Origin of the sequence: Brevibacillus sp. AG162, from assembly GCF_006715575.1 — a bacterium.
In the GTDB taxonomy this organism is placed as follows: Bacteria; Bacillota; Bacilli; order Brevibacillales; family Brevibacillaceae; genus Brevibacillus; species Brevibacillus brevis.
This window is the reverse complement of sequence record NZ_VFNO01000001.1, coordinates 170,952-286,294: the sequence shown is the minus strand read 5'-3', so window position 1 is coordinate 286,294 and position 115,343 is coordinate 170,952. Positions and strand designations below refer to the sequence as shown.

The following is a 115,343-nucleotide window of genomic DNA, read 5'->3' as shown; positions in this document are numbered from 1 at the left end:
TCGATCCGCATTCCGATTGGCAGCTTCAAGTTCAGCCCGCGCAAATATTCCCCTAGTGCTGGGGTCAACTCCCCCAAACACTCTTCCAACCCGTCCTCGCCAACACGCACCCACACTTCCTGCCAGCCGTCTCTGGTTTTCTCCACAATATGTACCGGAAATGCGTCCAGCCATTCATTCGAGAAAATTACCCCTTCTATTTTTTCATGCTTGGCAGCTTCACTCACGGAAGAATACCAACGTTTCGGACCCTCGTGCCACTGAAGCGCCTCCTGCTGCATTTTCCGGTGATACGGACTCGCCTCTATTAAAATGACCGTCAGCTCTTTGTATACCTCTGGCTTACTCTCACGGATGCGCTCCAGCATGTGACGGCAAACAGTCCCGGTTCCACCACCAATCTCAACGAGAACAGGCGAAGTCATATCCGCCTCCTCCCATAATGCCAAGACAGCATCTGCGATTGTTTCCGCAAAAACGGGATGCACCGATGCACTCGTATAAAAATCTCCCGCTTTGCCTACTTTGGGTTGTTCGACCATATAATATCCATAAGTGTCATGGTAGAGGGCCAACTCCATAAAGCGCGCGAACGTAATCGCTTTTCCTGGTTGGCATGCTATTTCCTCGCGAATCAGTTCGATCATCGTCATAAGCTCTTCTCCTGCTATCCAAATTCAACTAGATAAGGCTATAATACGAAAAGAAGCATACAATATGGAAAGGCAAAAGCAAAAGGTGAAATCATGCGCAAATTTCTTCTCGTCTTGTTCCTGCTTGTATGTCCACTGACGGTGTTCGCCCAGGAAGAGCCCGCTACTCCCTTGGAGCAGCTCATCCTGCAGCAGCATTTTACACAAAAAGAGCTGGAGCGAACCCTCACCTTACTCAAGGAAGAAGAGTCACGGACATACGGGGAAATCGCTCAAATGGATCTCGACTTGCAACGGCAAAAGCTGGTGATGGAAGCGACACAACGTCGTGCCGGTGAGGTAGCGCGAGCCTATTACATGGGCGAGCGCACTAATCTTCTGACGTTACTATTAAATGCGGAAAATTTCAATCAGTTCTTATTGATGTACGACTTCTACGAGATTTTGTACGAGCGTGACATGTCTCGACTAGAGTCCTATCATACTGAGCGCACCAAGCTCACCGCGATGCAAACTGACAAAAAGAATCAATTGGACCAACTTCAGACGCTGCGAAAAAAATACGAGCTTCAATTGTCAGAGATGCTCGCCGTTGCCGCTGAAAAAGAAAAAAACGTACAAAAACTGGATGACCCGACAGTTGTGGAATCCATGATGAATCACTTGATTTTAGACTGGGAAAAACGTGGTTTGCCCGCTTTTCAGACCTTCTTCGGAATGCTCGCGCAGGTCATGGTTCAAGTTCCCGAGTTGGCGACTCCGGAGCGAATTCAGTCGGAAGGTCTCCTCAAGCATACGCTAACCATCAATCAAACTGACTTCAACAATTTTTTGATAGAGAAAGACGCCTTGTTTAAACAATCCCATTTCTCCTTTGAGGATAACAAGCTGACCGTGGAAGGCACGTATGATCAAATGGAGCTAAAGCTCGTTGGCAACTATGAGCTCGTCTCTCCTACCCATCTCAAATTCCACATTACCGAGCTGTACTTTGACGGCTTTGCCTTGCCTCAATCGACCGTGGAGGAAATGGAGGAAGCGTACGATCTCGGATTTTATCCAGAGCTGATCTCCCCCAATATCCAAGTGCAGGGCATCACACTGATGGACGAAGAATTAAAGCTCCAGCTGCAATTCAATCTTCCATTTGGATTCGGAAAGAAGTAAAGCCAGCTATTCGTTAGCTGGCTTTTTTCTTAGAGACAACCTTATTGACATGAGCCGGCATTTCCTTTTGCAATTGTGTCATGTACTGGATCGCCTCTTTTGTCAGCGTAGGGTATTTTTGCCCCTGCTTCAGCTTTTCCAATGTTTCTGACACCGGGTAAATGACATAGTTGCGCTTGTTATTTTTCCGATAAAAATGAACGTAGGTCGGAATCATTTCAGCACTTTCGATGCTGGCCTCTCCTGACTCATTCTTGTACAGCACAAGCTTCAGGATTGCACCAACATCCTTGTAGTCCCATCGCTGCGCAGAGATGAAATTGCCTAAAGAGTAGGCAATCAGTCCTTTGTGTTGACGTCCATCTTCGAGGGTAACCGTCTTCCATTCGTAAGGTTGTACCACATGTGGATGCGCGCCCAATATCAAATCCGCTCCAAATGTTAGAGCTTGCTCGGCGGTCTTGATTTGTTCAGGACTGGGCATGCGTTGATACTCATTTCCGAAATGAAGAGCCACTGCAACCAGATCGGCTCCTTTTTCTCTTGCCCGTGTGATGTCTTTTTTCATCAGCGCAGGCGAAATCAAATTGACCAGATACGGCTTGCCTTCTGGAATCGCGATTCCATTCGTTCCGTACGTATACGATAGCAAGGCTAGTGTGAATCCGTCCTTGGTCAACAACAAGGGCTCATCTCGTTCTTCGGGACTTGCAAACGTTCCCGTGTGTGGAAGACCAGCTTCATCGAGATATTTGATGGTTTGGAGAACCCCTTGTTCTTTGCGGTCCATCGAATGGTTATTCGCTGTCGATACCGCAGTAAATCCAATTTCCTTCAACGTATGTGCAAGTGACTCAGGAGAATTAAACATCGGATAACCTGAGTATTTTGCCTTGCTACCGCTCATCGTTGTCTCAAGATTGCCGATGACCCAGTCTGCCTCGCGGAACATCGGAATGACATTCGGGAAGAAACGCTTAAAATCATAGCGTTTCGTCGTTGGGTCCCAGACGGCATCCAACTGCTCCTGATGCATCATGATATCCCCAACGGCAAGAAGGGAGATACGCTGTTCCGGAAATCTTGATGGCAAAGTCGGAGGTTGTGTCTCCTGATGATTGGGCGCTGTCTGCAGTGGTGTTTCGGGATCAGGCGCTTTCACGTTGGGAGCTTGGTTCGTCTTATCTGCTTGGGCGACGGGTGCCGCACACCCAACCAGACTCGTGCAGGCGATAACGAGAATGAGTGCCCATTTCCATGTTCGCTTCATAATGAATAGCTCCTTTAGTAAATGGTAACCCCTTCCTTTTCTCCACCGCCTGACAAAATCCTCTCCCAACCTTTATAAAGAATGATGAAGTAACTAACGAAGCAAACCTGTGACAAACGGATTGTACGTTTTCTCGTAGTCGATCGTCGTCTTTGGTCCATGTCCTGGATAAACAATGGTTTCATCATCGAGCTCAAACAGTTTGTCCTGGATGCTGATCATCAGTGTTTCGTAATCTCCTCCGAAGAGATCTGTACGCCCGATGCTCTGGTTAAACAGAACATCGCCACCGAAGCAGTGCTGGCCAATGACGAATGAACAACTGCCTGGTGAATGACCTGGCGTATGCAACACCTGAATGTGAAAACCTGCCAGTTCTAGAGTCTGACCATCCTCCAACTCGTGCTCGGCCCGCTCACATACGATGAGTTCAGGCAGATCCCAACGTCGAGATCCGTTGAGATCAGGATTGGTGAGCCATTCCTGCTCCAATGGATGAATGTAAACTGGTGCTTTTGTCAATTCTCTTACTTGGTTGAGACCACCAATATGATCCAAGTGAGCATGCGTCAAAAGAATGGCAACGACGTTTTTATTCGCGAGGGCGCGGAGCAACTGATCTGGCTCCATGCCCGGGTCAATCACAATAGTTTGATTGGTATCGGTGTTTGTCACCACATACGCATTGGTTTGAAATGCTCCCAACGCATAGGATTCAATGGCAAGATTTTGATTCGTCATAGGAAACCTCCTTGATTTTTTGATACGATAGAAAAAACACGTTTGCAAACATGGGGGTATGACATGCGCCATATGTACGGAATTGAACTGAATGTACCAGCCGGGAAGCTCCCTGGCTTCTATGCTCAAGTCATACATAAAATCGGAGATCATGTCAATGTCTTTGATCGGGACAAACTGCTTTTTATTGTAGAGAATCAAGCCGAACAGGAGAAGCTGGAAACCATTTTGGAGAAGTCCAACATGTTAGGCGATGCCTTTTCCCTATTGCTGCTCCCGCCAGCAACCACAATCGATCAACTCGATGATATCGGTTTTGTCTCCCAAAATGAACATTTGTATGTATATGCAGATCAAGTTGCCATCGTAACGCTCGGGGCTTTATCCCAATCAGAAGATCAGTGGGCTGCCATGGAGCAAATCCGCGAGCATGTCTTGGGTGTCATACCTGAAACCGACCAGCAACCCGAAGCCTACCTGATCGATCAGAGCTTGATTCCACTGGCAGAGGGAATCGCGAAGGCTTATCAAGTGAAGCTTGTTTGGCTCCATCCGACTAAATGAATCCTTCAAATGCAAAAAAAAGGGAGCTTCGGTTAAGCGAGCTCCCTTTTCCTTTTTACGATGCTTTCCGATCAAATCGAAACCACGCCACTTGATTGTCCACAAGACCAAAATTGGCGGTGTATTTGCTGCCCTCATACACCACTTCTTGTTCGCCTTTTCCTTTGCCGTACAGCTTCTCTAGCTGCTCAGCACTATCAAACATAGCGAGTCCTCGATAGGTTTTGAATTTTTGCGCGTCCTCACGGGGAACTCCTCCCAGCATGATCGATGTCAATTCACCTTTGTGGACTTTGATCATCATCTGGGCTTGATCAACCAGCAGCATCCCCATCACTGCATCTCCAGTACCCTGCGCCATCTGCTCTACCGTGTAGCTTTGCCTTGTCACCATATCCATAAAATCCGCTTTTGTCGGCTTCAACATATCCATCGCTTCTTTTATGTTCTGCCCGAGATAAATGCCGTTTACTCCGTACTCCTTTTGATTTTCGGGGTCAAATGTAGCAGTTGGTTCCGACTGGGCCGAACACGCCGCCAAAACAGCTACTGTCAGCACCCAAAACGCAGTCATTCGCAAGTATTTCCACATCATTCACCTGTGCCCACCTTTGCTACCGCTCTTTTGGTTATCTTAGCGTATCCGGCAAGCATCGGGCAACCATAGGGATACCAGCTTATTCTCGTGTTCCGCTGACTTTGCGGCGCGGACGATTAGGCGGCAGATTGCTGTCCACCGATTGTTTGAAGCTCTCTAGTATTTTGAGGAGTGATGCGAAAAAAGGCGAGCCGAATACCGCAACAATTCCCCACATCCATGTTCCTAACTGCCATGAATTTTTTACATAAGCTGATTCTGCACCTGTTAAAATCAGAGCCGGGTCCAGACCAAGCATGCCAAAAATCACACCAGCAGCCAATACAGAAATAAGAAGATTGAAAAAGCGCTTGTAGTGCATCAATCGAGCAGCACGATACTGATCTTCCCAGCAATTTTCTTTCGCCTCGTAGTCCGTCGCCAAAAAGGGAATGACTGATTTAAAAGCTTCCGTAACACCTGCTGCCGCGCTGGACACCGCTGTTATATAAATCAAAAAAGAAATAGATGAATCCAACGTAACCATCATTCTTCCCTCCTTTGTACATATGTATGGAATTGGAGGGACAACTTGCAAATTTTTTTGCAGTTTGGATATTTCCCCTTTGCTGTTTATGCGGTAACATGTTGGTGCATGTAAATATGAGGAAGGGCAGGGATTGCTATGCAGGACTTTTCTTTTGTGTGGAATCAGTACGACTTGATTCGCGGAATGTTTTTGGCGAGATTGACGGAAATAACCGAGGAGGAAGCAGACGTAGTTCCAGATGGCTTTAAAAACAACATTCGCTGGAATATTGGTCATATTCTCCTGACACAAGATTTCTTACTCTTCGGACCAGAAGGAATGAAATGTCCTTCGTATTACGGAGCCATGTTTGCTCCAGGAACCAAGCCTGCTGATTGGCAAAAAGAAGGGCCCTCCCTCGAAACTTTAGCTGCCGAGCTAAAAGCACAGCATGTGCGTATCAAAGAAGAATTGCATTCCCGATTGAATGATCCATTGCCAAAACCGTTTGAACTAGGAGACAAAGGCACTATGCATACTTATGGGGAAATGATGGTCTTCACGCTTTTCCATGAAGGAATGCACATCGGATGTATTTCGTCCTTGCGAAAAGCGATCGCGGCTGCTAAATAAGGATAATCGGACAAAAACGCGGGAATTTTTATCCGCGTTTTTCTTTTTGCCCTACGAACCTCCAAAAAATGAAAACCGCTCCAATGAGGAGCGGTCCTTGTCGAGCCCGAATTGCTTATGGGGTTCTACCGGTTATTCTCTTTGGCTCTTCAACCTCCATCGTAGAGAAAAGTAGCTAAAGGAATCGGTTTATCTCCATACGACTTTCGTCGATTGCTTGATCATGATTATCCACGGATCTTCGCCTCCTGCAAGGCATTTCGCCGTTTACTTACATGAATCATCGGGCTCGACAAAAATAGTATGACCTCCGCGTTGTTTTTCATACCTCTCTTTACAATAAATCTGCGGCCAGCTGTGCGAGCACACTCCGTTCGCCTTTTTCCAACCGGATATGTCCAGCCAGCTTTTGGTCTTTAAATACTTCTACCACGTAGGTTAAACCGTTGTTGCTCTCATCCAGATAGGGATGATCAATCTGCTCAGGATCACCCATTAGCACAATTTTCGAGCCGTCCCCCACCCTCGTCAGGATCGTCTTCACTTCATGCTTTGTCAAGTTTTGGGCTTCATCAATGATAATAAATTGTTCAGGGATGGAGCGCCCCCGAATATACGTCAAAGCTTCCACTTGCAGACTACCCATTCCTGCCAAAATTTTATCCAGATCACCTGGGCGTTTTGTGTTGAACAAATATTCCAAATTATCATAAATCGGTTGCATCCACGGTCGAAGCTTTTCTTCTTTTTCGCCGGGCAAATAACCGATGTCTTTTCCAAGCGGAACGATAGGTCTTGCCACTAACAGTTTTTTGTATTTTTGCTGGTCCTCGATTTGCAGCAGGCCCGCTGCTAATGCCAGCAAAGTTTTTCCTGTACCGGCCTTACCGGTCATGGTTACTAAAGGGATATCATCTCGCAGCAGCAATTCGGTTGCCATCCGTTGCTGCACGTTACGGGCCCGGATGCCCCAAATCGGATCATCATCTGACACAAGCATTTCTAACATTTTTCCGTCCGGATCGACTTTTCCAATCGCTGAAATCGATGGGTTGCATTCGTCCTTCAGCACTAAAAATTGATGAGGGTAAAAGCGATAGCGTGGAAAACAGGAGGCCAGCTGCAGCTTTCTTGTCGCATAGTAAGTCTTGATGATGTCGGACGCTACCATCATCTTCTGATAACCCGGGTAAATACTGGAGAACTCCCCCACAACTCGATCCGAAAGAAAATCCTCTGCGGAAATATTCAAAGCATCAGCCTTGACTCTCATGAGTGCATCCTTGCTTACCAAAATGACTGGTCTTGGCTGTGGTTTTCCGTTTTCCTCCTCCTGTAAGTTTAGTGCGACCGCCAAAATGCGGTTGTCATTACTCATTTCTGTGAATTGTTTCTGAAGGCGGTGGAAAGAGGAATGATTTAGTTCCACCCGAAACAACCCACCTGTTTCCAGGGTAATTCCAGTGTGCAATTGCCCCAGCTCACGAAAACTGTCAAAGAGCCGAGATACGTACCGAGCATTGCGGCCAATTTCATCCATATACCGCTTTTTGGAATCGATTTCTTCTAATACGACAGCTGGTATGACAATTTCGTTGTCAGCGAAAGAAAACATCGCCCTTGGATCTTGCAGGAGTACGTTGGTGTCCAGTACGTAGATTTTCTTCAAAATCTCGCCTCCTATTACCCTTCTTATATACCCTATGCAATTTTTAGAGGGATGCTCAAGTGCGGCGACGTGATGTACTACAGTCTATGTTCAGGCAGACAGAGATAGACGACCCATTGGCAGAATGAAAATGGGCAGCCCAGAACAAAATACTTGTAACCCTGCCCTCCTTAAGAAGGAAGGCAATACTGGGAAAGGGAGAATGCCTGTGAAACGGATCATGATCTGCTGCCTCGGTTTTAGCTTGTTGCTTACAGCATGCATGTCGGGCAATAATCCACCAGCGAATCAGGCTGGACAACAGCCCAAGCATGCCACTCATACTCAACGTGTTCAGCAAACAGCTCCTGAGCCTACTTATAATCAATCTTCTCAAGCCACTGCCGATCGTCTCGTTCAATTGGCAACACGTGTAAAAAGGGTACAGAACGCGACTGCTCTGGTCTTGGGTAAATATGCTGTTGTCGGTATTACAGTAGACCCGAATCTGGATCGCCCAGAGGTGGGTGTCATTAAGTACACAGTTGCGGAAGCACTGAAGGAAGATCCTCAAGGAGCGAATGCCGTCGTAACCGCTGACCCTGCCATCGTACAGCGATTACGGGAAATGGGAGAAGATATTCGTCGCGGTCATCCTGTTTCAGGAATTACCGAAGAACTCGCGGATATCGTAGGTCGGATCATGCCGCAGCTGCCGCGCAGTGTGCAGCCTCCCGAAGAAACACCTGCTCAAGTAAAAGAAAAACGCATGCATAAAGAACCGCAAGGACAGAACAAGATCAACGCAAATCGTACAGGAACACCTTAAAAGAAAAGAGGTATCCCCCGGATTTATGCCCGGGTGAATACCTCTTTTTCTTTATGGACAGATGCTTCAGAAGGCAAATAATCCAATGCTTGCTTCAAATCTGCCACCAAGTCATCGAAATCCTCTAAACCAGCTGACAACCTGATCAAACCATCTGTGATTCCCCTTGCAGCTCTTTCCTCAGCAGGCATCGCTGCATGTGACATCGTAGCCGGGTAGGAGAGAATTGTTTCTACTGCTCCGAGGCTAACCGCTACAATCGGCAATTTCACACGATCAAACAGCGCTTTTGCTCGCTCGCGGCTCCCTACATCAAAGGAAAGAACAGCCCCATGACCAGTCGCTTGTTGTGTCTGAATCAAGTGACCGGGGTGATCCGCCAGTCCCGTATAGTAAACTCGGCTTACTTGTGGATGCGTAGACAACCAGTCAGCCAAGCTCGCGGCTGTCTTCGTGCTGACATCCAGCCGGGCTTTCAATGTTTTGAGCCCACGCATCACGAGCCAGCAGTCCTGCACACCCAAAATCGCTCCCATGCCATTCTGGATAAAGTAGAGCTGCTCTCCTAACCCAGCCTCTCTAGTCACGGCCAGACCTGCCACGACGTCGCTATGCCCTCCGATAAACTTCGTTGCACTATGAATGACCACATCTGCGCCAAGTTCCAATGGACGCTGGTAATACGGGGTAAGGAATGTATTGTCGACAATGACGAGCAAGCCGTGCTCCTTCCCGATACGTGAAACCGCTGCAATATCGGTCACCTTTAAGGTGGGATTGGAGGGGGTCTCCAGGTAAACCCCTTTCGTCGCCGGTGTAATGGCCGCACGAACAGCTTCTGTATCTGTCGCATCCACGAATGTAACGGAGATGCCCATTCTCGACAATACCTTGGTCAAAAACCGAAACGTGCCACCGTATACATCTTCCGCCACGATAACATGGTCTCCGGCTGAAAACAGCATGAACACGCTGGAAATGGCAGCCATGCCAGATGAGAACGCGAAACCGCGTGCGCCTCCCTCCAGAGACGCAATGGCTTCCTCCAAAGCCTGCCTCGTCGGATTACCTGATCTGGCATAATCGAATGTAGCTGGCTGATCGATATCAGCCTGATGAAACGTCGAAGCTTGATAAATTGGAACCGACGACGCACCTGTGAACGGGTCAATGCAAGTCGAACCGTGGAGGATCTTGGTTGCAAAATTCATCGTACACTCCCCCCTACGACCAAACTAGCATTCAAGGCCTGAAACAAATCGGCTACGACATCATCTGGATGCTCGATGCCAACCGACAGTCGCAACAATCGATCACAAACACCGACATGCTCTCTGACTTCTTGCGGGATATCGGCGTGAGTCTGCGTCGCCGGATACGTACACAATGACTCTACACCACCCAGACTTTCCGCAAAGGACACGATTTGCAGATTTTGCAGGAACAATCCCACCTGCTCAGCAGCGCGCACGCGGAACGATACCATTCCACTATGCCCAGTCGCTTGATTCACCTGGATCTCATGCCCCGGATGCTCTGGCAGACCTGGATAAAATACCTCCGCCACTGCCGGATGCTCACGCAGCTTTTCCGCTACAATCAAGGCATTGGATTGATGACGCTCCATCCGCAATGCCAGTGTTTTCATCCCGCGAACGAGAAGCCAGCAATCTTGCGGTCCGAGTACAGCACCGATTGAATTGTGCAAAAACCGTATTTTTTCCGATAACTCTTCCCCTTTTGTTACGATGAGGCCAGCCAGCACATCGTTATGTCCTGCCAAATACTTGGTTGCACTATGTAAGACAATATCTGCACCAAGCTCAAGTGGGCGTTGACAATACGGGGTTAAGAATGTGTTGTCTACAATCGTAAGAAGCCCGTGCTGTTTCGCCAAAAGCGCTACTGCTCGAATATCGGTAATCTGCATGAGCGGATTGGTTGGTGTCTCGACGAAGATGGCTTTTGTATCTGGACGAATCGCATTTTTGAGTGCACCAATGTCACGCAAATCCACGTACGAAAACGTCAGACCGTAACGAGAGAGCACTTGCTCGAACAATCGATAGGTTCCCCCGTACAGATCGAGTGACACGATCAGATGATCCCCTTGGGAAAACAAGCCCATGACGGTATGAACAGCAGCCATTCCTGAGGCGCAAGCGAATCCTGTATCTCCTGATTCCGCTTCAGCGATGGTCTCCTCCAAAATGGTGCGAGTAGGATTAGCTGTACGCGTATAATCATATCCAGTGCTCTGGCCCAAGGCAGGATGGCGATAAGCCGTTGCATAGTAAACAGGAAAGCTCACCGCCCCTGTTTTTTCGTCTCTGCCTACTCCCGCCTGAATCAATTTCGTTTCCAATTTCATGTCTGTTTCTCTCCCTCCAATAGTGTACGAGGGCATCAAAAAAGCCCTCTTTCCTCTGAAAGAAGGCTTTGTTTACGTCACCGTAAGCAAATCCTTCTCATCTTTCAGAGTTTGATAACTCTGCAGGAATTAGCACCATTATCTCCCTGTTCAATACAGGTGATTGGTTGCCGGGCATCATCGGGCCAGTCCCTCCGCCGCTCTGGATAAGAAGATTGCTATTCAATTCGATTGACCCTAATACTAAAGGATCGGCAGGATTCTTGTCAACAATTTATTTCCACCTGTTAGTTTGCCTCTTTCAAGGCGGTCATAACTTGATTGTCCAGCTTCGCTGCCGCGTTTTTGTCATACGTCTTTTCATACTGTGGTTCTACGGAAATACGGGAACCGTAAAACATAATATCACGAACGGCCTCAATTTTGATTTCCGCCATGGCCAGCTTGAGCGGAACACCTTCCAGTCGGTCTGTTTTGACGACAGCACGACCATTAATGGCAAAAGATGAGCCAGCACCGATCAAATGCAGAACAACTTGTGGTTCCTTCGCAATATTAGCCAAAATACGCGAGCGATTATCCACAGCAAAACGAATCGTATCGGCGCTGACAGCATACGTCCAGGACAAGGAGCTGAGCGATGGTGCCCCTGACTCATGGTCTACTGTGCCCAAGGTAACAAAACGCTCCTTTTGCAAGAGCTTGAATAAATCTTCGGAAAGAGATTGGGAAACAGTTTCAGCCATTTCAAAGCCTCCTAACAAACGTTTTGTACGTTCATTGTACCCTTCGTATAGCTGATAGGCAAACGTTTCCTCTTCACCTTGATTCTGGTTGTCTTTTTCCCTAGACTGGTAGGTAACGATACCGAATGATGGAAGGGGATGGACAGCTTGTCGCCTACAGATCGCCTTATGCAGCAAATTGATCAAGTTCTTGAAGAGCTTCAGGAAGTTCGGAAGGTAAATGAGCGGATGCATAAAATTGCGATGTTCCTGGAAGATATCCGACTAGCAGATGTGATCCAAAATTACACAGCCCCGCGCAAGCTGCTCTGGATCAATTTCCTCGCAGGTCTTGCCCGGGGTCTGGGATTGACGATTGGTACTGCTATCGTTTTGGCTTTCCTCGGCTCCCTCTTAACGCAATTTCTTTCGATCCCCATTCTGGGGGATTACATCAGACAATTGGTGGAGTACGTCGAGACTTACAAGCAGCGGCCTTAACGACAGAGACTAGTCTCTGTCGTCGTCACGATCGTCATCGTCGTCATCATCGTGGTCGTCATTGTCATCATCTCTGTCGTCATTCCATTCCTTACCGTGCTTTTTCCAATAGCCATACGCGTTGCCGTTGGGATGCTTATCTTTCTGCTTCCCTTTTTCTTTTTTCTTTTTGTCATCATCATCGTCTTCATCGTCGTCTGTTGGCTTCACAGGCTCGACAATGACTTTTGTGCTTAATGCAACGTCAGCTTTTTTAACCAGCTTATCGTCTTCATACAATGCGAATTGAATCGATTGGGCGCTAAAGGAACGATTCTTATAAGACAACGTCAAAGAAAACTCACCTTTGTCATTCGGTTCAATTTCTTTTTTCTTCCCATCAGGAGCGATCACAAACAATTCAGTATCGTCCTTTTTATTCCAGCCGCTTACTGTCCCCTTCACCTGAATGGACTTGGCGGCAGGATTGTTTACAGCAGTCGCCTTGATGGCATATACAGTCCCTTGATCCTTGTCAGGAGCGTTAACGATCTCTACCTGAACGGATTCGGAATCAACCTTCTTGCCATCCTCGTAAACCTCGATCAAGGCTTTTTGATCTTTTGCTGCTTGTACATCCTTTACTGAAACCGTAAAGCTGCCTACGCCATCCCACAGCTTCTTCACGTTTGCGTCTTTTTTCACGCCATTATAGGTGACAGTTACTTTGTCTGCCCCCTGCTTGACAATTCCTTTTACTTTTAATTCCTTTTTCTTCGCATCCAATACAGACATGGTATGAATGATCATTTCCTTATCTTCTTCTGCTTTTGGAACGATTTTTACTTTTTCGCTATCTACCAGCTTGCTGCCTTCATAGGCACTCACCGTTACATACGGTTCATAGGATGCATCAGGAGCTTCAAAGCTGACCGTAAAAGAGTGCTCGTTGGTCGGAACGACTTCAATGATGTCAGAATTCGGCTTTTTCACAACCACCTTGGTGACATCTGAAGTCACAATCCCCTTTATGTATACTTTGTTATTTTCAGTCTTGGCATTTACGCTCACAATTTCTTCATCATTGTCTGTCAGGCGCACTTCCAGCCAAATATCGCTGTAGTACTCGTTGTAGATACGCTCCCACTCCGCTTTGTTTTCTTCCATAAAGGTTTGGAGCTTCGTATTCAAGTTGATTTCTTCCACAATGATGTACAAGTGATCCGCTTGATTCTTCAAGAGCATGTTCAACGTGGTTGGATCATTTTGGGCAAGTTCTTTCAGATTGTAGCGTGTGACTTGCTTCCCCGCGTCATTCATGACTACTTTTGTGGCGCTTGGACTAGCAATCGAGCTTGCATCGGCAAAAATTGGCGTCAAACAGCCAAGAATACCTGCAGCTGTCACCACCGCTAATACGGGTTTGGTCATGTACTTTTTCAATAGTAGTTCCCCCTTCTAGTCTGCCAAAATCCCCCTGCATGCTTGGGGCATGAATATTGACGGGAAATCATTTTCAAAAGTTGCATCATCCAAGAAACCGCATCTTATTACCTATAAAAAGCGCTTAATACAAAAAACTCCCCCAACTTCCGAATCATTTCGGCAAGTGGAGGGGAGTCTTTGTCCCGCTAGTTGCAGTTGTACTTGGGTTCACTTTCAATCGCAACCAATAAAGATTCGACTGATTCAGCAGGGTATCGCACTTCCATGGGCTGTGAATCAGCGTTCCCAAATAGCACGTACCAGCTGCCTTCCTGTCGATAGCCGATATCGCTGATTTGATGATCCTCTTGCAGCAATTGCAAGAAAAAAGCAGCTGTATCCAAAGCAGAGCGGTCTTCTGGTCGCGCATCGGCAACCACTTGAATTTGGAGCCAGTTAAAAAGTGCATCTTCACGCTTCACGCGGTTCTCCTCACTTTCGCCCAGTTTGATCCGGCTTGATCCGTACCTTTACAATCACGAGAATCGCAATCGCCACCAGCATTGCACTTTTCACAGGAAGCTGCACATCCAAAATAGCGAAAATGAGAGCTCCAGCAAACAAAAGAATGTACAAGAGCAAGTTTTTCAAAATAGGCATACGGATACGGGTAGCAAAGCCAAGATAATAGACGATAATTAGTTCCACAAACAAAATCCAAGCCCGATATTTGTCAGCCCATATGCGAAAGCTGTCATATGCTGTGAGCTGATCTGGATTCGTTGGCACATAGGTTGATGCGATTTGTATCCAGTCCATCACTTATCTCTCCTGTCTTCAAGCGGTGAAACTCCTACCGCTTCACATGCCACCCTCATAGGCGGAATGAAACGAATAGTCACTCCTTTTTTCTTAGGAAAACGCTATCTTTCTTACTTTATCAGGTGGTGGATTCTGTGTCAAAAAACGGCAGGCCCTTCCATGTTGCTGGCATGAATTTCGCCGTACATGCTATGATGAGGATATGTCAGTAGAAAAAGGTGGGAATAAAATGAGTTTGTATGATATTGCCGTCAAAACGATTTCCGGTGAAGAGAAGACATTGGCCTCCTTCAAAGGGCATGTCCTGCTAATCGTGAACGTCGCCAGCCAATGCGGCCTTACCCCTCAATACAAAGGCCTGCAGGAGCTGTATGAGCGTTATCAGGATAAGGGTCTCGTTGTTCTTGGCTTCCCTTGCAACCAGTTCGCTGGGCAAGAGCCAGGAACAGAAGATGAAATCGCAACGTTCTGCGATCGTAATTACGGCGTGACGTTCCCGCTGTTTGCGAAGATCGATGTCAATGGTCCTGGTACTCATCCGTTGTATCAGCACTTAAAGGAACATGCCCCGAGCGAAGAAAATCCAGATATCGAATGGAACTTCGCCAAATTTCTCGTGGATAAAGACGGTCATGTCGTAAAACGTATCAGTGCTCGTACTCAACCTGAAGAGCTCATCTCTGATATTGAAAGTCTGTTGTAAGGACAGCCCAAACAAAAACGCCACTTCATCCCAAGCAGGATAAAGTGGCGTTCTTTTCTTTCCATCTTACGCTTGCGGTTGTGCTTCCCAGCGTTTTTGCTTCTCATAGCGCTCACGATCTGATTTGTTCAGATATTTTTTGCGCAAACGAACGGATTGTGGTGTTACTTCGCACAGCTCATCGTCGTTCAGATATTCCAGCGCCTCTTCCAAAGACAACATGCGAGGAGCCTTCATTTTGACAGTCTCATCCTTGGTCGCAGAACGTACGTTGGTCGCATGCTTTTCTTTACATACGTTAACGGTCAGATCGTTGTCGCGGTTATGCTCACCTACGATCATTCCCTCGTATACTTCTGTACCTGGCTGAATGAACATCGTTCCGCGATCTTCTACGGACATCAAGCCGTACGTGGTAGCTGTTCCTGTCTCGTGGGAAATGAGTACCCCTGCGTGACGTCCTCCTACCGCTCCTGGTACAAGTGGACGGTAGCTGTCGAAGGAGTGGTTGAGAATTCCGTAACCGCGTGTGATCGTCAAGAACTCTGTACGATATCCAATCAAACCGCGGGATGGAATAATGAATTCCAGACGAACTTGTCCGAAGCCGTTGTTGATCATGTTAACCATCTCGGCTTTACGTTGACCCAATGTCTCCATAACCGCCCCTGTGTATTCCTCAGGCACATCAATGATCAACAGCTCAGCCGGTTCCATTTTTTGACCATCGATCATACGAATGATAACCTCAGGCTTGGACACACCCAGCTCAAAGCCTTCACGACGCATGTTCTCTACCAAGATGGACAAGTGCAATTCACCGCGTCCAGAAACCACATACGCATCTGGTGAATCTGTTTCATCTACACGCAAAGATACATCTGTCTCCAGCTCAGCCATCAGACGATCACGCAGCTTGCGGGAAGTCACGTGCTTACCTTCGCGACCAGCAAACGGGCTGTTATTCACGAGGAACGTCATTTGCAGGGTAGGCTCGTCAATTTTCAAGAGTGGCAATGCCTCTGGATGATCAACGTGGCAAACGGTTTCCCCTACGTTGATATCGTCAATACCAGAAATGGCTACGATATCTCCTGCTCTTGCTGTTTTTTGCTCAACACGTTGCAGACCGGAGAAACCGAACAGCTTTTGAATCCGTGCTTTTTTCACTTCGCCTTCGCGTGTAGTGACGGATACCATTTCATTCAGGTTCATGGTTCCGCGATAGATGCGGCCAATCCCGATACGACCCAAAAAGTCGTTGTAATCCAGCATGGTTACTTGCATTTGGAGCGGAGCAGATTCGTCTGCGTCAGGAGCAGGCATATGCTCTACGATGGTGTCAAACAGTGGGCGAAGGTCGCCTTCCAGCTTATCTGGCTCAAGTCCTGCAATCCCTTGCAGACCGGAAGCATATACGATTGGGAATTCCAGCTGGTCTTCCGTCGCATCCAGATCAATGAACAGGTCGTACACTTCGTTGATAACTTCTTGAGGACGTGCATTGTCGCGGTCTACTTTGTTCACGACAACGATAGGGGTAACTTTTGCTTCCAGCGCTTTTTTCAATACAAAGCGCGTTTGTGGCATACAGCCTTCGAATGCGTCTACGATCAACAGAACGCCATCCACCATGCTCATGATACGCTCAACCTCGCCACCGAAGTCAGCATGGCCTGGTGTATCCAAGATGTTAATCGTGAAATCTTTGTATTTGACAGAAGTGGTTTTCGCCAGGATCGTAATTCCACGCTCGCGCTCCAGGTCGTTGGAGTCCATCATTCTCTCTTCTACCTGTTGGTTCGAGCGGAATGTGCCCGATTGGATCAAAAGTTTGTCAACCAGTGTGGTTTTTCCGTGGTCAACGTGGGCAATAATTGCAATGTTGCGTATGTCAAGACGCTTCATGTGAACCTCCTCTATTATGCATACCTTCCATATTAACAGGTAGTGAAACGCGGCACAATGGGCAGTTTTTTACGGGAGCCACTTCCAGAGTAAGGGACTTTATTTTCGTCATACTAAGGAAAATGGAGGTGGCATACGTATGAAACGGTACGGCCCGAAATGTTTGGTTGGCTTGCTTATGATTGCAACCATGATGACCGGATGCGCTAGCTCGAGCAACCAGCCAAAAAATCAAGCGCACACACAAAATACCGCCTATCAACAGGCCCCAGGTGCAAGGACAAGCCTCACTCATGATTATCATGCCAACACTGGCGGAATCAATGCCCGTAATTATCGAAACGGATATACGATCAATGGTTTTAATCAGGATTTGGCTGAGCAGCTCACCATGGCCGCAGATGACGTGCCTGGCGTGGAACGTGCTACTGTTCTCGTCAGCGGCACAGATGCCGTCATCGGAATTCGTGTTCGGAAAAATTTCGGCCCTGAGCAAACGCGCATAATCGAACAGCAGGTCCATTCAGCCGTTCGTTTACGTGTTCCCAACTTCTCGATCCAAGTAGCCTCCGACGCAGCCACATTTGACCGGATTCGTGCCATCCATGCAGATATTTATGAAGAAGCGACGCATCGGACCAATCAAGTTGATGTGAGACCCGACATGAACAGCCAGATCACCAATACATTCACGGAATTTCGTTCTCTGCTCCACGATATCGGCCGCAGAACTCCTACTGTCACTCCATGATGACAAATATGAACCGAAGCTCCATATAAAAGAGGTGCGGAATCAGCCCGCACCTCTTGAAAACTTTTCCATTTGTTACTTACTTTGCCGCTTCAACCAGTTTCATTTCTGGCTCAACAACTTGCAGTTCACCCAAACCACGAACTAATTTCTTCGCGTAAGTTTTTTCCGGCTTCAGCACGGATACCAAGTAGTCGATGGCAATTTGCGGATCAACGGTTTCCCCACACGTGTAGCAATCCAGAGCAGCAAAGCCGCGCTCAGGATACGTATGAATGGACAGGTGGCTTTCCGAGAGAAGAACCAGTACGGTAGCACCCTGAGGAGAAAACTGCTTCGCTTGCACACTCAGCACCGTAGCACCGCATGCCTCAGCAGCCTCAATCATTTCCTTTTTCAAAAATTCTGCGTCGTTCAACAAATCAAACTGAACTCCCCATGTGTCAACAGCAACGTGTCTTCCGAAAGTCGAATATTCCATCTTTCGGTTCCCCCTTCCTAACGAGTGTAATGTTAAACATCGCTAGGACCTGCGTCATTCACTAACGGGGGCGGTTTCCGTTGTTATCCACCCTTTAAAGTGAATCCTGGTTCCTAATCCTGTTTCCAACGAAAACAACAATACCATGCATCGGCCTAGTTTGACAATACCCTTTTTCAATAATCTATAAGAACAATACAAATAGGCCGACGGCTATCTCTACAGAATGGAGGAACGCCACCTGCTACAAATGGCTTTCACATATTATGAGATATGCTACACTTTTAGAAATGGACCAGAATGGAGAGGATCGCTATACATGATTACTATCCGTAATGCCAAAGCAGAAGACTTGCCAGCACTAATCGCCATCGAGCACCTTTGCTTCTCACCAGAGGAAGCTGCAACACAGGAAGCATTCGAGAAGCGTATTCGATTGATTCCTGACAGTTTTTTTGTAGCGGAAGCGGATGGAATCATTGCGGGTTTGGTTAATGGACCCGTCATCGAATCCACCTTCATTACCGATGACCTGTTTCAATCCATTACAGAAAATCCGGCATCTGGCGGACATCAAACCATTTTAGGGTTAGCGGTTTCCCCCGCTTTTCAAAATCGCGGCATTGCCTCCATGCTCCTAGCACACCTGGAAGCATCAGCAAGGGTAACCGGTCGTGAGACGATCACGCTTACGTGTAAAGAAAATCTGGTTGGCTACTATGAAAGTCATGGATATCTCAACAACGGCGTTTCCAGCTCAGATCATGCTGGAGCAATTTGGTACAATATGAGCAAGCCATTACGCTAAGGGAAGGACAAACAACAAAAGCGGGCACCCCTTGTTTAGGAGGAAACCCGCTTTTTGTTATTCACTGTGTGATCGCCATGCTGCCTCAGCACCGTATCAGGAACCAATACATAAAAAAGGGCGCCCAAGGCACCCTTCTTTCACTAAACTTCTAATTCAAATAGACGTCGCGACAACGTAACTAATCGAACATCAATTGCTGGAAGTTTTTCTGGGGCAGTTCTCTTTGCCCAATTACGCAAATCCAGCCATCGGTCCGTTTCTTGACGTAAGGACTCAATCTCCTGCTCACTGCCATCCTGCTGGAACAAAGCCTCCAGCTCATTGGCCATGTGCAATGAGTTATTTTCAAAGATGGACACTTCTTCGTCTCCGGTTAGCTCCTGAATGCTCACAACCGATCCTTGATCGTAGTGATACACCATTGTGAAGCCGTCATAAATCCGGTGGACAATTCCATAGCCTCGGAACGCTTTCATTGCTTTTCTCATGGCATTTGCCAGCTGTCGATCTCGGATCAGATACGAGCTGTCGCATGAGTAGCGGCTGCCAACCCGGCAAAAACTCAATTGAATTTCGCCGTTCTTGTCATTCAAGATTACGTCACGATCGCCATTGTCACACACTTTGACTTGGACTGAAATGTGTTCATTGGTGAAAAGCGAAACGAACTGGTTCAGCTCTTCTTCATTCACCGTAAAATAGGCCTTGGCGTAATTAGTTGCTAAACGCTGTGCCATAAATATCTCCTCAATTCTTTTGGTTTGCATGGGCCGAGTACGACCGAACAGTTATCCAAATCTGAGGAGATACGCTAAGTGTCAACAAAAGAACGCTGTAGAACCTGGCCTTGCCCCGCGAATCGAAAATCGATTTGGGTAATGAAGGCGGATCACCTACTTTTTGTTTTTCGCAAAAAAGCTACTTTTGACACCTTTATTATATCTCAGATGCCCTCAAAAGTCTTGAGAAAAATAGCGATGAATTTTAGCAAAAAACAGGAATATCCGCAATCAGACGCAGGGAAATGAAAAGAACTCCCTGATTCATTCATATGCTTGCTGTTTCATTGAAATTCAGAGGGACTTATATCCCTGTAGTTGAGGTCATCGCTTTTTTGATCGCAGCCTGTTCTTCTTCAGACAAATGGTAGCTCGATGTTCCTTGCTCAAGCGGCTTGGCGTACACGCGAGATTCTTCTCGTCCAAAAATGCTGGTGATCACGACACCGTTCCCAGCGTCATCTGTTACCGCCAGCGAAAAGCTAAGATCACTGCCGACATCCCCGAAGGCATTGTAACGGATAATCGCTACTTTGCCGCATTGCGCTGCCATTCGTTGTGACAGACGATTGATGGCAAACTGCTGATCACTGTGCTGCTTTTTCATTTCCTCTACCTGATCCAGCAGTCTGTGCAAGCCTTCCTCGAGATTGGCTCCTCCCGTCCCTGTCATAATCCGGTTGATTGATTTCCTTAGTCGACTAATCCGGACAGACTGCATAATCACGATCCATAACAGGATCAGTGTCAATGCGATGACGGCTAAAAGCAGGATCGCTACATTGGGGATTTGTGATAGGAATGCTTCCAAAACTTTTCTTCCTTTCCGGCGCGTGCGTAAATATGCTGTCAAAAACCTTCTTTATTGTACAACCGCCGGGCCTCCCATTCAAACAAGTCTTTCATAAAAACAACAATTCCTAAACAAACGACTTTCACACCAAAAAAAGCGACACCCTCATTTGTTTGAGATGTCGCTTTTTCATTCCGTATTGGTCTGTGTCAAACTCATCGTCCTTTGGCTATCCTCCAGTCTGCCTACGCTTCCAAAAGCAACATTTCCCGACGGAGCTGTTTTAATCGCTCTGTGGACTGCTTCATTTGACTTTGGTCTTTTGCTTGCATCGCGTCATACAACGTCGCCAGTTCATAATCCAACTCCAGACGCAGCACCGGGATGCGTTCTTCCGAGTCACGTCGTTTCATCGCGGCAATTACCTGATCCATCGTTACATTGCAAAATTTTTCATAGATCACTTTTTTCTCAGCTCCTTTTAATTCCACTATTCTGACAACTTCTCCGTACTGGATTTGCTTCAGCAAGACGCACTCTTCAAAAGTGACCTTGATCATGGCATGCCCTTTTGCCCTCTCTACGAAGTGGTACAGTACGAGTGCCACCCGCGAATCATTGACAGGAATGCCTGCAATGTGCAGCTTATAGGACCCATTTAAACGCTGCATTTTCCAGTCGGATCGGCCATCTGTGGTGTTCACGAGGAGGTGAAACTGCTCGGGAGATTCTTTCCACGTGACGCTCACCCCTGCTTCCACCAGGGCCTGCACCATCGCGTGCAATGTTTTGCGGTCAAACCAAACTGCCAAATGAAAATACTCCAACTCCATGCCGAGATTCATCTTCTACAGGCCCCTCCCGTTGACAGAATACTCAGATATCATTTTCGCCGTAAGGGAGTGAGTGGTATATCATATTATTCAGGCTTTGGTTTTGCTATTCATAAAACTCGGCATGTATTTTTTTCCTAGATGGTATGATATCATATGGAGGATTCCAAGCTCCCTTGACGGGGACGATCGCCCTTTTCTTTCCAGTGGGGTTCGATGATGCTTAAAAGAGGTGTTTGTTACATGCCAACGTTTTCAGGCTTTCGTCAAGAAGATTTTGATGTTTTTGCCATTGATGGACTGGATTCTCGGATGGATGCGATCAAAACCAATATCCGTCCCAAATTCGAAGTACTCAGCCAGCACTTTGCGCCTTTTCTCTCCGTAGCAACCGGGGATGAAATGTTTACGCACATAGCAAAGCATGCACGCCGTACGGTGAACCCACCTGCAGATACGTGGGTTGCCTGGGCTAATGATAAACGCGGTTACAAAAAACACCCGCACTTTCAAATCGGCTTGTGGGGAACACATTTGTTCGTTTGGTACGCGGTAATCTACGAGTCTCCTTCCAAAGAGATCATCAGCCATGCTTTTAACGAGCGTCTAGATGAGGTCATCGCGTTGGTTCCGGAGCATTTTCACTGGTCTCCAGATCATATGCAACCAGCAAGCACGTCTCAAAAAGAGTTGGGAACGGCTGGCGTAAAAAAGCTGGTGGACAGGCTGGCACAGGTAAAAAAAGCGGAGTTGCTCTGTGGAATTACCATTGATCGTCATGATCCAATCCTGGCAGACGGTGAAGCATTGGTGAGTCGTCTCGAAGAAACATTTGGGGTGTTGAGCAAGCTCTATACTTTAGGAAATTCTCGTGGATAGACCGCCTCCCGCTTTCTTTAGTTAAGTTATATGCAAAAGAACAGGTCCGCTTTCATTTGAAAAACGCAGGCCTGTTCTTTTGTTTTAGGAAAAAGACCGCAGTCGATCCAATGACTTGTTCACATCACCAAACATGCGGTCAAACAATTGTTGGACACTTGGCACATCATCAATCAATCCAATAACCTGACCAGCCCAACCAAAGCCACGCTGGCTGTCGCCCTCATAAATAAATGTGCAATTGTTCTCTCCACTGATGAAGCTCTTTAACTGCTCGTAGCCTGCCCCTTCTTTTTCCAATTGGAGAATATGATCAGAGCCCGGTGTACGAACCACCCTGGCAGGTGTCCCCAGTGTGCGCTTGATAACTGCAGTATCGTGCTCCGTTCCAGCAACCAGCGCCTCTTTGTAGGCCGAATGCGCATGGACACATTCTTGCGTCGCAATAAATCGCGTCCCCATCTCCACACCCTCTGCACCAAGTGCAAGCGCTGCCAAAATCCCCCGACCATCGCCGATGCCACCGCTAGCCAATACCGGAATTTTTACGGAATCCACCACACGCGGAATCAAAACAAATGTCCCGATATCATCTCGTCCCAGATGACCCCCACCTTCTTGACCGACAGCCATCACAGCATCCGCACCAATCGATTCGGCTTTTTGTGCTTGGCGGGCAGACGCAACCAAGACAAGCTTTTTGATGGGATGACCATCGAGTCTGCGCAGCAGCGGCTCTGGATTGCCTCCTGTTACCGAAACAGCTGCCACTCCCTCTTCAATCGCCACATCCAGCATTTCTTCATACGGCCGACCGTGTTGACCAATTGCATAATTCACACCAAACGGTTTATCCGTCAATGCACGAACCTTGCGAATCTCCTCCCGCAGTGCATCAGCCGATGGCAAGGACATAGCCGTAATTTGACCGAGTCCCCCGGCATTTGACACAGCCGCAGCCAAGTCTGCGTAAGCCAAATATGCCAAGCCACCTTGGACGACCGGATATGTAATTTGTAGCAGCTCCGTTACTCTCGTTTTCATCCTTTTATCACCCCGTGCTAATGACCTTCTCGGCTTACAAGCCAAACTCCTGCCGCCACTCGTTAACATGAATAAAAATTCGCTTGCTTTCCCCCCCTATTTTGCTATACTCAATTTGTTTGTTTTTCCCCTATATATTCTTGATTAGTAAAGTGAGGCGATCGTAATGAGACAAATGAAAACTCCTTTGTTCAGCGGGTTGTTGGAGCACGCCAACCGGAACCCGATTCAATTTCACATTCCGGGCCATAAAAAGGGTATGGGTATGCATCCGGCATTTCGTGAGTTCATCGGGGACAACGCTCTTTCGATAGACCTCATCAACATTGCGCCATTGGATGACTTGCATCACCCGAAGGCAATGATTAAAGAAGCACAAGAATTGGCAGCCGAGGCATTCGGCGCTGACCATACATTTTTTTCCGTGCAAGGTACAAGCGGTGCCATCATGGCGATGATTATGGCGACCTGCAGTCCTGGCGACAAAATTATCGTACCGCGTAACGTACACAAATCGATTATGTCGGCGATTATTTTCGCTGGAGCAATCCCAATCTTTATTCACCCTGCAATGGACGAGCGTCTGGGTATTTCTCACGGGATTACAGTGAAGGCCGTGCAAAAAGCACTGGAAGCCCATCCTGATGCTGCTGCCCTGTTGGTAATTAACCCAACGTACTTCGGTATTGCAGGTGACCTGCGTGAGATCGTGCGGGCTGCGCATAACTATGAAATTCCTGTATTGGTCGACGAAGCTCATGGTGTGCATATTCATTTTCATGAGGAACTGCCGATTTCGGCCATGCAAGCAGGTGCCGACATGGCAGCGACCAGCGTACACAAGCTCGGTGGCTCTTTGACTCAAACGTCGATCTTGAATGTACGGGAAGGCCTCGTCGATGTCGATCGGGTGAAAACTGTCATGAGCATGCTCACGACGACCTCGACTTCTTACATCTTCCTCGCATCGTTGGACATGGCGCGTCAGCATTTGGCCCTCAACGGGAAAATGCTCGCGGATCAAGCGATGGAACTGGCAGCAAAAGCACGCGATATGATCAACGAAATCCCGCGCATCTACTGCGTTGGCAAGGAGATTCTTGGAAAGCCTGCGACTTTTGCGATGGACCCAACCAAACTCCTCATCCACGTACGCGATCTCGGAATCACTGGATGGGAAGTCGAGAACTGGCTGCGTGACAAGTACAACATTGAGGTAGAGATGAGCGATCTGTACAACATCCTCTGCTTCGTTACTGCGGGAGATACGGAAGAATCCATCCGTACACTGGTAAATGGCTTGCGTGATCTGTCCGTTGAATTTTCGCACGTACAAGCAGAAGAGAAGCCTACCATCTCGCTACCGAATATCCCTGTGCTATCCACCACTCCTCGGGAAGCATTCTATGCAGAAACAGAGACGATTCCGTTGGCGGAAGCAGCAGGTCGAGTCATCACTGAGTTCATCATGGTGTATCCTCCAGGCATCCCGATCTTCCTTCCTGGGGAAGTAATCACCGAGGAAAATATCGCGTACATTCAGGAAAACATCCGAGTCGGATTACCCGTACAAGGTCCTGAAGATGAGACACTGAAAACGATCAAAGTCGTAAAAAGACAAACCGCCATTTCTGGCTAACCGATCCAAAACGAAAAACAGCTGCCTCTTTCACGAGAGAGCAGCTGTTTTTATTTTTTATGCAAACATTTTGAGATATGATGGAAATGGGAAAAATCAGGAAAGGTGGGCGATGCTGCCATGCCAGACTGGTCGTATCAAACGATGTTTCGACCACTTCTCTTGCTCATGCCACCCGAACGGGCCCGATTTATTACCTTGCAGTCAATCGGCGCTTTGGCAAAAATTCCGGGTGGTCCGTTCATCATCGAATGGATGGGACATATGGAGCCTCCTTCACAGCTCTCCAAAACAATTGGTCCTGCCACGTTCCCTACTCCAGTCGGGTTGGGTGCCGGATTGGACCCAGAATGCATCGCCATTCAGGCTCTGTCCAAATTCGGCTTCGGGTTTCTAGAGCTGGGACCTGTGTCCAAAGAAGCAATTGATTCCCACGGCACTATTCAACGTGACACTGCCGCGATGAATATCCACTATTCCAGTCCATTGGTAAATAATGGTATATATGCCCTTGAGAGGCGCCTGGAGGGGGCTTCTGGCATCAAAATTCCTATCGGAGTCAGATTGGCCTGCCGACCAGAAGCTAGCCTGAGAGAAGCCACAGAAGAGCGTCAGGAGCTGATCGACAAACTGAAGCGTTTTTGTTCGTTTTTCACTATTGATGCGCGGGCGAATATGGGACATCCAGAATGGAGCCATACAGCTTGGAAGGAACATTTTTCCTGTTTGCGTAACCAAACGGATCTGCCACTCTTGCTGGCGCTCCCTCCTAGCCTTACAGAATTGGAAGCATTCCCCATTCTCATCTCAGCAAAAGAAGCAGGACTCAACGGTCTCGTTGTCGCTGGAGGCACGATTCAGGAAGCTTCACCGTCCGCAAACACCTCCGTTTACACCACAGGGAGAAGTTCACACGAGCAAGCCGTCAAATTTGTCTCCTGGGCACGGGAACAGTGGTCAGATGCCCTTATCATTGGATCAGGCGGCATTCTAGCGCCACAAGATGCTCTGACCTTTCTTGCAGCGGGCGCCAATTTTGTGCAGTTGCACAGTGGCTTGGTCTATTCTGGCCCCGGCTTGCCAAAACGAATTAACGAAGCCATCTTGCAAACACAACCAGACATTGCCCCTCCTCAAGAAAAACGATCTGCTTTTTTATTTCCTTCTTGGGTATGGGGAATCTTGCTGGGCGTGGGCATGATGATCGGTGGCGCACTTGCTTGGCTGGTCGCCGCAACAACCGTCGTCCTCCCCTACGACGAACGCTTTCTCGGGATGTCAGCCGACCAGCTTGCGCTCTTAAATGCGCAAATCCTCTCTTTTATGTCACACGATCGGATTAGTCTGGCAGGAACAATGATATCCATTGGAATTTTGTATAGCCAACTAGCTTACCATGGCCTGCGCAAAGACATTCACTGGACGCGGACCATCTTGCTCGTCTCCGGTGCTGTTGGCTTTTCCAGCTTCTTTTTATTTATTGGATACGGGTACTTCGATTACTTGCACGCGATTTTAGCACTCATGTTGTTCCCTATGTTTTTGCTCGCATTACGTACACCTGCAAAGGTTCATTTGACTCGACTACCGCCTCAGCTTCACAACGATCGTGATTGGCGAATGGCTCTATGGGGACAATTGCTCTTTGTCATCATCGGATTTGGTTTGACAGGGGCTGGTATTATCATTTCGATCATCGGCGTCACAGGTGTCTTCGTTCCTTCCGACCTCGTCTTTCTCTGTGTGTCTGCTGATGCCTTGCAGTCTTACAATGAGCGATTAATTCCGGTCATTGCTCATGACCGTGCTGGCTTTGGCGGAGCATTATTTTCGAATGGCCTGGCTGTCTTGCTGATTAGCCTTTGGGGGATCAGGCGAGGAGAAGCGTGGATTTGGTGGACATTGTTTTTAGCAGGTATTCCAGGCTTTGTTTCTGGCATAGGCATACATTTTACTGTAGGCTATGTCGATTTTCTTCATCTCTTGCCCGCTTATGTCGCCGTCATTTTATTTCTCGTAGCACTCGTACTTTTGAAGCCGTATTTATGCCGGACATAAAAGAAAACAGACGAAAGAATTCCTTTCGTCTGTTTTTTATAAAAGCCTGACTACCATTATGCAGAATCAGTCTTCGTCTTCTTCCTCTTCTTCATCATTGCCCGGAGCGAATGCTACCGTGTATACATATGGGTCTTTATCACGCTTATCGACCCAGACAACGCGATTTCCACCGATGCGGGCATTTTCCATCTCCGCATCATCATCCCACTCAAAATCGCTATAGGAATCCTCTTCGAAATCGTACAACTCATAGTAGAATTCCTTACCTTTTGAGGACAGACGATTGTCTTCATACAAAATCATATTGCGTGAAGCCTGTGGATTTTTCTGGTCACCATCTGTATAACGAAGCAAAGGATTGACTCTTTGACGGTCGATGTTGTAATAGTACAAATCCCAACCGGTTTTGGAATTGCCTGTATCTTCGCTCCAAACAACGAAGTCATCGCCGATTTCCGCTTTCTCTACTTTGACGTTATCACGGATTTCTGTCTCGTCATCTTCTTCGATATCGTAGAGTACGATGCTTGCGCTCTTTGAGCCTTCTTCTACTACCCAGGTAGCATAGTTTTTGTAAATATCAACACTCAGTGGTTCCTTTCTCACCGTCGTAACTTCCGTATGCTTTCCAGTCGATAGATCTGTGATGATCACTTCTGATCTGCCAGCGATATTCACCCATAACAAACGCTCTCCGTCAATCTCATAAAGCTTCTCACTCGGCTTTTGATCATCATCTTCATGTGTAATCTGCTTTTGAATGTCTTTACGAATATCGTAGGAGAAGAGTGCATCCTCGTGCTCGTCATACCAGACAACATAACGCGAGCTTACAACAGGGCGAACAGAATCATGCTCTGGATTACTGACGACTTTACCTTTTTTATTTTCGACATCGTAGAAAACGACCGTATTATTTTTTTTAGACTCGGTTACGTACGCTACATAACGATCATGAGCACTTGGCTCCTTTGGTTTTCCTCCTGCATTACCTATCGGAACTAATTCCTTTTCGTCCAGGTCATACAGGTGGAGTTGGAGCTTTTTGTTACTTTCTTTTTTCGCGAATAAGATGAAATCGCCATAAATTTTCGGTCCAGTCTCACCGTACAGATTGCTCGCTATCTTTTTGCCAGACGTTTTGCCAAGCTCACGATATTTTAAGTCATTATCGTCAGAGTAGACATAATCCTCTTGATACAAATGCACGTTTTGCTGTTCGTTGTCATCATCGGTCAATTTCTTAATTCTACCGTTGCTGATGGAATAGGAATAGAGGTCTCCAGCCGATTGATGCTCGTATACGATTTGATTGGAGAAAATGCTGGGACGCCCTTGGTCTCCTTTAGCAGTGACGGCAGCCTTTTCCTCTTTTGCTTTGATGTCATAGTAATAAATGTCATCATTGCCATCACGATCATCTTCCCAAGCAACATAACCACTGCTTACCACCGGGTTGCTTGCTTTTCCACTCGCAGATACAATCTCTGTATCCCCAGTAGAAATTTTATGTAGATAAACATCGCCGTTGTCTGTCCATACAACATTTTTATCAGCAATCTCCAGCCCATCGACCGAAGCAGAACCACTTGTCAAACGGATTTCTTTCTCTTTCACTATGTCATACAAATAGACATCTGAGCCGCCATCACGGGAATCAATCCATACGACGTAATCTCCATCGACCTTTGGATTTGTCTTCTCAGATTCCTTGTCGCCTATTTCGCTCTGGTCACCTTTATTGAGGTTGTAGAGTGTTACTCTTTGCCCACCTTCAACCATCCATACCGCATATTTTTTTGATATATCATATCCTGCTGAGGATATTGTTGGCTGACTACCGTCGATTTTTTCTTCATCACCAATATTGTAGGCAAGCGCCGGTGTCCCGCTCCACAGGGATGTGACCAAAAGTGCAGCGGCCAACATTCCCTGCATCGGTTTTCGCTTCATGAAACAATTCCTCCTTTTGCAACGATTTTCACACTTCTCCATTATCCTCCATCCGGAAAAGGTTGTCAAAAAAAACAGGCCTCAACATAGGCCTGTTGACTATTTTTTATTCTTTTTCCTGTCTTTCACCAGGTCGGCAGTCACAGTTGCATACCGCATAAAGCGTTTTCACTGAATTACATTCAAAATGCTCGATGATGGTTCCGCAAGTCTGACATACGATAGTTCCCATCTATGTCCCCTCCGCATTCAATTGATTCACATATTACTACAAATGTTATGTTACATTCATCTTAATATGCCACGTCATTCGGAGTCAAGATACATTTGTTGATAATTAGTATGTCACATTAAACTAAATATTGTCATTCAACCAGTTCACGATTTTTTGCAAGACTTCTTCCTTTTCAGGTTCGTTCAAAATTTCGTGCCGCAAGCCTGCGAATCGTTCAAATGTTTGTCTGTCTGGAAGGCCAACTGTAAACTTCTCCACTGCATCCGCATCAACCAATGTATCAGCACCAGCCTGCAGAACAAGGACTGGATGCTTGATTCGATGCCTATCCTCCCACGCCTTTTCCATAGAGCGATTCAATTCCGTGAACCATCTGACACTTACCTTGGAATAATTGAGCGGATCGTTCTGATAAGCAGCCTGAACAGCTTCGTCACGGGATACCATGTCGGGAGTTATTCCATTCGGCATGACAAGTGTTGGCCAAACCCGGTCGAGAAACTGTGCCAATTGCTCCTTCCACGCCGGTACTGTCAGTTTTAGCTTCAAGCATGGGGATGTGAGAATTAACCCTGCCAACTCTTTACTGCGCTCATCCGTCTGAATAAAGCGAGTCGCGATGAGACCACCCAGACTATGCCCCATTAAAAATACAGGCTTCTCTCCTGATGCATCTGCAAGAGCGGTACTCGTCCACTCGCGGACACGGGACAAATAGTCTTCGAATGATTGAATATGCCCCCGTCTCCCGGGAGAGCGCCCCCATCCCGGCAAATCTTCCGCATATACGTCCCAGTCCGCCTGATTAAAATAACTCGCTACATGCTCATAACGCCCATGATGTTCTCCCGTTCCATGGACGAGAACAATCGCTCCCCGAGAATCTTTGGCCGACCATTTATGTACACCCATTCTCCCTGTTCCTCCTACTGCTTAATTTCTTTCGATTATACTAAAAAACGGATAAGGCCGTTTTTTACAGAAAAACCAAAACGAGCAGAAGATAAACTTCTGCTCGTTACCTAATACTGATTTTCTTCAAATGGAATGGATGGTAAATGCTCCTGGAAAAACTCAGCAAGAGCGGCTGCCTCGTTCTCCGAATCCAGCCTGAAAATTTTTTGCAGATATCCTGGATTCACCGCATCGTCCGAACTGAGAAGAGTCGATTGCCCTGTCTGCATACAGATCACCAACGGCTTCCCATAAAACTTGTGTGTAAATACCATGCCAAAGTCGTAACGTGTTCCCTCTGAAATAAAGCCAAGGAAACGTACATTAGCGTTCTCCGAAACATCGTATAAGTGGTCGTAGTGCTCCATCAGCAATCCCTCCTCAACAGTATTTTGGCCTCCGAATTTCGTGAAATATTCGGATTATTCACTAGTATAATCGAAAAATCACGTTTTTGCTACCCAAACAGCATCATTTACCAGACGCGTCGGGTTAATTACCCTGTCTTCCCCTTCTTGAATCCATCTCACTTTTTCTGCACCATGCAACGATTGCGCGACAAAGGAGAGACATTCAAAGAACAGTTCAACTACTGCTGTACTGTATCGTTCCTCCATTTTCTCCAATGCATACGTCAATCTAAAAATATCTGGTACACTTCTTCGACTGGCTTCCAATACTTCTTTTCCTTTTTCAGTCGGGTATACGTGAACCACACGCCCATCCAACTCCGACTTTTCGATGGTCACCATGCCTTTCTCCATTAACTTCTTGATATGAATGACAATCGATGAGGGATGCCAGAAGGTCCAATCTGCAATTTGCGTGACGCGTACACCTTCATAACAGTAGATGATCCAGAGAATGTTTAACTGTACGGAGGAATCCAATTCGGCTTCCTTCGCTGCCCGCTCCCAGTCTTCTTTGTTCACCACATCGATGGCGCGCATGGTGTTTAAAGCTTCGAATACGTGTCTAATTGAGGCCTCCTGCATGCGTATATTCCTCCATGATCCTTTATCGTTCATCTAATGGCTATATAAATATGATATATATTTTACACTTTTCAGAAAAAACACGCAATTGTTTTTGGTCGCCAACTGCCTCATTGCCAAAGAGTGGAAGACAATGCTACACTAAACGCACAGAATACCGGTACTAGGAGTGAGTGCAGTCGTGAAACTTCAATCGGCCTACATCTATTTCGTTGATGGTTCTACCGCAGCATCTGTAAGTATTGACGACGTGAAAGCCAAGTTTACGCGATACGTTGACATGACCTCAAAAACAGGAAAGCAGTTGGGCTGGACCTATGCAGACGCCGCTTTCCCTTACACCCTAGAAGAACGCTCAGAAGGAAAGGACTCGTGGTTCCTTCTCAAAGGTAAAGACCCAAACATGTACAAAGCCATCGTTGTTGGAGTCGGGAGCAAAAATGAAAACGGTTCCGAGAAGCACTACATACAAGTGTCCCTTCCTGAATCAGCGACGCATGGCGATAAAAACAAGGCAAATGAGTACTGTCGATACTTGGCACGTGATTATAAAGCAGAGCTGCACCTCTTCAACAAGCGCATTCAATACTTCCAACCTCGAAAGCCATAATGAAAAACGTAAAAACAGTCGAGAAATATCGACTGTTTTTTCATGTTCAGGCCTATTGCCCCTGACCTCTTTTTTTCATACGAATAACAAAGAGAGGAAAGGGGTGAGCTTATGGAAGCGCAAGCATTTATACAGTTGGTTGCTGACCACGCCAAAAAGTCTTATCTGAACCATCGTCTATTCCCCTCCATTATCATAGCGCAAGCCATACTCGAGTCAGGTTGGGGTAAAAAAGTACCTGTTGACCCTGCCACTGGGACATCCTCGTACAACCTCTTTGGAATAAAGGGAACAGGACCTGCCGGCTCTGTCACCATCGAAAGCAAAGAGGTGGAAAACGGAAAGACGGTTACACGTACTTCCCAGTTCCGCGCTTATGAAAATTACCAGCAATCTATGGAAGACCATACCCAGTTTTTACGTAAACCCGCTTACAAAAACGTGCTTGCAGCCACTACTCCCGCACAAGCGGCACAGGCTTTGGAAGAAGCCGGGTACGCTACCGATCCTGCGTACGCTGAAAAGCTGACGCGCCTCATTCAGACGTACAACTTGTCTCAGTACGATCAAGTCGCCTCAGAAGAGCCACAAGCGTTTCCTCCCTGGAAATTGGAGCTGGGGAATCGTGCGTTACAGGAGGGCTTGCTGACCTCACCTGAATGGCTAAATAAATTAGACGAACCAATGCCAGTATGGGCTGTTCTAGCGGTTGCCCTGCGGCTTCTGGACAAACAGCGAGAGAAGCCATGAGTCCATAAATAAAAATCAAAAGCCCCATTGCCACAAGCAAATCTCGTGGGTAATGGGGCTGTTTCGTATAAAAATGCAGTTGCCTCAGTCGTACGTTGCTTGAGCACGTTGATCAAATCATTTGAGACCTGGACAGCGAATAAAACCTTCCGTCCACCATCCGAATTCCCAGATCGACGCAATATTCCAATCCTTGCGTCACTCCGTACAAAATCCATTCGGAAGAACGGTGGTTGATATCAAAATCAGTGTAAAGGTCAGTGCCATCATTTCGGATCTCTTTGCGGTACGTCACATCAAAAAGGCGTAGGACAAAAGGCAGTTCAGCGAACGGAATAGCAAACTTTCGCTCTATTTCTTGCTCGAACTCCTTCGTCATGCTCCACTCTGCCTGAATGGATTGCTCATCTTTCCAGGCAATGCGTATACTCGGGCCTTCTACATCCGTGGACGATCGCGGGGGATTTGTCTCCATTCGCTCCCATCGTTCCTTTCTTTCATGTACTTGCTATTACCAAGTATATTGGCTTTTCCGTATATTATAGCACGGGGACATGCAAAGTGGAAACGCATCCAAGCCATAATTTTTAACGCCCAACTGTAAATGTATTTTCACCGACGGTTACATAAGAAGTGAATTTCTCGGATTTCATTTGAACTTGTACTTTATAAGTGCCGTATGCTTCAAGTTTCGTAGATACAAAAGGCTCAGAAAAATAGAAGCTGTTTGCATTTTGCGTGGAGTATTTCCATTCTTTCCCTTTAGACACTTCTTTGCCGTCCGGTCCGATCAACACAAGTTGCATGCGCAAGTCTTTGGCAACAGGCGCGTCATCAACCTCTACGAACACGTTAAACGTACGAGGCACATTTTTGTCGCTGTATCCTTTGACAGGGTTGCTGAAAACGACATTTTTATTGCGGGTCTGCTGAATCCCTTCGACCACAATAATATTCACATTTGGCTTAATCACTTGCAATTTCCCAGATTGCTGATCGTAATCGGTGAAACCACCGAGCTTGTTCACTATTGATTCTACCGATTCGGCCTTGGATGCTGGCATTTCACTCGCTACGGTTTCCGCACCGAAAAATACGCGCATCGCACCCTCTCCCAGCGCAGTAGTGCTCCCCACCCCTGCTGCTACAGTCAACGCCAACAAGGCCGATAACCATGCTTTTTTCATGTCAATAATCCTCCTGTATGTGTGCGCGGCAGCGCTTGTTTTTCCGGAATTTCTTCTCTCTAGTTTATACGTTTGGAAAAGGAAATAGTTGTGCTGCCCTGATAAGTTTTTTCAACAATATCCACATTATCCACAAGCACAAAATGCTTAGGAAGAAAGACTTATGCACAGAGATGTTAGTAACTACTTCTTACTCTTGACGAGAATATACGGTTGGGAATGACACAGAAAAAAGAGCGGCTATCCAGCCACTCTTTTTTACTCCAGACACCTGCTACTTCTGTTGTGAAAGCCATGTAAAATACCGGGAGACCAGTCGAATGGCAACCTCGATCGCGTCTTCGTTCGGCTCAATTTTGGAATGGTGCAAGCCGTACGGCGTTTGCACACCCAGCCAGAACAAAAAGCCGGGGATTTCTTTCAAAAAGTAACCGAAGTCTTCTCCGGTCATGGCTTCCTTGCAGGTGATGAGAGTTACATCTTCACATTGTTCCTGTACCCATTGCATGAAGTCTGTCGTTAGCTGCTCCTCGTTGTAAACCTGGCAGTAGCCGACACCGTAGTCAATCGTTGCCTGGCAATCAAAGCCTATTTCCACTCCCTTTACGAGAGATTCAATGCGGCTCTTGACGAGTGCCATCGATTCCATCGAAAAGGTTCGGATGGTCCCTTCTAGCCTGGACTTCTCTGCGATGATGTTCTGCTTCGTCCCGCTCTCCAGCTTGCCAATCGTTACGACGGCCGAATCCAATGGATCTATATTGCGCGAAATAATCGATTGAAGCTGTGTCACAAGATGGCTTCCTGCAACCACCATGTCATTCGCCTTGTGCGGGAAGGCTGCATGCCCCCCTTTGCCAACCAAATCAATGTACAACTCAGAAGTGTTGGCAAACAAAATTCCTGGCTTCGTCGCAATATGACCAACTGGATATTCTGGCGCGATATGCAGGGCAAAAATACAGTCCGGTCGCCACCCTGCAAACTCTTCACTTTCCAACATCGGCTGTGCACCGCCAGGACCTTCTTCTGCCGGCTGGAAGAGGAACAGCAAATCATCTGCTATCGGATGTTCTGTAAAATGCGTCAGGAGGCCCAGAGCAATTGCCATATGCATATCATGCCCGCAAGCATGCATGTATCCTTCATGAAGCGAGCGAAACGGATAGGACGTTTCCTCTACGATCGGCAGGCCATCCATATCCGTCCGCCAGGCAATTAATCGTTTTGGCTCTGTTCCTGCCAGCTTGACCAAAATGCCTGTCCGCCACGTTTTGATCTCGATTCGATCCTGGGGCAGCTTTTTCAAATAATCAAGCAAGTATTGTTGCGTCTTCACTTCAGCAAAGCCTGGCTCCGGTATTTGGTGCAGGTCTCGGCGAATTTGTGTAAACAAAGAAGTCGTCAAGGTCTACGCCTCCTTTTTCGTACCTGTTCTTGCTGTTAGTTGCTCCTCAAACACGGCAAGGAAACGGTCCACATCAGCTTTTGTCAACGTCAGAGGCGGAAGCAGACGAACAATCGTTTTCTGCGTCACGTCAACGAGAATTCCTTCGTTAAGCAATGCTTGCTGCAAGTGACTTACCTCTTCCGGGGTGGAAGAGAGCGGAATTCCAACCATCAAGCCTTTTCCGCGAAGGGATTGCAGCTGATCTGGAAGACGCATCCGCAACGCTTCCAAGCCTGACCACAGATACGCAATTACTTCTTCTACGTGAGCAATGAAGGCTGGATCAAGCAATTCGTCCAACACGACATTCCCCAGGGCAGCAGACAGTGGTGATGGTGCGAACGTCGTTCCGTGATCCCCCGGTTTGAACTGGTTCATCAGCTTTGGGCCAGCGATGACTCCGCCAAGGGGAAGCCCTCCCCCTATGCCTTTGGCAAAAAGGATAAGGTCTGGCGTTACGCCTGCATGCTCATAAGCAAACAGCTTTCCTGTTCTGCCCATTCCTGTCTGGATTTCGTCCATGACAAAGAGCATGCCTTCTTGTTCACAGATGGCAGCTACCTCTCGCAAGAACGCTTCCGTTAGCGGCACCACACCGCCGGAACCCAAGACTGGCTCCATCAGGACTGCAGCGGGCCTTGCTTCCTGGCAAATCGCTCGCAATCCTTCCGTGTCCTCCACATCCAGTTCATAAACAGGAAAAGCTGGCTGAGGAAAGTCTTGATAGACATGAGCCTGCCTCGTCAAACGCACTGCTCCAAGTGTTCGTCCGTGAAAGCTGTTGCGTAAGACAACGATGCCTTCACGACCTGCTCCCTCATTCTTCGTCCATTTGTGAATCAGCTTGATCGCAGACTCTGTAGCCTCGGCACCAGAGTTGGTGAAAAACACTTTCCCACTGATGCTGTTCGCAACCAACCGCTCGGCCAAACGAATAGCCGGCTTGTTTAAAAATACATTGGAAATATGCAAGAAACGCTCTCCCTGCTCACGCAGAGCCTGTACAATGCGCGGATGAGAATGACCCAGAACGTTTACCGCGAGTCCGGTAAACAAGTCGAGATAGCTCTTTCCGTTCGTATCGTACAAGTAATTTCCTTCGCCTTTTTCTATGGCAATCGGAATTCTTTTGTAAGAAGAGACGATATATTGTTCATCGAGCGAACGCCAGTCCATGTACACTCTCTCCCTTACAGCTGACGTAGCTCCTGCTTGATCTCTGTCTTGGAACGAGTTTTTTCATCGATTTGCTTGATCACGCGTGCAGGCGTTCCCGCAACTACCACGTATGGAGGTACATCTTCAATCACGACAGCACCCGCTGCAACGACAGCACCTTTACCTACGCGTACGCCTTCCAGAATGACAGCATTTGCTCCGATGACAACATCATCCTCGACTACAACTGGCTGTGCAGATGGCGGCTCGATGACTCCCGCGATAACCGATCCCGCGCCGATGTGGCAGTTTTTCCCGATGGTTCCACGCCCACCTACGACAACATTCATGTCGATCATCGTGCCTTCACCGATAACTGCACCAATGTTAATGGAAGCACCCATCATGATGACCGCGTTGTTGCCGATTGTCACTTGGTCACGGATAATTGCGCCTGGCTCAATACGCGCTTGAATCCCTTTTGTGTCCAGCAATGGAATAGCGGAATTGCGGCGGTCGCTTTCTACTACATAATCTTCAATTTTTTCCGCGTTAGCAGCGAGTACTGGCTCAATCTCTTTCCACTCACCAAAAACAACACCAGTTGAGCCAGTAATGAAAGCTTTGGAGCTAGCACCGAAGTCGATTCCCTCCAGGTTCCCTTTCACATATACCTTCACTGGTGTTTTCTTTTCGCTTTTTTGAATAAACGCGATAATTTCGTTGGCATCCATCATGTTCATAGTTACATCCTCCTCAAAATAACAGCATGGTAAATCAAAAAAAGCAATGAGTGCATTCGCTATCTCATTGCTCTTGATACTACAGAAGCAAATCATAAATAGCGCTCCACAAAAAGACGAAAGGTCCCTTGTGACAGGATGTTCATTTTTCATGAGACACCCCAGCCTGTGCTACGTAGGGGCATAGCATAAGCTTCGGCGCTTTAGCCTTTCTTCCTTCTCCTACCCCCTGGCAGATTGCGAAAAGGCTTACTCTTCTTCGGCGCACCTCTATTTAGTGTACATTATTATAATTTTATTTAACTCTACCAAAATGAATGAGACGTGGCAATAAGAAAAAAGTTATTGACAACGATTCTCATTTTCATTATTTTATTTGTGAGAATGATACTCATTATCTAATTGGAGGTTTTACGTTTTATGAGCATTTTGATGGTATACGCGAGCATGACGGGGAATACACAGGAGATTGCTGAAGCAATTGCAGAAGGTATTCGTTCAACTGGTGCTGAGCTGGAGATAAAAGAAGTGATGGATGCAAACGCAAAAGAACTCGAAGCATACGACGGAATCTTGCTTGGCGCCTACACATGGGGCGATGGCGAACTGCCAGACGAATGCCTGGATTTTTATGAGGAAATGGACGATATTGACCTCAGCGGGAAAAAGGTTGTTGCTTTTGGCTCTTGCGACTCCGCTTACGAGCATGTTGGTGCAGCTGTTGATATTTTGCTGAAAAAAGCGAGTGAGCGTGGCGCGGAAACACCAATGGAAGGATTGAAAATCGAGCTTTCTCCTACTGCAAAAGAAGTGGAAACTTGCAAAGCATTTGGGGTATCGTTTGCTGAATTGCTCGGCTAATTGATGTTTCTCAAATACTCTGGCACATGATATACTATCAATCCAACTTTTTAAGGAGGATTGATCTCATGTCACTACATACGGACGAGATTCTCTTACGGCCTCTCCAACAACAAGACGCAGCCGAGCTCCTAGAGCTTCGGCTGCGCAATCATGACTTTCTCCAACCATTTGAACCGATCCGCCCCGCTTCTTTTTTGACCCTCCCAGGACAGCAAGAGCAGATTTCACAAGCTCAGAATGATTTTGAACATGGTACTGCCTATGCTTTCGGCGTATTCTCCCGAGAATCCGGAAAGATGATTGGCCGTGTAGCGCTTTCGAATGTCGCACGTGGTGCGTGGCAAAATGCAACGATTGGTTACTTCATGGATCAGGCGTGCAATGGCAAAGGCTATACGACATCAGCAGTAAATCTTGCCCTCCGCTTTGCTTTAACGGATGCTGGGCTGCATAGGGTACAAGCCGCTGTCATGCCTCGCAATCAAGCTTCCATTCGCGTCTTGGAAAAAAACCGTTTTCGCCAGGAAGGCCTTTCGTTACGTTATTTGCAAATTAACGGTGTATGGGAGGACCATCTCATCTTCGCTCTTACTGCTGAGGAGTGGTCTCAGTAATCTCCTCGCTCTTTTCACTCTCACGTAGCCGCTCCAGGATGCGCCGTTTACGGTATAGCATCATCCCCGCTTCGGCGACATCCTGTACGGTTGAGCGATTCAAATACGCCCCGAACAAAATACCCGCAATGGGCACCATCTGAAATAATTTTTTCCACCCATAGTTTTCTGTGTATGTTACTACGACTTCACGCCATCCCTGCAATTGCGCCATCACCTCTCTCTGCGCACTTGGATCATCAAAGCGAGAGAGCTCAGCGAGTATCGCTTTTTTCCCTACGATGTCTGATGAAGCAAACTGCAAGCATTTGACGACAAACAGCCGCTCCCTCTTCTCTTCTGGTCGATAGCCATAGGCTAGAGCCATCTCTTGTAATACTTTTAGGGATGTCCCCATCAATAACGGGATATCGATTGCGAGGGTAAAAATCCCCCCGAAGCCAGTCGTCGCACCTTGTACCGTGGCAAAATTCGCACGTGAATCCTTCAGCTCCAACGCGACATCATTCATGATCGTAAGCGGTACAGCAGCAATCTCCTCCTTGCCCATAACAGAAGTGCCCTGTCCCTCTAACCGTTTGCCAAACCGCTTGTAAATCGGTTCATCCTGCACCAAATATGTTCCACCTGTCTCAAGAAAGGCTGCCATTTCATCTACGGCTTTTCCCAGCTTCTCTTGAACGAATGCAGGCGTAATCCGATCCAACAGAACAAAAGGAAGTCTGCCAAGCTTTTCCCAGAACCACAAGTCGTTCTGGTCCTTCTCCCAAGCCTCTACTTCACGTAATGCCGTAACCAATGTCTCCCTAGACTCTTTCAACCCCAACAACCTCCCTGGCTGCTCACTCAGCTTCTCCTCGCTTCCACTGACATTGGTTGCGCAAGATGGACTTGATATAGTCCTGCAACTCTTTTGACGTGGCGTGACAGACGAATTCTTTTTTATTTCTTACGATTCCCAGCTTCAAATGTTTCACTTGCTCTCCTTCGATCTGAAACCCGAACTTTTCCAAGATCGCCTTCTGCTCGTTTGTCACAGGACTTCCTCCCCTTATAGTCGAAAACCCCCATGCCAAAATGCAAGGGGGTCAATCGTTATTTCACTTCGATTGTGAATGCGATCGTTTCTTTTCGTTCATCAACGTCTGTTTTTTTGACTGATCTTTTTTGTCTTTGAACGAGTCGACAAGTCTTGTTGCTAAGGATATTGGTTATTTTGATCTCGTATTTACCGGGCTGCTGCCGATCAATGAACTTGCTGATATCAAGTGATTCCAGTCCGTTTTCAGTGCCGTCATCGCGATTTGAAGGCTTAATGTCAGTGATTTCTTTTCCTTCGTAGTAGATCTCGATCCGATTTTCTGATGATATCGTAGCACTGCTATGCTCTTGTCTAGCACCGATGGCGTTCTCTCCATATTTCCACTCATACTTGGGCATATGGTAAGAGGAAGCCTTCCTACTCTCTCTAACTTTCTTCGTCCCAGTCCGCTCTGCATACGTGGAGATGAGTTGTAGGTTCTCCAATTCAGCAAGATCGCTATCAGATTCCACAGTCACAAGATCTCCATTGCGATATTCCTTGCCCTCTTTTCCTCTCATGAACATCGGCGCTTGTGGTGGAGCTATACCTGAATCACCTGGATCACAACTTTGGGACGCTGGGATTGGTGGCGTATCCTCAATGACCTGTATGTAACCGCACCATGTCTTAGCAGGGTCCCTTTTGCTGTAATAGTTTACCTTGTAACGCCCTGGCTTATAGCCCGACAGTAACAAGCCTGTATGATCCCAATTCAATTTATCACTATCGACCACGACGTTATCGACTGCCCATACTCCTGGTCCTTCATCGTCATCAGCTTCACTACCGAATTCGATATGCTCTGCTGCTGTAGTCAGCCATATCACATGTACCGGGTTTTGATAGAGCCTCACTGTATTGTCTGATGAATACACATTTGCTTTCTCGACCATAAGTGTAGATTTTTCGTTTGGCTGCATCAACACATCCAACGTGACGTCTCCGCTTGTGGGACCACAAGCATTCGGTGCACCTGGAATTTGTATGTAAATCGTAGTCGACGTAGAACCCCCCCATAAGGAATCCGTTTTGTTTTCCTTGGAATCTGGCTCAAATGTGACAGAAATCGTCATACCTGCCAGCATTTTCGGGATATCAACTTCAAAATGTTGCGCATTTGTCAACGTTTGTCCAGTTCCGTTCACCGACCATCGACCTAGGTATGCCGAATACAAGGAAATCTTACCTGGTGGCTCCGGGGCAGTAATGGTCTGATCCGGCGCGAGTTTTTGACCGCTTGCATCTGTCCCCATATACAGCTCCGCCATGCCAATCTGAACCGTCGTAGTCCAAGTCGACATTGAGGTATCGTCAGGTAGAAAAAGGAGCTGGTATTGACCAGTCAACAACGTACCTGTTGAAAACACAGTAGCAGGAACAGATCTCATTTCTTGGTTCGTAGACTTGTTTGTTAGCTTCCACGTACCAGGTACAGAACTGTTAAAATCAGTTGACCCCATATTTCCGAAAATGGTCGTCTGCCCGCCTGTCGCCAAAGGCTCTCCCTCTGCTTTTTCCCCCTTATAAATACGTGGGTAATTTTGTGCTTCTACCTGAAAGCTCACGTGTAACGTACTGCTCTTTTCATTAGCATCAGTCACTACAAAGGTCAACGTATGAGAGCCAGCTGACAATTTCGCTGCGGGAATTGTAAAGCGAGGTACCTGCCATTTGAACACAGCTTGATTTGAGCTTTGCTCCATTTGAAACTCCGTTAATTCTGCACCATCCAAATATACTTGCTTCCGACTAAGATTTGTTCCATTTCCATAAGTGGTCTGTATCACATCAATATCAAGTGGTGTCTCCGGAGGTAGAATAAACTCATCATTCTTCACCCAGTTCCAACCTTTTGAATCCAGTCCCGCAACCTGATAATCGTTAAAGATAACCATATCGTGAACAGGCTGCTTCCGGATTGGCTTAGATACTTGGCTGTTTTTTTTCATTGATGCTGTTGCCCCGGCTCCCATGGCTGGCGGTACTGACACACCTGACAAAAAAGTACCAGTTGCCAAACACACGAGAAGTGCTTTTACAACCCATTTTTTCACGAACTGTCCTCCTACTTTTTTGTCTTACGTATTTGCATTTGAACAACTGATTTTATTCGACAATAACCGTGTTATATCCTTTAAGTTCGCACACTTTTTCCTAAGAGAGATATAGTTAAAAACTATCCGCTTAATAATTTATATAGATTTGACTTATGACTTCAAAGTCGGTAAAAAGGAAGAAAGGGAGGGGATTCAGATGGTTCAAACCAATCAATGGGATGCCGGGTTATACGACGCCAAAATGAATTTTGTTTCTGAATACGGCAAAGGGGTAGTGGACTGGCTACAACCGGCTCCTGGAGAAAGCATTCTGGACTTAGGCTGTGGAACAGGCGACCTGTGCGCTCAACTATCGCTTGCGGGAGCAAATGTGACAGGAATCGACTTTTCTGCCGCCATGATTGAGGCAGCTCGCCAAAAATATCCGCAGTTTGCCTTTGAAGTAGCCGATGCGCATACGTATCGAACAAATGTCAGCTACGACGCTGTCTTTTCCAATGCCGCACTCCACTGGATGAAACGTCCAGCAGAAGTCGTTGAAACCATTTGGTTGGCTCTTGCTCCCGGTGGACGCTTTGTTGCCGAATTTGGAGGACATGGCAATTGCGGACAAATCACAAAGGCATTACGGACTGTTTTGGCACGAAAAGGAATAGCTGCCGATGAACGCTCGCCTTGGTATTTTCCCAGCATTGGCGAGTACACGACTCTTTTGGAGAAGCAAGGCTTCCACGTCGTGCTTGCCTCCCATTTTGATCGTCCGACAGTCATGGCTGATGGGGACCTGGGGCTTTCGCATTGGCTGAATTCTTTTTGCAGTCCTTTTTTTGCCGGACTGTCCTCAGATGAAATCCAGCAAGTATGTAGGGAAGTCACTGACTTACTGCGTCCTGCGCTGTTTCAAGAGGGTCACTGGGTGCTCGATTACAAGCGTATTCGCGTCCTTGCCCATAAGAAATCAGAGAATGATACGCTACATGGGGGAGCTGCACGATGACCCGTATTGCCTGTCTCCATGGACATTATTCGAACATTTCCCTCTTATCAGATGCGTTCGCAGCCTTTGACGTAGAGCTCATTCATTTTGTTGATCCAGGTTTACTCCTGCAAAACGCGGGAACACCTGTCCATACCACGGAACAATCACATGCCAAATTACGTGATCAACTAGCCTGGATGCAGAGCTGCACCGTAGATGCAATCATGATCACTTGCACGCAGTATGCCGGACTGGTAACACCAGAGGATGAGGCAACTGCCACTGTCCCCATCTTCACCATCGATGGACCTTTTTTTCATGAGATAGCACAGCATACGGAGCCACAAGTTCTGCTGTTCTCCAATCCCGCTACTGTCCAACCTACGTTGGAGCGTCTCGTAAAACACGGCCATTCCTACAACCTGCACCCAGAGATACAAGTAAGTATCGTCGAAAATGCTTTTGCCCTGCTCATGGAAAACAAGCAGGAAGCGTACAGAGAAGCGATAAAAGACGCCCTGTATCAACTCCACCAAACGTTTCCAGATCAACCTATTGCAGTGGCACAGCTCTCCATGGCACCTGTTGCTGATGAGTTTGCAATGGAAAACGACTGTACAATCTCCCATCCTTTACATAGTTTGACGTCGCAAATGTCCGCAACGTTACAATTGCGTTCAAAGCGTTGAAGTGCGTATGAGTATAAAAAACAGCCCCGTTTGCTTAGGTCTTTGGCCAGTGGCAATGGGGCTGTCGCTATAAACGAATTCGATTGGCTTTTACATGCCTTCGGAGTTGGTCACCAGAACCTCTTCTCCCTCATTCAAGCCGCCTTTGATTTCAATAAAATCGTATCCTTCAATGCCGATTTCTACATCTTTCGGCATTGGATCTCCGGTGCTCGGATCTTTCACCATTACCGTTCCCTGACCTGGCCCCAGAATTTCAACCGCATTGCTTGGCAAGCGCAGGACATTCTGTGCTTGGGCGACGATAATATCGTTGTCTCCCGTCATCCCATGCTTAAAATCAGCCTTGTCTAGCAGTTCCACTTTTACCGCGAAACGAACTTCCTTGTCTTCTTTTTTCCCTTCCTTCGGAAGCTCTATGACTTTGCCTTTAAACGGCTCGGTACCGAACGCATACACATAAACATCGACATTTTGTCCAATTTTAATTTCGGGAATATCAAGCTCTCCAACGGCTGCCACAAAGTAAACAGAAGTCGTGTCCATAATAATGGCTGCAGGATCTGATCCTGGCGCTTCGCCTTCTTTTACTCCTAGCTTGGTGATGACACCGCTGATTGGCGCTGTTACTTGGTTCTTCGCAATTTCACGCTTTTTCTGCTCCATGTTCAATAAGGACGTTTTTAGCGCGAGCTCTTTTTCCTGCAGTTCCATAGAGGACGATTCCATATCCATCTTGAATAGTTGTTGCCCTACCTTGACTACATCGTCTTTTTTCACGTCGATTTTGCCAATTTTTCCGTGAGTACCCGCCAAAATTTCTATTTCATCTGGCAACTGGAATTCTTTCTGATTTCGGCTTACATATAAGAGGCCCTTATCATCCGTATACTGTACCTCACCCTTATCCCCAACATAGATTGCACCAGGTTTTTTGACCAAAACCTCGACATTGTGAATACCGCCCGCTCCTTCTACCTTTTCACCAATTCTATCGACTTCCGTTACGACACCATCCACAAAATACATGGAAGTTGGAATGAACACCTTCACTTTTTGACCTACACTGAATCGTTCAGACTCATAGGAGGTAAATTGTCCAATAATTTTCAAATAGTCGGTATTAGCAAGCTTGACTACTACCTGCTCCGGTCTTACATCTTGCCCTTCTTCCACAAGGACCTCAACCACTTTTCCTTCTTTAGTAGCCGTAATTTTGTCTTTCTTTTGTTTAATTTCATTTAGCTCTTTTTTCGCCTTTAAAATGTCCAGCTCCAGCTTTTGAATTTCCAGCTGTGCATCCGAACTGTCTATCGTGAACAAGACATCGCCTTTTTTGACGGACTGCCCTTCCTTCACTAGCACACGTTGCACCTTGCCACTGAGCTCTGGCTTGACTTCCTCACGCGCCTTCGCTTCCACTGTACCTGCAGAGTTGATCGTCTTCTTGACGTCACCACGTTCCACGAGCGCTGTCGGGAAGTTCGGTTTTTCTTCTGGCTTTTCTTCTGTAACCTCTTCGCCCTTGAAGTACGAATAGCCGTAATAGCTTCCCCCTCCAAGAACGGCCACGACCGTGGCGATAATGATCCATTTTTTCTTGTTCATCTTACGTTCCTCACATTTCATCACTTATTCAGATCGAATCGCTTGCAGTGCACTTAAACGAGACGCACGGATCGCCGGGAAGATTCCCGCCAACACCCCAATAATAAAGGAGAAGCCAATCGCAAAGAGTGCCAGCCAGCTCGGAATGACCGCCAATTTTGTAGGTTCAGCCTCTGGATCACCACCGCCGTAGCCCATGTTCAGACTATCCAAGAGACCGCCAGACGCTCCGAAGTAATTCACGAGCTCAACCGCTCCCCACGCCATACCGAGACCAGCCAGTCCACCAATTAAGCCAATAAAGCCTGATTCCATTAAGAACAGCCAGCGAATATTCAACACAGTGGCTCCGATTACTTTCATGATGCCAATCTCTTTGGTTCGCTCTAAAATCGACATGATCATCGTATTGACAATTCCAATGGTTGCGACGAGCAAGGAGATTGCTGCAATTCCTCCGAGGACCATCTGAATCACGAAGAAGAATTTATTGATGGTTTCCAGCTCACGTGCAGGCGACCATACTTCAAAGCCCTTTTCCTTCAAAGCTTGTACGACACCCTCGACTTTTTCCCGAGATTCTACCTTGACAGTAATTCTGTCAAATTCAAAAGTTTCCTTTTTGGCTTTATCGCGTGATCTGCGAGATGCTCCCTCTTCGACTTCGTCACCTCGACTGCGCGTGACCCACTCGTTCAGCTCTTTCACAACGTTAATCGGTACATAAACCGCAGCTGACGAGTTACGTTCTTCAGACTTCTTTAATTGACCGACAACCTTCACACGCAGTTCTTTTTTCTCGTATTTCGGTTCATCGTCGATGCGATATTCGCGTGACAAGATGAGAGTCCCCGCTCTGTCTACGAGATTGAAGGCCAGTGCTTCTCCGCCCCCGATATCCGGCGGCGGCATGTTGGACATTTCATTACGGCCACCTCCGGCCTTTCTTCGCCGTTCCTCGCGCTTTTCCTTTTCTACGTCGCGCAATTCTCTGGATACATCGAAAGCAACCACTATCTCTTGTGGCGCCCCTGTCAGATAGCTTCCTTTTTCAATGTCATTTTTGCGATAGGCAGCCGACTCATTTACATCCACCCCAATAAGCTGTACGTACCCTTCTCGTCTACCTACCTTGAGCTTCGCTTGCTCTCGTAATTCTTTTATCGGCATAACTGCCTGAATGCCAGGAATCTTTTTTAATTCCTGCACCGCTTGCATGTTCAGCTTCTTGACTTTATCCTCTGGAACATCGATCCATTCGCCATTTTCCTCGTACCAACGCAATGGCTCGACGTCCATCTCTGTCAAGTTTCCGAAGTTCTCCAAGCTTTTTACCGCACTTTCCTTAAGCCCTAAACTAAGTGCCATCATCGCAACGATTGCAGCCGTCCCGATCATGACACCAACCGACGTGAGGGCTGTCCGCAGCTTCATTCGCCACAGATTCCTCCAGACGATGCGAAAAGAATCCATTACCTTCACTGTTTGTTCACCTCATACCCTCGCCTACGCTGGTCTTGTCCTTTTTTGTACAACCCGTCCGTCCTGGAGATAAATGACGCGGTCGGACTGTTCCGCTACTTCCTGCTCATGGGTAACGATGATGAACGTAGTCCCATTTTCCTTGTTCATTTCTCTCATTAATAGGAGAATCTCTTGTTCGGTCTTCGAGTCCAGGTTCCCCGTCGGCTCATCCGCCAAGATGATGCCTGGCTGATTGACGAGCGCTCTCGCAATACTGACACGCTGCTGCTGTCCACCACTAAGCTCATTGGGTCTGTGGTCGATACGACCTTCCAGCCCTACGCGGTGTAGGATTTCCGTTGCTTTTGCCCGACGTTTTTTCTTGCTTTCGCCTGCAAAAATCAAGGGAAGTTCTACGTTTTCCAACGCTGTCAGATTGGGGAGCAGATTGTATGACTGGAAGATAAAGCCCATATTTTTACGGCGAAACATGCATAGTTCATTTTCGCTGTAGCTGGAAATTTCTGCTCCGCTAACCATGACACTTCCTTCCTCCGGCTTGGTCAAACCTGCAAGCAAATTCAAGAGCGTAGACTTGCCTGACCCCGACGAGCCACACAAAGCCACGAATTCGCCCTTGTTGATATGAAGGTTGATATCATACAGCACGGGAACTTTGATTTTTCCCGTTCCGTAGCTGTGATTGACCCCTGTCACCGTCAGCTCTCCTGTTGAATTGACCATCGTTTGTCGCACCTCATTCGTTCTTTCAAAATGGAAGCTTTCGTAAACATCACATACTAAAGACGTAACATTTCGCAAAACGTAACGCTTCTTTCGGAAACAATTTACGTTTTACAAAAAAACAATCTTTTCTTCAAAAATATGTAACAGCTATGTAACCTTTTGCAGCCTGCTACGTAATACAATGTAGATGTCAACAAACCATGGAGGGTCGAAGAAGATGACTATCTATCGCTTTTTATTTGAAACAGCAACACGCAGATGGGTTGAAATCATCAAGGCACCCAGTATGTTTGAGGCAGCAAAGCAAGCCAAACAGCTTGCAACCAAGCGTTCCAAGTCCATGTCCACCACCATCAGCTTCTCTTTTCACCACGCTGCTTCTCAAGCATAAATGCACACATACATAAACCGCTTGCCCGCTATGGGAGGCGGTTTTTATATTTTGGGGATATTATTGACAGCACCGATTTCTTCCTCTTTAATATAGAGAGAGCCATTACAGTGCATGACAGTATAGATCCGCTTCGATTGTGCAGCGGTATACAAAGGGAGATAATCACAATGACCATGAAGAAAGCACTCACCATTGCAGGTTCCGACACCAGCGGCGGAGCTGGTCAGCAAGCAGACCTCAAAACGTTTCAGGAGCTTGGTGTTTTCGGGATGACCGCCCTCACCGTTATCGTAGCCCAAGATCCACATAACGAATGGTTTCACGAAGTGTTTCCGATCGATGTCGCGATCTTGGAAAAACAAATCGAAACCGTCCTCGCAGGAATTGGCGTAGATGCTGTAAAAACAGGGATGCTCGGAACCACTGAACTGGTTGACCTCGCTACCCGTAAAATAAAAGAATATGATTTGAAAAATGTTGTCGTTGACCCTGTGATGATCTGTAAGGGTGCAGATGAAGCACTCCATCCAGAAATTGCTGTCAGCCTGCGTGAAGTCTTGCTCCCGAACGCGACAGTTGCGACTCCTAACCTGTTCGAAGCTGGTATTCTCAGCCAAATGGGCGCACTGAAAAGTGTCGAGGACATGAAGGAAGCGGCGAAGCGCATCCACGACTTCGGTACCTCTTATGTCGTTGTAAAAGGCGGCAGCAAGCTCCAAAGCGGCAATGCTGTAGATGTTTTCTATGACGGGAAAACGCTCGAGGTATTGGAATCCGAGCGCTTTGAAACGAGCTTTACTCATGGTGCCGGCTGCACGTTCTCAGCTGCAATCTGTGCTGAATTGGCAAAAGGAAGCTCTGTACACAACGCAGTAGCTGTTGCCAAAGAGTTTATTACTGAAGCTATTCGCCACTCGTTTGCGCTCAATAAATATGTGGGACCTACTAATCACGGTGCGTACCGCATGAAAAAACACGGCGAAGCAATTTGCTAATCACGTCCTGGTAAGCAAAAACTCCTGACCATATCCGAGGCTTTCTCGGCGGGTCAGGAGTTTTCTTATGTTTACGCTTGTTTTTTGATGGCGACCTCGGCATTGATTGGGGTCGCTTTTCGTTTTATTCGCACGGAAGACACCGTAAATACGATGAGCGCAGACCAGATGAATCCAAAGCTGATGAGATGTGTTTGGGTGAAAGGCTCTCCAAACAAGAAAACAGCTGATAGGAGCGATATCGTAGGCGCCAAGTATTGAATGAAGCCTACAACGGAAAGTGGGAGTCTAGTCGTTGCTAGGGCGAACCAGTAGAGCGGCATGGCAGTAGCTACCCCCGCCAGCGTCAGCAACAAAAGTTGCCACCATGCTAAGGATGTCATCGTCTCCGTCCCATTGACCTGCAGCATCAGCAGATAACCGAAAGCAATAGGGGCCACAAACAGCGTTTCCCACGCCAGTCCAATCATCGCCTCCATTCGGACGACCTTTTTCGCCAAGCTGTAAAAAGCAAAGGTCAGGGCAAGTGATAGAGAGACCCATGGAATCTCACCGTACTGGAAGGTGATGAACATGACTCCGAAAGCCGCGAGTACAAGCGCGAGCCATTGCCCAGCATGCATTTTTTCTTTTAAGAAAATAACTCCGAGCAGTACGGTGATGAGAGGATTCATGTAGTAGCCAAGACTCGTTTGCATGACTTGATCGTTATTCACGGCCCAGATAAAAATGAGCCAGTTTGCGCTGATTAGCAGTGAACAAATCGCTAATGCTCCGAACATTTTAAAACCAGTGACCGCTCCCCACATACTGCGCCAGCGTTTCGTTACCTGAATAATGATTGCGACAAAAATAATCGACCAGACGATTCGATGAGCGAGTATCTCCCATGCCCCCATCGCCTGAAACAGCTTCCAATAGAGCGGGAGTAACCCCCAAGCCAAATACGCCACAATTGCGTAAATAATTCCCTGTCTCATCCATGCTCCTCCATGTGTTTCGCCTTCTCTTTCTCTATTGACGACTTTTTGAACTTCTTCTCTATGGAGTAGTGTAAAGGAAATACGAAAAAACAGCTATGTATTCTCACGAAGAATAAGGAGTCCCCTACACTTTCATCCGTTACCATATTACCAATGCATGCAGCTAGCTAATTACCTTAGTAGCATAGTAAAGTATGGACAAAAATTTTATTGTACCACTTTTATACCTGTAGTACAATAGTCATTATTCTTCCGAGTTTAGTCATACGAAAGGAACTTTTACTTATGACATACTGGCGATCTATCTTTTTAGTTTTACTCGGTGCGTGCAGCTACGGTGTCCTCTCAATCTTCATGAAGCATGCTTTTCAACTCGGCTTTACACCATTCGAAATGAGCGGGAGCCAATTGATTTTTGGCGGCTTGATCATGACAGTCATGGCCATCTTTTTCTCCAAGCAACGGTTTTCGTTCAAGTATTTGTTGCTTTTGGCACCAGCCAGCCTCATGATGGCCTCAACCAGTCTTTTTTACCATCAGGCTGTTAGCCGGGTCTCTGCTTCGCTCGCAATCGTTCTCCTCTTTCAGTTTACCTGGATCGGCGTCTTGCTGGAGGCGATTGTGGATCGCAAATGGCCAACCGCTGAAAAATGGGTGTCTCTGGTTATGCTTGGAGCAGGGACGGTTCTTGCAAGCGGACTTGGGGAAAGCGGCATTCAGAGCGTAGACATAGTCGGATTGATCTTCGGTCTGATGTCTGGCGCGACCTTTGCCCTGGTTATTTTCTTCAGTGGGCGAATTCTACCTGGAATGGACCCATACTTGCGAAGCGCGATTTCGATAACTATGGCAGCTCTGATGCTCTCGATTGTTTATCCACCCACTTTCCTGGTAAATGGTCAGCTTCTGCAAGGTTTGCTGCCGCTCGGTCTTTTGGTTGCGATCTTCGGTTCGGTCATCCCGATCTTCTGTTTGGCTGTCGGTGTGCCTCGGATCGGCAATGGACTGGCTACTATTTTAAGTGCAGTGGAGCTGCCAACAGTCGTGCTCTTGTCGAGCTTCGTGCTTCAAGAGACTGTCTCTCTCCCACAATGGGGTGGCGTATTCATGATTCTCGCTGCCATTTGCGTACCGCAAGTAAAATGGCGGAAACTATTCTCCCCTTCTCACGCACTCGAGCAGGAAAGAATGTAGCCCCGTTTCCTATACAAAGTATACAAATCGCGTGCAGACGAGCTGGTTCTGCACGTTTTTTTGTTGGTAGATCCCCTTCTTATAGAAGGAAGGTAGATTATCTGACTCGAATTTATTTGCGAAGACTGCCACTCAAGGGGGAAAAAGTATGGAAACACGGCATAGGGTGCTATTCCAGCAGCTAGAGGATTATCGACAGGAGACGTTAAAAGCAATTGATGGTTTGACGGATGAAGATGTAAACCACATACCCGATGGTTTCTCCAACAATATCTTGTGGAATCTAGGGCACATCTATCTCGATCAGTATTTATGGATTTCTCACCTTACAAAAGAAACGATCCCACTCCCCCCTGGCTTTAACGAATGGTTTAACTTCGGGACAAAACCTGCTGACTGGGATACACCGCCCCCGAAACTCGCCGTGCTCGTCTCCTTGTTACAAGAACAACCCAAGAAGATACAAGCTGCTTACAAGGATCGATTAGAAGAAGAGTTTCCCGCAACTGAATCCGGCATGCATACAATAGCACAGGTGCTTGTCCGAACGATTTTTCACGAAGGAGTGCACCTCGCCTCCCTCAATACGATCAGGAGGTTTCTGGGCAAATGAATCAGATCATAACACCGATTTTTCGTATGTTTGACGTTGAGAAGGCAAGAGAGTTTTATGTGGAGTTTCTAGGTTTTCAGATTGATTGGGAGCATCGTTACGAGGATCATTTTCCTTTGTACATGCAAATTTCCTCTCCCTCATGCACGCTTCATCTGTCCGAGCATCACGGGGATGCTTGTCCTGGCTCAGCGATTCGCGTACAGGTAGAGAACATTGAGCTTTTTCATCAGTCACTGTTGCGTCAAGGATACAAGTACGCTTGTCCCGGTCTAGAGGAGACGCCGTGGGGAACACATGAAGTGAGCGTGACCGATCCTTTTGGCAATCGCCTTCACTTTTATGAGCCTGTCGATCATTCGTAAGCAAATACAAAGAAAGCCCAGCCGGAGTTCCTTTACAGGAGCCACCGCTGGGCTATATCATTTTACAATGTTAACATAGATGGGGCGATCGATGGGACTTGAACCCACGAGTGCCGGAGCCACAATCCGGTGCGTTAACCCCTTCGCCACGACCGCCATGTATAGGGTTTGCTTGGTGCGGTCGAGAGGACTTGAACCTCCACGGTGTTGCCACCACTAGAACCTGAATCTAGCGCGTCTGCCAATTCCGCCACGACCGCATATAAAAATGGTGGAGGCTGACGGGATCGAACCGCCGACCCTCTGCTTGTAAGGCAGATGCTCTCCCAGCTGAGCTAAGCCTCCCTACCCCAAACCAGTTGTTGGGGCCCCTGCAAAGCATTCACATCACTTTGTGGGGTATAAGTGACCCGTAGGGGATTCGAACCCCTGTATGACAGCGTGAAAGGCTGCTGTGTTAAACCGCTTCACCAACGGGCCAAGTAAGATGGCGGATGGAGTGGGATTTGAACCCACGAGACGGTTCGACACCGCCTACACGATTTCCAATCGTGCTCCTTCGGCCGCTCGGACATCCATCCATTGAGCCTGCAAGCGTTCGCTTCGGCAAGAATTAATCTATCATATTCACAACGTGATTTCAAGTGATATTTTGAAAGTTTTCCCCTTGTTCGGCCAAAAAAAGGGAGATTGCCTAAAGCAACTTCACTTTCTGTTCAATATGATACAAGTAGTATGCCTTTACAAGACGGAGTGATGTCAGTTGTCAAAAAGAAAGCGCCGTTCAGGAGGCTTCCCCTGTTTGTACGGAAACTGGTGTGGGCCTGGATGCTCCGGACCGGGGGCGCCGATTGATGACGTCGACAGATGCTGCAAGAGGCATGATAATTGCTATCGAAAGCACGGCTATTTTTCTTGTCACTGCGATCAGGAGCTCGTACGCTGCCTTCGAAATAAAGTAAACAACTCAACGGAAAAAGGGAGAATGGCCGGACTCATTTCGAATTTTTTCTCTCGAACAGGGTGCTTCCCCAACAATCCCCACTAGTACTTTCTGAATCGTTCTCCTTGTCAGTTTTCATCCAAAAAACGGTAACAACTTGGACATGAATCAGACATAATTCCCTTGTTTTTCCTTGTATTTTTTTGGTACTCTATTGAATGTCCAAGGAGGGTACGCAGCGTGGAATTGCACATACGAACAGACGCCAGTGTGGCGCTGCCGTTAAAGAGAGAAATTATTTGTCATGGTATTTCCCGTTTTTATGTCCGTCCATACGATGATGATCAAGTAGAATTTATATTCCTAGCACTTTCAGAGCACCAGAAGAAGCTACTGTCTTATTCACTACGAAATTACAGCTACTGTCTAACATATCTAGCCTAATCGTTCTACGGCCATTTTTCTCCCCTTTTTTAAAGGGGAATTTTTATTCTTTTTTTTCGATATACCCAAAACGGCGAACATCGTCTGCGGTCAAGTTATGCAAAGCATTCAAAAATTCGATTTGGAAACTGCCTGGACCTACTTCTGCTGCTTTCTCTGCTGCCAGTTGAGCAGCAACACCGTAGCATACCAATGCCGCAGCTCCTGCGATCAGCTTGTCATTTGAAATGGCTGCAAACGCTCCCATAACAGACGTTAACAAACAGCCTGTTCCGGTTACCTTCGTTAAGATTGGATGACCATTATGGATCGAGTAAGTTGTTTCTCCATCCGAAATCACATCGACCTTCCCGGTAATCGCAACGATTGTCCTCAGCTTTTTCGCTGCTGCTCTCGCTAGGTCCTGGACATCTCCGCCCGCTTCCTTCGCATCTACACCTTTAATCTCCCAGCGCTCCCCGATGACATTGGCAATCTCGGCAGCATTTCCTCTAATGAGGGTAAGGTCCAGTTCCTGCGCAAGATGTTGACTTGTCTCGGTTCGGTACGATGTTGCTCCCGCTCCCACTGGATCAAACAAAACAGGCACGCCATGCTGATTCGCCGATTTTCCTGCGATCAGCATCGCTTCGATCTCATGCTCATTCAATGTCCCTATATTCAATACAAGAGACCCGGCGATCTTTGCCATGTCTGCCACCTCCTGTTTGGCATACGCCATGACAGGTGATGCACCAAGAGCTAACAAGCCGTTCGCTGTAAAGTTCGTGACAACAACGTTCGTCATGTTATGGACAAGTGGATTCTCCTCACGCACTTTAATTAGTAATTGTCCGATTGTCTCCAGAATCATGATCGTTACCCCTTTCCTCTTGAGCGGCGACTCGTGGAATCATCTTGTACACTTCGATGACTTCCCCTAATATAGAATGCTCTTGCATGACGCCAATGATGATATACGAGTGTTTTAAGATGGGTAATTCGTGCATGTCAGCTACAATTTTCCATACCTTTCCATCATCATCCGTCACGCTAGCACTGAAGGAGACTCTTCCCGCCCCTTCTTTCAAGATGTCCACGGCATCAAGGACTCCGATTATTTTTATCCGATCATCTGGATGCATGATCCGGTTTTCCTCGACCCATTTTAGCTTCATTTCTTCTACTTTTAATGTTTTCCAACGATCAAGGAACTCCCAATCCTTGGAATGCGGAAATATATGCTTCGTTTGCTCAAGGAAGGTGTTGTACTCTCCGTGCAGCTGATCTACATAATCATCTACATCCTCAGAAATCACGCGAATCGAATCTTCTCCGCATGTACGGATGTGGTGAGCCAGGTATTTGAATGACTCGATCATGTCAAAGTTCCCCCAGCCCCAGGCCTGTTCGCCGAAAACTCCCCCCCGGGTTCGGCATTTTAGGCAGGTGAAGTAATAGTATGTAGGCATATCTGTTCCCCTATCTCCCCTATTTTGTCTCTCTTTTGGTATCGGTTGAGGAAGCGAAGCAATTTATGTTACATTCGAACCTATTTTTTAAACTTCTCACGCAATTTGTTCACAATTTAACTTCTATTATTTAGTCTAAGTTAAATCGCAAAAGGTGGCTCCCCCAAAATTTTTCAGGAAGCCACTCTTCATTATACTCCTTTTATGGCAATAAGAGGGTTACATTTTGCTACGACAGATGCAAGATTTGCTCCTACAACCGAATCGATGATTTGATCTACATCTTTATAGGCTTGCGGGCATTCATCAAGAATGGAAGCGAGTGAACGGTGATTCACCATGATCTCATCTTCCTGTCCCACGCGCATTGCCTGCTCGAATTGATCGATGGTCACAAGCTCCTTGGTTGCTTTGCGGGAACGAATACGCCCTGCACCATGACAGATCGAATAAAAGTTTTTGGCTCCGGCCTCCGATCCGACCATGATATAGGACGATGTTCCCATAGAACCTGGGATCAAAGCTGGATGTCCTGTTTCACGGTAAGCCTTCGGATTTTGGAAATGGCCTGCTGGCAACGCCTTCGTCGCTCCTTTGCGGTGGACGAGCATCGGTGTGTTGCGGTGGAATTCTTTCAAGGCGTAATTATGCATCAGATCATATAAGACTGGTGTACGCATCTCGCTACCGAAAATATCCCGAAACGCCTGCTCTACTGAAAATCCGATCATATGCCGATTCGTTACCGCAAAGTTCAGCGCGGAGTACATCAAATTCAAATACTGTTGCCCTTCCTCGCTTTGGATCGGAGCATATACCAGGCTCGGCTCAGGATTATGAATCCCCCATTTGTACATAGCTTCCTTGAAGCTTTTGGTATAATCCCGCCCTAGCATAGCTCCCCACGCCCGCGAACCGGAATGAATCATGATGACGACCTGGCCGTCGAACAGTCCCCACGCTTTCGCAATCTCCCTGTTCTCCTCCGCGATCTCGATATACTGGATTTCAATAAAGTGGTTACCGCCCCCCAATGTTCCCAACTGGCCCCACGCGCGACTCCATGATTTTTGCGGTATTTGCTCCAGGAAGGAATGGTCGAATTCAAATGTGTACTTTTCCACATGCGAGAAAGAACGAGGTAAGGTGTCAGGCTCTACTTCTGTGTCCGGAATGTAGTTGCCAGGCAACCCCTTTAAGCCATGCTTCACCACTTCCTCCAAGCGAATATCTGTAAAATGCGTATTTCCCCGTTCGTTTGTCGGGACGTACGCTTCGATCGCTTCGATCAGTGCACGTTTTAGGCTCTTGTCTTTGAGGTCGTCTCGATGCAACGGAGTCAGATGCACACGCATTCCACATCCAATGTCTGATCCGACGATGGAAGGCGAGACAAATCCATCGGCAAGATTCCAAACCGCTGTCGTCCCAATGCAGGTCCCAACGCCTACATGAGCATCGGGGGTATACGAAAAATAAACATTTCGCGGAATACGCAAATTATTGTCTGCCATTTGATATACGCGTTCACCGAAGCTCGCAAAGACTTCGTCATTCGCAAAAACGTGCACATCTCCATGCTCCAGCTTCACTTCACGATGGTTGTTTCCATGCAAAATTGTTTTCATCATTCATTTCTCCTGTCTCTCACAGCCTGTGCTGTTTTTCATACCCTTATTTTCCATCGGCGCATGTGGTTTGAACATGGTAAAAGTATTACGAACCTCTTTTTATCATTGACTTCTCTTCAGCCTCTTCGTAATATGAGGACTAATTTGGAAATAAATGACGAATGAATAAGGATGAGTGTAATGGCACGCGAAAGCTTTGACAAAGAGCTGCAATTGCTCCGTCTCCTGTTTTTGACCGCTGGTGCCTACAATCGGCAGCAGTTGGCCGAGCGGCTCGGGATCTCCGTTCATACGCTAGATAAAACGATAAAAAAGCTGAAGGACATTCAATCGACCTTTTATCAGCATGTCGGCGATGAGGAGAAAAAAGAGTATTACGCGCAGCTTCGTTACAACTATTTTGAGGTGACGGACAATTTCCTGATGTTTTTGTACCATGCAAAATCATTGAAGGATTCGGAAGTAGAGCGGCTGTCGCACATTTTGGAAAAGCTCAGACAACAGCCTCTCTCCATTAAAGACTTGCTGGATACGTTTGTGGATACAGAGCCCGATGAAAAAACGATTCGCCAGGACATGAAATACCTCGAAGAAATTGGCGTGATAAAAAATGTTAGTGAGGTCAGACCATACGTCTATCAATTCGACAGTGAGCTGCTGGACTCGCTGACGGACGACGAGCTATTGGATCTGTATGATTTCATCGACTTCATGGCCAATACACAGCTGCCGGCTGTCCCTGGATATCTTCTGCAAGAAAAAGTGAAGCGCTATCTCAAATATCGCTTGAAGCTAACCGATGCATCTGCGTTTTTATACAAATACCATTTCGTCTCACGTATTCTTGATGAATATCAAGCTTTGCTTCTCACCGAAGCCATTCGTCAGCGAAAAATCGTTGAATTTCACTACTACACGCCCAAACGCCGAAAGTTTTACGATTCCCAAAACACGAATCCGGCATTCCAACGGGATACTTCGGGCAGACATGAAAAAGTGATTCCACTCCGGGTTATTTTTGATCATCAATACGGCAGATGGTACTTGCTGGCACAAGGATGCGGCAATGGTCCGCTGCGAAAATACCGCGTGGAGGGTATGACCAAGCTCGTAACAGGCAAATCCGTTACGCCGGAAATCTTCTCTTCCTTGCAAGCAAGCGCGGATGAGCGTATTGCCCATAGTTGGCTGATTGATACCGGAAAACTCGTAACCGTACGCCTTCGCTTTTTTCAGCCTCGCGACACGCCTCATTCCTTTATCCAAGAGAGAGTGGAGGCACAAGGGCAATGGGGGATTGTGACAGAAGAATCACGGGAGAGCTTTGTGTACGAGATAAAAGTGAACAGTACGATGGAAATTACACCGTGGATTCGCAGCTTCGGTTCAAGCGTCGAAGTTCTTGAACCGCTGTTTCTTCGCAAGCAATTCCAAAAAGAATGGGAGGAGCTGCTCGCCTACTATGAATCTGTTTGACAAGATACATAATTACCAGCTATTGACACGACTGGATGAAGCGGGTGTTTATCCGGTTACATCGCATGAAAAAGCGTGGCTCGCCTTGATGCTGGCGAATCCGTCTGCGGGAGAAATTTTCGAGCCCGCTACACTCGACAAGCTTCGCCGTTTGACACACCTGCCAGAAAGTGAATCGAGCGAACAGGAACGATTCGTGGAAAAAGCGCAAACACAGGTTAAACAGCTCTGGAGCCCACTCGTGCGTACCCTGCGGCGAATCATTCTCGGCAAGAATCACATAAAAATAACCGCAGCCACGAACAAAGGCCCGGTTTTTCGCAATCAACGAGGGGTTCCCTACAAGCTGGAATATTCACTTGCGAAGAAGGCCTGGTACCTGATCTGGCTGAACATGTCTTCCAATCGCCTGATCACGACTCCGCTGCATCTCATTCGCACTGTCGAAGAGCTTTACATTGAAGATGTATGGTATGACAGTTTTTTACCGACCATTTCGGAACAGATCCAACAGCGCAAGCAGGTGGCAAAAATTGTGATCATCCGCCGTTACAACGCTGAGCTCCAGCGCATATTGTACGCCTTTTCCTGCTTTGACAAAGAGGTCTCTTTTGACCCAGAATCGCAGGTGTATACGATCACCCTGCACTTCCTATCCGACGAGCAGGAGTTTATTTTATCGCGCATTCGCTTTCTCGGCCTGCGGGTAAAAGTAGTAGAAAACGATCAACTCAAACAGCGAATGGCAGAGTCGGCAACGAACGCCTTGGCAAGATATACCGAAACTCCACTTTGATTGTCCCAAAAAATCAGGAAATCATACCCTATTCGATTTCCTGCATTTCCCTTATCATAGTTCAGGTGAGATAGTAGCTAATCCAAGTCAGAGGTAGAAATGATGAAAACAACATGTAAAAAAGCGTCTCTCATATGTGGGTTGTGGCTTAGTCTGTCATGGCCGTTTATTACGGAGCCGGCGCAAGCAGCAAGTGTCATCCAGGCAAAGGTGGTCGCAACCTCTCTGAACGTACGCAGTGAGCCAGCCCTTCATGCTTCTGTTGTTGCAAACGTGCCGTATGGAGCCGTCGTGACGATTACGGATGAAGCATACGGGTGGGCAAAAATTAGATACAATCAAAAGGTAGGCTGGGTCGCGGGGTATTACTTGCAAAAAGGCGCGGTAACGAGTGCGGGTTCAGGTTCTTCCTCAGCCACAACAGCCACTGGCAAAAGCAAGCAAGGCACGGTTTTGGCCGATTCGCTTCGAATGCGGAAAGGGCCAAGCACGAGCCATGAGATTATCCTTTCGCTGCCCAAAGGAACCCGTGTAGACATTTTGAAAAAGCAAGGAGACTGGATCCAAGCGAGAGCTTCCGATGGACAATCAGGCTGGGTGTCTGCGACGTATATTGGCGATGCCAAGGCCAGCGCTTCGGTGTCCAAAAGCGGTAAAAAGCCAGGCTTAAAAGGAAAAGTCATCGTGATCGACCCAGGACATGGTGGTTCAGATGTCGGGACACAGGGAACCAAGTGGAATAGTATGGAAAAAACGTTGAATTACAAAACGTCCATGCTGCTCGCCAGCAAACTGCGACAACGCGGTGCGCAAGTCTTCATGACGAGGACAAGTGACACACAAAAGCCTTCGCTATCGCAGCGTGTGGCTTTTAGCGAATCCAAGGCGGCAGATGCCTTCATCAGCATTCATTACAATTCTTCTCCGAAACCAAATAGCGGGACACTTACGTTTTATTATTCGCAAGACAAAGATGAGCCGTTAGCTCGCGCGATTGAGTCTCGCTTGGCAGGTGGCATCGGTTTAAGAAGCAACGGCATTTCATTCGGCAATTATCACGTCCTGCGCGAAAACAATGATCCGTCCGTCTTAATTGAGCTTGGCTTCCTATCGAATCCAAAGGATGAAGGCATCGTCCGTACATCGTCCTATCAGGACAAAGCTGCGCAGGCGATTACAGAAGCTCTAGCGGATTACTTCGGTCGATAATCGTACGGCTGGACACTGTAGGAGAACAGCTTCCGCTCGAATTTTCCTTTGGCACCAATGATCTGATACCAGGTCTCTCCGATCAACAAGTCGGTTGCGAAGTCTTTCTCCAGCAAATTGGTGATCGCCTCCATGACCGCTTTCTCATTGTCTTTTTGGATTTTCAACGACAAGGCCAGGACAAAATACGCCTGGTCTTCTTCCATTTCCAACAAATGCAGACGGGCTGTGCCACGGCGTTTGGCGTTGAAGCCATCAATCACATTCGTGAGACCTTTTTTTGCCTGCACTTTATACTTTGTCGCTTCCCTCCAAGAGGAAATAACCGCATCGTACAACGAAAACGTCAGGATGAAATGGCTGGCGTAATCCTTCGGGTCAAAAGGCTCCGGTCCCATTTGCTTCTCATCCGCTGGTATGACGACGAATGCTTTGTAGTTGCTAAAAAACGGATCGCTCATGGCAGGTCCTTTCCTTCGATAGTTTCTGTGTTGGTTAGTATCCACTAGGAAAGCAGGATATTATGTACAAAAACGGTTATAAACGTTCAAAAGGCCAAGTCGACATGAAAACCGACTTGGCCTTTTGCTTGCTTTTGTATAGGCATGTTTTTCAACTGAATATCTACTCATTACCGGTGGGTCATCGAGACGTTTCCATGCCCGTGCTCCTCTTCCATGACCTCCATTCCTGCACCATGATTGACGGTCCAGGTGATGACTTGGCTGGAAATGACAACGGCCAAAATGGTATACATCATCTCTTTCATCGGTACGAACCAGAACGACATGCAAAGCACAATGACGTCCAGTAAAAGAAAGACCGTACCAATGGACAATCCCGTGTACTTACTGATCAACAGGGAGAAAATATCGTCTCCACCTGTCGCAGCTCCATAGCGCAGAACCAATCCGGTACCCAGCCCGGTCAATACACCGGCCAAGACAGACGCCAGCGGCATCATTCTGCTCATATCCATGACAATCGGTGAAAATCGCTCAAACAAATCGTAAAATACGGTAAAAGCAAGTGATGCAAAGATCGTGTCCCAAATGAATTGGCGGCCTCTTACTAACCAGGCAACCAAAAACAGTGGAATATCCAGCAAAAGCATCACCATCGCTGGCGACAAGTCAAAGGCGTATTTCGCCAATAACCCCAAGCCAACAAACCCACCTTCAGACAAATGGTTCTGAAAGTTAATGTGATAATACGCAAAAGCAAGTAAACAAGCTCCAAACAAAATCATACTGTAACGCTTAGATAACTGCAGCGCTCTCCTCATCATGGTTTCCTCGCATTTTTGTCGGTTTAGGCACAGACGACCAACCGACTACCGAGGAACATCGCAAGCATAAGTCGCTACTCATACAAAGGGCCTCGCTTTCGTAGTAGGTTAGTCGTCTTCAGTGACGATCGACTACTACGAAGCTAGATGTAGGAGAGGTCAAAACGTTTCCAGATCGTCCTATGGGGACGCATGGTATCCTGATCCCTTCCATGGCTTTTCTTGTATTATATCACAAAAAAGGTGAAAAGACGACTCGAATCCGTCTTTTCACCGAGTTAAAATCGGAATGCTTGTCCTTTTAGCTCCACCGGAATCCCTGCTGTGACAAGAAAAACTTGATCGGCAACGGCTGCCACGCGTTGATTCATCAAGCCCGCCAAGTCACGGAACATACGGCCCAACGGGTTTTGTGGGACGAGTCCGTCGCCTACTTCGTTTGTCACCAGTAAAACGGTCCCTGGGTGGTCTTTTAGCTTGTTTACCAGCATATCCACCTGCTGGAGCACTTGCTCAAACTGCTGCTCCTCTCCATCATGTAACAGCCAATTTGACAGCCAAAGGATCAAGCAATCAACCAAAATCACTGTCTGCTGTTCTTGTATGTCCTTTTGTGCTCCGAGCTTCGCGAGCCACTCTGTCAATGCGTACGGCTCCTCGATCGTTTGCCAAGGGAAGCCAGACTGCAAGCGGCGGTCTCGATGGTGCAAGATCCGCTCTTCCATTTCCTCATCAGTGATTTGTGCGGTCGCGATGTAAACACCCTGGGAGCCCAAATGAGCCGCGTATTTTTCGGCAAACGTGCTTTTTCCGCTGCGTGCTCCGCCTGTAATGAGTACGATCATGCCTCTTTCTCCTTAAACAACCACTTATACTTGCGATTGCAAAATAATTTGCGGCAAATGATGGACAGGATGCTCCATCACAATCGGTTTGGTTCCGTATACAGCCTCTATTCTGTCACTTTGCAAGATGTCTTTTGGTGCGCCGACGCTTATCTGCTTTCCTTTATGCAGCATCAAAATACGATCGCAATATATAGAGGCCAGATTCAAATCGTGCAGCACAGCAATGACTGTCACCTGCGTCGTCTTTTGCCATTTTCGCACGATGTCCATGAGTTGAATCTGGTACCCGATATCGAGGTAAGTCGTGGGTTCATCGAGCAACAGCACCTGAGGTCTTTGAATCAATGCCTTCCCCAAAGCTACGCGCTGCTTTTCCCCACCACTCAACTGATCCAGTGTGCGCTCTTCCAAATGTTCAAGACCGAGCATCTGTACGATTTCATCAATGAGCGATGCGACATCCTGCTTCTCTTCCCCCAGCCAATTTTGGTAAGGAAAGCGCCCCATCTCCAGCACCTCTCGGACACGAAAGCCGACTGGCGGCAGACCTTCCTGCTCCAAAACAGCCAGTATTTTGGCAAGCTCTTTACGTGGATATGAATGAAGCTTTTTCTCTTGAAGCAAAATGGCACCGGCATCTGCCTTGATGACACCTGAAATCATTTTCAACAAGGTAGATTTACCGCTGCCATTGGGCCCGATGATGCCAAAAAATTCTCCCTTGTCCACGCAAAAATCGATTCCGTGCAAAACAGGCGTATCCTGATACGATTTTTGCAAGCTGCGCACATTGATCATAAGCTTACGTTACCTCTTCCTAAAGCGTTTATTTTGCTTCAATAAATAAGCGAAAAATGGTGCTCCCAGAAATGCTGTCACGACACCGAGCGGGATTTCCGTTGGACTCAGCAGCATTCTGGCTAGAGTATCGGCCCACAGCACATAAATACCACCGCAGATCGCAGCCATTGGCAGTAAAATACGATGGTCAGGACCAACCAGCAATCGGACGAGATGCGGTACCACCAAGCCAACGAACCCGATAATACCCGCGATAGAAACTGCCGCTGCAGTCAGGAGAGTCGAGACGACCAGAACCACGAGCTTCGTTCGATCCACATGGACGCCGAGATGCGCAGCCTGCCGCTCTCCCAATGCAAATAGGTTCAAGGAGCGCGCATAACTCACCAGCACCATTCCACCTATGACCAAGTACGGAATCAAGACGTACGTAAAGGCCCAGCCGCGAAATGACAGGCTGCCCATCAGCCAGAACACAATCTCATTCACCGTCTGATCGGATAGCGATACCATAAAGGAAACGAGAGAGCCGAGAAAAGCCTGCACCACGACACCAGACAAAATCAGGGTCTCCGTCTGCAGCTTTCCTTGCGTGTTTGCGAGTCCGAGTACGATCCATAAACTGAGCAATCCTGTAAGAAAGGCGACAACAGGTGTGCTCCATGCACCCAGAAAACTGATTTGCAAGCCAAAAAGGATCAAGAAGGCTGCTCCGACAGCAGAACCCGATGCCACGCCCATCGTAAACGGATCTGCGAGCGGATTGCGCAAAACTCCCTGAAAGCCCGCCCCCGCAAGTGACAAGCAGGCGCCTATCAAGACAGCCAATACAACCCGTGGAAAACGAACCTTCATGACAATTTGCTCAGAAGACTCGGGCCACGTTACGGTGATCCACTCAGACAAGCCCGGGATTTGATGAAGCAGGATGAGCCACACTTGTGAAATGGGGAGGTGGGCCGCCCCCATCGAGATACTGATGACTATCGATGCCAGCAGGACGAGACAGCTGACCCCTCCCCATATGAAAAGTCGCTTCTTCATTTTATTTCACCAAGTCAGGGTAAATTGCCTTGGCTACCTCGATTAAGCCTTGTGTAATACGTGGACCGGGACGGGACAAAATATTTTGGTCCATGCCAAAAATTTGTTTTTCACGAATCGCCTTCATTTTATCCCAGCCATTGCGATTCGCGATCATATCCTCCAGCTTGACGCCAGTCTTTTCATCGGTAATTCCGCTCGCGTACAAAATAACGTCCGGGTCGTTTTGCAAAATCTTTTCCTCACTGATCGGATTCCATCCTTCAGTGTCGGAGGCAATATTTGTCGCCCCAGCCAGCGTGATGAGTTCGTCCATGAATTCGCCTTTTCCGACTGTCCAGCCTGGGGAAAATTCCAAATATACCTTTTTCTTCTCTTCCGGTTTTACATTTTTCACTGCTTCTTGAACGTACGCGATGTCCTTCTTCATTTGCGCGACGACTTTTTCAGCTTGGTCCTGTGTGTTGGTGATAACTCCCATCGTCAAGATGTTGTTTAGGATGTCGTCCATCTTTGTTGGATGGGTAATATAGACCGGCATTCCGAGAGATTTGAGCTTGTCAGCCACTGGCTTTTCCATCGAAATCCCACCGATGACCATATCCGGCGTTTGAGCGAGAATGGCTTCTTCATTCGGTTTGACGACTCCGCCAATTTTCGGTTTTGCCTTCGCCGCTTCCGGATAATCGTCATAGTCTGAAACAGCTACGATCCGATTTTCCAAGCCTAATGCGAACAAAATCTCCGTCTCGGCAGGGGATGTCGAGACGATTCGCTCAGGGGCTTTTGCAAAGGTTACTTCTTTTCCTGTCGCATCCGTGACTGTCAATGGATACGTTGTTTGTTTTGCAGGCTGCTCGGCCGTGTTCTCTTGCGGTGCTGTCTGCGGTGTGCTTGTTTGTCCACCAGGTGCTGGCTGGCTGTTATCGTTACCCGCACAACCTGCGAGGCTAGCCGCAACTAGTAGTGGGATCATAAATCGCAATGAACGTTTCATATGTAGAACTTCCTTTCTTCATGTCTGATTGACTGTTCCTTCCAATAAAAAAAGCGACCCTTGCTTCCATTCGGAAAACAATAGGTCGGTACCTCAGGGCAAACTGCCAGGATGGTCTGCTCCCTGAAATAGGCCGATCCTTTCCGCGAAGGCAACAGGCACGAAAACAAATAGGCAGGTCTCCTGGCTTACGGCTGAGAAACAAGCCGATTTACAGTGGCGGGACCGCGTCGGATTTTCACCGACTTCCCTTTTCACCCGATCTTTTTGCTAAAAAGACGAGGCACCTATTTGCTGTTACGATTGAATTTGTCACAGTCCATGACTCATCCTACATCATAGCATTCCTTGGATGAAAAAAGAATGACAAACACCTAAGCCAATACACTCTTGCCTCCTAAAAATGAAAAACGCCTGAACAAAAGGTTCAGGCAAATGTAAAGCTTTTGGCAGGCTATTTCCCTCGTTTGTACAAATAATCCAGAATGCCCATGGAGCATACCTGTAAATCGAGCTTGAGTACTTCGAAAACTTCGTGGTCACCACTGATGCCTTGTGACTGTAGATGATCCGAGACTCGTTCCAATAACTTGCGAGACAGCTCGTCATATGTTTGTCCAGCTGCAAGGCTTAATTCTCCTTCTACTAGAAACACAGGGAGCCACTCACGTAATTGGCGGTACACGTCGTCTACCTGCTCTGACATCCCAAAATGACCAAAGTAAATGCGACTTAGCTTGCGTGCTTCAAAGCGGCTTACAGACGCTAACATGGCATCCGGGTCAAACTGATTCGGCGAAGTAGATGGCAGCACGAGGTGTACACCATCCTTTTTAAGCTGTGGATAGAGCACACCTGCCGTATCACCTGTGAACATGCCGCGGCTTACGGGATCGTAGATGCTGAAGTGATGATTGGCATGCCCTGGCGAATCCAGAAACTCCAACACGCAATTCTCTCCGATCTTTAGTGTATCCCCGTCCCCACGAATCAAAATCCGCTCCTCAGGAACAGCCTCAATCGGATCAAACAATCGATCAAAATCATCATGATAAACCGCTCTCGCGCCTGTGATCAGTCGGCTCGGATCTACGAGATGGCGTGCACCTTTCGGATGGACGACGATCTTTGCGTTTGGACAATCCTTCAGAAACAGTCCGGCCCCTCCTGCATGATCCAAGTGAATGTGCGTGACGATGATGTATTTTACTTGTTCCACCGTATAACCGAGCTTGGCGAGACCGGCCTTGATATACGGGACGGAGGGGCTTGGACCTGTTTCTACCAATGTGAGCTCCTCTTCTGCGATCACATATGTCCCCGTACGTTCTGCCCAGCCCATATCGAAACCGTCTATTAAATGGATGCGTTCCCCTAAGTCGATTGGCTGTGTTGATTGCATGTAAATACTCCTCCTTTTCAAAAGTAATGCATTGACCGAATATTTACACTTTACCATCTATTCTGGACGCATTGAGGATAAACACACAAAATCTTCATATTTTTATCGTAGTATGAGGGTAGCAAAAACAATTCCATTACCTGGAGGGGTGTAAAAATGGGTAAGCTTTTTTCTGAATTACGACCTGAGCATGAGGCGTTTATCAAGAAGCAACAGATGTTCTTTGTTGCCTCTGCTCCTATGGACACAGATGGTCACGTGAATCTTTCACCAAAAGGGTACGATTCTTTTCGCATATTATCGCCTAATGAGGTCGCCTATTTGGACCTGACTGGAAGTGGAAACGAAACCAGCGCTCATCTGCAGGAAAATGGCAGGATTACGATCATGTTCTGTGCATTTGAAGGCCCCCCTCTCATCATGCGCCTATTCGGCAAAGGAACGGTTATTCTCCCAGATACGCCTCGGTGGGATGAGCTCGTAAAAGACTTCCCGCTTCTGCCCGGTGCTCGTCAAATCATTACCGTAAACATACAGGAAGTAAAGACTTCTTGCGGCTGGGCTATCCCCTTCTATTCCTTTTCAAAAGAACGCGACACCCTTCAGAAATGGACCCTGGCAAAAGACGAGCAGGAACTGCTTGCTTATCAAAAGGAAAACAACGTAGTCAGCATGGATGGATTGCCAACACCATTGGGACAAAAGCTTTTTCCCGCAGTAGGTGGGGATAACTAAGCGTAAAACGCAAAGAAGCTGCCTTGCTCGCAGCTTCTTTTTTAAACCCTCTTTACTTGCTCGTATAAATGACCACTACATCTCGGAGAAACTCGGCAACACCAGGCTGCTCCTTGTCATAGTATGCGGTAAAGCGCGGGTCATCGACGTACATCTGGGCAACACCTGCGTGAGCTTCTTTGCTGTAGCTGTCCCAATAAAAGCTCAGCCATTGACGGTGAATATCCGCTGCTTTTTGCGCAAGCTCATGAGCAGGATCTCCCGTCGCAAAAGCCTGTGCCAACGTTTCATGCAGTTCTTCATTCAACTGCTCAAGTGCAGCGTACTCCTGCTCGGTCATTCCTTTGATTTTCTGATTGGATTTGTCAACCTGGTCACTGCCATATTTTGCGCGAATTTCATCTCCGTATTGTGCCTCGTTGTCGTCAATCAACTTTTGCTTGAAGCCTTCGAATTTTTGTTTGTCACTCATCGTTTTGGTCCCCTCTCTTTGTGCTAATGTCAAATCGACATTGGCGATTAACGCATCCAACTGCGCTCGCCTTTCCAGGAGCTTCTCGCGGTGCTCCCGCAGTGCCCGGTCAGCATCAAAGGTTGGTGAATCCAGGATCTCCTTGATTTCCTCCAAGCTCACACCCAGCTCGCGGTAAAAAAGGATTTGCTGCAATCGATCAACCTCTTGCTGTCCGTAAATGCGATACCCTGACGAATTGATTCTCGCCGGCTTGAGAAGGTCAATTTCATCGTAGTATCGGAGCGTCCGGGTGCTGACACCCGCCAGGAGTCCTAGCTTTTGCACCGTATATTCCATGTTCATTCCTCCTGACAAATTGATCGTACACATTTACGGACCGTCAATGTCAAACACAAATTCATAAAAAAATTGGCGTTACTCTATTTTTATTATTTGTTAAAATATAGGAAGGACATTACAAAGGAGGTTATGCGATGCTCTATGTCATCGGCTTCATTGTAGCCATGCTCGGTGCTGGCTGGGGTTTGACAGGGCTGCTCAGTCTCAAAGCAAGAGACAAACATGCCATCACCCATTACTCTGACGATGCTTACGCCCAGCAAACCTTGTTCCAAATGCACAACAATCCTACCCAAGGCATGTAAAAATAAAAAACGGCTGCCCGCATCGTGTGCATGGCAGCCAACTTTCTTTTTTACAGAGCTTGGAACGTATCGGTCAATACCGGTACGATTTGTTTTTTACGGGAGACAACGCCCTTCAGAACAGCTTTGTTGTCCACCAATGTTACTTGGTACGCTTTTTCTACTGCTTGTGTTGCGCTGCCGAGAGCGATCGCAACAGAGTCGTTGTTCAAGATATCGGTTACGACAAACACGAACAGGTCCAAACCTTTTTCAGCGATGTTTGCATTCATAGCTGCTTCCAATTCGCCTTGTCGTGCGAGTACATCATTTACATCCACTGCATTTACTTGCGCGATTTCTACTTTCGCATTGCCCATTTGGAACTCTTTTGCATCCAGTGTGAGCAGTTGTGCGATTGTTTTGTCGCTCAGGTCTGCCCCCGCTTTGAGCATTTCCAGACCGTATGCTTCCAGATTGACACCCGCGATTTCAGCCAGCTCATGAGCAGCCGCTACATCTTGCTCCGTGCAAGTTGGGGATTTCAACAGCAACGTATCCGAAATGATGGCAGAAAGCATCAAGCCCGCCATATCTTTTGGAATGTCTACGCCATTTTCTTTGTACATTTTCTTCAAAATGGTTGTGGTGCATCCTACCGGCTCTGCACGGAAGTAGAGAGGATTGCTCGTCTCAAAGTTCGCAATACGGTGATGGTCAATCACTTCTACCACTTGCACTTGCTCAATGTCATTCGCGCTTTGTTGGCGCTCGTTGTGGTCTACAAGGATGACTTCATTAACTTCATTCGCCACTGTTTCTACGAGGCGCGGCTCTTTTACTTGGAAGTAATTCAACACAAATGCGGTTTCGCTGCTGATTACACCCAGACGTACAGGCTCTACATTCGCGCCTAGTTTTGTTTTCAAGTCAGCGTACACAAGCGCTGAACAAATGGAATCTGTGTCTGGATTTTTATGACCGAAGATTAATTTTTTTTCCATCATCCATACTCCTTCATCGTAATTTGGCGTCAAAATTATACCATAGCTTAGAGGATATGCCCAAGATACATTATAGGTTCAAACTCGGTTGTTGGAAATAAGGTTTTGAAGATCATTCGGAAATAAATGGGAGGCGAAGTAAAATGAGAGTGGCAGCTTTGTATGACATTCACGGGAATGTACCTGCACTACATGCAACATTGGCAGAACTCGAAGTTGTGAGGCCTGATCTTATTGTCATCGGGGGTGATATCATCTCAGGCCCGATGCCCGTCCAAACGCTTGAAATGCTCTTCCAATTGGATACACCTGTACAATTCATACGTGGCAATGGTGATCGTGAAGTACTCCTCACATTTGACGGTGAGGCTCAGCGTCCGGAAATGTCTGATTCTGTTCGAGAAATCACGTCATGGGTTGCGGAGCAATTGAGCCGCTCTCATCGTGATTTCCTCGCGCAACTCCCACTTACCTACACGCTACAACGAGAAAATTTCGAGGACGTGCTATTCTGCCACGCTATTCCCACAAATGATGAAGATATTTTCACCCCACTCACACCTGATGAAGTCGTGGCCGCTTACTTTCAGGGGACGTCGCAACGAACAATCCTCTGCGGTCATACGCATGTCCAATTTGAACGTCGTCTTGGCGATCTACGTATTTTAAATGCTGGAAGCGTGGGCATGCCGTTTGCGAACAAACCAGGTGCGTACTGGTTACTGCTTGATGGCGACAGCTATGAGCATCGCTTTACACCGTATGACGTAGAGGTTGCCGCAAAACAAATCGCCTCAACGAGCTATCCGCGAGCCCAGCAGTTTGCCGATGAGAATGTCAGAAAGATCCCTTCTGCTCAAGAAGCGATGGCATTTTTGGAAGCCATGGCACAAAAAAACCGCCCCTCTACATCGTAAAGGGGCGGCTGAGAAATATGGCTGATTCAATTAATCGTCCCAGTCTACATCCAGTACAGCACCTGTCGTAGCGGAAATCTCCAAATCTACTTCCTGTCCTTTAGCCGTTTTCACTTCTACTTCATACACATAGTGATTATCGTCTTCATCCAGCTTAATGGATTTGATGTTTCCTTTCACTTTTGCCAAAGCGATTTTTTTCGCTTGCTCGACACTGATTTTCACCTGTTGGTTTTTCCAATGATCGTCGTTGTCGTCGTCATGATCATCGTCGTCATCATGGTCGACTGTTTGCCACAGCTCGCCAGTCATTGCGTCGACGTACACATCAATCTCTTGATGCTTGTTTTTGATCTCTGCTTTGTATACGAGGAAACCGTCCTCTTCATCCAGCTTCCATTCGGTAATGATACCAGTCTGTACATCCCGAACTTTTTTCAGTGCTTTTTCAGGCGTAATGCCTACGAGCTTCGCCCAGTTGTGTTTCACATCATCGTCAATTTGCAGGTACACGGTAGAAGTGTTCTTTTGAGGTACGTTGTAATATTGGTTGCTATGTGCAAAGGCTGTTACGCTGAGGCTTCCTACAATCAGTGCTCCTACCATGGTCATGACTACTTTTTTCATATGATCTCGCTCCTTTTTTTCGACCGGTTTTGTTTGATCTCCTTTATCATAAAAAGGATAGATGAAGGAAAAAAAAGAGAAAGATTAGAAATTGATGAGAAAATAGAGGAGACCTCTCACAGAATTCATGATTGCCGGCGAGCCACAACGATTAACAAAAAGAGCGAGTGTTTTCTACGGGCAAAAACGATCATTCCTGCTGTAAATCGACGCAAATGAAGCGTCCGCGCTTTTGCGTGCTTTCCGCTTTTATCCGTATAATAAAAGCAATCGAGAGGACAACAGTCGACTCGATGACATACGAAAGAGAGCGTGAATGGCAGTGTAATACATATCGTTTCTAGCTACTTTCTATTTTTTCGTAAATGAGAAGGAGAAACGATTTTCCCGTGGAATCACCACTTTTGAAAACCATCTTTTTTTGAATCTATTTTCTCGTCACCATGCAAACGGTCGTCATGTCCGTTATGACCTTGGAAGTGAAAAACCCAGCACGTATCCAATTGACTGCACAAGCAACCCAAGCTATCTCTTACGCCTATACGGATTCGGGCAATCGGAAATGAAAAAAGGCACTCTACTAATCTTGTAGAGTGCTTTTCATGTGAAAAAGGAGTGACAGCAGGATGCGAAAAATGGAAGTACGGCCTTACGAAGCACAATGGGCGACATTGTTTAGAGACGAGGCGCTGTTGTTGCAAAGAATTTTCGGTGACGAACTCGTCGAGATCCATCACATCGGCAGCACTGCCGTACCTGGACTCTCAGCAAAACCCATCATCGACATTTTGCCAGTGGTCCGAGATATCACGCGCGTGGATGATTACAACAGCGGGATGCTGACACATGGTTACGAACCTAGAGGAGAACTCGGACTTGCAGGAAGGCGGTATTTTCCAAAGGGCGGTGACCAACGTACCCATCATGTCCACATGTATCAGGTAGGGCATCCAGCTATTCACCGCCATCTGGCTTTTCGCGACTACTTGCGTGCTCATCCTGATGAAGCCAAGCATTACGGCGATGTGAAGGCAGAGCTGGCCAAACGATTCCCCTATGATTCTGGCGGTTATGTAAAAGGGAAAGATTCACTTGCAAAAACACTGGAGCAAAAGGCGCTTGTATGGAAATATTCTCAGAATGAGCAGTAGTAAATTTCTATTTTCCGAGATTGTTCTTAATGGCTTCCAATCCAGCGATTTCTCCCAGGAAGAACGTATCGCCCGCGAGTGTATCCATCGTGTAAACCTGGTTGTTTTTCACTGCTTTGAGGTTTTTCCAGACAGGATGATCCTTCCAGATATGAATCAACCCTTCTGGCTCCTCTGCTTTTGCTGAACGGCGGTTCTCCGCAATAAAGATATGATCGGGAGCGAGCTCACTCAACGCCTCGATTCCGATACGCCCCCCAATTTTGCCATCCTCGGGCAATCCTGCTATCGGTGTTAATCCCACTTCCTCATAGTAAATCGGGAAGTTTTTGGGATGCATCACCGTAAAATCCTTACCATTGGAAACGAGGAATAGCGCCGTTTCTCCTTTATGCTTGTCGGCTGCTGCTTTTGCTTCGTTTTTCAGCTTATCAAAATCGGCCAAAACTTGCTTCGCCTTTTCTTCTTTGCCAATCACTTCAGCTATTTTCATGAGGCGGGTGGGTGCATCCACTGAGAAATCAATGACAATGGAATCAGCCATTTTGTTGAATTCCTCAAATCTGGAGCCTTTTCCGGTGCTTGTCATAACAATAACCTCTGGGTCCATCTCCAACAAAGTCTCCAAATTCGTTTTTCCACCCAGATCCTTCACCGTTTTTCCTTCCGCATACTTCGCAAAAATGGGTGACTTGCTTTTCGTCGAATCAAAGCCTTCCGATACAATCGGAGCAAAATCTAGCACGAGGAAGTAATCTGTTCCCATGATATCAACAGAAGCGACACGCTCCGGCTTTTTCTCCAGTGTGACTTCCCCCATCGTATGCTTGATGGTTCGCGGATAGACAGACTCCCCTGTCCCTTTTGCAGCGGGTTGTGCTGCTCCCGCCTCAGCCGTTTGCGCTTTATTGGTAGCGTTTGTGTCTGTAGTCGCCTGTCCTGCTCCGCACCCCGCCACGAAGGCTGTGGCTAAGATTACGGACAGAATGCCTGATAATTTCTTTTTCATATCGATTGAACTCCTTTTATTCATCTCCTGATTTCAAACGTGTTTTACCCTTTTGTCCGGATCAACAAGTACAGAAAGTAAGGCCCCCCAATGAGGGAAATAACAATACCCGCCGGTACTTCTGTAGCCGGCATAATGCTTCGCCCTATCGTATCTCCAGTCAATACGAGCAATGAACCGACGAGCGCCGTAATAGGCAGCATGTATTGATGCTGGGGTCCGACCAATCTGCGCGCGATATGCGGGCCAAGCAAACCGATAAACCCTATGCCTCCGCCTGTCGCTACACTCGACGCAGCCAATCCAACCGCACCCGCCATCAAAGCTAGTCGCTCTCGTTGAAGAGATACGCCCAGGCTTGCTGCAATTTGTTCATTCATACTGAGCAGGTTCAGCACATTTGCCTTCCGATACACGTACGGCAGCAGGATCACCATCCAAGGCAAAAGTGCCAGCACGAACTTCCAATTGGAACCCCACAACGATCCCATTTGCCAAGTGACGACAAACTCGAGGTTTCGCGGATTCAACTGAAGTGTCAAAATAATGCTGACGGCGCTAAGTCCCGCCCCTACTGCAATCCCTGTAAGCAAGAGACGGGTAGGAGAAATGCCATGCCCCTTCTTGTATGCCAGCAGATAAATTATGGCTGCTGTGGCAGTCGCACCGATGAGCGCGAGAAACGGCATCAAAAAAGGCGGTGCCATGTTCGTCGCGGGATATAAGGAAACGAACAACAATACGGCCAGTCCAGCACCTGAACTGATTCCAAGAATGCCGGGGTCAGACAGGCCATTGCGAGAGATTCCTTGCAGGATCGCTCCCGATACAGCAAGCCCAGCCCCAATCATGAGCGCAATCACCATGCGAGGAAGCCGCAGCTCAAACAGCACGAGATTCTGCTTTTTTGAACCCTCTCCCAGCAGTGTTTGGAACACCTCATAGGGCCCAATGCTATAAGGTCCCGTGTTCAAACTCAAGACAAACCCGACAAGCAAAAGTACCGTGAAAAGAAGGATCAGTCGGACACTGCGGCTTTTTCTTTTTTGGGAAAATAGATCGATGTCCACTACCACTCCCTCCTTTCCTTACGTGCCAGGTACAGGAAGAAGGGGACCCCGATAACAGCGATAATGGCGCCAAGCGGTGTCTCGTAGGGCATCGCTATCATTTTGGCTCCGATGTCTGCAAAAACAACCAAAACGCCTCCCATGACAGCCGAGCAAGGAATAATCCAGCGGTAATCAACCCCGACCAGAAAACGGACGATGTGTGGGACAACGAGACCGACAAACCCAACTCCGCCAACTGTTGAGACTGAAGCACCCGCCAGCACCATGACGACAACCGCTGCTCCCCCCTTCACCAGCCTGGTCTTTTGTCCGAGTCCCGCTGCGATCTCTTCTCCCAGACTTAAAATGGTAATGGAGCGAGAAAGGATCATGGCCACAATGATTCCTCCCGCAATCCATGGCATCATGACGGATACTTGAAACCAATCCGCTGTAGAGATCCCCCCTGCTGACCAGAATGCCAGATCGTAATTGATCTGAAAAAGGAGGGAAATCGCCTGACTAATCCCTGATAGGATTGAGCTGACTACTGCCCCTGCCAACGCGAGCCGCAAGGGGGTCAAACCGCTTTTGGAAAAATAAGCCAGTCCATAAACAAGCCCTACCCCGAGACCCGCTCCGATAAAAGAAAAGAGAATAATAGACTCAAAAGGGAGTCCTGGCGCAAAAGCAAAAACGAGTACGAGTACGAATCCAGCCCCTGCATTAATGCCCATCAAGCCCGTATCCGCAATCGGATTTCTCGTAACCCCTTGCATGATGGCTCCCGCTACGGCAAAAGCAGCTCCCACCAGCGCTCCTGCCAAGGCACGCGGCATTCGCAGTGTTTGAATAATGACGTGGTGCTCGTTGCTAGAATCATAATGAAAAATCGAGTTCCAAACGGTGGCAAACGAGATATTCGCCACTCCCGTGATAATGGATGAGCCCAGCCCGAAAAGGATGGCGCAAATCCCCGCAACAATCAACACCGTCGCCATCCACGGCCTGGTTCGAAGCGAAGCATTTTTAGTGATCGGCTGTGACAGTGACATTTCCCTTCTTATCCTCCAGAGCAACGTTCGAATGAATCACGGTCAGCTTGTCATTTGCAGCCGTTCTCGCTCGTGCTTCCGGGATGACCTCCGGAAAGCCAAGCTGAAGCATTCCTACGAGTTTTTCCTCCGTACGTACCCCTACCGCTTGCAAAAATCCTGCTTGATACGTGAACGGTTCCGTTTTCCAAACGACGCCCAATCCCCGCTCCCACGCCGCTAGCTGAAAGTTTTGAATCAACGTGCAGGCTGCCGCATAGTCCTCTTCCCGTTCTCTTTGCCGAGAGTCTTCATTTACGATAACCAAAAGATATGCCGGAACGCGTAAAAGCAATTCCGGATCTCTTTTTTTCATGGCGTTTTGAAGAATGGCATCGACGACTACCCGCTTCCCTTCTTCCATGTAAAGGATGAATCGCCAAGGCTCGCGTAGTCCGTGGTTAGGTGCCCAGACAGCTACATCCAGCAACTCACGAATCAATTCCAGTGGAATCGGGTCCGGCTTGAATTTCTTTATGGTTCTGCGGTCACGGATCGCTTGTGCAATCGGATACAAGGATGACTCCATCTCGTTCCCTCCAACAATAGTGATACTCATTCTCAATCATTATCACAAACTTGTGGACGCAAGAAAATTGAAGAACCTGATTCCTTTTTTGTACATTCCTGTGACTCTGCAAGATGCGTGAGCGCCTCTGATATGGCCTGCTCATGGCCGAGTGCGGAATAATGCAGCCAAGGATATACCCCAGCTCGATGTACATTCCCTTTCAAACGATGCTTGCGTACATCCGTTCGAATTTTCCTTTCGTCGAAAAGCAGAATATGATCAGCCTGAAAATCTTGAAGCTCATCCAGGCTCGCAATATCCAGAAAGGCAAAATGACCTGTTCCCACTGGAGGTCTTACCTGGAGGTCTCCGTACAAAATATCGGAAATTTTCCGCCTTTTCGCACCAAATATACGGGCTCCACCATCCCACACCCTCACTGCCATAACGGTTTCGTTCCCAATTTTTTTGCCGATACGCTCGCGAGCAGCAACTGCTTTCAGATCATAATAATAGAGCCAGCTGGTCGCCACCTCTGTAATTCCCAGCATGGCAGCTACCTGCTGCAAATGATCTCGCCAAGTCGTTGTTTTAAAGGGAATGAGCCAGGTCGGTGCAATGGTTTCCAATTGTTCCAGCCAAGGTGCAACCTGATCTGTACCGACAATCAAATCCGGCTCCATCTGGTGCAGACGGTACAAGTCAAATTCCAGTGTGGCTGCTTCCATCTGGGAGTACGGCCTCTTTTGCCGATGCTTTTCCCAAATAGGGATCAGATGTTGAATCGAAACCCCCAATGCGAGCAGATCACCGAAGAGTGCTGGATGGAGTACGGCGATTTTCTTTTGTAACGATTTCTTGAAGCGATAAGGGGGAACGCCAACGATCTTTTTAAACATCCGACTGAAATAGTACACATCCCGATAGCCCACTTCACTAGCTACCTCAGGAATCATCACGTCCTGCGTCACCAGAAGCTGACAAGCCTTCTCCATTCGTTTCCGATTGATGAATTGCAAGGGAGTAAGCGAGGTGTACTCCTTAAATTGCTGATAGAAAAGGGTCGGCGTCATTCCTGAGTAGCGAGCCATCTCCTCGATCTGAAAAGTCTCCTCACAATGCTGCTCCATATGCTCTGCGATCCCTTGAAGAAGTTGCTGGCGATCTGTTTTTTTCTCTTGCAGCGTGATTCCAGCCAGAATAGCTTGCCATAGCTTCAGAAAAAGAATCTGCATGGTTGCCTGATCGAAGTGATCTTTTCGCCAAGCCAGATGCAATTGTTCGATGTGATGGTGAATTAAGGATATTGTTTCGATATGGTGCTTCCCCTGGATCGGCAGCATCACTTCGTTTATGAGCCATCCATCCCTTTCTTTTCTGGCATGAGCAGCAAAAAGCGCCACGTAACAAACATAGATGTTCTCTGTGATGGGCAAAAGGGCGAGCCCTTCCTGCATATCCTCTGGAGATATAACCATGCAATCTCCCTGGTTAAGCATCCCTCCTGTCTTATCCAACCGAAACGACGCCCTGCCCTCTATTATCAGAATGATGATTTGTTCGCTTTTATCTCTCGCTTCTACAAGCTTCCATTCTTTTGAAATGGACAAAACTTGCACATCATTTACAGTGATGACATTCGGATCACTATATTTTTCTGTTTTTCTCATAAATAACTCCTCTTGAATCATGATGCAGCAATTGATAACAATTCTCACCAATTGCACGAGAGACTTGGCAAAACTGCAATTGCACTTGAGTGAGAAAAAGCAAAAAAAGCCAAACGATCATAAGATGACCACTCGGCGTTTTCTCTTTCCACTTTAGCTATTCACATGACACTCTTTGTAGACAAATATTTCTAAATGATCTTATATTTTAATAAAGCAATATTTTCTACCTATGTTTCTACTAAAACACAGACAGAAAGAGGTACAGGTATGCTGAGCAATCAAAAAGTAATCGTAACAGGAGCAGCTTCTGGGATCGGGAAAGCCGTAGTGATGCAATGCTTGCAAGAAGGGGCCGCTGTCATCGCATGTGACCTCAATCAGGAAGCTTTGCTCGCACTGGAAGAAGAGATGGATCGAGCAGAAAGACTACATACGTATTGTGTGGATGTTAGCAAATATGAGGAGGTCGCGGCTTTTTTTGCGCATATTGAGGCAGAGCATGCGGATTGTACCAGTCTCGTCAATAACGCGGGCATTTACCTGGCGAAAAACATTCTGGACTACGACCTCGACACAATTGAAAAAGTGCTCGCAATTAACGTAAAAGGTTGCATTTATTTCTCACAGATGTTCGGGAAGCTCCTTTTTCCTGCCCAAAAACGAGGAACGATCGTCAACCTGTCCTCTGTATCCGGAATCGAGGGCAGCTCGGATGCAGTCTATGGAACCTCGAAGGCGGCGATTCTCGGGTTGACGAAAAGCTGCGCAATGAACTTCGCTCCCTATATCCGGGTCAATACGGTAGCACCCACCATGGTTGCCACACCGATGATGGACACCATACCAGAGTGGCGTCGGGCAGAATATCTCGCTCATGGACTCATCGACAGCCCTGTAATGCCAGCGGATGTGGCAGATACCGTCGTTTTCCTGTTATCGGAGAAGTCAAAACACTACACCGGAGCGACTTTTGACATCAACAACGGCGGGTATCTGCGGTAATAGCAAAGGGGGCGTTTATTCAGACGATTGCAGCCTGAATGAACGCCCTTTTCATCCATTCCGTTTAGTGCCCAACCATCCAAGGGCGTTTGCCTCCACGGCTGTGGGTATGTCCCCGATGTGCCTGACTGCCATGGCTGTGACTGCACCCTGCTCCTTCATGTGAATGCGATTGTTTCCGTACAATTTTCGGTTCTACACCACGCTCGATGCGTTGTCGCAGCGCTTGCGGTGTCATGATCAATCCTGGTGCAGCGTACAAACGCTTTGATAGCTGCTGGCAATCCGGGCAAGCAACGCTATCTGTCAGCTCGCTCATCTTCAGCCACTGTACAAATGGGCCACAATCCTCGCACATGTAATCGTATCTCGGCATCGTATTTGGCTCCCTCTTTCGCGATCTTTTTCTTGGCTACTTCGGCAAAATATCTCGATCAAAAATGCTTGTCGGGATAGACAAGGTGCAGCACGCGTTCGGAATGTCGACGATTCCCGCAATTCTTCCCTCCACCGGTGCCGTTCCCAGCAGCATGTACGCCTGCTCCCCCGTGAAACCCATCGCTGTTTTCAAATATTCGATGGCATTCAGGCATGCATTGCGGTAAGCGACATGCGCATCCATGTACAGCTGCTGGCCTGTCGTCTCGTGGACGGAAATTCCTTCGAAAACGAGGTATTCCGTATAGCGAGGCTCTACTGGACCTGGCTTGAATACAGGGTTGTTCACGATGTTATACTTCGCCATCCCGCCCTTGATGACATCCACATGAAGATCCAGCCAACCAGCCATTTCAATTCCGCCGCAGAAGGTCACCTCTCCGTCTCCTTGTGAAAAATGCAAATCGCCCATGGACAGCTTCGCTCCATTTACATAAACCGGGAAGTAAATACGAGTGCCTTTGGACAAGTTTTTAATATCGCAGTTTCCGCCATGCTCACGAGGGGGAACCGTTCGAGCCGCTTCTCTGGCAATCCGATCAAACTCGGCTCCTTTTAGACTGCCCAACACGGCACTGTGCGGGGTCGGCAAATTCGCGAGTGGCGGCATTCGTTCAGGATTTGTCGCTACGAGGTCGCTCTCTCTTCGGTTCCAGCGATCCAGTAGCTGATGAGACGGCGCCGTACCAATCAAGCCTGGATGAAGAATGCCAGCAAATTTGACTCCTGGCAAATGGCGAGAAGTCGTGTAAATGCCGTGGAAGTCCCAGATCGACTTGGCCGCTTGCGAATAATGATCGACGAGGAAGCTCCCGCCGTTTTCTTTGGCGAATATCCCGTTAAAGCCCCATTCCGATTGGGGGAGCGCCCCGATATCGAGAATATCGACAACCAAGAGGTCGCCTGGTTCTGCTCCATTCACCCAGACAGGTCCACTAAGCACATGGACGCGATTGAGATTGACATCGCGAATGTCGGAAGGGTCATCGTTGTTAGCGATCTGCCCGTCCGTCCAGTCCTTACATTCCATGCGGAAAACAGCTCCTGGATTCACGGAAACGGTTGCTGGAATGTCTGGGTGCCATCTGTTGTGACCAGGTGTATCCTGCTCCTCCATCGGTTTGTTCAAGTCAACTCGAAATAAAACTTCTGGCATGCTGCTTCCCCCTCACTTGTTCAAAATTGCGTATGCCGTACATTCACCAAAAGAAGCAAATGACATGCCAATGCTTGTTGGTCCCGATAAAAATTTGATGATACCGATTCTTTTGGCTATTTTCTCCTGTATACTTAATACAAAGAGCTTGTCGCAAAACAGGTCATGCATTTGATCTGCCCTTGACCGGAAAAGCCCCTCATCTCTTGTATCGCTTTCGTCATTGTGTGTCGTTTGTTTCCCTGCTTCCTTGTCGGACACCTGTCCCACGATCGAACAAACAAACTATAACCAAGAAAGGGTGCGAGAACGATTTTTGAAGCCGGCATGCTGCTCTCGTCTTTCGATTCTTCCTCCGTAATTGAGCGTTCCCATCATCGCGCGATCTCTCATGCTGTCTTTCATTCTCTCTATCAACAATTACAGGCCTCTGCGAATCTTTCAACCTACGAATTTTCTCTGATCAGGGATGCGCTTATCCATTTGCTACAAAATGGCTCTTTGCCGCTTTTCCCGCTATCCCTCTCTACTACGCGACGTTCTTCTGCACTCCAAACTGATCATGTGATTCCAGCTCTTAGGCATGCCTCCCATTCTGTTCCCAATTGGAAGAGTCTTCTTTTCGCATGGGCCGAAAACAGCCAAGAATCCCTAATCGCCGTAAGCGACGATCGTGTCGTGCTGTTTGCCAACAAACGGGCACAAGAGCAATTTTCGTTTTATGAAGGCCTTGTACTCGAAGCGGATTGGAAACAAGAACGCATAACCAATTGGTTCTTGGAGGAACTCGATCTAGGGGAAAAGACGTGGTATCGCCTCTTTCTCATTCGCCCATGCACGTCATCCTTGTCAAAGACAGCTAGCAGTTACTCGTTTTCAGAGATTCATACAAATAGTCCCCTCTATCAAGCCCAATTACATACAGCACGTATTGCTGCACAATCACTATCAAATACGCTATTGCTCGGAGAAACAGGCTGCGGCAAAGAAGTCCTGGCACGTGCCATCCACTCCTCCAGTTCGCGAAAAGACGGTCCTTTTCTTGCGGTCAATATCGCAGCACTTCCGCGTGAACTGATCGCCAGTGAGCTATTTGGATACACAGAAGGAGCTTTTACTGGTGCAAAAAAAGGAGGACAACTGGGAAAATTCGAAGCGGCAAATGGAGGAACGCTATTTCTCGATGAAATCGGGGATATGAGCATGGAGCTTCAAGTGCTTTTGCTACGCGTCCTCGAAGAACGCAAAGTGACGAGATTGGGCTCTCACGAAGAAAAGCCATTGGACATTCGGATTATCGCTGCAACCAATCGTTCCATTGAAGAAGATGTACGGAATGGGCTGTTTCGTGCAGACCTTTACTACCGGCTTAATGTCCTGCAGATACGCATCCCTTCCCTGCGCGAACGCAAGGAAGACATTGCAACCTTGGCTGACGAGTTCCTCCAGCAGCTTCATACCCAATACGCTGGCGGTCCGACAGGCATCTGTGAATCTGCCCTGGCAATCTTGCAGCAGCATTCATGGCCCGGAAATATTCGAGAGCTGCGCAATATCGTGGAGCGAGCATTTTTACACGCGTTCGGTGATTCGTGGGTCACCTCTCACCATCTTCCGAGCGAATGGCAGCAGCAGTATGGACTGCAAGAAGCATCCGGGGAACCTTTGCCATTATTGCGCGAATTAGAGCGACAGACGATCCAGCAAGCCATCACACAAGCTCCCTCAATCAGCGCCGCTGCCAAAAAGCTAGGAATTGCCCGAAGCACCCTGTATCGAAAAATGGAAGAGTTAGGAATCGGATAAAAAAATCGGGGGATGAGCTCAAGCAGCTTGTCCCCCGAAACATGTTACAGAAGCCCTATTCGTCAGCGAGTGCTCGCCGTATCGTCATTCTTGCTTCCTCTGCCACTTCTTCGTCATTTTGATCAATGGCTTGCATCCAGAGCAGCATTGGAATGTACACTGCCATCATCCTGGCCAATATTTTTGTCTCTTCATCCACTTCTCCATACGCATGAAAAAAAGACTGGCGGGCTTGTGGTGGTAAAAAACTGTAGGCCACATTTACATCCGCTCCTGGATGACCCACATTGAGATCTCCCCAGTCAATGATGCCCGATATCTGCCCAGCTTCATCTACCAGCATATTTTTAACATGTAAGTCTCCATGCAGCAGCACTTCACGCGGACTTAATCGGTCTATCACAACTTGCCCTAAATAATTCGCGATCGCATCCCGATCCTCTGCAGAAATATGTACAGCTAAGGTAGCCAAAAACGTCTGCATCTTTTCTTTTCTCTGTGCAATGTCCAGCAGGTTCCTGTGATCATGCTCGATCCCGTTCTCGCGGGCACGCTGGAGCGGAAACGCGTGCAATCTTTTTAAAAACGTCGCAAGTGCCACTGCCGATGAAGCACGCTGCTCGTCGGTCAAGCCTTTTGGAAACGTTCCTGGTACATACGTGTACCCCAAAAAAGGGAATGGATAATCGTCGTTGGGTTCCCCATAAAAAACGGGCTTCGGATACGGTATTGTCAGGAATGCCGCAAGCATTGGCAGCAGCACCCCTTCCTTTTTGATCAATTCAACAGCGACATTTCGCCTGGGAAAACGGAAAACATATTCGTCCCCCACTCGAAAGACCACGTTATCCCAACCAGAGCCGATCTGCTTGATGGGCATAGAAGTTAGCTGCGGAAACTGACGGAAGATGAGTGCGCGTGCCAATGGTTCAGATACTTCCCAGTCCGCATCCCATGGATTCGAGTTGGTCATTGTTTTCGTTCCCTCCCATTTGTCGTTTCATCTGTCGTGATGATGCTTGCAGCTACGATTGCGCAACTCGGATCTGATAGACACATTTCTTTCCGCCGATTGCTACGCATTCCGTCCGTTCTACGCTCGTCTGTAGCAACGCTCGGTAACAATTAAGCTCTCTTGCACAGATCATCTGATACCGATCTGCTACTTTAAAATAGGGACAATTGTACTGCGTGATCACATATTCCTCATCACTTACCTGTTCCCATCTCGCCATAAATCCGTTGTCATCTTGGATGTGTGCCATCTCTGCCACCTTTTCAGATAGCTCTTTTCCTTCCAGTTGCCCCTCGTATTTCTGGATAATCTTCTCTTGCTGTCTTGCGAAAAATTGATCCACTCGGTCTTCCCCGTCTGCCAGCACGATATGCTCCATCAAATCCACGGCTAATTGCCCGTAATCATTCGGAAATTGTTCGTTGCCTTTCTGTGTCAACGAGTAGTAGTGCATCGGTCTACCTGCTTTTTGACGGCCTACTCTGCACACAACAAAACCGTCTTTTTCCAAGTAGATCATTTGCCTGCTGACAGCTACCTTTGTGAGCTCCAGCCTGTTTTGCAAATCTTTTGTGCTGAGTTCCCCTTCTCTTTTCAGCAACAACAGAATGTATTCACGTGTTGATAGGTGTCTAAATCTCTCCATTTTCTCTTCGCCCCTTTATTGGAAAAGAACGATACGCTCACAGTATATGTCCTTTGTACAACTAATTCAACAAACATGTTTATAAAGTGACTCTCTTTGTTCATCGTGAAACCTACGCAACTGCAATTTATTAAACATTTTAGTTGAATATATATAAAATAGTGCATATACTGTGATTGTAGTGCAAGGTGCTTTTTTCCAAAAAGGATAGGTGAAACGAATGAAACCTGTATTCTCCCTTCTCCGTGAACGACAGGTCGAGGTGACTTATCAGGAGCCTTTGGCGGCACATACTACCTGGAAAATCGGCGGACCAGCGGATTTACTGATTACACCGAGCAGTAAATCCCAACTGATCATGGTCCTGCAAATACTGAATGAACATCATGTCCCATGGATGGCAATGGGAAAGGGCTCTAACCTATTAGTCACAGACAAAGGGTATCGTGGCGCGGTCATTAAATTAAACAAGGCTCTGGACTATGCCCGAATCGCGGGCAATCAGATTTACGCAGGGGCCGCCTACTCCTTGATCAAGCTTGCAGCGTTGGCAAACAAGCACAGGCTCAGTGGCTTGGAGTTCGCAGGCGGAATACCTGGGTCTGTCGGCGGCGCTGTGTATATGAGTGCAGGCGCGAATGGATCGGACATATCAGACATTTTCCATTCAGCTGAAGTGATCACGCACACGGGAGCCATTCGCTCCCTACGTGCTGTAGATTTGGATTTTTCTTATCGCCACTCATCCTTGCAAGATGCTCATGTCATTATCACGGAAGCTATTTTTGAGCTGACTTTGCGCGACAGCGAAAGCATCAAGCTCCAGTGGAACCACTATAAAGAAAAACGTTTAAAAACACAGCCTCTGCCTTTTGACTGTGCGGGGAGTGTATTCAGAAATCCTCCGGGCCATTTTGCTGCAAAGCTCATTGAAGAGGCTGGCCTAAAGGGCATGCGATACGGAGGCGCGGAAGTATCGAGCAAGCATGCCAATTTCATTATGAATACCGGCAATGCCACTGCACTTGATGTATGGACACTCATGAGGAAGATTCAGGAAAAAGTTCACAGCCAATCAGGGATTCACCTTGTTCCTGAGGTTGTGATCGTAGGTGAACAGTAATTATAAAAAGGGAGGTCTCACGATGATTCAAATCAGCGAAGCTGCCGTCACTCGCATTCAGAATATGCTCGAACAAGAAAGCTCTTCTCTCTTCATCCGTTTTGGCGTGAAGGACGGGGGGTGCTCCGGGATGACCTATGGACTCGGTTTTGATGATACGTATCAAGACGGCGACACCACCATCGATATGGATGGCGTGAAGCTGGTCGTCAATCCGGAAAGCTATCCGTATATCGATGGCGTCGAAATCGATTACAAAGAGACAGGAATGATGGGTGGATTTACGATCCAAAACCCGAATGCGATCGCAACCTGCGGCTGTGGAAGCAGCTTCCGTACAGCCCTGCATCGAGGGAAAAGAGAAAAGTGTGAGTAAATCATCAGATGAAAATGACTTGTCACCGATTTCAAATGAATGCTATTCTATTGAAAAATTTCCCCCTATTACTTATGTAAGGTGACAATATGCTTTCATTTTCCAGACTGATAAAATGTAAACCCCCCATCCCGTAATCTCCCTCCTACGCTGTTTGAGATTTTCGGAATATAGGGGGAATGTACAAGTGAATAGAAAAATCTCAACACCATCTTTGTTACTGTTGATGATCCTGGTGGGTTTTCCGCAAATTAGCGAAACGATCTATACACCTTCGTTACCTGATATCGCCAATAGTCTCCATGCCAGTAACAATACGATCCAGCTGACACTCAGTATTTACTTCCTCGGTTTTGCCTTTGGCGTATTTTGCTGGGGAAGACTTTCTGATTCTATCGGTCGACGCCCTGCCATGCTCTGGGGAATATTCGTTTACGGACTGGGCAGCTTTGGTTGCTACCTCTCCGATTCAGCTGACTGGTTGTTATGGAGCCGGTTCATTCAAGCTTTCGGTGCGAGTACAGGATCGGTGGTAACCCAAACCATCTTGCGAGAGAGTACCGACAGCAACAAGCGTCATGCAGTTTTTGCCCAGATTTCTGCCGCTCTCGCTTTTACGCCTGCAATTGGCCCCTTAATCGGTGGTTGGGTGGATCAATCGTTTGGATATCAGGCTGTTTTCTTCACGCTGATTGCGATGAGCATAGCGATTTTTGCTTACGCGTTTGTATCGTTGCCTGAGACCAAAACGTCTACAGCTTCGAAGATAAACACACTAGCTGTAGCTAAACGACTTTTTACGGACAAAAGGATTTGGGCTTTTGGCTTCTTAATTGGGGCGACAAATGGCATATTGTTCAGTTACTATGCCGAAGCTCCATTTATTTTCATTGCGTTTTTCGGCATGACACCTGGTGTGTTTGGGTTTTTGGGTATTTTCGTAGCATTGGCTTCTGTGATCGGAGCGATGCTCTCGAAAAAACTGCTAACCAAATACCCGGCTGAGAACATTATCCTGATCGGCTCACTAGTGACGACTTTAGGGGCGGTATGGCTCACAAGCTTCACTTTGTACGGTGTGGGTCCGTCCGTTATTTCGATGGCGATCATGGTAGCCTCTATCTTTACTCTTCTGCTGGGGGTTGGAATCATGATTCCAAACTGCCTGAGTTTAGCCCTTGTCCATTACAGCGATGTACTCGGAACTGCTGGCGCTATTTTTGGTTTGGGTTACTACATCGTCGTTAGTCTTATCACCAGCGGCATGAGTTATTTTCATAATGGCTCGCTCGTCACCATGCCAATCTACTTCTTGCTATTGGCGATCATCATGGTGCTTGTTAGTAAACAAATGACAGCTAGCCATACAGCCAAGTAGCCCATTCATCCTATCAACATCAAAAAGCCGATTCTCTCTTAGAGAAAATCGGCTTTTTGCCCGTACCTCGTCACCCCTCCCGCTTCGTCTCGATCGATAATCCTTCGACATGCTTGCGACTCATCATTTTACGCTTCTTCCGGTTCTCTTTTGTCTCGAATACGATGTCCATGTCATAGTCGGCCGGATACAGTTCTTTGCCCTCAATATGCAAGACGAGGCGCTTTTTGTTGATTTTATACTTCTGATTTTGAATCATGACGCCAACGATACCTTTGGAGTCCTCCGCAGCAAACACAATGCCGGTTCTCCCCAGATAGGAGATGAATACACAATCACCAACAGCAAATGGTTTGTCACGCTCAGGCGTTGCAGGTGTGCCTGCGGCTTTTTCTGAAATCTCCTGTGGAGGATGCTCACGCTTTTCCTTTTCCTTTTCCACCTCTACTTCCACTTCTTCTGGCTTTTCTATGACTCTTGTTTCCACATAACTTGGAGCTTCATCCTCTTCCTGCTCGACGTCTTGGTATAGATCCAGCCTTTCTGTAGTGGCAGGGGGAGCCGCGAATCCATTCCGAGTAATTTCCCGAGAACGCTGAATCATCTCAGACGGGATACCCAGCTTCAGTGCGATCAGGAATGCGTAGCTCTGTCCTGCTTCTCCGATGCGCAGGCGATACAGTGGCTGCAAGGTCTCTTCGTCAAATTCCATTCGTGCATTTTGAAACCCGGCAGTTGCGGAGGCAAAATTTTTGATCTCGTTAAAATGTGTATTCACAATCACCGTTGCGCCTCTTCGGTGCAGCTCCTCCAAAATCGCAATCGATAGGGCAACACCTTCTCCTGGATCTGTACCCGTAGCCATCTCATCAATTAGGACGAGAGTCGAAGCGTCGGTAATCTGCAAGATTTCCAGGACATTATGAATATGCGCGGAAAACGTGCTTAACGCCTGCTCGATGCTTTGCCCATCCCCAATATCTACCGCAATGTTGCGGAAAATGGAGAAGCGACTTCCTTCCTGCACGGGTACGAGCAAACCTGACTGCACCATCATGGTTAAAAGCCCGATGGTTTTCAACGTCAATGTTTTCCCACCTGTATTGGGACCTGTAATAATAAGCGATTTGTACTCTCGACCAATCCTCATGTGCAGCGGCACCATTTTCGGACCGAGTAGCGGATGCCGCGCTTCCTTGACATCGATGATCCCTTTTTCGTTTAGTTCGACATTCGCGCCCCCAATTGCCAATGCGTACTTCGCTTTTGCGAAAAGGAAGTCATACATTCCGACGGTCTCGACATTCACAGCAAGTTCGTGTGTATATTCTTCAGCGAATGCGGACAATTGCATCAGTACTTTTGTTACTTCGCGTTCTTCCTCTGCCTTGAGTGCTGTGAGTTCAAACTGTACGGTGCTGATCTCCGTCGGTTCCATATAGACGGTTTGACCGCTCGCCGATTCATCTAAAACACTGCCAGCCACTTGCTTGCGATGTTCTTTTTTGATGGGGATGACATAACGACCATTGCGTGTACTAATGACATTTTCTTGCATGATCGAACGATATTTGTTCATGATGGAATCCAGTTGTCTTTTCAGGCGCTCTTCAAAGACGACAATGCGCTTACGCACCTTCAACAAGTCTTTGCTAGCGGAATCGACAACTTGCCCATGACGGATACATTGTTCGATTTCATTTTTCAATTTTGCGGCGTCGTACATCGATGCTGCATAGGTACTTACGCGTGGCGCCAATTGTGCTTTTGTCGCCATGTACTTCATTAGCTGTGAGCAACTCGTTAAGAACAGGTACAGATTCGTAAAATCATTTACGCTAAATACATATCCCGTCCCCAGAAGGGAGAGGATCTTCTCCATCCCTTCCAGCGCAGGAATCGGTACACTGGCTCCATTTTGCAGGATGTTCTTGGCTTCTGCTGTTTCGTCCAACTTACTTCGCACTACTTTGACAGAGTCCATCGGCATCATTTGTTCTACATGCTTTTTTCCTGCGTACGATAAGGCGTATTCCATTACCTTTTCTTTGATTTTGTCGTATTCGAGACGTTGTAATGCTTTTTCATTCATGACTGATTTCTCCTTTTTTCCAAAAAATAAAAAGGGCGAAGAATGAACAAATGTCATTCTCCGCCCTTTTTTTGGGATACCTAAACAAAACGCAACCAAATAAAAAACCGCGCTGAACTCAGCACGGATTTTGGGCGCAATGATAGGGTTTTCACCTAAGGCATTGTATGATATCCGTTGTTCTTAACTAATTCCAAGGCCGATTATCACCCAGCACAAAGAAACTTTGCAGCATGGCAAAATTTCGAATGATGAATCAAGACCTTTTGTATGGAATTGCTTTAGTTAAGAACGACCGCCGACATCAACATCTCTCCCTAGATATGGTTCTCTCTACTATAGCGCAGGTGATCCTCTGCCGTCAATCCGCTTCGAATTTGTACACCTTCAAACTAAAGCCCTCAAAAATTTCGTCAAGCTGTTTACTCACCACATCCCAGGCCCCACCTGCTAATCCGCAGCCGATCCCGTATGGAATGGCGATGGTTAGATTTTCTTTTTTCGCTAGGGAAAGAACTTCTTCTAACCCTTTTTGCAGCATGTCATATTTCGTGTAGACTCCTTTTTTTCCATAACCGAGCTGTGCGAAAAGGTTGACAATGTACTTCCCTTCTCCAACTTGGCAAAGCTGTACTTGTCCAAGGAGGTCTCCACGCGCATCCGCATACTGATCGCAAAGCCGCTTGTACTCCGTATAAACACTTGGATATTTGGCTCTTATTTGTTTGGCAAGCCCTGCTCCCATCACACCCATGCAGTTGACCTGCTGCACGATGATATTTTCCGTGGCTTCCAATATGTTGCCTGACACGACTTGTACCCATTCATTCATTGCACTCACTCCTTCTCCTTACGCTACTTGCAGGGCTTTCTTTTTACGCCGTAGGAAACGCAGGCAAACAAAATAAAGCAAAGATGCAGCCACGCCCAGGACATAAAACTTAGGAAGCAGCCTAAAGGTATGCGTAACGATTAAGAAAAGCATCATGGTCGCGATGATTCCAGCCACGATGTATAGCATTGCTTCCAGTATGAAAAGGAGGCTTTCCTTGTTCCATGGCAATCGTTTCATGACCCAATCAATGACGAGAGATTGCGGAATCCCTAACAGAAACACCGTCGGGAACGTAAACATCGCAACGAGAAGAACCGCGGATCGATCCTGAAAATACAGAAGTGCAGTCCCAAACGTAAATAAAAAACTGGCCAGTATGCCCGCAATAAACCTTTCAGCCATGCTGGACAATCACTCCTTTCTCCCTACACCTGCTCACGAATAAACAGGTCTGGATAGTTCAGAACCAGCCCATTTGTATCGACAGTGATGTTCTCTACGAATGTTCCTGCCCGGTATTCATAGACAGAAGAGTCCCCTGTGCATTCTAGCAACGTATATTGCTGCTGCACTTGTCTGTACGTCAGCTCATGGGCTGAGAAATAGACTACTTGCATAGACTGTGGTTCGCTTGGAGAATACGACAAACGGCGGATCGGCAGTGTATTTGTGAAAGGTGTACAAGAAATATCGATATCGATACAGCCAAAGAGCTCAGGAATCGGCTCACCCACCTCGTTCGTCCAATTTCCCCTGCCATCCGATGAGAGATGCAAAGCTCCTTCTTCGCCCATGATTCCCATTGAAACTTCTCGCGTGACCCAATTTGAATCAAGGACAATCTCATATTGGATTCTTGTTATGGTGGCATCATCCAGCCTACCGACCACCATGCTATTTACGTGAATTCTGCTTGATCCCTCCCGTATTCTCAAGTGCTCATATCCGACGCCTGTCGTTGGTTTCCAGATAACATCCGTTGGCAGCATGCATAGACCTCCGATCATTTGTTCCCCTTTTCTCCATCCTATCATTTTTTGGATGAAAATGGTAGAGTCCTGTATGATCGGCTTACACAAAGCATACCTAAGTCATCAATGGAATAGGATCATAGTACCGGAAAAGAATGAAAAGGAGACAACCTATGGATAATCCCTCCTTCTCCTTAACACAACCTGAAATGCTGTCTATGATTCGCAATGGTCTCCCGCAAACCCACTCCCCCCTCAATATCATCATCGTCGGGGCTGGAATGGCTGGTCTTGTTTCTGCCTCGTTGCTAAAAGCAGCGGGACACAACGTAACGATTTTGGAAGCAGCGGACCGGATAGGCGGCAGAGTTTTCACATTGCGCTCTCCTTTTACGCATGGGCATTATCTAGAAGCTGGGGCAATGCGTATTCCTCATACGCACGAACTTACCCTGGCATACGTGGCGAAATTCGCTCTTCCCCTTCATCCGTTTATCAACAACTCTCCCAACGACATCATCTCAGTAAATGGCATCAAAACAAGGCGTTGGATCTATCAACGCGATCCCGACATCCTCCGCTTCCCTGTAGCCCCACATGAAAAAGGTCGTACTTTCAATGAATTAGCAGAGCAAGCCATTAAGCCTGTCATCGACTTCATCAATCTCGATCCAGCGAAGAATTGGCCCATCGTCGTCAAAAAATACGATCGGTTTTCCATGGATCAATTTATGCGCTTCAATCCTGTTGGCCCTTCCTTATCCGCCCCCGCTGTCGATATGATCAAGGTCATGACTGGCTTCGAGGGATTCCCTGAGCTCGCCTTTCCCGAAATTTTACGAGACTTCATCCTGTTCGATCCTTCTACACGCTTTTACGAAATAGCAGGAGGATTTGACCAGCTACCACAGGCATTTCTCCCCCAATTACAGGAGATTATTTACTTCCGTCATAAAATGACGCGAATCGTCCGGACAGGAAATCAAATTACCATTTCTGGGGTGCGTACCGACTCAGATGAACTGTTTCAGATGACCGGTGATATCGCGATTATTACCATCCCTTTTACCCGTTTGCAGTTTGTTCAGGTTGAACCGTACGACCTGTTTTCCTATCAAAAATGGAAAGCCATTCGTCAACTCCACTATGTTTCCTCATCCAAAATAGGCGTCCAGTTTTCTCAGCGCTTTTGGGAAGCACAAGGAATAAGGAGCGGACAAACAGTAACGGATTCGCCTATTCGCCTCTCCTACTTTCCCAACCACGGTTTCGATCAGCCTGGTGGTGTCGTATTGGTCAGTTACACATGGGAGGATGACGACCTTCCGTGGCTCAGCATGTCGAAAGAAGAACAAGTTATGCAAGCGGTAAAGCATCTGGCTGACATTCATGGGGAGCAGGTGTACAACACCTTCGTTACGGGGGTCACACATAATTGGGCATTGCAGCCTTATGCTGCTGGTGCCTTTGCCTTGTTCAAACCGTTGCAGGAGACGGAAATGGCTCCCTACATTGGTGCGCCTGAAGGAAGAATTTATTTTGCGGGGGAGCATACCTCGAATGAATATCACGGCTGGATTCAAGGGGCGATTGAGTCTGCTTTGCGCGTGGCTGTAGAGGTGGGGAGAAAATGAGCGGGGGTCTGTACGATGAAAGATTCCGTACATTCCCCCGTCTCTTGTCGAATCCGATTCTTTTACGAATTCCACTCATATTCTTTTCTAAGTAGCGCCAGCTTCACAAGATCAATGTACATCCCATTTTCAAATTCCGTTTCCCGATGGATTCCTTCCACTTGAAAGCCAAATTTTTGGAGCAAATGGATGGATGCCGTATTTCGCGTATCTGCGTCAGCTTCTATTCTGTTTACATGCATATGTGTAAACCCGTACGCGATAATGGGCCGCAGTGCTTCTGACATGATCCCCTTATTCCACCACGAAAAATTCAGATCATACCCAATCTCCGCTTTGTTATGTACAGCATGATAATGTTTGTAGCCGCAGCTGCCAAGAAATTTTCCAGTGGAACGATCCGTGACCGCCCACCTGAGTCCCTGTTTTTGTTCAAATAAGTCTCGATACCAGCGAAGTTCATTTTCAGCATCTGCAATCGATTGAAACCTCGCTATCCCTACATATCTCGCCACCTCTTCATGTGACAACACTTCAAAAATATCTTCTATGTCTTGTTGATCAGGTTGTCGAAGGATCAATCTGTCTGTTTCGATGACAGGGAATGGATCGAACATAGTCGGATTACTCACGATAAGAACCTCCTTGCAAACGTAGGATAGGAGTTTTTGGTGCCTCTTTCCCTCCCATAATCTAGTAATGATATGGCTTATTATAGGAAGCACAAGAAGCAATGTATGAGATTCATTTGTGTTCTTTGTAACCTTTCCGTTCCATCAGCGTTTCTACCTTTTGATGAGAGAGTGAAAAGGTAGGGGATTGGCATGGACACAGCTAACAGGTGGAAGCGCATTTTCTCAAAGAGCATTCCAGCTACTATGCGGCTTTATTTGGCTTTTTCTTTCTTCCTTTATGGGATAGTGAAGATACCTGGTCAATTCAGCCCGCCCAAAACATTTACGTTTGATCCCAGTCAAGATGAGCCTCTTATTTTGGCGTGGCACTTTTTTGGCTACTCGCGGTTTTATGAGATATTCATTGGAATTGCGGAGTTGGCCTGTGCGTTGCTGCTTCTTTTTCCGAGGACGAGAACTATCGCGGCAGTCTGTCTATTTCCCATTACCTTGAATATTACAATCGTCAATTTTGCATTTGATATTTCGGCTCAAAATTATAGTCTGCTTCTCACCGTTATGTGCGGTCTATTGCTCTGGGTAGATCGAAAAAAATTAGTTGGTCTGCTCGCGAAATAAATAACAGATCAGGAGGCTCGTAGCTATGACTCCTTTTTTGACGATGGTATTGATCAGTATTTTTGTCGTAACAACTCTGTTCTACTGGTGGAAGGAAAGCAGAGTGAAAGGTACTGATAGCTGAACATTTCCATGAAGAAAATACGTTCGGACTACAGAATCTTACGGAATTGATACTCCATCTCTCCCGCTAACGCCGCCGGAGTATCGCCCGTTTTGCGGAAATCATGGGTATAAATCGTTTCAAACGCCCCAAAATCTGCTTGCTTATAAAATTCAAAGCAAGGGAAGCCATCATGCGCTCCTTCGATTTGTACAAGACCATCCCTTTTCGCAGTCACCGATAATAAGTAGTCAACCGGGGGAGCATGCTCATTCAAGGGATTACTCGCACTTGCGCTCATTTCAAAACTCACTTCTTCATCCGATTTCCATACCATCTTCCTGCACAATATTCCCTCTGTACTCGCTTTTCCTTTTCGCAGCTGAATCGAGCCATCAAGATTCGTGATCTTCTCTGTTGTGATCCCCGTGTTCTGATAGGTAAAAATTTCTTTTTTCATAAAGTCTACGACGACCTCTTGCTCCACTCTGGAACGCATCGAATTAACCGCATAGGGGGAGAATTCACGCGAATCGCCTTCAAATTGAATGATTTTTCCTGTTTGTGGATCGGTCTTAGGTTCTGTCCATGACAGGGGGATAAATACACTCGCTCTGATTTTGATCAGGTTCACCATAGCTTGGCACCTCCATATGTGATTGTTCTTCTAAGACAAATATGTGATGTTTTGGTGAGGAACGCTTTTCTACAAGGATCTTGCTTTGGTTCAAACAATAGGAAAACGAGCATGGACAAAATGTTTGATGATCTTATTTACTTTATCCGTGCTTACCTTCTTCATTTCGTTGTCAACGCAGCTTATTCCTTGATGCATCACCTGATAATAAGGCACGTTCAATAGATGCTCCCTAAATCTCTCTATTAATTCTCCGCACAAAAAAATAGGACCTATCATGATCAAGTCCCCCTCATTTTCTTAATCGCGTTTTCATGGCCGCCATGTTATGATTCAAAAAGACGACAATATTCCAATGATTGCCATATTTGAATTCAGATAACATCGAATGAGTAAGGTGGGATAATGATGTTGCAAGAGAATGTCAATCTTCACGCTCCAGACAGATGTATATTTCTCGTTACTGGGATTATGGCTTCCGGAAAATCAACAGTAGCTCAGTTACTTGCTGAAAAACTGAATCGAAGCGTTCATCTGCGAGGTGATTCGTTCCGACGAATGATTGTAAATGGCAGAGAGGAATTTATGCCTGAACCGTCAGAAGAAGCCATTCGCCAGTTACAGTTGCGCTACAAAATAACAGCCTCTACGGCAGACACTTTTTTTGAGGAAGGATTTAATGTCGTTGTACAGGATGTTGTGATCGGCCCCTTATTGGGCGAATTTGTTGAAATGATTCGGAACCGTCCGTTGTATGTTGTCGTACTCACGCCAAGCGAAAAAGCGGTTGAAGAGAGAGAAGCTTCCCGTCCCAAAACAGGGTATGGTGCTTGGACGATTCCCCACCTCAATAAAATCTTGCAGACAGAGACACCAAAGCTCGGCATGTGGATCGATTCTTCCGAGCAGACGCCTCAGGAAACTGTCGAGGAAATCTTGCGAAGTGCTTTTTCTGAATCTGGATCTCCCGCTCTCCATGAAAAAACCTGAGTTCGGTGAAATCCCGAACTCAGGCAACCAGATCGTCTAACTGCTTACACTGCGTACATCGTTGGCCAGAAGTACTCTACGCCTTCCGCATACAAGAACGCTTGGAACTTTTTCAGCTCATCAGGCGTATTTCGGACAGCGCGAGGAGTCAGGCCATATTCCAAGCAATAAGCTGTCAAATAACCAGCTACTTCACCGACGTTCCACTCTACTGGATGGAGACGGAAGCAACCATTCGTAATATGCGTAACCCCAAGGTTTTTGCCCGCCGGCAACAGGTTATTTACACGCACAGGGATTAAGCTGCCCAACGGAATCTGGAAGGGATAGGTAGACACATCGACGTAATTGCGATTCGCAGTGCTCGGATGCAGGTCGATCCGGTAGCTGCCCACTCCAACGGAATCTTCGAAGGCTTCTGCCTTGCCTGTATTACGGACAAATGCACTCACATGTTGCTCCAATACGGTGAATTCCGCTTTGATCCGGCGGGATTCACGAATATACGGATACATCGCTAGTCCATCCTCTGTTCCCACTACATCCTTGCGCAGTCGCAGTCCTGGATACCCTTGTCCCCCATCTGGGCGAGGGGCCTCTGTTTGCATCCAATACAGAAGGGAGAGGCTCAACTGTTTACCGCCGTAAAGGTGACGCTGACGCTCTTCCTCTGGCACATCAATGATCGAGCCCAACCAGTAATCATTTTGCGGCCAGTTAACGAGTGATACGCCACTCTTGTACAAGCCGGTTTGGAAGTTTTTCGGGTCAGCAACCTGACGATACGTGAAGAGCGGGAAATATTTAGTACCTGGGAATAGCTCATATCGTACTGATTCGGCAGTATTTCGCGGATTGGAGCCTGTCCAGCTGAGCAGCTTGTCCGGCCAGAAATCTGCTTTGTAGTTTCGCCAGAAGTCATACGTTTCCGGCTTGGCAATCGTATGATTCTCTCCCTCCAAATAGTCCATGGCAAAGACATACGTAAACGCCTGAATATCATTTGGCTGCGGGGGTCCAACAACAGCATTTGGTTCTCCGGTTTGATCGACTGATTCAGCGCCAAGTACGTATTCTACGCCGGCTTGCGGGAGTACATCTCCACATTCTGTCGCGTCCAAGAAATAAGGTGCTACCAGCTCATGAAAATCATGATGCTTCCGATCTTCTACTGTGATCGACAGTACATTATCGCCAGCCATGCGAACGGCATGCAGCTTGTGATTCGTCAGAATAGTAAGTCTACCACTGTTAATATAAGGAGCAAGCATCTGATAAAAAACAGCGAGCGCTACTTTTGGTTCGTGGCAAAGGCGACTTACGGAACCGTTACCAGGGTCAAGATTCGGGATGACGCGTGCTTCTGCCGTCATTGGATAATGGTTGCGATAATAGTCACGCACGCTGTCACGGAATGTGCGATAGCTTCGCGTGCAACCAAACTGTTCGATCCATGGATGCTCGTCTGGCGGTACCGCTTGGCTCGTAAATTGACCGCCAATCCAATCGGTTTCTTCCGTCATAATGACCGACTTCCCTGATTTCGCTGCTGCCAGTGCTGCTGCGCAGCCACCAGTACCTCCCCCAATAATCACCACATCCGCATGAAGTTCTCTCATTCTACTCCCCTCCACATTTTCTACTTTTTGGTTGTTTCTACCAATTAATACGCATAAAATGACAATACGTTACAAATTTCGCGGAAAATACTAAATATTTTTTCCATTACCTTCTACTTGTGCAAACTTTGACTCTGTATCAGGGCCTCAAATTTGCCTTCGGAGTTGATGCCCCTTTTCATCCCCTTCCTGCTGTCTACTACCAAACCAGCTTTCCACATCTCCACCCTAAAACTTGTGTTTTGGAGTGAGATTGTCTTTGCAAAGATACCGAGATAGGAACGTATGTTCTTATTTGAATATATACGAACACAATGCGAACAGTCAAGAAATTATTCCCTTTTCTTTCTAATTTTCGCAAGAACCCAGACGGCAGAAAGCATTGCACAGTAAATGTAAGCACAAAAAATCCCTCCAGCTCGACTATCTCCAGCATGAAGGGATTTTGAATCGTCTTTATTTAAACAAATTAATCGTGGTAATAATGATCGGCATCGCGAACACGTCAATTAGGAAAGCACCTACGATCGGAACGACCAGGTATGCTTTTCTCGAAGGACCAAATCTTCCCGTTACTGCCGCCATATTCGCCATTGCGTTTGGTGTAGCGCCCAGACCATGTCCTGTAAAGCCTGCGACCATGACTGCAGCATCGTAATTTTTGCCAAGCAAACGGAACAGGACCAAAATCCCGAACAAAACGATGAATACTACTTGAACAAAAACGATCACGAGCATTGGAAGCGCAAGATCCGCAACTTCCCACAGCTTGATGCTCATCAGTGCCATGGACAGGAAAATTCCCAGCGTCACGTCACTGATCAGGTTGATGCTCTTCATGTCGATTGCCTTTGGATTGAGTTTGTCTACGATGTTACGGACAATCACCGCTACAAACATCGCTCCCACATAACCCGGCAGAACAAATCCGGTTGCAGTCGAGAACAGCTCTCCCAAATACGTTCCCAATGCCATACAGAATGTAATCAACAGGACTTGGACGAAGAAGGTATTCGAGTGAATCGGTTGTCCTTTTTCTTCTACTGTCTCTACTACTTCTTCCGTTTCCGTCGGCTTCAGATCGTATTTGGCAATTAAATATTTCACAGTCGGTCCGCCAACCAAGCCCCCTGCCACGAGACCAAAGGTAGCTGCTGCGATCCCAATCGCCAACGCAGATTGAATGCCCATGTCCTCAAGCGTTTGTCCAAAAGCCCCAGCCGCTCCATGTCCACCTTCCATGGAAACAGCCCCTGCCATCATCCCTATCAATGGATGAATGCCGAATACGGAAGCCAAAGACACACCGATTACGTTTTGTGCCAAAGCCAGAAATCCACAGGCGATCCAGTAAATAACGAGCAGCTTACCACCAAGCTTGATCAGCTTGAAGCTCGCTCCCAATCCAACGGTAGTAAAAAACGTGAGCATGAACAAGCTTTGCAAGGAAGTATCCAATGTAATTTGTAAAATTCCGGTCGCTTTCAAAGCCGTTGCAATGACAGCGAACAACAAGCCCCCAACCACTGGTGCCGGGATACAAAACTTTTGCAAGAAACTAGCCTTTTTTACGAGGAATGTACCTAATACGAGAAGTGCTACTGCGAGAAAAATCGTCGTTACTTGATTAAGTGCTAACGTCATAGTTGTCTCCCCTTAGTTGTTCTCTAGTAATCCCATGATGGCTTCATTCGTCAAGTAAGCACCTAACTTTACTGTTCTTCCGTTTTCATCTAGAACCGGATTCACTTCACAAATATCAAAAGAAAGCGTTTTCTTATGAGCGGCAACGGTACGGATCAAAGTGCGGACAACCATTGGTGTTAAGCCAAAAGGAGATGGAGCACTTACTCCCGGTGCAAAAGCTGCGTTTAAAACATCTGTACACAGCGTCAGCATGACATGATCGTGTTTTTCGATGAATTCTCTTACAGATAAAGTAATTTCATCCATTTGTGCGTCTGTCATTTCTTCTTCATACACATAACGGACACCGAGCTCATCTGCTTTATCAAATAGCTCCTGCGTATTTCCGAAACGCTGAATCCCCAGCACAAAATAGCTGCTATGTTTGTCATGCTCTAGTATTTGCCGAAACATCGTCCCCGATGAAGGCTGAACTTCATAGGAACGCAGATCGAAGTGAGCGTCAATATTGATGATTCCCAAGGAAGCCTCTTTTCCAATATGCTTTCGGACACCTACGTAATGTCCATACAATGTCTCATGGCCTCCACCTAAAATAATGGGCGTCATGGATTTGGAAAAGAGTGCAGAGACAGCGTTCCCCAATTCTTCCTGGGCATCTTCTAGCTCTTCGTTTGGACAAGCAACATTCCCCACATCTACAAGCCGTTTTCCTTCCTCCACTTTCCAAGGAAGGCTTGCAAGCGCTTGCCGAATTGCGTTTGGAGCTTTGGCTGCACCTAATCGTCCTTGATTGCGCCTCACTCCCTCTTCACATTCAAACCCAATGATAGCGACTGTGCGATCCTTGGCAGCTTGCAATGTATCCAAATCCGTTATTTCTACAATCTGATGGTAGCGAAAACTGCTTCTTCTCTCCGTATGGTCAGTCCGGCCGGTCCACAAATCTGCTGATACATTCTTTGGCAAGCTATTCATCCTTTCTGAACCTTTTGTTTATTGATTATATAATGACAAACTTATTATTTCTAATATATAATTTAAATAATTTGATAGCTTCAAGCTATAAATGAGGGGAGGCGATCCAGTTGGACATCAAACATTTGCACTATTTTGTGACAGTTTGCGATCAGTTGAGCTACTCCAAAGCCGCACAAAAGCTGCATATTTCACAGCCTTCCTTAAGTAACGCGATTAAAAATCTGGAGCAAGAAGTCGGCTCTCCATTGCTCGAGAGGAACACGAGAAAAATGGAATTGACGGACGCTGGTAAAATTTTGTATCAGAAATCGTTGCTGCTTCTCTCTCAAATGAACATGCTGAAAAAAGAGATGGAAGAAGTAAAGCTGACTGGCAGCGGAGATCTTATCATCGGCATCATTGAGTCTGTGAAGCATTGGATTCCAAAAGTTATTCGCGAATATCAGCGGCGTTTTCCCTCCATTAACATCAAGCTAATCGAGGTGCTGAGCGGGAAAGCTGTAAAGGAATCACTGCGGAAGTATCATACGCATTTACTCATAACCAATCAATTCATCGAGGAAGAAGATATCGAATCCTTTCCTCTGTATGATGAGCGCTTAATGCTGGTGCTACACAAAGATCATCCGCTCGCGGAAAAGGAATCGGTTCAATTGAAAGACTTGGCTAGCGAGCCTTTCATCATTAGTACAGAGGGGTTTCAGACGAGGGAGGATATTTTAACGGCCTTTTCGCTTGAACAAGTGAACCCGCAAATTAAATTTGAGATTGAGCGATTTGAAACTGCGTTAACGTTGGTGAGGGAAAATCTGGGGGTTACGATCATTCCTGAGAACTATTTGTCTGGATCAACAGATACTTCGCTTGTTCGAAAAACGATTGATTCGCCTGCGTTGGAGCGGACGGTTTATTTGGCGTATATGAAAAACCGTTATTTGGCCCCGGCGGTGCAGGCTTTTTTGGAGGAGGTTCGGGGGAAGTTTCCATCCCGGTGATCGGTACGAAAATGGCTCAATAAATCGATTTCACAATCCTCTCCTCTTTAATATATAATTGGGAAAGTCTTGAAAATATTCAAAAGCAGGTGATCCTTTGGTTCAGGTAGGCGATGTTTCCTCTAGCTTTATTGTATTTCTCCCGTTACTGCTATTTTTATTTTTGAATATTATTAACATTGTCATCAGTATTTGGGTATACCGCGATGCAAGGAGACGAGGGAATAGCAAGGAATTCTCAATCATCGGGCTTGTTGCTTGCTTGTTTTTTCCGATTATTGGGTTGATTGTTTATTTGGTGATTCGGAAAGATAAGTTTTGAGTTGCATTCTATCGAAAGTCCATTTCGATTAAGAGAAACGACATGAGACTCAGGGGTGAGTGTTGTGGCCAATCTTGTAAGATGGGTCTACAGATTTGATTGCTATAAATGCAAGGTTCAATCCGAAGTAATCAATCCGTCGGGTCTTTCTAACCAACGTGATGCTTCTGACCCCCTACCGGATTTACTTATGGTTGATATGTCTTTTTTTCACTGCCCGAACTGTGGATCAGATAAAGTAAAAGTTTCTTGCTCAATACCAACGTTGTAAACTTTAACAAACCATTCTCAAAAACTATTGCCTCGCTAGACACGAGGCAACCGGCTGTTTCTCTTCCGATCTCTCTCCCACATCTAGCCAGCTTTAGGCTATAGTCTTTCTCCCATTTCGTAACAATTCGATTAGGGGCTTTTCTTTCCGATATAAAAAAAGCAGTCGAACAGGATAAGCTTCCTGCTCAACTGCTTTATAAGAAAAGTTAGCCTCTCGTTACATTGAGGATCAGATCGTTATCAAATCCACCGATTGAGATGTCAGAATAGCACTTGATCATTTCTGTCAGCATTACCTTTGCTTCCAGTCTGGATAATGGTGCGCCCAGGCATAAGTGGCAGCCTTTTCCAAAGGACAAATGCTTATTGCTATTCGGTCGATGGATATCGAATTGATCTCCCTGTGCAAAGGTATTTTCATCACGATTGGCAGAACCGAGCCATGCCATGACGATTTCGCCTTTTTTCATCAGACTTCCGAACATATCCGTATCTTCTTGAACCTTGCGCATCAAAACCTGTGCTGGTGGACGGAAGCGCAATACTTCCTCGATCGCTTGATCTACCAGCTGCGGATTCTCTCTTAATTCACGATATACGCCTGGTCGATCCAGTAAAAAGCAGTAGAAAACACTGAACAAGAGCGTACTTGTCGTTACATTGCCGGCAAGCAGCAAGCTGATTGCAATATCAATAATCTCGCGGTCAGATAGTTTTTGGCCTTTATATTCTGTTTGCGTTAAATCGGAAAGGAAATCTTTTTTCGGGTTCTCTCTTTTTTCTTGAATAATAGGAGAGAGATAAACGGCCATTTCCTTCATAATTTCTTCCTTTTTGAGGTTAATATCCTCATACGTTTCACGGGTCCCGGAAGCGATGAGAACATCGGACCATTGCTTGAACAGCATCCAATCACTGGACGGTACACCAAGCAAATCGGCTATGACAATCACCGGCATCGGGGTTGCGAGATCACCTAAAATTCTGATGCTTTGCTTTTCTTTTACTTCCTCTAGCAAATGCCGTGAAATTTCTTGAATACGCGGCTCCCACTCCTGGAGTGTTCTGGTTGAGAATGCCTTTGTATAGAGTGCTCTCCTTTTTCCGTGATCAGGCGGGTCCATCTCTGTGATGCCCTTTTCTTTCAATGCGAGGGAACCAGCGATTCGTTTGCCTGTATCGCTTGAAAAAAGGTGATAATCGGTCAGCACTCGCTCTACATCCGAATACAGAAATACATTCCAAACCTGTTGCTTTTCATCGTAATGGACTGGGCTATTTTTTCTCATTTCTGCATACCAGCCGTAGGGTTCAAACTGTTGTTGCAGATTCTCGGCACCCGATATTTCATTAGGGAAAACTACTTTATTCATTTCATTCACTCCTTATCTAAATGGGTGGGTAATTGCTGCAAAATGCTACTACTCTCGGTATGACTTGATTTCCTCTAGCATGGTATCCAGGAGTTTTTCTATTACCCCAACGTCTGTATTCGATTCATAGAAGGAAATGTTGAGGGTTATGCAATCTTGATACGTACTGACTCCAAGCATCAGTCCTGGTGCGTAATAGGCTGGAGAGACGATATACGCACCTGCGACATTCACATCATCGAATGTTATCTGGCTCGTACTAATCATACCAAAATTTGATAGTATTGGCGTGCTTTTTCCATTTTCTACAATTTGTTTTCTTACATCCTGTATGATCTTCAATGTGTGATGAAACTCTAAATTTTCCACAAAGGCAAAAGTGTTTACCGCATCATGCAGAATCTCTTTATTATCGCGTTGATTCTTCATGAATCCGGCTACTTCTTTCACCTGATCTGCAAATGTCCCTGCTGCTTGATTCATGGAGGCGTGAACAACGCCAGACAAGTTGTAAATGGCATCTGCCTTGCCCGTGGGCAAGAATTTTCTTACATTGACAGTCACCATAACTTTGATTTGCTCAGCCGGAACATTCTCCATTTGTTGATATAAAGCTCGCATGTAGGCAGCCAATAACACATCATTTACGGTGAATCCTTTTTGTTTAAATCCTTGCGCCAGCTCCCTCCATTCTTCGCGCGGTATTCTGCGAATGGCATGTCTCCTTTTAACTGGTTCTCCAGGCGTAAAAGGAAGCGTTGGTCCCTGGGGTTCTGGAGCTTGCGGCATCCCGCCATTTGGGATATCCAACTCCTTGAACAAACGGCTCTGATCCCTGCCCTCAGGGTTTGACTTGGGAACGTAGCGAGGGTTTTTGGCAAGCTCACTATATAACGAAGCTAACAAGTGAACATACTCTATCAACCCCGCACCATCACTGCATAGATGATTCAATTTGATGCATATGATATCTTTGGTCGAGGTCCGCAGTATGCGAACTTTGACCATCGCATCAGCATCGATGTCTATTGGGCTCGACAGCCAATCCTGTATGGCTTTCTCTTCGGAATCAGACTCACTGAGAAGTTGCAAGGAACACCAACCGCTTGACGCCAAATCGCTGCGTCGCTCCCAATAGGGGCGGACTGAATCTTTCATAAAGCGGCAGCCAATGATCGGTTCAGCAACGGTGCTTGCCTCCATCGCTTGAAGCAATCGCTGTTGATTCACATGTCCGTCCATTTCCAAAACCATTTGAAGTTGGCAATCGGAAAGATAGCTGACCATGTAATTAAACCTGTCACTTCCATTAGCAGGCAGTCTTTGTGGAATTGCCATGTTCTGATTTACCTCACTGACATTCATTTCCTACACACCCCTTCAACTACAATTTTTGAAAGAAAAACAGTCAGGAAAAAACATCCTGACTGTCCTTTTTATCAGCAAATCCAAGGGCTTCTATCGAATGGAAATCTTGTATTCCTCTAACCACATATTTATCTGAACGAGGTATTCGATCAGCTTCGTTGATTGAGCGAGATTCATAGGTGCTTTGCCATCCAGCACAAATTGGATCACAGACTTATTAATCAATGGTACTAGAGGCGCATTCGGATTCGCTAAAATTTGTTTCATATGGTCCAAAATCGCATGGTAATACTCCGGATGATAGGTCATCGGATATGCGCTTTTGTTGCGGTACAATACTTCATGCGGCAAATATCCTTTGTACGCTCTGCGAAGCAAGCCTTTTTCGATTTGATCAATATTTTTTACTTTCCATGGAACATTCCATAAATATTCAACCAGACGGTAATCACAATACGGAACACGCACTTCAAACCCCGTATACATGCTCATTCGATCCTTGCGATCCAATAGCAATGGAAGAAAGCGTGTGATAAAGAGGTACGACATTTTGCGCTGTTGAGCTTCCAAAACTGTCTCCCCTTCCAAAGGGTGTACCTCTGCAATCCCTTCTTCATACCGCCTGCGAAGATATTCTTGTGGGCGAATCTTTTCGATGGCTTCTTCATTTAAAAATGAACTCCACCCGTCATGCTCCATCCAAGGAAATTTGCCTGAATTCAAGAATTTCTCCTTCTGAAACCAAGGATACCCATTAAATACTTCGTCTGCCGATTCACCTGATAGCGAAACGGTCGCTTTTTTCTTCATTTCCCGGCAGAACAAATAGAGCGAGGTATCCGTCTCCCCTAATCCCGGGAGATCACGTGCTCTCAACGGCATATGAAAATGAGAAATCAAATCTTGGGCGTTGAAGGTAATCTCTTGATGCTTCGTTTGTACATGCTCTGAAACTGATTTCGCCCATGGCGCATCCAAGCTAATGTGCAGCAATCCTTCTTCAAAATGCTGATCATTGTCAACAAAATCAACCGAATAGGTTTGCAGCGTCTTCCCTTTTTTACGAAGCTCTTCAGCGGCTAAAGCCACCAAGCCACTAGAGTCCAAGCCGCCAGACAGCATACTCACCAATGGCAAGTCAGAGATTAACTGACGTTGTACCGTGTCTTGTAACAGAGCGCGTATCCTTTCTGTCGTTGTATCCATATCATCGGTATGCACTTTACTTTCCAGTTTCCAGTATGGCCTTGTCCTGATTTGATCCTTCGTGACTGTTACACAATGTCCAGCTCGAACCTCATTGACATTGCGGAAAATGCCAAATCCAGGCGTTCTCGCCGGACCGAGTCCGATAATATCTGCTAACCCATCCGCTTCTACTTCAGGCTTCACTTTTGGATGGGCGAGCAAGGCTTTTAGTTCAGAGCCGAACAAGAACGAGCTCCCACGTTGACAATAAAATAATGGTTTTACACCTAAGTGGTCACGCGCTAAAAACAATCGATGATTTTTTTCATCCCAAATGGCGAATGCAAAAATTCCATTGAGATGACGGACACAATCCTCTCTCCATTCCAAAAAAGCGCGCAGTAATACTTCTGTGTCAGAATTGGTTTGAAAGGAGTGTCCAAGCATCTCTAACTGGCGGCGCAGTTCCAAATAATTGTAGATTTCGCCGTTAAACGATAAGACACACGTCTGATCTCCTTCACGGTAGATCATTGGCTGCTTGCCGCCTTCTGGGTCGATTACGATCAGGCGCCGATGCGCAATCGCTGCCCGAGGAGACAACCAAAATCCCTCTTCGTCTGGCCCGCGATGTTGGATCGCTTGAGCCATTTTCTGCAAAATAGCATGCTGGGATGACAAATCGTCATCCCAATCCAGCCATCCCACAATTCCACACATAGTAACCTCTCCTCTTGTTTGCAAATTTAGTGTTGGGGATGATACGTTATCGCATTGACTAACTCGCTTACCTTTTGCTCTGGGTTCGCTACCAATCCTTCTAAAAGAGCATTCAAGTGCTGCAGCATACTGCTAATCTCCTTATCGTTGAAAAAACGTCGATAATAGTTGATATGCAGGACCAGCACTTGTTCATAGAAAAGGATTTCCACTCGTAATGGATGCTCCGTCTGCGCGATAGAATCATAGATGGTAGCGCCGAGGACGTCATTAAATCCCCGAAATACAGAAGAGAAATCAGGGAGCTGTTCGCTGACCAGATAACTGTCAAACAAAAGCCGATCTCGTGGGATATCGCACCACTCGTATATTTTTTTCAGCGGCGTGTATTCGTACTGACTCGTCTCTACTACCTTGGACTGCATGTTTTGGAGCCAAGACAAGAACCTCATGTTTTGCTCGATGCTCACGCGAATGGGCAAAATATTGAAGAAAAGCCCGACAGAATGCTCGACCTCCATCATCGCTAGGCTGCGACCCGAGAAGATCGTACCAAATACAACGTCTTCCTTTCCGCTGTAATGATGGAGCAGCAATGCCCAAGCCCCCTGTACCAATGTATATGGCGTCAAATGATACTTCTTGGACAAGGATAACAGCGCCGAGGAGACTTCTGGCGATACGATGAACCTTTCTTGAGAATAGGGAGGCTCGTCGGCAGAAATATTCCTCCTGCTCGCTTGCGCCCATTCAAGAGTGGAGCTGGTCATTCCTTTCAGATTTTTCTTCCAAAACAACTCAGCATCCGCTAAGTCCTGCTGTTTTTGTAGCGCTACATAATCCCGATATGGATATACAGGCACAATATCAATCGCCTTCCCTTGGGAAAACGCTTGATAATATTCGAATAGTCTTTTCACGATCAACGTATAGCTCCAGCCATCCTGCAACATCAGGTTGAAGACATAAATAAAGTAGTAGACATCCTCTCCTACTTGAAGCAGAGCAAGATGCGCATGTGGAGCTTGGCCCATTTCAAATCCTTGTTGTCTAAGCTGTTGAATATAGGATTGCAATTGTTCATGTTGATTATCTTCCGGAACACCACGCCAATCTTCCTGTTTGATGTGGATATCCACTTTCTCATGCACGATCTGCATCGGTTCATCCAGCTCTTCCCAGATGAAGGAGGTTCGCAAGGCAGGGAATTGTTGGATGAGATGCTGCCATGCCTGCTCAAAAGCAGCAACATGGAAAGGGCCACCCTCTATGCGAAAAGCATGATGAACCACATTCAAACCAGGCTCTGGATGATGTTTGTATCGATAAAGCATATTCTCTTGCATGATCGTCAACGGATAAACATCCTCCATGTATAGGTTGTCTGCTTTTATCCGATCCAGTTGATGCTTATCAAGCGTTGGTAGCTCTACTGCTGTTGCCGTTCGCTTTGCACTTTGGGTGGAAACCCCACCTACAACCTCTGCCAGATCAGCGATGGTCTGGAATTGGAAAATTTGCTGAGGAGTCAATTCCAAACCGAATTGTTTTGCTCTCGCAACCACTCGAATGGTATGAATGGAGTCGCCGCCCAATCCGAAGAAGTTATTATGTATGCCAACCTTATCCAAGCCCAATATCTCAGCCCAGACATCGGCAAGAATTTTTTCCGTCTCCGTCGTTGGTGGTACAAAATCTCCTTCCATCTCTGGCACTTCCATAAGCGGCGCAGGAAGCGCTTTTCGATCCAATTTTCCATTCATGTTCACTGGCATTTCCTTGATAAACTCAAAGATAGACGGAACCATGTAATCTGGCAGCTTATCCCGCAAATAACTGCGCAGCTCTGGAATGAACTGGCGAGCAACTCTATCTGTCAAAGGATCGTTCGCATACGTTTCAATCGGCTGGTAGTTTTTCGCTGGACGGTGCCACGCGGTGACCACTGTGTTACGCTGTTTTTTTTCTAATAAATGCTCAGGTCGGAGCACAGCTTTAAAGCTGCCATCCTCGCTATCACCCATCCAAGTGATATCCACGCTGTAACGAAGCTCAGCACCCAACTTCCAAAGCTCCTCAGGGTCTATTCCAGTGCCTGCATGGTTCTGATCTGTTCTCAGTTCTTCCACGGTTTTGGTTTTGAGAACATCTTTGTCAGCAAGCAACGACTGGTATCGATTCGCCTTGTCCAACCGCAAATTAGGGATATTCGTAAGCCCTAAGATTTGCGGTTTATACTTGGTCATGATTTGACGAAGTCCCTCAATATTTTGGATGCCCTCCTCCTGCCAATCCAGCCATGAAAAATCCTCAATCGTCTGCACTTTTTTGCCGAGATGAAGAACCACGTCATAGCGATATCGGGTTAATTCGTTATGATGACTTCCACGCTTCAACTTGATTTCTACATGGCTGATTTGATGCAGCTGCGCTTGAAGTGCATAGAAAAATGCAGGATCGATAACCAGCTCCTGCTCTTGTCTCATTCGCTTCTGTACGCGACGCTGCAATTGATCGGCGGTCAACGTAGCCGGTGACTTTTCCATCTCAACCTCAGTAAGGAAGGTTTGCAGTAAAGAAAGATTGCGAACATCCCCGACAAAGATTGCTCCTTTGTCATTCAAGGCGTGTATAGCCTTTTTCAGCACATCCAGCAGGTAGCTCGCATCCGGGAAATACTGCACCACAGAGTTGAGCACAATCACATCGAACTTCTGTCCCTTTAGTCCACTAAAATCATCCGCATAGCTCTTACGCAGTGTTACATTGGATAAATCCTCTCTTTGGTTGATCAGTTTCTCCGTAATATAATCCAACGCCATCGACGAAAAATCCGTTCCCCAATATTGTTCACAATGAGGCGCTATCCGGGATAATAACAGCCCTGTACCGCACCCGATTTCGAGTACCTTTTTCGGTTGCAAGGCAAGGATACGATCCACCGTCGAATTGACCCATTCACGCATTTCTTCCGCGAAAAGAGGCTGACCTGTATAACTGCTGTTCCAGCTGGTAATGTTGAAATCGGCTTCATATTTATTTTCATCATCATAGGCTTTATCAAAGACATCCTGCCATTCTGATACCTGTTCCGCAGGGAGTGCTTCTTCTGTTGCCTTTTTCAGTTTTTCCTTGGACTGTGAATCGGGCACGATATAAGATACCAACTGCTTATGTCCTGGCCCCTGCTCGGATTCATGAACGATCACAGCCGCTTTTTGTACATGTGGATGTTCATCTAATACAGCTTCAATCTCACCGAGCTCGATACGGAACCCTCTTAGTTTGACCATAAAATCAATTCGGCCCAGATACTCGATTGTTCCATCCGGCATGTAACGTGCCAAGTCACCTGTTTTATAAAGGCGTGCACCCTCTATTTTGCTGAACGGATCAGGGATGAATTTCTCTTCTGTCAGCTCAGGTCGGTTATAGTATCCGCGAGCCAGTTGCACACCACCGATGTGCAGCTCGCCGGCAACACCCACGGGAACAGGATTCAGGTGCTCGTCTAACAGATAGATTTGGGTGTTTGCCACAGGGCGTCCAATCGGCACAGATCTAAGCTTGCTTCCTTTTTGACACGCCCAGTACGTGACATCAATCGCCGCTTCTGTAGGACCATACAGGTTGTGCAATTCCGCATCGAGACACTCGAAAAAGCGCTCCTGCGTTGAATACGATAAGGCTTCCCCACTGCAAATGACTCGTCGTAGCGTATCGCAGCCGTTAATTTCCGTCTCCTCCAGGAATACTTGAAGCATCGAAGGAACAAAGTGCATGGTGGTGATTTTCTCTTTTTTGATCAGGCGTGCCAGATAAGTCGTATCTTTATGACCTTCTGGACGAGCTACTACCATGCAGGCCCCCGTCATTAACGGCCAGAAAAATTCCCAAACCGACACATCAAAGCTGAAAGGCGTCTTTTGCATCACTCGATCGGTTTCATTCAGCTGATATTGTTCCTGCATCCATAAAAGTCGGTTGACGATACCGCGATGAGCATTCATCGCACCTTTTGGCTTGCCAGTAGAGCCTGAGGTGTAAATCATGTACGCCAAATTGTCGCTGTTGACTCCGCTTGCAGGTGCCACACGGCTCTCTATGCTGATTGTCTCCCAATCTGAATCGAGGCAAATGAGTTGGCCACCGTATTCAGGGAGCGTGTTCTTCAGCCCTTCCGCAGTCAAGAGGAAAGGAGGATTCGCATCCGTGATCATAAAGGCGACCCGATCTTGCGGATAGCTTGGGTCTAGGGGAACGTAGGCGCCGCCTGCTTTGAGGATACCTAACAGCCCGATGATCATCTCAAAGGAGCGCTCCATATAAATGCCCACAAGCGTTTCCGCTCTTACACCCATTTTCCAGAGATGATTAGCCAATTGATTCGCCCGTTGATCCAATTCACGGTAAGTGAGTTGCTCCTCTTCAAAAATAACGGCTGGGGCATCTGGTGTTTTGGCAGCCTGCGCTTCAATAATTTGATGAAGGCACATATCTTGCTGTGGGTAGTACGTCTTCGTATCGTTCCATTCAACTAACAGCTTTTGCTCTTCAGCAGCGGTCAAAATCGGCAGATCTGAAATCGGCTTGTCCGGATTCGCGACAATCCCTGCCAGCACGATTGTAAAGCTTTCTAACATACGACTGATTGTCGATTCATTAAAAATATCGGAATTGAACTCAACGTCTAGGTCAAGGATATCTCCTTTTTCTACAACCTGAATCCAGAGGTCAAACTTGGATGTGTTGTTACGGAACTCTTCAAATTTGACCAAGGAAAAGCCCAATGCAGACATGTCCGATTTTTTCGGCATAGGGAAGTTCTGCAACACAAAGCAGACTTCAAACAGTGGGTTTTGACTCATATTACGTTCAGGCTGCAATTCATCCACCAATCGTTCAAACGGTACGTCTTGATGCCTGTATGCGCTGTTCGCCGTTTCTCTCACACGTGACAGCAGCTCTCTAAAGCTTCGATTGCCGGAAACATCTGTTTTGAGGACCAACGTGTTTACAAAAAAGCCGACCAAATTCTCCATTTCCACTCGGTTGCGGTTCGCTACAGGCACTCCTACCCGGATATCATTTTGCCCGCTGTAACGATGCAGCAATATCTTTAATGCGGTGATCATGACCATATACAGCGTGGCGTTTTCTTGCTCGCTCAGCGCTTTTATGGCATGAGAAAGGGAAGAGGGAATTTGGAGCTTTAGGCTCCCCCCTTGAAACGTTTGGATGGGAGGTCGTGTACGGTCTACTGGCAGCTCTAACGCACTGCTTTCTTTTCCAAGGGTTTCTCTCCAGTAAGAAAGCTGTTTCTCTAGCACTTCACCTTGAAGCCATTCCCGCTGCCAGCTTGAAAAATCAGCATACTGGATCGGAAGCTCAGGCAATGGGGAAGGCTTGTCCGCAAGATAGGCCTGATAAAGCAGAACCATTTCTCTGAAGAAAACTCCGACTGACCATCCGTCTATGATGATATGATGAACGTTCAAAAGTAGGACATTCAAATCCACGCCGAGTTTGAATAAAGTAACACGCAGCAGGGGTCCCTTGGTTAGATCGAACACATACATGCTTTCCTCTTTGGCGAGTCGGCGAAACTCATCCTCCCTCTCCGCCTCGGGATGTCCTGTAAGATCGACAATGGGAAAAGGAATTTGCAAGGCAGGAGCAATGAGCTGATACGGCTCTCCGTTCGCGACTTGAAAGGTGGTTCGCAGGGCTTCATGGCGCTTCACTATCTCATTAACGCACCGCTCCATGATGTTTGTGTGAAGCTCACCCGATAGATGGAAGGCGGCAACCACATTATAGGCTGGACTATTTGGTACCAACTGGTCTAAGAACCATAATCTCTGCTGGGCAAAAGAGAGGGGCACGAAGCCCTCTCTTGAACGCCGCGGAATCCCAGTCTTTTTCGTCTCCAGTTTTGAGCCTTTCAGCTTCTCCAGCAAGGCCAGTTTCTTCTCGGAAAGCTTCGATCTGCTCTCGGCAAGTAACTCATCTCTTGATTTAGCTGATTCCTTATCATTGATCATCGGATTGCTCCTTCCCACATGTTGATTCTGTTGCCTTTCCTAGAGATGAATGCATCAGCTTAATAGCTCCAAAATTGCCTCTTCCGGAAGTTCATCAATAACAGCAATCAATTCCTCTTCAATCAGCTCCGCCATTCCTGCAACGGTTGGCGCCGAAAAGAGATTGTCTAGATTCAAATCAACCGGGAAGCTATTCTTCAATCTGGAAATTATCTGAGTGGCCATAATTGAATCGCCGCCCAGGTCTTGGAAGTTTTTGTGGATGTCAACCTTTTTCACTCCAAGTACCTCTTCCCAAGCTGCAGCAATTTTTCTGACTAGCTCGTTACGTGGTGTATCGTCTTCGTCAGCCTGTATGACATCATGATGGATAATGGAGTTTTGGATTTCTGTCTCCCTCCCATCAGCTTCTTCTGTCTGAACACGAGTTACCTCCGTTGATTTGGCTTTGTCTGCTGCTCTGTGTTCATGTTTTTCTGCTGTCAGTTCGGAGGTGGCGGCTGCTTCTTGATGGGTTCGATTGCCTACGACAACTTTGGGTAAACGGTATCGTTCCTTGGCAAAAGGATAGCTTGGCAGACCTGATAGACGGCTCACCATTCCTTTTGAATAGAGAGCTTCCCACTCTATTTCGTTGCCATGAACCCATAGCTCCGCCAGCTTTTTGATCTTCTTGTTCAGAGCGAGATTGCGGATAAAATCTCTTCCCTCTTCTGTATCGCCGATCTTGATTCCGCCCGTTTTGTTTATTTCTCCGGTAAATATATCTGCCGTTTTTGCCCCATTACCTTGTATGAATTGCTCTAGAAGCCCAATCAACTGTTCTTTCCTGTTGACCACGACTGCTAATCGATGAGACATGGATTCCCTTGCAGTCTGATAGGTATAAAGGAAATCTGCCAGTTCCACATCATGATGTCTTTCTATAAATGCCTTTGTTTTCTTGGCATAGGCCACTAATTGCTCGCGAGATTCGGCTGACAGCACGAAGACTCCCGTCGTTATCTCTTGCCCCTCAACAGGAGCAGCGGATCTGGTCTTGCTTCTATCCAACTCTTCGATCACCAAATGAGCATTGGTGCCACTGAAGCCAAAAGAGCTGACCGCAGCCAAACGAGTGCCTTTGGAATTGGTCTGCCAATCTTGCAGCTTGGTATTCACATAAACAGGGCTGTTTTCAAAATCAATGTGTTCATTCTCTTTGACAAAATGGATCGAAGGGGCCATCTTCTTGTTTTTCATGCTGAGCAAAACCTTGATGACACTCAACACCCCAGCCGCTGCTGTGGTATGCCCGATATTGGCCTTTAAAGAACCAATTGCGCAGAATCGTTTCTTCGGCGTGAATTGGCGGAACGATTCGCTAAGCGCATGAATCTCTACAGGGTCCCCTAATTTGGTTGCGGTTCCGTGCGCCTCGATATATTGAATGTCTTCCACATCAATCTGTTTCTTCGCGTAAATAGATTTTTGCAGGTCGCTTTGCGCTTGGAAGCTAGGCACGGTAATGCCCAATGTCCGTCCATCCTGATTGGTTCCACTGCCACGGATAACACCATAGATGTTGTCGTTATCCCGTAATGCATCTTGCAATCTTTTTAAAATCACAACGCCAACGCCATCCCCAACGACAATGCCATTGGCACCATTGTCAAACGGACGACACTCTCCTGTAGGAGAAAGCATCTTTGCGTTACTCATCGAGATAAACGGAGCCGGATGGGAATAAATCGTAATTCCTCCTGCAATAGCAAGATTGACCTCTTCTGTCTTCAGCTTTTGGCAAGCAATATCAATCGCAACCAAAGAGGACGAGCAAGCTGTGTTAACAGCCAAAGCTGGTCCTTTTAGGTCAAGGAAATAAGCGATGCGCGAAGCGAGTATACTCGTATCCGATCCGAGCATGCCAAAATGAGAGAAATCTTGTTCTACCGTCATTCCCGCCATAGCGCCAATGATAGTTCCAACGGGTTGTCCTCTTAGCATGGACGGGGTGTAGCCTGCGTCCTCTAATGCTTTATAGCTCTCTTGTAAAAGGATGCGCTGCGTGACATCCATCGACTGGGCTTCAGTAGGAGAAATTTTGAAAAACGCTGGATCAAAATATTCAATATCCTCCATCGCCCCGTATTTAATTGGAATATCGACGAGTGCATTTTCTTTGAAAAAGGCGCGCCAGTCTGGGTTGGTCACTTCTTTGATGCAATCTTTGCCCTGACTGACAAGCTCCCAGAATTCCTCTTGCCCCCGGGCACCTGCTGTGCGGCAGGAAATCCCAATGATCGCGATATCATCAGGAGCTACTTTAGGCGGCTCGTAGGCAATATTTGGCGTTGGGACTCTCTCTGTATATACAGGCTTCTCTTCAAGATTTCTGATTCTATGATTTTGGTTAAACGATTCTGTTTGCTCTACCTGTCGCTCTGGTAGATGAGTAGCGATGTAGCTCGCCAATGCTTCTAGCGTATTATGTTCAAATACAATACTTGTCGGCAGTTTCAGATGAAACTTGCTATTGATGGCTTCGGACAATGAAACGGCATTGAGAGAGCCGATTCCCAATTCCTTTAGGGACTCCACTTCTTCCAACTCTTCTTGTCTCAAGCCTAAAACGGTCGAAAAGACCTCGATCAGGCTCGCTTTAATTTTTGTCCGATCTGAAATGGACTGGTCTGCTGCCAAATTGGGCTTTAGTTCAGAATATTCAGATGACAATGGTTGATTTTGAGCATCTGACATGAATGGTTTACTTGAATAGAGCTGGCTAGGCTCGACTTGCTGCAAATGACTAGCAATATAACTTGCCAAAGCATCTAACGTATGATGTTCAAACACAACGCTGGTCGGTAGTTTCAGATTGAATTTGCTGTTAATCATTTCGGATAAGGCAACAGCGTTAAGTGAGCCAATTCCTATATCCTTCAAGGTCTCTACTTCTTCCAGTTCTTCTGGTTGAATACCTAAAACGGCGGCAAAAGACTCAACCAAGGATTCTTTGATTGTTTCCCTATTCCAATGAAAGCTGTGGTCAGGCTGATTTGGATTTGGGAGAGTTCTCGTTTGCTTTTTCGGATAAGGAATATAACCGCTGTTTACCATTTCCGCTAATGCTTCTGGATAGGGTCTTTTCTTCGCTATTTTGCTGGCGTTCCATTCACAACGCTTCGTGTACGCAAGATACGGAGCTTTTTTCAGCTTAAACAAGCAATAGCTGATCCACCCTCTTTCAAGAGAGATGGACTGATTCACCGTATTGATATACAAATCTTGAACGGCTTTAGGCAGATGCTTAATGTACTGTTCCACGTCAGGATCGTGCAAGGCGTTCGCAATCTGCGGCGATACGTCGATGATTTCATCGATCACTAACTGATGCTCCGCTAAAAGCTCAATCCATTCCTGCACAGTGGGAATGCTGACTTCTACGTTCTGGTCTACGATCGGTCCTCGCGTATTGGCAATGTAATCGATCAACAGAACAGTTCCCTCTTCGTTCAATGAAGAGGAGATATTTTGAAATAATCCGTGTTTATTTCGAATATGGAAGCTCACTTCAATCCCGACAATCATGTCGTAGTGAGCGGGAAAGGCATCCTTGGAACTGTCTTTGTTGAAAATTTTCGCACGAGCCCCCAGATTTTTCTGTGCGATTCGTTGATTGCCAAGCTCTGCTTGCGCCTTGGTAATCGTAAATCCATGGGTTTCAATATGCGGATAGAGCTCTGCTATTTGAATCACATCTGTCCCATGACCGCATCCGAAGTCCAACACTTTTTGCACACGCGAAAAGTTTTCTTTGCAAAAAAGTACTTGGCGCATCTCTACTTGCTTCTCTCTTACCATTTCTCTTTCCATCTGATATTTTTCAGGGTTCAATATGACACGACTCATTGAAAAGCCTGGAATCTTCCTTTCAAATGGACATACGGTCAAGTAATCCTCTGAAAACTCCGCTTCGCTGCTGTTGGCGCTATATGTGTAAATCTCAACAGCTTTGTTTTCGAATTCCGGATGAGCGGATGTCATGCTCGTCTCCCTCCTAGAGCGATTCGTTTGATTGCGTTCTATCCAGCACGTTCTCCTCTTAAATGGATAGGTTGGGAGCTTAGCGACTCGGGATAACTCCTTCCCTTTATGCAGCTTCTGCCAAGGGATAGGATTGCCTAGAACCCATAATTTTGCCAGTTCTCCTACATCTTTTGATTCGATTGCCCGTGTAACCCGGTCTGACAACAATTCTTTGTTTTCTTTGAGATCGCCAAAAAAGCAATGCTCCGTCTCTGCTTGATGTTCCAACCAGCGCTCTAGTTGCTGTAAAAGCTCTGTTTGACTATCGGTGATAACAGCCAAACGGCA

The 115,343-nt window shown here is 46.9% G+C and carries 110 protein-coding genes, 5 tRNA genes and 3 riboswitches (2 of these 118 cut by a window edge); of the genes, 39 read left to right on the top strand and 76 right to left on the bottom strand.

Annotated features, from left to right (window positions below):
* A protein-coding gene (locus FB479_RS01300; protein ID WP_142061740.1) for a class I SAM-dependent methyltransferase crosses the window boundary here: on the bottom strand, positions 1–653 show its 5' portion. 445 nt of this gene lie to the left of the window's left edge; only the first 653 of its 1,098 coding nucleotides appear in the window; the start codon lies at positions 651–653; the stop codon falls past the left edge of the window.
* A gap of 93 nt (positions 654–746) precedes the next feature.
* On the opposite strand from FB479_RS01300, the gene FB479_RS01295 reads away from it, so the two are divergent.
* A complete protein-coding gene (locus tag FB479_RS01295; protein ID WP_106653208.1) occupies positions 747–1,820 on the top strand; it encodes a coiled-coil domain-containing protein in 1,074 nt (357 codons plus the stop codon).
* A gap of 13 nt (positions 1,821–1,833) precedes the next feature.
* On the opposite strand, the gene FB479_RS01290 is transcribed toward FB479_RS01295, so the two are convergent.
* Positions 1,834–3,090, bottom strand: coding sequence for a CapA family protein (locus tag FB479_RS01290; protein WP_142061737.1), 1,257 nt, complete (start codon positions 3,088–3,090; stop codon positions 1,834–1,836).
* A gap of 93 nt (positions 3,091–3,183) precedes the next feature.
* Positions 3,184–3,831 carry an MBL fold metallo-hydrolase gene (locus tag FB479_RS01285; protein ID WP_142061734.1) on the bottom strand — a complete coding sequence of 216 codons (648 nt, stop codon included), beginning with the start codon at positions 3,829–3,831 and terminating at the stop codon, positions 3,184–3,186.
* A gap of 63 nt (positions 3,832–3,894) precedes the next feature.
* Here FB479_RS01285 and FB479_RS01280 point away from each other — a divergent pair, with 63 nt between their 5' ends.
* The gene (locus tag FB479_RS01280) at positions 3,895–4,395 is read left to right on the top strand and encodes a hypothetical protein (RefSeq protein WP_142061731.1); all 501 of its coding nucleotides are present in this window, start codon (positions 3,895–3,897) and stop codon (positions 4,393–4,395) included.
* A gap of 55 nt (positions 4,396–4,450) precedes the next feature.
* Here FB479_RS01280 and FB479_RS01275 read toward each other — a convergent pair whose 3' ends face one another.
* Positions 4,451–4,990: a hypothetical protein gene (locus FB479_RS01275; protein ID WP_142061728.1), complete on the bottom strand. Its 540-nt coding sequence runs from the start codon at positions 4,988–4,990 to the stop codon at positions 4,451–4,453.
* 82 nt (positions 4,991–5,072) lie between these two features.
* Positions 5,073–5,519: a hypothetical protein gene (locus tag FB479_RS01270; RefSeq protein WP_142062897.1), complete on the bottom strand. Its 447-nt coding sequence runs from the start codon at positions 5,517–5,519 to the stop codon at positions 5,073–5,075.
* Positions 5,520–5,657: 138 nt separating this feature from the next.
* Here FB479_RS01270 and FB479_RS01265 point away from each other — a divergent pair, with 138 nt between their 5' ends.
* Entirely contained in the window at positions 5,658–6,134 is a 477-nt protein-coding gene (locus tag FB479_RS01265) for a DinB family protein (protein WP_142061725.1), read from the top strand.
* Between the two features lie 334 nt (positions 6,135–6,468).
* Here the strand turns inward: FB479_RS01265 and FB479_RS01260 are convergent, their stop codons facing one another.
* Complete coding sequence (locus FB479_RS01260) at positions 6,469–7,803, bottom strand: PhoH family protein (protein ID WP_106653201.1); 1,335 nt, start codon at positions 7,801–7,803, stop codon at positions 6,469–6,471.
* A 202-nt stretch (positions 7,804–8,005) separates the two neighbouring features.
* On the opposite strand from FB479_RS01260, the gene FB479_RS01255 reads away from it, so the two are divergent.
* Positions 8,006–8,611 carry a YhcN/YlaJ family sporulation lipoprotein gene (locus FB479_RS01255; RefSeq protein WP_106653200.1) on the top strand — a complete coding sequence of 202 codons (606 nt, stop codon included), beginning with the start codon at positions 8,006–8,008 and terminating at the stop codon, positions 8,609–8,611.
* A 23-nt stretch (positions 8,612–8,634) separates the two neighbouring features.
* Here the strand turns inward: FB479_RS01255 and FB479_RS01250 are convergent, their stop codons facing one another.
* The 3 genes from FB479_RS01250 to FB479_RS01240 form a co-directional block, all read right to left on the bottom strand.
* Positions 8,635–9,822, bottom strand: coding sequence for a trans-sulfuration enzyme family protein (locus FB479_RS01250; RefSeq protein WP_142061722.1), 1,188 nt, complete (start codon positions 9,820–9,822; stop codon positions 8,635–8,637).
* Positions 9,819–10,982, bottom strand: a complete 1,164-nt coding sequence (locus tag FB479_RS01245; protein ID WP_142061719.1) for an aminotransferase class I/II-fold pyridoxal phosphate-dependent enzyme — start codon at positions 10,980–10,982, stop codon at positions 9,819–9,821. Before FB479_RS01245 ends, FB479_RS01250 begins: the two co-directional genes overlap by 4 nt.
* Positions 10,983–11,076: 94 nt before the next feature.
* Positions 11,077–11,195: riboswitch (SAM riboswitch) on the bottom strand.
* A 74-nt stretch (positions 11,196–11,269) separates the two neighbouring features.
* The gene (locus FB479_RS01240; protein ID WP_106653197.1) at positions 11,270–11,728 is read right to left on the bottom strand and encodes a pyridoxamine 5'-phosphate oxidase family protein; all 459 of its coding nucleotides are present in this window, start codon (positions 11,726–11,728) and stop codon (positions 11,270–11,272) included.
* A gap of 138 nt (positions 11,729–11,866) precedes the next feature.
* On the opposite strand from FB479_RS01240, the gene FB479_RS01235 reads away from it, so the two are divergent.
* Positions 11,867–12,208, top strand: a complete 342-nt coding sequence (locus FB479_RS01235) for a DUF5665 domain-containing protein (RefSeq protein ID WP_007723262.1) — start codon at positions 11,867–11,869, stop codon at positions 12,206–12,208.
* A 9-nt stretch (positions 12,209–12,217) separates the two neighbouring features.
* On the opposite strand, the gene FB479_RS01230 is transcribed toward FB479_RS01235, so the two are convergent.
* The 3 genes from FB479_RS01230 to FB479_RS01220 form a co-directional block, all read right to left on the bottom strand.
* A complete protein-coding gene (locus tag FB479_RS01230) occupies positions 12,218–13,630 on the bottom strand; it encodes a hypothetical protein (RefSeq protein ID WP_142061716.1) in 1,413 nt (470 codons plus the stop codon).
* Between the two features lie 188 nt (positions 13,631–13,818).
* Positions 13,819–14,094 carry a hypothetical protein gene (locus FB479_RS01225; protein WP_106653195.1) on the bottom strand — a complete coding sequence of 92 codons (276 nt, stop codon included), beginning with the start codon at positions 14,092–14,094 and terminating at the stop codon, positions 13,819–13,821.
* A 10-nt stretch (positions 14,095–14,104) separates the two neighbouring features.
* Positions 14,105–14,431 carry a YlaH-like family protein gene (locus FB479_RS01220; RefSeq protein ID WP_142061713.1) on the bottom strand — a complete coding sequence of 109 codons (327 nt, stop codon included), beginning with the start codon at positions 14,429–14,431 and terminating at the stop codon, positions 14,105–14,107.
* A gap of 232 nt (positions 14,432–14,663) precedes the next feature.
* Here FB479_RS01220 and FB479_RS01215 point away from each other — a divergent pair, with 232 nt between their 5' ends.
* On the top strand, positions 14,664–15,137 hold the full coding sequence (locus FB479_RS01215; protein ID WP_106653193.1) for a glutathione peroxidase: 474 nt from the start codon (positions 14,664–14,666) through the stop codon (positions 15,135–15,137).
* Between the two features lie 66 nt (positions 15,138–15,203).
* On the opposite strand, the gene typA is transcribed toward FB479_RS01215, so the two are convergent.
* Complete coding sequence (gene typA, locus FB479_RS01210) at positions 15,204–17,045, bottom strand: translational GTPase TypA (RefSeq protein WP_106653192.1); 1,842 nt, start codon at positions 17,043–17,045, stop codon at positions 15,204–15,206.
* Positions 17,046–17,184: 139 nt separating this feature from the next.
* Between typA and FB479_RS01205 the strand changes: the two genes are divergently transcribed.
* Complete coding sequence (locus FB479_RS01205) at positions 17,185–17,796, top strand: YhcN/YlaJ family sporulation lipoprotein (RefSeq protein WP_142061709.1); 612 nt, start codon at positions 17,185–17,187, stop codon at positions 17,794–17,796.
* A gap of 79 nt (positions 17,797–17,875) precedes the next feature.
* Here the strand turns inward: FB479_RS01205 and speD are convergent, their stop codons facing one another.
* Positions 17,876–18,277: an adenosylmethionine decarboxylase gene (speD, locus tag FB479_RS01200; RefSeq protein WP_007723244.1), complete on the bottom strand. Its 402-nt coding sequence runs from the start codon at positions 18,275–18,277 to the stop codon at positions 17,876–17,878.
* Positions 18,278–18,596: 319 nt separating this feature from the next.
* Here speD and FB479_RS01195 point away from each other — a divergent pair, with 319 nt between their 5' ends.
* Positions 18,597–19,085 (top strand): GNAT family N-acetyltransferase, encoded by a 489-nt coding sequence (locus FB479_RS01195; protein ID WP_142061706.1) that lies wholly within the window; start codon positions 18,597–18,599, stop codon positions 19,083–19,085.
* A gap of 143 nt (positions 19,086–19,228) precedes the next feature.
* On the opposite strand, the gene FB479_RS01190 is transcribed toward FB479_RS01195, so the two are convergent.
* From FB479_RS01190 to FB479_RS01175, 3 genes are all read right to left on the bottom strand, one after another.
* Entirely contained in the window at positions 19,229–19,825 is a 597-nt protein-coding gene (locus FB479_RS01190) for a hypothetical protein (protein WP_007723238.1), read from the bottom strand.
* A 346-nt stretch (positions 19,826–20,171) separates the two neighbouring features.
* Positions 20,172–20,678 (bottom strand): DUF4446 family protein, encoded by a 507-nt coding sequence (locus FB479_RS01180; RefSeq protein WP_047068411.1) that lies wholly within the window; start codon positions 20,676–20,678, stop codon positions 20,172–20,174.
* Between the two features lie 227 nt (positions 20,679–20,905).
* Positions 20,906–21,505: a hypothetical protein gene (locus FB479_RS01175; protein ID WP_106653188.1), complete on the bottom strand. Its 600-nt coding sequence runs from the start codon at positions 21,503–21,505 to the stop codon at positions 20,906–20,908.
* Between the two features lie 231 nt (positions 21,506–21,736).
* On the opposite strand from FB479_RS01175, the gene FB479_RS01170 reads away from it, so the two are divergent.
* A complete protein-coding gene (locus FB479_RS01170) occupies positions 21,737–22,372 on the top strand; it encodes a YktB family protein (protein WP_106653187.1) in 636 nt (211 codons plus the stop codon).
* A gap of 84 nt (positions 22,373–22,456) precedes the next feature.
* On the opposite strand, the gene FB479_RS01165 is transcribed toward FB479_RS01170, so the two are convergent.
* A complete protein-coding gene (locus tag FB479_RS01165) occupies positions 22,457–23,416 on the bottom strand; it encodes an NAD(P)H-dependent flavin oxidoreductase (protein ID WP_106653186.1) in 960 nt (319 codons plus the stop codon).
* A 166-nt stretch (positions 23,417–23,582) separates the two neighbouring features.
* On the opposite strand from FB479_RS01165, the gene FB479_RS01160 reads away from it, so the two are divergent.
* A complete protein-coding gene (locus FB479_RS01160; protein ID WP_106653185.1) occupies positions 23,583–25,055 on the top strand; it encodes an aminotransferase class I/II-fold pyridoxal phosphate-dependent enzyme in 1,473 nt (490 codons plus the stop codon).
* A 120-nt stretch (positions 25,056–25,175) separates the two neighbouring features.
* Positions 25,176–27,113: a beta/alpha barrel domain-containing protein gene (locus tag FB479_RS01155; protein WP_142061700.1), complete on the top strand. Its 1,938-nt coding sequence runs from the start codon at positions 25,176–25,178 to the stop codon at positions 27,111–27,113.
* 66 nt (positions 27,114–27,179) lie between these two features.
* Here FB479_RS01155 and FB479_RS01150 read toward each other — a convergent pair whose 3' ends face one another.
* The 5 genes from FB479_RS01150 to FB479_RS01130 all read right to left on the bottom strand — a co-directional run bounded on the left by FB479_RS01150 (position 27,180) and on the right by FB479_RS01130 (position 31,253).
* Positions 27,180–29,069 carry a TolB family protein gene (locus tag FB479_RS01150; RefSeq protein ID WP_142061697.1) on the bottom strand — a complete coding sequence of 630 codons (1,890 nt, stop codon included), beginning with the start codon at positions 29,067–29,069 and terminating at the stop codon, positions 27,180–27,182.
* Between the two features lie 106 nt (positions 29,070–29,175).
* Positions 29,176–29,301, bottom strand: coding sequence for a GapA-binding peptide SR1P (locus FB479_RS01145; protein WP_007723214.1), 126 nt, complete (start codon positions 29,299–29,301; stop codon positions 29,176–29,178).
* 123 nt (positions 29,302–29,424) lie between these two features.
* Positions 29,425–30,216, bottom strand: coding sequence for an alpha/beta hydrolase (locus FB479_RS01140; RefSeq protein ID WP_142061694.1), 792 nt, complete (start codon positions 30,214–30,216; stop codon positions 29,425–29,427).
* Between the two features lie 110 nt (positions 30,217–30,326).
* Complete coding sequence (locus FB479_RS01135; RefSeq protein WP_106653181.1) at positions 30,327–30,626, bottom strand: DUF3055 domain-containing protein; 300 nt, start codon at positions 30,624–30,626, stop codon at positions 30,327–30,329.
* A 78-nt stretch (positions 30,627–30,704) separates the two neighbouring features.
* Positions 30,705–31,253 carry a MarR family winged helix-turn-helix transcriptional regulator gene (locus tag FB479_RS01130; RefSeq protein ID WP_007723208.1) on the bottom strand — a complete coding sequence of 183 codons (549 nt, stop codon included), beginning with the start codon at positions 31,251–31,253 and terminating at the stop codon, positions 30,705–30,707.
* A 181-nt stretch (positions 31,254–31,434) separates the two neighbouring features.
* Between FB479_RS01130 and FB479_RS01125 the strand changes: the two genes are divergently transcribed.
* Both FB479_RS01125 and FB479_RS01120 read left to right on the top strand, forming a co-directional pair.
* A complete protein-coding gene (locus FB479_RS01125; RefSeq protein ID WP_106653180.1) occupies positions 31,435–31,863 on the top strand; it encodes a DUF1885 family protein in 429 nt (142 codons plus the stop codon).
* Between the two features lie 111 nt (positions 31,864–31,974).
* Complete coding sequence (locus tag FB479_RS01120; RefSeq protein ID WP_142061691.1) at positions 31,975–32,613, top strand: glycoside hydrolase family 73 protein; 639 nt, start codon at positions 31,975–31,977, stop codon at positions 32,611–32,613.
* Positions 32,614–32,725: 112 nt separating this feature from the next.
* On the opposite strand, the gene FB479_RS01115 is transcribed toward FB479_RS01120, so the two are convergent.
* From FB479_RS01115 to dapD, 5 genes are all read right to left on the bottom strand, one after another.
* Entirely contained in the window at positions 32,726–33,088 is a 363-nt protein-coding gene (locus FB479_RS01115) for a DUF4912 domain-containing protein (protein WP_007723202.1), read from the bottom strand.
* A 112-nt stretch (positions 33,089–33,200) separates the two neighbouring features.
* A complete protein-coding gene (locus tag FB479_RS01110) occupies positions 33,201–33,800 on the bottom strand; it encodes a hypothetical protein (RefSeq protein ID WP_106653178.1) in 600 nt (199 codons plus the stop codon).
* Between the two features lie 274 nt (positions 33,801–34,074).
* Positions 34,075–35,208, bottom strand: a complete 1,134-nt coding sequence (locus FB479_RS01105; protein ID WP_106653177.1) for an N-acetyldiaminopimelate deacetylase — start codon at positions 35,206–35,208, stop codon at positions 34,075–34,077.
* Positions 35,209–35,211: 3 nt separating this feature from the next.
* Positions 35,212–36,426 carry an aspartate aminotransferase family protein gene (locus tag FB479_RS01100; protein WP_142061688.1) on the bottom strand — a complete coding sequence of 405 codons (1,215 nt, stop codon included), beginning with the start codon at positions 36,424–36,426 and terminating at the stop codon, positions 35,212–35,214.
* Positions 36,427–36,440: 14 nt separating this feature from the next.
* Positions 36,441–37,151, bottom strand: coding sequence for a 2,3,4,5-tetrahydropyridine-2,6-dicarboxylate N-acetyltransferase (gene dapD, locus FB479_RS01095; RefSeq protein ID WP_142061685.1), 711 nt, complete (start codon positions 37,149–37,151; stop codon positions 36,441–36,443).
* A 91-nt stretch (positions 37,152–37,242) separates the two neighbouring features.
* A riboswitch (Lysine riboswitch) is annotated at positions 37,243–37,432 on the bottom strand.
* A gap of 139 nt (positions 37,433–37,571) precedes the next feature.
* Here dapD and FB479_RS01090 point away from each other — a divergent pair.
* Together FB479_RS01090 and FB479_RS01085 are read left to right on the top strand one after the other, a co-directional pair.
* A complete protein-coding gene (locus FB479_RS01090) occupies positions 37,572–38,012 on the top strand; it encodes a flavodoxin (RefSeq protein WP_106653174.1) in 441 nt (146 codons plus the stop codon).
* A gap of 68 nt (positions 38,013–38,080) precedes the next feature.
* Entirely contained in the window at positions 38,081–38,629 is a 549-nt protein-coding gene (locus tag FB479_RS01085; RefSeq protein WP_142061682.1) for a GNAT family N-acetyltransferase, read from the top strand.
* Here the strand turns inward: FB479_RS01085 and FB479_RS01080 are convergent.
* From FB479_RS01080 to FB479_RS01070, 3 genes are read right to left on the bottom strand one after another with little or no spacing between them, the layout of a single operon-like run.
* Entirely contained in the window at positions 38,604–39,458 is an 855-nt protein-coding gene (locus FB479_RS01080) for an EcsC family protein (RefSeq protein WP_142061678.1), read from the bottom strand. The genes FB479_RS01085 and FB479_RS01080 overlap by 26 nt on opposite strands.
* 13 nt (positions 39,459–39,471) lie before the next feature.
* Positions 39,472–39,666 carry a hypothetical protein gene (locus FB479_RS01075; RefSeq protein ID WP_255438242.1) on the bottom strand — a complete coding sequence of 65 codons (195 nt, stop codon included), beginning with the start codon at positions 39,664–39,666 and terminating at the stop codon, positions 39,472–39,474.
* 58 nt (positions 39,667–39,724) lie between these two features.
* Positions 39,725–41,767, bottom strand: a complete 2,043-nt coding sequence (locus FB479_RS01070; protein WP_106653172.1) for a hypothetical protein — start codon at positions 41,765–41,767, stop codon at positions 39,725–39,727.
* Between the two features lie 199 nt (positions 41,768–41,966).
* On the opposite strand from FB479_RS01070, the gene FB479_RS01065 reads away from it, so the two are divergent.
* Together FB479_RS01065 and FB479_RS01060 are read left to right on the top strand one after the other, a co-directional pair.
* Positions 41,967–42,767, top strand: a complete 801-nt coding sequence (locus tag FB479_RS01065; RefSeq protein ID WP_142061672.1) for a class I SAM-dependent methyltransferase — start codon at positions 41,967–41,969, stop codon at positions 42,765–42,767.
* Positions 42,764–43,438: a hypothetical protein gene (locus FB479_RS01060; RefSeq protein WP_142061669.1), complete on the top strand. Its 675-nt coding sequence runs from the start codon at positions 42,764–42,766 to the stop codon at positions 43,436–43,438. The genes FB479_RS01065 and FB479_RS01060 overlap by 4 nt, the downstream gene beginning before the upstream one ends.
* A gap of 90 nt (positions 43,439–43,528) precedes the next feature.
* On the opposite strand, the gene FB479_RS01055 is transcribed toward FB479_RS01060, so the two are convergent.
* From FB479_RS01055 to FB479_RS01045, 3 genes are read right to left on the bottom strand one after another with little or no spacing between them, the layout of a single operon-like run.
* The gene (locus tag FB479_RS01055; protein WP_106653169.1) at positions 43,529–45,046 is read right to left on the bottom strand and encodes an HlyD family secretion protein; all 1,518 of its coding nucleotides are present in this window, start codon (positions 45,044–45,046) and stop codon (positions 43,529–43,531) included.
* A 24-nt stretch (positions 45,047–45,070) separates the two neighbouring features.
* The gene (locus FB479_RS01050; RefSeq protein WP_106653168.1) at positions 45,071–46,528 is read right to left on the bottom strand and encodes an ABC transporter permease; all 1,458 of its coding nucleotides are present in this window, start codon (positions 46,526–46,528) and stop codon (positions 45,071–45,073) included.
* A gap of 24 nt (positions 46,529–46,552) precedes the next feature.
* Complete coding sequence (locus FB479_RS01045; protein ID WP_106653167.1) at positions 46,553–47,254, bottom strand: ABC transporter ATP-binding protein; 702 nt, start codon at positions 47,252–47,254, stop codon at positions 46,553–46,555.
* A 220-nt stretch (positions 47,255–47,474) separates the two neighbouring features.
* Here FB479_RS01045 and FB479_RS30280 point away from each other — a divergent pair, with 220 nt between their 5' ends.
* Positions 47,475–47,648 (top strand): hypothetical protein, encoded by a 174-nt coding sequence (locus tag FB479_RS30280; RefSeq protein ID WP_007723176.1) that lies wholly within the window; start codon positions 47,475–47,477, stop codon positions 47,646–47,648.
* A 170-nt stretch (positions 47,649–47,818) separates the two neighbouring features.
* Positions 47,819–48,646, top strand: a complete 828-nt coding sequence (gene pdxK, locus FB479_RS01040) for a pyridoxine/pyridoxal/pyridoxamine kinase (RefSeq protein WP_142061665.1) — start codon at positions 47,819–47,821, stop codon at positions 48,644–48,646.
* A gap of 71 nt (positions 48,647–48,717) precedes the next feature.
* Here the strand turns inward: pdxK and rarD are convergent, their stop codons facing one another.
* Entirely contained in the window at positions 48,718–49,626 is a 909-nt protein-coding gene (gene rarD / locus FB479_RS01035) for an EamA family transporter RarD (protein ID WP_106653165.1), read from the bottom strand.
* Between the two features lie 288 nt (positions 49,627–49,914).
* Here rarD and FB479_RS01030 point away from each other — a divergent pair, with 288 nt between their 5' ends.
* The 3 genes from FB479_RS01030 (at position 49,915) to FB479_RS01020 (ending at position 51,801) form a co-directional block, all read left to right on the top strand.
* Complete coding sequence (locus FB479_RS01030) at positions 49,915–50,823, top strand: EamA family transporter (protein ID WP_106653164.1); 909 nt, start codon at positions 49,915–49,917, stop codon at positions 50,821–50,823.
* Positions 50,824–50,971: 148 nt separating this feature from the next.
* Complete coding sequence (locus FB479_RS01025; RefSeq protein WP_142061662.1) at positions 50,972–51,436, top strand: DinB family protein; 465 nt, start codon at positions 50,972–50,974, stop codon at positions 51,434–51,436.
* Complete coding sequence (locus FB479_RS01020; protein ID WP_142061659.1) at positions 51,433–51,801, top strand: glyoxalase superfamily protein; 369 nt, start codon at positions 51,433–51,435, stop codon at positions 51,799–51,801. Before FB479_RS01025 ends, FB479_RS01020 begins: the two co-directional genes overlap by 4 nt.
* An 80-nt stretch (positions 51,802–51,881) precedes the next feature.
* Here FB479_RS01020 and FB479_RS01015 read toward each other — a convergent pair.
* From FB479_RS01015 to FB479_RS00970, 8 genes are all read right to left on the bottom strand, one after another.
* A tRNA-His gene (locus FB479_RS01015) sits at positions 51,882–51,957 on the bottom strand.
* A gap of 17 nt (positions 51,958–51,974) precedes the next feature.
* A tRNA-Leu gene (locus FB479_RS01010) sits at positions 51,975–52,061 on the bottom strand.
* 9 nt (positions 52,062–52,070) lie between these two features.
* Positions 52,071–52,146, bottom strand: a tRNA-Val gene (locus FB479_RS01005).
* Between the two features lie 61 nt (positions 52,147–52,207).
* A tRNA-Glu gene (locus tag FB479_RS01000) sits at positions 52,208–52,281 on the bottom strand.
* A gap of 8 nt (positions 52,282–52,289) precedes the next feature.
* A tRNA-Ser gene (locus FB479_RS00995) sits at positions 52,290–52,382 on the bottom strand.
* A gap of 849 nt (positions 52,383–53,231) precedes the next feature.
* Entirely contained in the window at positions 53,232–54,041 is an 810-nt protein-coding gene (gene thiM / locus FB479_RS00980) for a hydroxyethylthiazole kinase (RefSeq protein WP_142061652.1), read from the bottom strand.
* Positions 54,007–54,549, bottom strand: coding sequence for a hypothetical protein (locus FB479_RS00975; protein WP_255438239.1), 543 nt, complete (start codon positions 54,547–54,549; stop codon positions 54,007–54,009). The genes thiM and FB479_RS00975 overlap by 35 nt, the downstream gene beginning before the upstream one ends.
* 281 nt (positions 54,550–54,830) lie before the next feature.
* Entirely contained in the window at positions 54,831–56,267 is a 1,437-nt protein-coding gene (locus FB479_RS00970; RefSeq protein WP_142062894.1) for an RtcB family protein, read from the bottom strand.
* A 183-nt stretch (positions 56,268–56,450) separates the two neighbouring features.
* Here FB479_RS00970 and FB479_RS00965 point away from each other — a divergent pair, with 183 nt between their 5' ends.
* From FB479_RS00965 to FB479_RS00955, 3 genes are all read left to right on the top strand, one after another.
* On the top strand, positions 56,451–57,746 hold the full coding sequence (locus FB479_RS00965; protein WP_185746311.1) for a helix-turn-helix transcriptional regulator: 1,296 nt from the start codon (positions 56,451–56,453) through the stop codon (positions 57,744–57,746).
* Positions 57,733–58,542, top strand: a complete 810-nt coding sequence (locus FB479_RS00960) for a WYL domain-containing protein (protein ID WP_142061642.1) — start codon at positions 57,733–57,735, stop codon at positions 58,540–58,542. The genes FB479_RS00965 and FB479_RS00960 overlap by 14 nt, the downstream gene beginning before the upstream one ends.
* Before the next feature lie 102 nt (positions 58,543–58,644).
* Positions 58,645–59,751, top strand: coding sequence for an N-acetylmuramoyl-L-alanine amidase family protein (locus FB479_RS00955; RefSeq protein WP_142062891.1), 1,107 nt, complete (start codon positions 58,645–58,647; stop codon positions 59,749–59,751).
* Here FB479_RS00955 and FB479_RS00950 read toward each other — a convergent pair.
* The 7 genes from FB479_RS00950 to FB479_RS00920 all read right to left on the bottom strand — a co-directional run bounded on the left by FB479_RS00950 (position 59,736) and on the right by FB479_RS00920 (position 66,131).
* Positions 59,736–60,212: a hypothetical protein gene (locus tag FB479_RS00950; protein WP_106653639.1), complete on the bottom strand. Its 477-nt coding sequence runs from the start codon at positions 60,210–60,212 to the stop codon at positions 59,736–59,738. The genes FB479_RS00955 and FB479_RS00950 overlap by 16 nt on opposite strands.
* 170 nt (positions 60,213–60,382) lie before the next feature.
* Positions 60,383–61,039 (bottom strand): YitT family protein, encoded by a 657-nt coding sequence (locus FB479_RS00945; protein WP_106653640.1) that lies wholly within the window; start codon positions 61,037–61,039, stop codon positions 60,383–60,385.
* Positions 61,040–61,317: 278 nt separating this feature from the next.
* Complete coding sequence (gene cobU / locus FB479_RS00940) at positions 61,318–61,884, bottom strand: bifunctional adenosylcobinamide kinase/adenosylcobinamide-phosphate guanylyltransferase (RefSeq protein WP_142061639.1); 567 nt, start codon at positions 61,882–61,884, stop codon at positions 61,318–61,320.
* 24 nt (positions 61,885–61,908) lie between these two features.
* A complete protein-coding gene (locus FB479_RS00935) occupies positions 61,909–62,685 on the bottom strand; it encodes an ABC transporter ATP-binding protein (RefSeq protein WP_142061636.1) in 777 nt (258 codons plus the stop codon).
* A 9-nt stretch (positions 62,686–62,694) separates the two neighbouring features.
* On the bottom strand, positions 62,695–63,732 hold the full coding sequence (locus FB479_RS00930; protein ID WP_142061633.1) for a FecCD family ABC transporter permease: 1,038 nt from the start codon (positions 63,730–63,732) through the stop codon (positions 62,695–62,697).
* Between the two features lies 1 nt (position 63,733).
* A complete protein-coding gene (locus FB479_RS00925; protein ID WP_142061630.1) occupies positions 63,734–64,729 on the bottom strand; it encodes an ABC transporter substrate-binding protein in 996 nt (331 codons plus the stop codon).
* A gap of 156 nt (positions 64,730–64,885) precedes the next feature.
* A riboswitch (cobalamin riboswitch) is annotated at positions 64,886–65,035 on the bottom strand.
* A 148-nt stretch (positions 65,036–65,183) separates the two neighbouring features.
* Complete coding sequence (locus FB479_RS00920; protein WP_142061627.1) at positions 65,184–66,131, bottom strand: MBL fold metallo-hydrolase; 948 nt, start codon at positions 66,129–66,131, stop codon at positions 65,184–65,186.
* Positions 66,132–66,287: 156 nt separating this feature from the next.
* Here FB479_RS00920 and FB479_RS00915 point away from each other — a divergent pair, with 156 nt between their 5' ends.
* On the top strand, positions 66,288–66,866 hold the full coding sequence (locus FB479_RS00915) for a pyridoxamine 5'-phosphate oxidase family protein (protein ID WP_142061624.1): 579 nt from the start codon (positions 66,288–66,290) through the stop codon (positions 66,864–66,866).
* Between the two features lie 52 nt (positions 66,867–66,918).
* Here the strand turns inward: FB479_RS00915 and FB479_RS00910 are convergent, their stop codons facing one another.
* Positions 66,919–67,677: a MerR family transcriptional regulator gene (locus tag FB479_RS00910; protein WP_142061621.1), complete on the bottom strand. Its 759-nt coding sequence runs from the start codon at positions 67,675–67,677 to the stop codon at positions 66,919–66,921.
* Positions 67,678–67,814: 137 nt separating this feature from the next.
* Between FB479_RS00910 and FB479_RS30275 the strand changes: the two genes are divergently transcribed.
* Entirely contained in the window at positions 67,815–67,985 is a 171-nt protein-coding gene (locus FB479_RS30275; protein ID WP_164724456.1) for a hypothetical protein, read from the top strand.
* A gap of 50 nt (positions 67,986–68,035) precedes the next feature.
* Here the strand turns inward: FB479_RS30275 and FB479_RS00905 are convergent, their stop codons facing one another.
* On the bottom strand, positions 68,036–68,968 hold the full coding sequence (locus tag FB479_RS00905; RefSeq protein ID WP_106653648.1) for a manganese-dependent inorganic pyrophosphatase: 933 nt from the start codon (positions 68,966–68,968) through the stop codon (positions 68,036–68,038).
* Between the two features lie 143 nt (positions 68,969–69,111).
* On the opposite strand from FB479_RS00905, the gene FB479_RS00900 reads away from it, so the two are divergent.
* A complete protein-coding gene (locus FB479_RS00900; RefSeq protein ID WP_106653649.1) occupies positions 69,112–69,885 on the top strand; it encodes a metallophosphoesterase family protein in 774 nt (257 codons plus the stop codon).
* Positions 69,886–69,915: 30 nt separating this feature from the next.
* Here the strand turns inward: FB479_RS00900 and FB479_RS00895 are convergent, their stop codons facing one another.
* Positions 69,916–70,512: a PepSY domain-containing protein gene (locus FB479_RS00895; protein ID WP_142061618.1), complete on the bottom strand. Its 597-nt coding sequence runs from the start codon at positions 70,510–70,512 to the stop codon at positions 69,916–69,918.
* A 626-nt stretch (positions 70,513–71,138) separates the two neighbouring features.
* On the opposite strand from FB479_RS00895, the gene FB479_RS00890 reads away from it, so the two are divergent.
* Entirely contained in the window at positions 71,139–71,663 is a 525-nt protein-coding gene (locus FB479_RS00890; protein ID WP_142061615.1) for a GrpB family protein, read from the top strand.
* A gap of 7 nt (positions 71,664–71,670) precedes the next feature.
* On the opposite strand, the gene FB479_RS00885 is transcribed toward FB479_RS00890, so the two are convergent.
* The 5 genes from FB479_RS00885 to FB479_RS00865 are packed head-to-tail and all read right to left on the bottom strand — an operon-like array spanning position 71,671 to position 76,999.
* On the bottom strand, positions 71,671–72,672 hold the full coding sequence (locus FB479_RS00885) for an ABC transporter substrate-binding protein (RefSeq protein ID WP_142061612.1): 1,002 nt from the start codon (positions 72,670–72,672) through the stop codon (positions 71,671–71,673).
* A 44-nt stretch (positions 72,673–72,716) separates the two neighbouring features.
* A complete protein-coding gene (locus FB479_RS00880) occupies positions 72,717–73,742 on the bottom strand; it encodes a FecCD family ABC transporter permease (protein WP_106653652.1) in 1,026 nt (341 codons plus the stop codon).
* Entirely contained in the window at positions 73,742–74,779 is a 1,038-nt protein-coding gene (locus tag FB479_RS00875; RefSeq protein ID WP_142061609.1) for a FecCD family ABC transporter permease, read from the bottom strand. Before FB479_RS00875 ends, FB479_RS00880 begins: the two co-directional genes overlap by 1 nt.
* Complete coding sequence (locus tag FB479_RS00870) at positions 74,754–75,347, bottom strand: nitroreductase family protein (RefSeq protein WP_106653654.1); 594 nt, start codon at positions 75,345–75,347, stop codon at positions 74,754–74,756. Before FB479_RS00870 ends, FB479_RS00875 begins: the two co-directional genes overlap by 26 nt.
* Before the next feature lie 32 nt (positions 75,348–75,379).
* Positions 75,380–76,999, bottom strand: a complete 1,620-nt coding sequence (locus FB479_RS00865) for an AraC family transcriptional regulator (RefSeq protein ID WP_142061605.1) — start codon at positions 76,997–76,999, stop codon at positions 75,380–75,382.
* A gap of 270 nt (positions 77,000–77,269) precedes the next feature.
* Between FB479_RS00865 and FB479_RS00860 the strand changes: the two genes are divergently transcribed.
* On the top strand, positions 77,270–78,004 hold the full coding sequence (locus FB479_RS00860) for an SDR family NAD(P)-dependent oxidoreductase (RefSeq protein WP_142061601.1): 735 nt from the start codon (positions 77,270–77,272) through the stop codon (positions 78,002–78,004).
* Positions 78,005–78,068: 64 nt separating this feature from the next.
* Here FB479_RS00860 and FB479_RS00855 read toward each other — a convergent pair whose 3' ends face one another.
* Complete coding sequence (locus tag FB479_RS00855) at positions 78,069–78,380, bottom strand: FmdB family zinc ribbon protein (protein ID WP_106653656.1); 312 nt, start codon at positions 78,378–78,380, stop codon at positions 78,069–78,071.
* 36 nt (positions 78,381–78,416) lie between these two features.
* Entirely contained in the window at positions 78,417–79,598 is a 1,182-nt protein-coding gene (fmdA, locus tag FB479_RS00850) for a formamidase (protein WP_106782843.1), read from the bottom strand.
* Positions 79,599–80,081: 483 nt separating this feature from the next.
* Between fmdA and FB479_RS00845 the strand changes: the two genes are divergently transcribed.
* Positions 80,082–81,404 (top strand): sigma-54 interaction domain-containing protein, encoded by a 1,323-nt coding sequence (locus FB479_RS00845; protein ID WP_142061598.1) that lies wholly within the window; start codon positions 80,082–80,084, stop codon positions 81,402–81,404.
* 55 nt (positions 81,405–81,459) lie between these two features.
* Here FB479_RS00845 and FB479_RS00840 read toward each other — a convergent pair whose 3' ends face one another.
* Entirely contained in the window at positions 81,460–82,377 is a 918-nt protein-coding gene (locus tag FB479_RS00840) for a phosphotransferase (RefSeq protein WP_142061595.1), read from the bottom strand.
* Between the two features lie 52 nt (positions 82,378–82,429).
* Positions 82,430–83,065, bottom strand: coding sequence for a helix-turn-helix transcriptional regulator (locus tag FB479_RS00835; protein ID WP_142061592.1), 636 nt, complete (start codon positions 83,063–83,065; stop codon positions 82,430–82,432).
* Between the two features lie 220 nt (positions 83,066–83,285).
* Between FB479_RS00835 and murB the strand changes: the two genes are divergently transcribed.
* The 3 genes from murB (at position 83,286) to FB479_RS00820 (ending at position 85,942) form a co-directional block, all read left to right on the top strand.
* The gene (murB, locus tag FB479_RS00830; protein ID WP_142061590.1) at positions 83,286–84,188 is read left to right on the top strand and encodes a UDP-N-acetylmuramate dehydrogenase; all 903 of its coding nucleotides are present in this window, start codon (positions 83,286–83,288) and stop codon (positions 84,186–84,188) included.
* A 22-nt stretch (positions 84,189–84,210) separates the two neighbouring features.
* Entirely contained in the window at positions 84,211–84,564 is a 354-nt protein-coding gene (locus FB479_RS00825) for a HesB/IscA family protein (RefSeq protein ID WP_142061587.1), read from the top strand.
* 187 nt (positions 84,565–84,751) lie between these two features.
* On the top strand, positions 84,752–85,942 hold the full coding sequence (locus FB479_RS00820) for a multidrug effflux MFS transporter (RefSeq protein ID WP_142061584.1): 1,191 nt from the start codon (positions 84,752–84,754) through the stop codon (positions 85,940–85,942).
* Positions 85,943–86,012: 70 nt separating this feature from the next.
* Here FB479_RS00820 and FB479_RS00815 read toward each other — a convergent pair whose 3' ends face one another.
* The 4 genes from FB479_RS00815 to FB479_RS00800 all read right to left on the bottom strand — a co-directional run bounded on the left by FB479_RS00815 (position 86,013) and on the right by FB479_RS00800 (position 89,858).
* Positions 86,013–88,034: an endonuclease MutS2 gene (locus FB479_RS00815; RefSeq protein WP_142061582.1), complete on the bottom strand. Its 2,022-nt coding sequence runs from the start codon at positions 88,032–88,034 to the stop codon at positions 86,013–86,015.
* Between the two features lie 361 nt (positions 88,035–88,395).
* Complete coding sequence (locus tag FB479_RS00810; protein WP_142061579.1) at positions 88,396–88,866, bottom strand: macro domain-containing protein; 471 nt, start codon at positions 88,864–88,866, stop codon at positions 88,396–88,398.
* 18 nt (positions 88,867–88,884) lie between these two features.
* Positions 88,885–89,271 carry a hypothetical protein gene (locus FB479_RS00805; RefSeq protein ID WP_142061576.1) on the bottom strand — a complete coding sequence of 129 codons (387 nt, stop codon included), beginning with the start codon at positions 89,269–89,271 and terminating at the stop codon, positions 88,885–88,887.
* A 23-nt stretch (positions 89,272–89,294) separates the two neighbouring features.
* Complete coding sequence (locus tag FB479_RS00800; protein WP_142061573.1) at positions 89,295–89,858, bottom strand: putative glycolipid-binding domain-containing protein; 564 nt, start codon at positions 89,856–89,858, stop codon at positions 89,295–89,297.
* Positions 89,859–90,013: 155 nt separating this feature from the next.
* Between FB479_RS00800 and FB479_RS00795 the strand changes: the two genes are divergently transcribed.
* Positions 90,014–91,474, top strand: coding sequence for a flavin monoamine oxidase family protein (locus FB479_RS00795; RefSeq protein ID WP_142061570.1), 1,461 nt, complete (start codon positions 90,014–90,016; stop codon positions 91,472–91,474).
* 62 nt (positions 91,475–91,536) lie between these two features.
* Here the strand turns inward: FB479_RS00795 and FB479_RS00790 are convergent, their stop codons facing one another.
* Positions 91,537–92,106 carry a GNAT family N-acetyltransferase gene (locus FB479_RS00790; protein ID WP_106653669.1) on the bottom strand — a complete coding sequence of 190 codons (570 nt, stop codon included), beginning with the start codon at positions 92,104–92,106 and terminating at the stop codon, positions 91,537–91,539.
* A gap of 192 nt (positions 92,107–92,298) precedes the next feature.
* Here FB479_RS00790 and FB479_RS00785 point away from each other — a divergent pair, with 192 nt between their 5' ends.
* Positions 92,299–92,727 (top strand): DoxX family protein, encoded by a 429-nt coding sequence (locus FB479_RS00785; RefSeq protein WP_142061567.1) that lies wholly within the window; start codon positions 92,299–92,301, stop codon positions 92,725–92,727.
* A 152-nt stretch (positions 92,728–92,879) separates the two neighbouring features.
* Here FB479_RS00785 and FB479_RS00780 read toward each other — a convergent pair whose 3' ends face one another.
* A complete protein-coding gene (locus FB479_RS00780) occupies positions 92,880–93,467 on the bottom strand; it encodes a DUF3238 domain-containing protein (protein ID WP_106653671.1) in 588 nt (195 codons plus the stop codon).
* A gap of 408 nt (positions 93,468–93,875) precedes the next feature.
* Here FB479_RS00780 and FB479_RS00770 point away from each other — a divergent pair, with 408 nt between their 5' ends.
* A complete protein-coding gene (locus FB479_RS00770; protein WP_255438238.1) occupies positions 93,876–94,457 on the top strand; it encodes an AAA family ATPase in 582 nt (193 codons plus the stop codon).
* A gap of 44 nt (positions 94,458–94,501) precedes the next feature.
* On the opposite strand, the gene FB479_RS00765 is transcribed toward FB479_RS00770, so the two are convergent.
* The 3 genes from FB479_RS00765 to hutG form a co-directional block, all read right to left on the bottom strand.
* On the bottom strand, positions 94,502–96,076 hold the full coding sequence (locus FB479_RS00765; RefSeq protein WP_142061564.1) for an FAD-dependent oxidoreductase: 1,575 nt from the start codon (positions 96,074–96,076) through the stop codon (positions 94,502–94,504).
* Positions 96,077–96,532: 456 nt separating this feature from the next.
* Positions 96,533–97,720, bottom strand: coding sequence for a sodium/glutamate symporter (gene gltS / locus FB479_RS00760; protein WP_106653673.1), 1,188 nt, complete (start codon positions 97,718–97,720; stop codon positions 96,533–96,535).
* Between the two features lie 12 nt (positions 97,721–97,732).
* On the bottom strand, positions 97,733–98,701 hold the full coding sequence (gene hutG / locus FB479_RS00755; RefSeq protein WP_142061561.1) for a formimidoylglutamase: 969 nt from the start codon (positions 98,699–98,701) through the stop codon (positions 97,733–97,735).
* A gap of 110 nt (positions 98,702–98,811) precedes the next feature.
* Between hutG and FB479_RS00750 the strand changes: the two genes are divergently transcribed.
* Together FB479_RS00750 and FB479_RS30810 are read left to right on the top strand one after the other, a co-directional pair.
* Positions 98,812–99,699: a LysR family transcriptional regulator gene (locus tag FB479_RS00750; protein WP_142061558.1), complete on the top strand. Its 888-nt coding sequence runs from the start codon at positions 98,812–98,814 to the stop codon at positions 99,697–99,699.
* 97 nt (positions 99,700–99,796) lie between these two features.
* Positions 99,797–100,021 carry an ABA4-like family protein gene (locus FB479_RS30810; RefSeq protein WP_106653676.1) on the top strand — a complete coding sequence of 75 codons (225 nt, stop codon included), beginning with the start codon at positions 99,797–99,799 and terminating at the stop codon, positions 100,019–100,021.
* Positions 100,022–100,500: 479 nt separating this feature from the next.
* On the opposite strand, the gene FB479_RS00740 is transcribed toward FB479_RS30810, so the two are convergent.
* The 5 genes from FB479_RS00740 to FB479_RS00720 form a co-directional block, all read right to left on the bottom strand.
* Positions 100,501–101,667: a cytochrome P450 gene (locus FB479_RS00740; RefSeq protein WP_106653677.1), complete on the bottom strand. Its 1,167-nt coding sequence runs from the start codon at positions 101,665–101,667 to the stop codon at positions 100,501–100,503.
* A 48-nt stretch (positions 101,668–101,715) separates the two neighbouring features.
* Positions 101,716–103,032, bottom strand: coding sequence for a condensation domain-containing protein (locus tag FB479_RS00735; protein ID WP_142061555.1), 1,317 nt, complete (start codon positions 103,030–103,032; stop codon positions 101,716–101,718).
* A gap of 93 nt (positions 103,033–103,125) precedes the next feature.
* Complete coding sequence (gene asnB / locus FB479_RS00730) at positions 103,126–104,943, bottom strand: asparagine synthase (glutamine-hydrolyzing) (protein ID WP_142061553.1); 1,818 nt, start codon at positions 104,941–104,943, stop codon at positions 103,126–103,128.
* Positions 104,944–104,969: 26 nt separating this feature from the next.
* Complete coding sequence (locus FB479_RS00725; protein ID WP_142061550.1) at positions 104,970–110,987, bottom strand: non-ribosomal peptide synthetase; 6,018 nt, start codon at positions 110,985–110,987, stop codon at positions 104,970–104,972.
* 54 nt (positions 110,988–111,041) lie between these two features.
* Positions 111,042–115,343: the 3' portion of a beta-ketoacyl synthase N-terminal-like domain-containing protein gene (locus FB479_RS00720; RefSeq protein ID WP_142061547.1), read on the bottom strand. The gene runs 3,063 nt beyond the window's last position; the window shows 4,302 of its 7,365 coding nt (coding positions 3,064–7,365); its start codon lies off the right edge, out of view — the gene reads right to left on this strand; the stop codon is at positions 111,042–111,044.

What these genes read in the sequence shown, in the direction of transcription:
- FB479_RS01295 (WP_106653208.1), top strand. Translation starts at nt 747, where the DNA reads ATGCGCAAATTTCTTCTCGTCTTGTTCCTGCTTGTATGTCCACTGACG.
- FB479_RS01290 (WP_142061737.1), bottom strand. Translation starts at nt 3,090, where the DNA reads ATGAAGCGAACATGGAAATGGGCACTCATTCTCGTTATCGCCTGCACG.
- FB479_RS01285 (WP_142061734.1), bottom strand. Translation starts at nt 3,831, where the DNA reads ATGACGAATCAAAATCTTGCCATTGAATCCTATGCGTTGGGAGCATTT.
- FB479_RS01280 (WP_142061731.1), top strand. Translation starts at nt 3,895, where the DNA reads ATGCGCCATATGTACGGAATTGAACTGAATGTACCAGCCGGGAAGCTC.
- FB479_RS01275 (WP_142061728.1), bottom strand. Translation starts at nt 4,990, where the DNA reads ATGATGTGGAAATACTTGCGAATGACTGCGTTTTGGGTGCTGACAGTA.
- FB479_RS01270 (WP_142062897.1), bottom strand. Translation starts at nt 5,519, where the DNA reads ATGGTTACGTTGGATTCATCTATTTCTTTTTTGATTTATATAACAGCG.
- FB479_RS01265 (WP_142061725.1), top strand. Translation starts at nt 5,658, where the DNA reads ATGCAGGACTTTTCTTTTGTGTGGAATCAGTACGACTTGATTCGCGGA.
- FB479_RS01255 (WP_106653200.1), top strand. Translation starts at nt 8,006, where the DNA reads ATGCCTGTGAAACGGATCATGATCTGCTGCCTCGGTTTTAGCTTGTTG.
- FB479_RS01250 (WP_142061722.1), bottom strand. Translation starts at nt 9,822, where the DNA reads ATGAATTTTGCAACCAAGATCCTCCACGGTTCGACTTGCATTGACCCG.
- FB479_RS01245 (WP_142061719.1), bottom strand. Translation starts at nt 10,982, where the DNA reads ATGAAATTGGAAACGAAATTGATTCAGGCGGGAGTAGGCAGAGACGAA.
- FB479_RS01240 (WP_106653197.1), bottom strand. Translation starts at nt 11,728, where the DNA reads ATGGCTGAAACTGTTTCCCAATCTCTTTCCGAAGATTTATTCAAGCTC.
- FB479_RS01235 (WP_007723262.1), top strand. Translation starts at nt 11,867, where the DNA reads ATGGACAGCTTGTCGCCTACAGATCGCCTTATGCAGCAAATTGATCAA.
- FB479_RS01220 (WP_142061713.1), bottom strand. Translation starts at nt 14,431, where the DNA reads ATGGACTGGATACAAATCGCATCAACCTATGTGCCAACGAATCCAGAT.
- FB479_RS01215 (WP_106653193.1), top strand. Translation starts at nt 14,664, where the DNA reads ATGAGTTTGTATGATATTGCCGTCAAAACGATTTCCGGTGAAGAGAAG.
- typA (WP_106653192.1), bottom strand. Translation starts at nt 17,045, where the DNA reads ATGAAGCGTCTTGACATACGCAACATTGCAATTATTGCCCACGTTGAC.
- FB479_RS01205 (WP_142061709.1), top strand. Translation starts at nt 17,185, where the DNA reads ATGAAACGGTACGGCCCGAAATGTTTGGTTGGCTTGCTTATGATTGCA.
- speD (WP_007723244.1), bottom strand. Translation starts at nt 18,277, where the DNA reads ATGGAATATTCGACTTTCGGAAGACACGTTGCTGTTGACACATGGGGA.
- FB479_RS01195 (WP_142061706.1), top strand. Translation starts at nt 18,597, where the DNA reads ATGATTACTATCCGTAATGCCAAAGCAGAAGACTTGCCAGCACTAATC.
- FB479_RS01190 (WP_007723238.1), bottom strand. Translation starts at nt 19,825, where the DNA reads ATGGCACAGCGTTTAGCAACTAATTACGCCAAGGCCTATTTTACGGTG.
- FB479_RS01175 (WP_106653188.1), bottom strand. Translation starts at nt 21,505, where the DNA reads ATGAATCTCGGCATGGAGTTGGAGTATTTTCATTTGGCAGTTTGGTTT.
- FB479_RS01170 (WP_106653187.1), top strand. Translation starts at nt 21,737, where the DNA reads ATGCCAACGTTTTCAGGCTTTCGTCAAGAAGATTTTGATGTTTTTGCC.
- FB479_RS01165 (WP_106653186.1), bottom strand. Translation starts at nt 23,416, where the DNA reads ATGAAAACGAGAGTAACGGAGCTGCTACAAATTACATATCCGGTCGTC.
- FB479_RS01160 (WP_106653185.1), top strand. Translation starts at nt 23,583, where the DNA reads ATGAGACAAATGAAAACTCCTTTGTTCAGCGGGTTGTTGGAGCACGCC.
- FB479_RS01155 (WP_142061700.1), top strand. Translation starts at nt 25,176, where the DNA reads ATGCCAGACTGGTCGTATCAAACGATGTTTCGACCACTTCTCTTGCTC.
- FB479_RS01150 (WP_142061697.1), bottom strand. Translation starts at nt 29,069, where the DNA reads ATGAAGCGAAAACCGATGCAGGGAATGTTGGCCGCTGCACTTTTGGTC.
- FB479_RS01145 (WP_007723214.1), bottom strand. Translation starts at nt 29,301, where the DNA reads ATGGGAACTATCGTATGTCAGACTTGCGGAACCATCATCGAGCATTTT.
- FB479_RS01140 (WP_142061694.1), bottom strand. Translation starts at nt 30,216, where the DNA reads ATGGGTGTACATAAATGGTCGGCCAAAGATTCTCGGGGAGCGATTGTT.
- FB479_RS01135 (WP_106653181.1), bottom strand. Translation starts at nt 30,626, where the DNA reads ATGGAGCACTACGACCACTTATACGATGTTTCGGAGAACGCTAATGTA.
- FB479_RS01130 (WP_007723208.1), bottom strand. Translation starts at nt 31,253, where the DNA reads ATGCAGGAGGCCTCAATTAGACACGTATTCGAAGCTTTAAACACCATG.
- FB479_RS01120 (WP_142061691.1), top strand. Translation starts at nt 31,975, where the DNA reads ATGGAAGCGCAAGCATTTATACAGTTGGTTGCTGACCACGCCAAAAAG.
- FB479_RS01115 (WP_007723202.1), bottom strand. Translation starts at nt 33,088, where the DNA reads ATGGAGACAAATCCCCCGCGATCGTCCACGGATGTAGAAGGCCCGAGT.
- FB479_RS01110 (WP_106653178.1), bottom strand. Translation starts at nt 33,800, where the DNA reads ATGAAAAAAGCATGGTTATCGGCCTTGTTGGCGTTGACTGTAGCAGCA.
- FB479_RS01100 (WP_142061688.1), bottom strand. Translation starts at nt 36,426, where the DNA reads ATGGACTGGCGTTCGCTCGATGAACAATATATCGTCTCTTCTTACAAA.
- dapD (WP_142061685.1), bottom strand. Translation starts at nt 37,151, where the DNA reads ATGAACATGATGGATGCCAACGAAATTATCGCGTTTATTCAAAAAAGC.
- FB479_RS01090 (WP_106653174.1), top strand. Translation starts at nt 37,572, where the DNA reads ATGAGCATTTTGATGGTATACGCGAGCATGACGGGGAATACACAGGAG.
- FB479_RS01085 (WP_142061682.1), top strand. Translation starts at nt 38,081, where the DNA reads ATGTCACTACATACGGACGAGATTCTCTTACGGCCTCTCCAACAACAA.
- FB479_RS01065 (WP_142061672.1), top strand. Translation starts at nt 41,967, where the DNA reads ATGGTTCAAACCAATCAATGGGATGCCGGGTTATACGACGCCAAAATG.
- FB479_RS01060 (WP_142061669.1), top strand. Translation starts at nt 42,764, where the DNA reads ATGACCCGTATTGCCTGTCTCCATGGACATTATTCGAACATTTCCCTC.
- FB479_RS01055 (WP_106653169.1), bottom strand. Translation starts at nt 45,046, where the DNA reads ATGAACAAGAAAAAATGGATCATTATCGCCACGGTCGTGGCCGTTCTT.
- FB479_RS01045 (WP_106653167.1), bottom strand. Translation starts at nt 47,254, where the DNA reads ATGGTCAATTCAACAGGAGAGCTGACGGTGACAGGGGTCAATCACAGC.
- FB479_RS30280 (WP_007723176.1), top strand. Translation starts at nt 47,475, where the DNA reads ATGACTATCTATCGCTTTTTATTTGAAACAGCAACACGCAGATGGGTT.
- pdxK (WP_142061665.1), top strand. Translation starts at nt 47,819, where the DNA reads ATGACCATGAAGAAAGCACTCACCATTGCAGGTTCCGACACCAGCGGC.
- rarD (WP_106653165.1), bottom strand. Translation starts at nt 49,626, where the DNA reads ATGAGACAGGGAATTATTTACGCAATTGTGGCGTATTTGGCTTGGGGG.
- FB479_RS01030 (WP_106653164.1), top strand. Translation starts at nt 49,915, where the DNA reads ATGACATACTGGCGATCTATCTTTTTAGTTTTACTCGGTGCGTGCAGC.
- FB479_RS01025 (WP_142061662.1), top strand. Translation starts at nt 50,972, where the DNA reads ATGGAAACACGGCATAGGGTGCTATTCCAGCAGCTAGAGGATTATCGA.
- FB479_RS01020 (WP_142061659.1), top strand. Translation starts at nt 51,433, where the DNA reads ATGAATCAGATCATAACACCGATTTTTCGTATGTTTGACGTTGAGAAG.
- thiM (WP_142061652.1), bottom strand. Translation starts at nt 54,041, where the DNA reads ATGATTCTGGAGACAATCGGACAATTACTAATTAAAGTGCGTGAGGAG.
- FB479_RS00975 (WP_255438239.1), bottom strand. Translation starts at nt 54,549, where the DNA reads ATGATCGAGTCATTCAAATACCTGGCTCACCACATCCGTACATGCGGA.
- FB479_RS00970 (WP_142062894.1), bottom strand. Translation starts at nt 56,267, where the DNA reads ATGAAAACAATTTTGCATGGAAACAACCATCGTGAAGTGAAGCTGGAG.
- FB479_RS00965 (WP_185746311.1), top strand. Translation starts at nt 56,451, where the DNA reads ATGGCACGCGAAAGCTTTGACAAAGAGCTGCAATTGCTCCGTCTCCTG.
- FB479_RS00960 (WP_142061642.1), top strand. Translation starts at nt 57,733, where the DNA reads ATGAATCTGTTTGACAAGATACATAATTACCAGCTATTGACACGACTG.
- FB479_RS00955 (WP_142062891.1), top strand. Translation starts at nt 58,645, where the DNA reads ATGAAAACAACATGTAAAAAAGCGTCTCTCATATGTGGGTTGTGGCTT.
- FB479_RS00950 (WP_106653639.1), bottom strand. Translation starts at nt 60,212, where the DNA reads ATGAGCGATCCGTTTTTTAGCAACTACAAAGCATTCGTCGTCATACCA.
- FB479_RS00945 (WP_106653640.1), bottom strand. Translation starts at nt 61,039, where the DNA reads ATGATGAGGAGAGCGCTGCAGTTATCTAAGCGTTACAGTATGATTTTG.
- cobU (WP_142061639.1), bottom strand. Translation starts at nt 61,884, where the DNA reads ATGATCGTACTCATTACAGGCGGAGCACGCAGCGGAAAAAGCACGTTT.
- FB479_RS00935 (WP_142061636.1), bottom strand. Translation starts at nt 62,685, where the DNA reads ATGATCAATGTGCGCAGCTTGCAAAAATCGTATCAGGATACGCCTGTT.
- FB479_RS00930 (WP_142061633.1), bottom strand. Translation starts at nt 63,732, where the DNA reads ATGAAGAAGCGACTTTTCATATGGGGAGGGGTCAGCTGTCTCGTCCTG.
- FB479_RS00925 (WP_142061630.1), bottom strand. Translation starts at nt 64,729, where the DNA reads ATGAAACGTTCATTGCGATTTATGATCCCACTACTAGTTGCGGCTAGC.
- FB479_RS00920 (WP_142061627.1), bottom strand. Translation starts at nt 66,131, where the DNA reads ATGCAATCAACACAGCCAATCGACTTAGGGGAACGCATCCATTTAATA.
- FB479_RS00915 (WP_142061624.1), top strand. Translation starts at nt 66,288, where the DNA reads ATGGGTAAGCTTTTTTCTGAATTACGACCTGAGCATGAGGCGTTTATC.
- FB479_RS00910 (WP_142061621.1), bottom strand. Translation starts at nt 67,677, where the DNA reads ATGGAATATACGGTGCAAAAGCTAGGACTCCTGGCGGGTGTCAGCACC.
- FB479_RS30275 (WP_164724456.1), top strand. Translation starts at nt 67,815, where the DNA reads ATGCTCTATGTCATCGGCTTCATTGTAGCCATGCTCGGTGCTGGCTGG.
- FB479_RS00905 (WP_106653648.1), bottom strand. Translation starts at nt 68,968, where the DNA reads ATGGAAAAAAAATTAATCTTCGGTCATAAAAATCCAGACACAGATTCC.
- FB479_RS00900 (WP_106653649.1), top strand. Translation starts at nt 69,112, where the DNA reads ATGAGAGTGGCAGCTTTGTATGACATTCACGGGAATGTACCTGCACTA.
- FB479_RS00895 (WP_142061618.1), bottom strand. Translation starts at nt 70,512, where the DNA reads ATGAAAAAAGTAGTCATGACCATGGTAGGAGCACTGATTGTAGGAAGC.
- FB479_RS00890 (WP_142061615.1), top strand. Translation starts at nt 71,139, where the DNA reads ATGCGAAAAATGGAAGTACGGCCTTACGAAGCACAATGGGCGACATTG.
- FB479_RS00885 (WP_142061612.1), bottom strand. Translation starts at nt 72,672, where the DNA reads ATGAAAAAGAAATTATCAGGCATTCTGTCCGTAATCTTAGCCACAGCC.
- FB479_RS00875 (WP_142061609.1), bottom strand. Translation starts at nt 74,779, where the DNA reads ATGTCACTGTCACAGCCGATCACTAAAAATGCTTCGCTTCGAACCAGG.
- FB479_RS00870 (WP_106653654.1), bottom strand. Translation starts at nt 75,347, where the DNA reads ATGGAGTCATCCTTGTATCCGATTGCACAAGCGATCCGTGACCGCAGA.
- FB479_RS00865 (WP_142061605.1), bottom strand. Translation starts at nt 76,999, where the DNA reads ATGAGAAAAACAGAAAAATATAGTGATCCGAATGTCATCACTGTAAAT.
- FB479_RS00860 (WP_142061601.1), top strand. Translation starts at nt 77,270, where the DNA reads ATGCTGAGCAATCAAAAAGTAATCGTAACAGGAGCAGCTTCTGGGATC.
- FB479_RS00855 (WP_106653656.1), bottom strand. Translation starts at nt 78,380, where the DNA reads ATGCCGAGATACGATTACATGTGCGAGGATTGTGGCCCATTTGTACAG.
- fmdA (WP_106782843.1), bottom strand. Translation starts at nt 79,598, where the DNA reads ATGCCAGAAGTTTTATTTCGAGTTGACTTGAACAAACCGATGGAGGAG.
- FB479_RS00840 (WP_142061595.1), bottom strand. Translation starts at nt 82,377, where the DNA reads ATGACCAACTCGAATCCATGGGATGCGGACTGGGAAGTATCTGAACCA.
- FB479_RS00835 (WP_142061592.1), bottom strand. Translation starts at nt 83,065, where the DNA reads ATGGAGAGATTTAGACACCTATCAACACGTGAATACATTCTGTTGTTG.
- murB (WP_142061590.1), top strand. Translation starts at nt 83,286, where the DNA reads ATGAAACCTGTATTCTCCCTTCTCCGTGAACGACAGGTCGAGGTGACT.
- FB479_RS00825 (WP_142061587.1), top strand. Translation starts at nt 84,211, where the DNA reads ATGATTCAAATCAGCGAAGCTGCCGTCACTCGCATTCAGAATATGCTC.
- FB479_RS00815 (WP_142061582.1), bottom strand. Translation starts at nt 88,034, where the DNA reads ATGAATGAAAAAGCATTACAACGTCTCGAATACGACAAAATCAAAGAA.
- FB479_RS00810 (WP_142061579.1), bottom strand. Translation starts at nt 88,866, where the DNA reads ATGAATGAATGGGTACAAGTCGTGTCAGGCAACATATTGGAAGCCACG.
- FB479_RS00805 (WP_142061576.1), bottom strand. Translation starts at nt 89,271, where the DNA reads ATGGCTGAAAGGTTTATTGCGGGCATACTGGCCAGTTTTTTATTTACG.
- FB479_RS00800 (WP_142061573.1), bottom strand. Translation starts at nt 89,858, where the DNA reads ATGCTGCCAACGGATGTTATCTGGAAACCAACGACAGGCGTCGGATAT.
- FB479_RS00795 (WP_142061570.1), top strand. Translation starts at nt 90,014, where the DNA reads ATGGATAATCCCTCCTTCTCCTTAACACAACCTGAAATGCTGTCTATG.
- FB479_RS00785 (WP_142061567.1), top strand. Translation starts at nt 92,299, where the DNA reads ATGGACACAGCTAACAGGTGGAAGCGCATTTTCTCAAAGAGCATTCCA.
- FB479_RS00780 (WP_106653671.1), bottom strand. Translation starts at nt 93,467, where the DNA reads ATGGTGAACCTGATCAAAATCAGAGCGAGTGTATTTATCCCCCTGTCA.
- FB479_RS00770 (WP_255438238.1), top strand. Translation starts at nt 93,876, where the DNA reads ATGTTGCAAGAGAATGTCAATCTTCACGCTCCAGACAGATGTATATTT.
- FB479_RS00765 (WP_142061564.1), bottom strand. Translation starts at nt 96,076, where the DNA reads ATGAGAGAACTTCATGCGGATGTGGTGATTATTGGGGGAGGTACTGGT.
- gltS (WP_106653673.1), bottom strand. Translation starts at nt 97,720, where the DNA reads ATGACGTTAGCACTTAATCAAGTAACGACGATTTTTCTCGCAGTAGCA.
- hutG (WP_142061561.1), bottom strand. Translation starts at nt 98,701, where the DNA reads ATGAATAGCTTGCCAAAGAATGTATCAGCAGATTTGTGGACCGGCCGG.
- FB479_RS00740 (WP_106653677.1), bottom strand. Translation starts at nt 101,667, where the DNA reads ATGAATAAAGTAGTTTTCCCTAATGAAATATCGGGTGCCGAGAATCTG.
- FB479_RS00735 (WP_142061555.1), bottom strand. Translation starts at nt 103,032, where the DNA reads ATGAATGTCAGTGAGGTAAATCAGAACATGGCAATTCCACAAAGACTG.
- asnB (WP_142061553.1), bottom strand. Translation starts at nt 104,943, where the DNA reads ATGTGTGGAATTGTGGGATGGCTGGATTGGGATGACGATTTGTCATCC.
- FB479_RS00725 (WP_142061550.1), bottom strand. Translation starts at nt 110,987, where the DNA reads ATGATCAATGATAAGGAATCAGCTAAATCAAGAGATGAGTTACTTGCC.